A 115343-nucleotide genomic window follows, 5' to 3' on the forward strand; every position below is an offset into this window, starting at 1 on the left:
GCTTTCAAGCCCTGAATCGAGTAACCTGTCGCTTTTATAACGCGTTTTATACCTATATCTCTCGGCTTACCAAGGTTTTCCTGAGTCATAGAACGGATCTCCTTATCTTTAGCATCAATAATCGAAGAGGAGTATTTTACATTTATCTTGGGTATCTGCATAATTTGGCCAGACATTTTTTTGAGCCGAACTTATGCCGTTTTTTAAGCAAGCCCCTCACTCCATTTGTTTTTTGCGGTTATCTGCAATTGGTGATGTTTGCCATGCTGTAGCCGCAATTCAAACTTTGCAGCGCTACTGGCCATCCACCAAAATCACTTGGGTCATCGGAAAAGTGGAAGCACAGCTTTTACAAGGACTTGAAAACGTAGAATTAATTGTTTTTGAAAAAAAACAAGGCTTTTCCGGCATGCGTGATGTTTGGAAGCAATTAAAAGGTCGCCGCTTCGATGCTTTAGTGCATATGCAGCTAGCTCTACGGGCAAGTCTTTTAACGCTAGGTATTAAAGCCACTTATAAAATTGGCTTTAATTTCAAACGTGCCAAAGAAGGCCAATGGCTGTTTACTAATTGTAAAATTTCCGATACCGAATCTACCCATGTGCTAGACAGCTTTTATTCTTTTATTGAATTTTTAGGCGTACCACGCTCAACTCCTCAGTGGGACTTACCCATTGATAAAGCAGATCACCAGTTTGCCAGCACAACCTTGGGAGATAAGCCTACGTTAGTTATTTCACCCGCTGCGAGTAAAGATGAACGCAATTGGCTAAGCGAGCGTTACGCAATCGTTGGTGATTATGCATTTGAACGTGGTTATCAAGTAGTAATTTGTGGTTCGCCAGCGGAACGTGAGAAGAAATTAGCCAACGATATTATCAGTCAAATGCGTTATCCAGCACTGAACCTCGTCGGCTCTACAACCCTGAAACAACTCACTGCGGTGTTAAGCAAAGCCTCCATAGTACTGGCGCCAGACTCTGGTCCTGTTCATATCGCAACCACGCAAGGCACACCCGTTATTGGACTCTATGGTCACAGCAATCCTAAACGTACTGGGCCATATAATAATCTAGAGAATGTAGTCAGTGTCTATGAGAAGTTTATTGTCCAACAGCATGGTAAAACAATTGATACTTTGCCTTGGAGCACTCGCGTGAAAGGCGAGCATATTATGAAAGCAATCTCGGTAAATGCTGTTATCAGGGCATTTGACTGCATCACAAAAGAGAATCAGTATGTCTGAATCGATACTCCGTCCAAACAACAAGCCTTCGCTTGCTGTTGCTCTAATTGTCAAAAATGAAGCTGCAAACCTCGATGCTTGCCTAAAAACTGTCGAGGACTGGGTCGATGAAATAGTTATCTTAGATTCTGGTAGTGACGATGACACTGAAACTACTGCACGAAAATACACCGATAAGTTTTTTGTAAATAAAGAGTGGCCAGGATTTGGTCCACAACGTCGCTTTGCTCAGCAGTACGTTGAATCGGACTTTGTTCTTTGGTTAGATGCCGATGAGCGTGTCACTCCAGAACTAAAAGCAAGCATACAACAAGCAGTGCAAGCAAACGAAACGAACACTCTCTATAGCGTATGTCGCCTAAGCTGGGTATTTGGCCGCTATATTCGCCACTGTGGCTGGTATCCTGATCGTGTTGTACGCCTTTATCCAACAAAATTGACTCAGTACAACGATTCGTTGGTACATGAGAAGGTCGAAATATCAACACCAATGCAAGTAAAAGAACTACAAGGGGATGCCATTCACTATACTTACAATGACTTGCACCATTATTTAGTAAAATCAGCAGGTTATGCAAAAGCTTGGGCTGAACAACGTGAAAGGCGCGGTAAGAAAAGCAGCATTTCCCAAGGACTTCTGCATGCTATTACCTGCTTTATCAAAATGTATATTCTTAAAGCTGGCTTTTTAGATGGTAAGCAAGGCTTCTTACTATCATTATTGTCCGCGCACTCTACATTGGTGAAATACGCAGACTTATGGATTAGGACAAGTACTGAGAAACCCAAGGATTAAGCTTGTCAAGCGCGACATCTATATTGATACGGCTCATATCTGCTTGAATCTTTTCATCGTGACCTTTGGGGGGACAAAAGGCAAGATGACGTCCTTCTGAGTTTAGTGGTTTCCAACGTAGTGGGGTTGAAGAACGCTTGCCCGGAAAGAAGCCTACTGTCGGAACATCTAAGGTCGCAGCAATATGTAATGGACCAGTGGATCCTGCAACAAATAGATCCGCACAGGCAATAGAGCAAGCAAAATCCACCAGACCATCATTTTTGTCGTATAACGCTGACGCTCTTCCTCTTTCTCTCATCAAACTCTGCAATTGCGCTGCTTTTTGTTCTTCGCCTGGACCTGCGGTTAAAACCACATCAAAGTTGCCTTCAAGTCCAACAATCAAATCCGCGTATTGTGCAAGTGATAAATTATTCGCCGAACCACCACTACCCGCATGTACGTAAACCCATGATTTGGTGCTATCTAATTGCAATTGTTTCGCAAGTTTGTTTTTCTGTCCATTTAACCTCTGAGCACTAAAAGTTAAATATGGCGGACTTGGCTCAACAGCTTTGCAGCCGATATCACTGAGGAATGAACGAATCAAGTCGAGATTGTACTCAAACTCTGGTTTAGCGGACTGAGAGCGCTTTTGCTTGATACGCTTGTTATAGAAAATCTGCGCCAGCTTAGTTGCTGGTGCGAGACGATAAGGAATTTTACTTTTCCACACTAACTTGGCGTTATAGGTGGTAGAAAATAAGTTAATCGACGCGTCAAAATGCTCAGCTTTAATCTTTGTAATGAGATCTCTCTGCGCATGTTTGCTACCTTTATCTGTTGGATCGATTAGTACACTATCAATCCACGGGCAAAGCTCGGCCAGCGCGACGGTATAGCTGGGGACTAGCGCGGTAATATGGCAATCTGGCAACGAGGCTTTTAGCATCGCAAAACTTGGCCAAGCCAGCATGAAATCACCAATTTTATCGTTACGGATAACCAACAACTTGTTCATCGTCTCTTCTCTCACTCGCTAAGCGTCACAGTTTAATGCGGGCTACATCATACCGAGTTCAATAGGTAATTTTGAGTCTTTTTGTTAATATCAGTGCCAGTTAACCAATATGAGCCTTCCACTGTGAGCCAAAAAAGAATTTCGCGTGTGATTTATCCCGGCACTTTTGATCCCATCACCAATGGTCATTTAGATCTGATCGAACGCGCCGCCAATATGTTTGATGAAGTGATCATCGCCGTCGCCGCCAGCCCAAGCAAAAACACCATGTTTACTCTGCAAGAACGGGTCGCCTTTGCCAGCGCAGTCACTCAACATTTAGAGAATGTCACTGCCAAAGGATTTGCTGGGTTAATGGTCGATTTTGCGCGTGATGAAAAAGCCAATGTGCTGATCCGCGGTTTGCGTACTACGGTTGACTTCGAGTATGAATTTGGTTTGACCAACATGTACCGCCGTTTAATGCCGGGGCTGGAAAGTGTGTTTCTTACACCATCAGAGGAGCATGCGTTTATCTCCTCCACCATTGTGCGAGAAGTGGCGATTCATGGTGGAGAAGTTGATCAATTTGTTCCTGACATTGTCGCTAACGCCTTGCATGGCAAGAAAATATAGCCTTTAGGACGTACCTTATTTTTGGCAAGCAGAGCAGAAAAAGGTGTTACGCTGACCAATTTTCAGCGCTTCAATCGCTTGCCCACACGCTGGGCAAGGCTGCTGCGCTTTGCCATACACATTAAGCTCTTGAGCAAAATAGCCCGGTTTGCCATCCGCTTGTGCAAAATCTTTTAAGGTTGTGCCACCTTGTTGAATCGCCGTTGCTAAGACTGATTTAATTTCTCGCACAAGGCAATTCCACTCAGGCAGTGTCAGCGAATGAGCCGGCCGAGTAGGGAGAATTCGCGCATTAAACAGTGATTCACTCGCGTAGATATTGCCTATGCCAACCACCACTTTATTTTCCATAATAAATTGCTTAACGGCGATACGTTTGTTGTTCGCTTTTTGCGCAATGTAATCTGCATCAAAATCATCGGTTAATGGCTCAGGACCGATATTACTCAACACCGAGTGGCTTTCTCCTTGCTCGCACCATAACCAAGCACCAAATCGACGTGGATCGTGGTAGCGCAACACCTTGCCATTGGTTAATCGCAGATCAACGTGATCATGCTTACCTGCGGCAAAATCACACTCCAATACTCGCAATGAACCTGACATTCCCAAGTGAACAATCGCACTGCCAATATCGGTCTCTATCAATAAATATTTGGCCCGGCGGGATATATTGCAGATCACTTGCCCTTCTAACTGTTTCAGCTCTTGAGGGATGGCCCAACGTAATTTTGGCGTGCGGAATGTCAGTTGCTGGATCGTTTGCCCAACTAAATGCGGGCTAATCCCCATTTTACTTACTTCAACTTCGGGTAACTCAGGCATGATACATCTCGATTCTTCATTCGTCGTTCGTCGTTATTGGGTATTGGTTATTCGTTCTTGGTTTGTTCAACGCTCAAAGAGAAATAATGACTCAGTTCGGAAAAAGAAAAGCTTCTTCTACCGAAAGTGCCACCCATTTCTCTTGCCAGTTTTTCAATAACCAAAATTGGGGGGTTTGATAATAAGTGATCCTTTGTGGCTCTTCGCGATCCTGATACCACACCTCCACGGTTTGTGGGTTGCGTAGTAGAGACGCAAGCGACTCGTAAGTGGCATCATCCACTTCAGTACCAACTAAACTCTGCCAGCGTTGTGCCAATATTTCAGGAGCAACTGAAATTGCTTTGCTTGATCGCCAACGATTTTGATTCAGTTCAAGTGACCAGTCAGTAAAATGCAGTGCTTGCAGCTGTGCATTTGGATTAATCACATAAGGATAAGGGCTAGCAGGCGGTTCAATAAGATAAGTTTTGATGACTGTGGGTAAATTCAAAATGGCAATAAAAGCAATAACAGCCAAGATAAGAATATTATTCCAGCGGCGGCGATTGATACGCATAAGTGATCCCTAAGAGTTTATCTTTGAGTAACTTAGCACATTATTGTGAGAGCTGACATTGCAGGGTACAAATTCCAGACAATAAAAAACCCAGCCAAAGCTGGGTCTTTCAATGCTTACAAAGCGTAAAATCAATTACTTGATTTTGCCTTCTTTGTAAAGAACGTGCTGGCGAACTACTGGATCAAATTTCTTGATCTCAAATTTGCCTGGCATGTTGCGTTTGTTCTTGTCAGTTGTGTAGAAGTGACCAGTACCTGCAGAAGATATTAGTCGAATTTTCTCACGAATGCCTTTAGCCATTGCTCAATTCCTCTTAAACGTTTTCGCCACGTGCACGGATATCAACAAGAACAGCATCAATGCCTTTCTTATCGATGATACGCATGCCTTTAGCAGTTAGACGTAGTTTAACAAAACGTTTTTCGCTCTCTACCCAGAAACGATGAGTTTGTAGGTTCGGCAGAAAACGACGCTTAGTAGCATTTCGTGCGTGTGAACGGTTGTTACCCGTTATTGGACGCTTACCAGTTACTTGGCATACTCGGGACATGAATGTCTTCTCCAAATCGTTTCAGCTCGATATCAACCTTGGTGGCCGAACCTCGTTCTCGATGTATTAAGAAGTTTGAGGTTAAAAACCGTTATGGAAAATCCATACAAGGCTATCAAAGGTCGCGTATTATACTAACTTGACATGCATTGCTCAAGACCCGAACAGATCCTTTTTACGGATTTGGCGATCTTTTTTAAGCAGAGCTGATTTAGGTTGATAATTTAGTGCGCGAATCATACCAGAATAATCTTAAGTCACAACCTAAAATGTGATTCAAATCCACCCTCTTTCTGCAAAAGAAATTACCTCGCCATCGCCCACCACAAAATGGTCCAAAATACGGATGTCCACTAACGCAAGCGCATCGGTTAATCGACGTGTGATTCTGCGATCAGCTTGGCTAGGCTCAGCAACGCCTGACGGATGATTATGGGCCAATATTAATGCCGCCGCATTATGGTGGAGTGCTCTTTTAACCACCTCACGAGGGTAAACGCTGGCCGCGTCAATCGTCCCCTCAAACAATACTTCATCGCTGATCACTCGGTGTTGATTATCCAAAAACAGAATATAGAAGGCTTCTCGATGGCGATCGCGTAGCACACTCGATAAATAAAGCTTGGTTTGCTCTGGGCTAGTCAAAGCGCCACCTCGTTTGAGCGTTTCGGCCAAATAGCGCTGCGTCATTTCAAGTACCGCCTGCAATTGAACGTATTTGGCTTCGCCCAACCCTTTATGGCGGCAAAACTCTTGCTGGTTGGCCGAAAAAAGTGCTCGAAGTGATCCAAACTCACGCAGCAGCAGATCCGAGAGAGCAAGCACATTCATTCCTTGAGTGCCAGTACGAAGGAAAATCGCCAGCAGTTCAGCATCCGATAATGCCTGAGGACCGCGAGCAAGCAATTTTTCGCGTGGCATTGATTCTGTGGGCAGTGATTTGAGGATCATAAGTAGGCTCCGTATAGTGATCCTACTTTTATATAATGAGTTACTACTCAGGCCCTAACGGACCCGAGTGAGGATTAGGATGAGATCAATAGAATCTGTAATAAGCGTGTCGATTAAAGCTTAAAGTGACTGACTAAGCTCCCCATTTGTTGGCCAGATTGTGCCAAACGTGTGCTGATCGCTTCTGAATGTTGCAAATTATCACTCAGTTGATTGACTATTTGTTGAATAGCGACCAAATTCTGATTGATGTCCTCTGCTACTGTGCTTTGCTGCTCTGCGGCCGAAGCCGTCTGAATTCCCATATCTTGAATGGTACTGACCGCGACAGAAATTCCAGCCAAACTCTCTTTAATGTGGATAGACTCTTGAGCGGTTGTTTCACCACGCTGCTGGCTGACTTTCATGCTATTTACCGCTTTACTCACGCCCTGATGTAACGCCTTGAGCATTTCACCAATCTCTTGTGTGCTATTTTGCGTGCGGCTTGCTAACGAACGAACTTCATCCGCAACAACCGCAAAGCCTCGTCCTTGCTCACCCGCTCGCGCCGCTTCAATCGCTGCGTTGAGCGCTAATAAGTTGGTCTGCTCGGCAATTTCACCTATCACATTCAACACTTTGGTTATCTGTTCTGTACGCTGACTCAGTTCCAATATCGCCTCAGAAGTCAGGTTTACTTCTTTGACCAATTCACTGATACCTTCGATAGCACTATTGACTTCATCTCGTGCCTCATTAATTTGACTATTGGCCGATTCAATCGCTTGTGAGGTTGCATTGGTGTTGTTAGCCACCTCGCGTGCAGTGGCACTCATCTCAGTCACTGCGGCCACGACCTTATCCGTCTCTAAACAGTGGCTACTCATTTTTTGACTAGATTGTGTGGTTTGCTTATCCAAATCACTTGCGGCAGATTGCACCTCTTGCGCTGACGAACGGATGTCTTTGATTAATGGGTGCAACTTATCCATAAAAGCATTAAAGGCTTTGGCTACATCACCCACTTCATCGTGGCTTTCAACCTTGAGACGGGCCGTTAAATCGCCTTCTCCCGCCGCGACATCTTGTAGCGAAGCAACCACATGTTGCAACGGTGCGACTCCGCGAGTAACCAGCATACTCACCACAATAATTGTGATGATTAGTCCCAAGAGTGATAATCCGATATTTGACCAAGTCTGCTCCAATCGCTGCTCATCACGTAGCGCCTTAAACTCAGCGACTTGGGCGTCAATATCATCTATGTAAATTCCGGTCCCGAGTACCCAATCCCATTTAGATAAGTATTCAGCGTAACCCAGCTTGGGGGCTTGGGCATTAATGGTGGGTTTATGCCAAGAAAAATAGAGAAAGCCATCTCCTGTTTTAGACGCTTGAATTAATCCAGCAATAACGGGAACGCCATTATTATCTTTTAGATCATAAAGGTTCTTCCCTTCTAAAGCAGGATTAATGGCATGTAGGGTATTGATTCCTTGAGAATCATAAGCAAAGAAATAACCATCACTTTCAAAGCGCATTGATTTTAATATAGCTTTAGCCGCGGCTTTATTCTCTCCATTTTGGTCACTGTCATAAAGCGATTGAACTGCGGTAATCCCCATCATTAGATAAGCTTTCAACTCTGCTTTTCGAGTTTCAACGAGTTGCTCTCGGTACTGCTTTAGCTCTTGTTTTAAGTCGTGACTCTCACTCCAGTAGCTAACCACTGACATCATAGCGGTGATCAGTACTAGTGGAATCACGGTTATCAGTAAAAGCTTGGCTCTAATTCTTAATGAGGTCACTATAAACGCTCCTTTTGCTCCATTAACCTACTCGCCAATGAACCACAATTGGGCAGAAATATCTGTGAGGAAAGTGCGGCTTTAGTGGCATACGATACCGATAACAAGCTGGAAAAAGAGGAATAATTGACACTGCTCCAACAAATTTTCGGAGTTGTGATAACATGACGCGCAGAATTTTTGAGGAAAAGATAATGCAAACACTGGCAGGAAAAAAGATTCTGCTCGGCATTAGCGGCGGTATTGCTGCGTATAAATGTGCTGAGTTAACGCGTCGTTTGATTGAACGTGGCGCACAAGTACAAGTGGTGATGACTCACGCTGCAAAAGAGTTTATAACGCCACTGACTATGCAAGCCGTCTCTGGCAGGCCAGTTTCAGATAGCTTATTAGACCCAGCCGCCGAAGCGTCTATGGGCCATATTGAACTTGCCAAATGGGCAGACTTAGTCCTGCTAGCTCCCGCGACAGCGGATCTCATTGCCCGCGTCGCCGCAGGGATGGGTAATGATTTACTCACCACTTTGATTTTAGCCACCAATGCGCCAGTGGCCGTCTCGCCGGCAATGAATCAGCAGATGTATCGCAATATCGCCACACAAGAGAATATTGCCACGCTTAAACGCCGAGGAATGATGATTTGGGGCCCTGCAGCTGGTGAACAGGCGTGTGGCGATGTTGGCCCGGGCCGCATGCTTGAGCCAATGCAATTGGTTGAGCGCTGCGAGTTTTTTTTCCAAACAGAGGTAGCGAACAACACACTGCTCGCGGGAAAATCACTGTTGATTAGCGCAGGCCCAACCCGTGAAGCGCTCGATCCAGTTCGCTATATCAGTAACCACAGTTCAGGCAAAATGGGCTATGCGATTGCGCAGGCCGCCGCTCAATTGGGCGCGAAAGTGACTCTGATCAGTGGCCCGGTCAATTTGCTCACACCGCCACAAGTACAACGTATTGATGTGGAAAGTGCCTGCGATATGCATCAGCAAGTGATGGCGCAAGCGCAATCACATGATGTATTCATCAGTTGCGCCGCCGTAGCCGACTATCGCCCTGAGATCGTCGCCGATCAAAAGATCAAAAAAACCGATGCGAGCGATCACATGCTCATCACCATGGTCAAAAATCCCGACATCGTCGCTAGTGTAGCCGCATTGAAAGAAAACCGCCCGTTCACGGTAGGCTTTGCGGCTGAAACGCAGCAAGTTGAAAAATATGCCCGCGCTAAACTGCTCAACAAAAAACTGGATATGATCTGCGCCAATGATGTTTCTGTTGCGGGCCAAGGCTTTAACAGCAACGACAATGCATTAACCGTCTATTGGCAAGGCGGAGAGCAAGCATTACCTTTGAGTTCAAAATCTGCATTAGCTCACGCGCTGATGCAACTGATCGCGAGTCAACTGTAGGCGACAAACAGACGTTCTAAGCTTCTTTTAGGGTTCATAGCGTTTATTGGGTGGTAAAATCACCACCCAGTTCAATCATTTTCATTTTTACGCTACGCAGTCCGAAAACTGTCCGTTAAACTACTGCGCTTAACGGACAATACCCAAACCATCTGAAGGGTATAAATATTTGCTCACAAGCATGTGGTAACTAAAAGGAAATCGGGTCATGGCCGTCAATAAGAAAATCAATCGTCGTGAAGAGATTCTACAAGCACTCGCTGAAATGCTGGAATCTAACGATGGTGCATCACGCATCACCACAGCAAAGCTTGCTAAGCAAGTGGGCGTTTCTGAAGCGGCTTTGTACCGTCATTTTCCGAGTAAAGCACGGATGTTTGAAGGCTTGATTGAGTTTATTGAAGAGTCTTTAATGTCGCGGATTAATCGCATTTTGGATGAAGAGAAAGATACACTCAACCGCATCCGCTTAGTGCTACAACTTATCTTGGCTTTTTCGGAACGTAACCCGGGCTTGACACGAATTTTATCCGGCCATGCTCTAATGTTTGAAAATGAGCGACTGCGTGAACGGATCAACCAACTGTTCGAACGCATAGAAACGTCACTACGCCAGATCCTTCGCGAACGTAAACTGCGTGAAGGTAAATCCTTCCCCGTCGACGAAAGCATTTTAGCCGCTCAATTGCTTGGTCAAGTGGAAGGCAGCTTAAATCGCTTTGTGCGATCTGACTTTAAATACCAACCGACGGCAAATTTTGAAGCGTATTGGGCGTTATTAAGCGCTCAGATTGAGTAAAAACCGCCGCCAACGTCGTGATAAAGAATCACCATCAGTGAAAGAATCAAAAGTAATGAGCAAAGAAAAATACGGCAAACCTGCATTTACCCTCTCGCTACTGCATCCGAAATATTGGAGTGTATGGCTTGGCTTTGGGCTATTAGCGTTGATCGTCAACCTACTTCCCTATGCCCTGCTATTGAGAATAGGACGTAGCATAGGCGCATTCAGTATGCGCTTTGCTCACAAGCGGGTACGCATCGCCACACGCAATTTAGAATTAGCTTTTCCACAAAAAAATGCTGAAGAGATTTCACACATTGTTCGCGAGAACTTCAAAAATACGGGCATGGCGCTTATTGAAACTGGCATCACGTGGTTTTGGCCAACTTGGCGTTTTAAACGTATTTTACGGGTGAAAGATGTCGATGTACTACGCCAACTCCAAACCGAGCAGCGAGGTGCTCTGCTCTGTTGTGTGCATGCGTTAAATTTAGAGATCACCGCTCGCGCTTTTGGTGTGATTGGTTTAGCTGGTTATGGCGCTTACCGCCCACACAGCAACCCTGCGTATGAATTTATTCAATATCGTGGTCGCACCCGCAATGGCAATAAACTTATCTACCGAACCGACATTAAACAGATGATCCGCGTACTCAAACAGGGCGAGCGCCTATTTTATCTACCCGATCAAGATTACGGCCATAACAAATCGGTGTTTGTTCCCTTCTTCGCAGTAGAGGATACTTGTACAACGACTGGCACCAGTATTCTTGCTTATACCAGTCAATGTGCGATTGTCCCAGGATCAGGGTTTAGAAACGCCAACGGAAAATACGAAATCATCGCCGATAAAACCATTGATGGCGACTATCCAAAAGATGACATGACCGCCGCCGCCGCTTACATGAATAAATACGTCGAAGAAGTGATTCTGCGCGCGCCGGAACAGTGGATGTGGCTGCATAAGCGTTTTAAATCTTTGCCAGATGAAACGTTAACTAACTCTCGCTATTTATAACTAGAAAAAGGTTTTGCTTGCCATGAGCAACAACGAAAACAGCACAGACAAACACTTGCACAACCCCACATTCCAATGGTCTTTTTTACACCCAAAACATTGGGCAACTTGGATTGGGATCTTCTTTGCCGCTCTGTTCGCCTTTATGCCACCAGTATCGCGAGATAGGCTAGCGCGCAAATTATCCACCTTTGCGGTGCGTAAAAATGGCCGAGTAGTGCGACGAGCTCGCGTCAACTTAGCAAAATGTTTCCCCGAAAAATCAACACAAGAGCGCCAAGCTATTTTGGAAGAAACCTTTGCAACGGCGGCGCAATACATGCTTGGCTATTCTGAGCTTCTGGTTCGCTCAACCCAACATAACTTACAGCGTGGTAAGCTGATTGGTGAACATCATTTGCTGCCACTGCTCGACCAAGGTGAGCGGGTTATCTTGCTAGTACCTCACTCTTGGGCCATCGACTATGCTGCTGTTATGCTGGCTGCGCGAGGCTATAAAGTGGCCAACATCATGAAACCGCAGCGCAATCCAATCGGCGATTGGTTAATGCATGTACAACGAATGCAATATGGCGGACGCATTTTTACTCGTGAGGCGGGTATTAAACCGTTCCTACGTTCAGTGCAAAATGGTTATGTGGGATATTGGGTTCCAGACGAAGATCATGGTGCACCAAATTCAGTTTTTGTCCCTTTTTTTGGTACAGAAAAAGCCACACTGAAAGGCTTTGGGAAAATGGCAAAGTTATGTAAGGCGCATGTCGTACCATTGATGTCGGTATATAACAACACGACTCACCAGTACGAAGTGCATATCCTGCGTGCCTTAGAGAACTTTCCAACCGGCGATGAAGAACAAGATGCACGGGCGATGAATAAAGCGATTGAGGATTTAGTCACACCACGCCCAGAACAGTACATGTGGAATTTATGGCTATTGAAAACACAACGGGATGGATCAAAAGTTTACGATAACTAACATTATAGTAATCAATATGAATCGGTAGAAAAACAAGCCCCGAGCGACAAACTCGGGGCTTTTACTTTTCAATAAGTGGCTCTACGATTCGCAAATAAGTTGATGCTTAAATTCCGTACTGCGCACGATACGCTTTTACCGCCTCAAGGTGCTTAGCATCTGCCCCTTTCTCTTCAAGGTAAGTAATCAGATCGGTCAGGCTAACAATTGAGATGATCGCGCAACCAAAATCACGCTCCACTTCTTGAATGGCAGAAAGCTCTCCTTTGCCTTTTTCTTGGCGATCAATTGCTACCAAAACACCGGCAAGATCCGCACCGTTAGCTTGAATGATTTCCATCGACTCACGAATGGCAGTACCCGCCGTAATGACATCATCCACCAGCATAATGCGCCCTTCTAATGCGCTACCGACCAAGTTACCGCCTTCACCGTGGTCTTTCGCTTCTTTACGGTTAAAGCAATACGGCGTATCAACATCATGATGATCAGCCAACGCTACTGCCGTTGTCGTCGCAATTGGGATCCCTTTGTACGCAGGTCCAAATAGCACATCAAACTCAATCCCAGAATCGACCAAAGCAGCGGCATAAAAACGCCCTAAGCGCGCTAAATCACGGCCAGTATTAAACAAGCCAGCGTTAAAGAAATAAGGGCTTTTTCGGCCAGACTTCAAAGTAAACTCGCCAAACTTCAACACTTCTTTTTCTAGTGCAAATTCAATAAATTCACGCTGGTATGCTTTCATGATTTTCTCTCTCTTAACTCATACACTTTGGTTTATTTCGCTTTCTCAACAAGAACAACCCCCTCCTAGCCTCCCCCTAAAAGGAAGAGGTACTAAGATAATGCATTCCCTCCCCTCAAGGGCGATATTAGGAACACTTCCTTTATTCCCTCCCCTTATAGGGGAGGGTTAGGGTGGGGTCATCACGTACAACAATACAATGAATAAAACGGGCAAAAAAATAGCCCCCAACTGGGAGCTACTTGATCAATCTAATAACGATGCTTTCTGCGCTTCAACAATATCAGCGATGCCTTTCTTGGCAACGGCCAGTAAATCCATTAGCTCTTCATGGCTAAACGGTTCACCCTCTGCGGTGCCTTGAATTTCAATCATCTTACCGTTTTCAGTCATCACCACATTCATATCAGTGTCGGCGGCAGAATCTTCCACGTATTCCAAATCACATAAAATGTTTTCACCCAAGATGCCAACTGAGACAGCAGCAACATGGCCTTTCATCGGATTCTTCTTCAATTTACCGCTAGCAACCAGATGAGTAAACGCATCCGCCAGTGCCACACTTGCGCCCGTAATTGATGCAGTGCGAGTACCGCCGTCCGCTTGAATAACGTCACAGTCAACCGTGATCATCACCTCTGGCATTGCCTCTAAATCCACCACAGCACGTAAGCTGCGAGCGATGAGACGTTGGATCTCCATGGTGCGGCCACCTTGTTTACCGTTGGTCGCTTCACGACGAGTCCGTGAATGGGTTGCACGTGGCAGCATGCCGTATTCGGCAGTAACCCAACCTTTACCCTGACCTTTCAACCAGCGAGGAACACCCTCTTCGACAGTGGCATTACACAATACTTTGGTATTACCAAACTCCACCAATACTGACCCTTCAGCATAAGCGGTGTAGTTGCGAGTGATTTTGATTGGGCGAATTTGATCGGCCGCGCGGTCATTTGGACGCATAGTGCATCTACCTTTTATCGGGTGGGACGGAATCGATTGGGGCGAGATTATAGCGGATTAGCCTCCTTGACGCTAGGTTGATCACCCTTTGCATTGGCGTGAACCTAGTACACGCGTGAAGCTAGTGCTAACATATCTGCCGTTTGATATTTCATCTTCGTGAGCAAAGGACAAATCAATGATTTACAGCATGACCGCGTACGCGCGTAAAGAAGTTAAAGGTGATTGGGGTACCGCGGTATGGGAAATTCGCTCGGTAAACCAACGTTATCTTGAAACCTACTTCCGCCTGCCGGAACAATTTCGTGGTCTTGAGCCTGTACTGCGTGAACGCTTTCGCCAACGTTTAGCGCGTGGCAAAGTAGAATGTCACTTACGTTATGAAGCAAACCCTGCGGCTAAAAGTGAGCTGAATATCAATGAAGCACTCGCCAATCAAGTGATTAAAGCCGCCAACCAAGTAATGCACATGACGGGCGAGTTAAGCCGCATTAATCCATTTCAAATCATGCAGTGGCCCGGCGTAATGGAAACGCCAGAACAAGACATGGACAGCATTAATAAAGCCTTATTAGCAGGCTTTGATGACGCAATCATTGAATTCATTGACGCACGTGGCCGTGAAGGTGACAACATGAAGGCGTTAATCGAACAACGCCTGACGGCGATCAGTGAAGAAGTGGTCAAAGTGCGCGCACGCATGCCAGAAATCCTGCAATGGCAACGTGAACGTCTATTGACTAAGTTTGAAGAAGCAAAGATTGAGCTTGATGCAACACGCGTCGAGCAAGAGCTGATTTTACTTGCACAAAAATCAGACGTTGCCGAAGAGTTAGACCGCCTCGATTCGCATGTCAAAGAAGCACGTAATGTACTCAAAAAAGGCGGCTCATGTGGCCGTAAGCTCGATTTCATGATGCAAGAATTTAACCGCGAATCGAACACGCTGGCCTCTAAATCGATCGCCACTGACATCACCGCTTCAGGTGTTGAGCTTAAAGTGCTGATTGAGCAAATGCGTGAGCAAATTCAAAATATCGAATAGGTTTTTTACCCGTCCAAGAATGTCTTAGAAGCCCTGTTATTTGCTTGTAAATACAGGGCTTTTTTATTTTTCCCGTCCAAATCGGTTTGCAGATGTCCGTTACTAACTGCCTGTTTAGTGGTGGGCAGAATGGTGGGCAGCCCCCTCATTTTGGCTCAATAAGCGTTTTGCGGTGAGCAAATTGGTGGGCAGTAAGTTGACCAATTTTCGCATTTAACTCGCCACCACAACAGGTTAGCTGCTGATTCAATAAGCAAATCGGTGGTGGGCAGCCATTATTGCCCCCTCCATTATTTCAGCAACTATGGAGTAAACATGGGAAAACTCACAGCAAAGCAGACCCCAAAAAATATTCAGATGGTGAAGGGCTATACTTTTGCGTCCGCAAACAGGGCTCGCCTTATTGGATGATCCGCTACACCACAGCCAAAGGAAAACGAGGAGCGACCTTGGGACAATTTCCTTTAATGTCGTTGGCCGACGCTAGAATTGCCGCCGCATACTTTAGAAGGTGAATAAGAGGAATTTGAGTCGCCCCAAGGAATGGGGCAATCAGGGCTTTGATTGACAAGACAAGCTACCAAACATACCTTTCAAAAACAGCTTTCAAGCCAATATGACCGACGCCTCTGCATTTCTGTACGCGTCGGTTCTCATTTTAGCGTAGCGGTATGCTTCGCAAATGTGTTTCGATTGCTTCAATCATCGACTTGGTAAGTGGTAAATGCGCTTTTTCTTTCGCCCAGATTTCATGAAAGCCTGCCACGGTTTGCTTGGCAGTATCTAATACCAATTTTTCTGGCAGCATGGCTTTAGCCGCTAAGTGTGACAGCTCATCCAGCGTGAAATCACTGAATTTCTTGCTACGGCTCACCTTCAGCGACGCACTATCATCGGGGATATAAGGAATAGTCGAGACAAAATCATAAGCAGGCGCAATCGATGCGGTGCGCTTGTCTTTGTAAATCACAGACCAATTCTTCAAATGCATATCCGCATTGCCAATTAGGGTATTGAACACCAATCGACGCGTAAATTCTGCAATGTCTTCGTCTTGACCTTCAATGCCGATAACCTGAGCAATATTGCGCATACTGGCTTTTTTGTATTTATCTTGAGGATAGACGCCAAACACTTGCGCAAAATCTTCAATATGTACGGCTTGATTACCTGCACGGTCAAAACGCTTGATCACAAAAGCCTGAGCATTTTTAAAAGCATCACCAAATTTACCAATACCATCTGGGATATTAGCAATCTGGTTAATCGGGAGTAGCTGCGTCTCTGGTACATCCATTCCCAACATTCGAGCCAACTCCATCATCGAATATTCATTTTCTGGCACAGCGTCAAAGCGAGACGATGGCAATTTCACAATCCAAGAGCCACCTTGACCGGTTGCTGGAATAGTCAAACCACCGTTTGCCTGTTGTACGGCTGAAAACTTCAACTGTACACCCGCTAATGAAAAACGCATTGGAACATCTATTTTCGTTTCATCGTCAATGTCTTGCTGCACATTAGGCGGCAGCGCTTCGCCATCAGCAGGTTCAACCGTGATCGCACCTGCTAAATCTTGTCCTAACACCCACAATAGAAAAAATTCTCGTGCGGGGTTCACTCCGGCACGCTCTGCCAGGTAATGACGCATGGTTTCTTCTGGCAAAAGGTTAGAGAAAAACGGAGTTAACTTGGTTTGGGTCGGTTTGAAGTTAGTCAGCAAGCCACCTAGCGAATCTTTAAAACCCAGCCCTAATACGGGCCGTGATTCATGATTAATGTACGAATCCATAAAGGCAAAAAGCGCTCTGTCATTGCCCACATTGGTGATCGTTGCGATAGGTTTCCCGTAGAGCAACACGTTAAGCGTAGAAACATAATTAGTCATCGTCGTCTTCTTCTAGCTGATATGCGGGCGACATTGCCTCACCTTCATCGCTGATTCCTTGGCTGCTTCGAATGATTGACTTGATGGCAGGAATAGACTTTTTAGGCGCAACCAATAGCTCTAGGTCGAGTACACGGGCCAGAGCAATCAAACTGGACATTCTTAAATCAACGCCACCAGACTCGATCTTCGAAATATGACTTTGCGGCACACCCGAACGCGCGCTCAGCTCTCTCTGGCTAAACCCCTTACGTACCCGAGCTTCTCGAAGACTTTCTAATATCTGCTCTGTTACATAGCTCATTTCGATACGCCTTAATGCATCAATTAAGAATAATTATATACAAAAACATATCACCCTAATCCCGCAAACACAAGAATGATTAGCTATTATGTATCACTAAGCACTTTTGATATGCAATTATAGATAAATCGTAACGCACGAGCTCACTTAACGTGGGCAGTTGGGACAATGGGGCAATACCTGATATGCCAAGCTTTAGAGGGTGAATAAGAGGAAATTACACTGCCCCATGGAATGGGGCAATCGGGGCCGTGTCAACAGCTCCTATCAGTCAATCAAACTACAAACTTGCAAAAGTCCCAATATGGGACTAACATCTGTTTATGAGAATTATCGCACTATCAACCTTAAAAACATTTTGGGAAGACAGCCCAGAATACATTGACGCGAAAGAACCAACTTTAGCGTGGTATAGGCACGCATTAAACGCTGATTGGGGATCACCGGCGGATGTGAAACAGGACTTTAGAAATGCCAGCATCCTCAAAGATGGGCGTGTCGTGTTTAACATTGCCGGTAATAAATACCGGATAGTCGTTTGGATCAATTATGCCTACAAAGTGGTTTACATACGGTTTATCGGCAGCCATGCACAATACGAAAAATTCGTCGGGAACGAATTTTCATGAGCAACGCGAGCCCGAAGGGTAAGGCTCATGGACGAGCCGAATAAAAAATTGATGTGCAAACGATTTGAAGCCAAAAAGTAGTAACAAGAGGTAAATATAATGGACATCAGACCTATTAAAACAGATGCCGACTACCGCGCGGCATTAAACGACATCGAAAACCTAATGATGGCGGAGCCTGATACCGTCGAAGGCGAAAAGCTGGACATTTTGGTTACGTTAATTGAAGCCTACGAAGCAAAGCATTTTCCAATGGATTTGCCAGACCCTGTTGAGGCAATAAAGTTTGAGATGGAGCGCAAAGGCTTAACGGTTAAAGATCTTGAACCCATGATAGGTAAAAGCAATCGTGTTTATGAAATCCTAAACCATAAGCGATCACTCACGCTAAAAATGATTTGGAAACTTCATGAAGGGCTAGGTATTCCAGCAGAGTCGCTGATCAAGCCACCGCAAGTTCGCGCTTCATAGCGCTGCGCATAAAAATTATGTTGTCATGAATGACGCTCGCTACCCAAACATTTCGGCTATTGATGACAGGCTAGCTGAGCTTGAAAACGAAAAGCAACAGCTTCTCGCATTAAGAGAGGCTTTACGTAGCGCTCAAAACGAGCGTTCAGTACAGGTATTCACCCCAGAACAAAAAGTCACCCTATTCAGACAACGATTTCGTGGAAGAGAGGATATCTTTGCCAATCGTTGGCAAAATCAACAGGGGCGCAGTGGCTATTCCGTAGCCTGTGATAATGAATGGGTAAACGGGGTTTGCAACAAACCACGCATTAAATGCCAAGACTGTTCACACCGAAAGTTTAGCGAACTAAACGAGCGCATTATTTACAGGCACCTTGCCGGTCATCAAGTGGTGGGGCTGTATCCCTTACTGAAAGATAATACGTGCTATTTGTTGGCAGCCGATTTTGACAAAGGCTGTTGGCAAGAAGAAGTCAAAGCAATGTCTAAAGCGTGCCAAGCGTTTGATATTCCCCACGCGATAGAAATCTCGCGTTCTGGCAACGGGGCGCACTTATGGATCTTTTTTGAAACCAACATTCCAGCTAACCAAGCTCGGGCACTTGGTTTCGCTTTGCTTGATAAAGCCATGGAAATATTTCCAAATCTATCGTTTGACTCCTATGACAGGCTCTTTCCTAACCAAGATATCCTTCCTGAAGGCGGGTTTGGTAATCTCATTGCGCTACCACTTCAAAAGGAGGCTCGCCTTTCAGGCCGTAGTTGCTTTGTTGACAGTGACCTGAATGCGATTGACGATCAATGGCAGTACCTTGCTGAGCTTAAAACGCTCACGCAATCGAGTATTGATCAACTCATAACAACAATTTCACCCAACATCCTATTACTGTCCGAACAAGGGCTAACAGATAACCGCCCACCTTGGGAAATCACAGCCAAAGCCGCACCAATAAAATTAGAGTCTTTGCCAAAAAACGTGACCATTACCTTGGCCAACCATATCTACTTTTTGATGAGCGAGTTACCTGGGCCACTACTGGCAGGACTAAAGCGATTAGCTAGTTTTTCTAATCCTGTGTTTTTTAAAACACAAGCTTTGCGCTTTTCAACCCATGGCATTCCGAGGTTTATTTCCTGTGCTCGTATTGAAAACGGTTATCTAGCACTACCGCGAGGCTGTCTCGATGACGCGATTGCTTTGCTACAAGAGCAAAATATTTCGCCACTATTTGACGATAAGCGTGAAACCGGCAAACCATTATTAAAACTTACCCCTGAGTTCACTTTGCGAAAGAACCAGCGAGACGCAGTGGCCGCAATATCTAAACACGACTTCGGTATTTTGCATGCGCCGACTGCATTTGGAAAAACGGTTACTGCCATTGGTATGATCGTAAAACGCAAAGTAAATACCCTAATACTGGTTCATAGCCGACAACTGCTCGAACAATGGCAAGAGCGATTACGCACATTCCTACCAGAAGTAAACATTGGCAGTATAGGCGGGGGAAAAAGAAAGCCGAGTGGCATTATCGACATTGCCACCTATCAAAGTTTGGTTAATAAAAAAGACAATTCCATCACGCCTCTCATTCAAGACTACGGCCACATTATTGTTGATGAATGCCACCATCTGTCTGCGCCAAGGTTTGAAATGGTACTCAACGAGGTAAGAGCAAAATATGTATTGGGCCTAACAGCAACGCCAGAGCGACAAGATGGCCATCAAAAAATCATTTTTATGGCGGCAGGGGCCATTCGCTATAAAGTGAAACCAAGCCCTGATGAGCAATTTACTCAAACCGTGATGATTCATCAGCTCTACGATATACCGCCAGCTGAGCTAATAAAAACAGATGAGCGCCCAAAAATAAGCGATGCCTATCGCTGGCTCGCCGATAATGGACAGCGCACGTCAAAAATAGTCTCAGACGCCTCTCAGTGTGTTCAAAATGGCGGGCACCCGTTAGTCCTTACAGAGCGTAGAGAGCACGCAGAGTACATACACTCAAAACTTACCAAGATGGGTATAAGCACTGTCGTACTCAAAGGCGCCATGAAAGCTGCCGAACGCAAGAATGCAGATAATCATCTGCAATCGGCTCAAGCCATCGTCGCAACAGGAAAATATGTGGGCGAAGGATTTGACCTGCCAAGACTGGATACGTTGTTTTTGGCCATGCCCATCGCATGGAAAGGTACATTGGCTCAATATGCCGGTCGTATTCATCGTGAATCGGAAGGAAAAACACAAGTCACCATTCACGACTATGTAGACTGCGCCCTCCCTATGCTGCAACGCATGTTTAAAAAACGTGAGAAAAGCTACAAAGCAATGGGGTACGCCCTCGAGTACTGTGATGGCAACAGTGACAAGCAACCTGCACTCAAGTTGGAAGACGCCTCTTCATCAAATACCAAGCCAAAATAAACAGCCGCACTTCATTAAACACTTCCCCATGCCTTTATACCCATACGCCAAAACCACTATCCGTTTGGCTTTTGGATCGAAACGCCAAACAGGGAAATCAGCCCATTCACTGTTTGGCTTCTCGATTGAAATCCAACGCTGGTAGGCCTTGCCATTACTGGCTCAAAGCAAGGTTTGGCACTTTTTTCGCCCTAAACCAACCTCGGCATCAAAGTACAAACCGTTTGATTTTTTAAACCCAAAATGCAAACGATCGTTTGGCGTCTCGATTTTTTTGCACTTGGCAAATGCCGCCAAACAGCGCCGTATTAGACGATATATTTCAAACAGTTAGCCGCGCACAGGTCATCAGAAAAAACTGATTTGACTGGTTAGTTTGATGGCCATTTCTTTCATCTAATTCACCACCGCGTCTGCACCCGACCACTGAAAATAGACGGCATGAAAAACTAACAAGGTGATAAGTGACGTGTTATGGGCAAGTGGCAACGATTGGGATAGAGAATGGATACTTTATCGTTCCCCAAACTAGGTGGAGTTGCAGCTAGGCGGCAAGCGAATGAGCCCCATGAGCATAGATAGACTATGTGATTGGGGCGAAAGAGCGTAGCCAACAACGCTGCGGCTTCACCTAGGAGGGGGAATCGCTTTACTGGTTGGGCATGGAGCATTTACTCTCTACCCCGCATTAAGCCAGTGCGAGAATGCCGCCGAACGCATAACCCGCTGGCTAACCTATCAGTTACCGCGCGTTAAACAAGCACATGCTGGCTGCCCGATTCACCAATGGCTGAATAGCATTGGCGCGCAAGTGATCGTAGAAAAATGGCAAAGCCCCGAGCAATGGCCAAACCTGTATTGGTTGCCTTTACCTGAGGTTGATGGCCACGCGCAAGGCGGGTTGGTTTTGTTACCGGCACATTTGTTACCGACAAATAGGGATGGCACGATTCAAACTAGAACATTACAAGCAAACACGCCCGCCAACGCCTGCATCTTTTGGTGCACTGCGCCTTTGTCTAAAACAGCAAAGCGCACTACCTTGCACCCAAAACAGCAAAACCGCGGCTTTTGCCTGCCCAGTTCGCCGGAGCAAATGGGCAAATCATGTACGGGGTTATTACTGAGAGGTTTGAGAAAGGAGAGCCAAAAACGAAACGGCAACGTGATCAGCCACCAAATCAATCTAGCGCTGCTGCACCACCTTTGTGGGCCGGAGAATGATGTGTGGATTACTCAAGAGCTTATGGCTTAACGTTGAAAATAATCGCTAATCTTGTCACGGAATAAAGAACCAAACTTTTTATGATCACCACTCTCAAAACGAACTCGTCCAGCCACGATACAAGGTGATATTTGGAGCTCTTTTGCTAGCTCCCTGACTTCTTCAGCGCTCGATAAACTGCTTCTGCACCAAATACTCTGTGGTATCAACGCCTCTCTAGCCATATCATCGGCCTGTTTCTCAATCTCATCAACGCCCTGAGCATCTAAATCATCTAAGTACCAGTTTTCATTACCATCTAAGTGCAATGCGATATGTGCCATTTCATGCATTAGTGAAAACCAAAAGCTATCGAGACGATTGTGCCTTAACGTCAGCGCTATAATCGGGTTGCCATCAATACTCATGCACACAGCACCATCCAAATAAGTTTTGGGTAGATGAGGCTCAATGATTACATGAATGCCTGACTTATTTAGAAATTCAATCGCTAGTAAAGGGCCTGACTCAAGCCAAGATAGCTTGGAAATGTTCTGCATCCATTCCAAATTCACAGTACTAGCGCGATATTGACAGGGTAATTTTTGTTCAGCGGCCTTCTGCAATACTCGAATTTGCCACGCCCACAGAGCATAAGGATCTGTTTCCTTATCATTGGTACGAAGGTGAGAAGACGCTCTCAACAAGGCAGGTTGAAGATTAAAGCCTGATTTTACGGAACCGATAAAATCTGACAAAGCCTCAGCTGCATATTCCTTTAACTCTTGTAATGAACCATTGAAGCTATCAAAGTAGCCACGCTTTCGCATTTCAGCTATCGGGAAGGCTTGCCAATCTACTTCTCTTTGAATTGCGTGCTTTTGCTCTGGCAATTGAATCAAAACATCAGCTGATATACCCAACCCACTGCTTAGCTTTCGGATCATGTTCAAGCTAAGGCTACGTGTTCCATTCAATATCTCGGAAACTTTTGGAGCTGACCCAATAAAAGGAATAAGGTCTCGATTTTTTAAACCTTGTTGCTCCATTCTAAATTTTATCGCTTCTATTGGATCGGGCTTACTAATTGGAAAATAATCTTCTTCGAACTTTTCAATTAATAATGCCAATACATCCATCTCATCAGATTCGGCTGAACCTGGCTGCGGATCCAAGTCCATTAATGACATTAATCGCATCAATGCTGACTCATGATCGTGTGCTGATTTGATTAATCTAATGTGACTCATCTTCCCCTCCTAAAAGCGTTGCTTATCATACTGAGCATGAGTACCAACCCACTCAATAACAGCAATGCCATTTTGATACCTGACTTTTACAACTAGTCTGTAATGGTTACCTTTGATATTAAATATAACTCTATTACCGTCTAGGAAATCTGCACTGCGGTAACGGTCTTTAATATCCTGAGGAGTTTTCCAACAAGCGCTTTGAGCTTCAGAAACCCATGCCTCTAAAGCTGACTTCACATTAGCGTGTTTTTTATAAAAATCGACAAGTTTGTCTTTACCTAAGACTTGCATACCACCTCAAGGTTCCCTTGGTGGGAATTATAATTAAAGTTACCAAAAAGGGAAGTTTTCTTTTCTATATTTCACAATCACACCATTGCCGCTTCGTACACTTTTTCAACCTCGGTAAACTTAGTGACGCTCTCTAGGCGAGTTAAGGTAGTGAGTTTCATCGAGTTTTTCATTGGGCGATGTGGCACGTTGGTCACTGGCGTTTGTAGTGACAGCGGTTTGCCAAGCTCAAATAAATAATACAAATCAGCAGAACCTGACTTTTTACCCGCTTGATCTTCGGTAATGGCGTAGCGTGGTAACACTGTGACTCGTTTAACCGGCCAAAGTTTGTCAATTTGCTTGGATGAACTTTGAGTGTCTGAGGTAGACGCCAACGCTAAATAGCGAATTTCCTCGGCAATATGCTGCTTAAATTTCTGCAAAAACGTGCTTTGCGGCAGGTGATACCACTGCGCTGTGCCTTGCTCAAATTGTTCAAAGTAGCCATTATCACGGCCACGTTGCCCACCCAATGCCACAGTCATCGTTAAATCTGGATACAACACTTGGCGCATGCCGTGATAAGGAATGCGCGCGGCTTCTTGTACGTAGAGCCTTTCTGCCATATCGGCAATAGAGTAAGTAGTTGCATTATTTTGACTGGTTTGCGCGCTAGGCGCCTTACCAATTTGTGCTGTTAAAAACTCTAGTAGCCATTGGTGGCCAGAATAACTTTGCTCTACCTGGCTAGGCTCATTCTGACTAGGCAAAAGTGCAAACGCACCAATTCCGATTTCTTCTATCGCATCCGCGTAAGGGTTTAGCTTTGAAGTTTGATCAAAAAAGCCTGGGTATAACGCAAACGCACCAAATACAGGGCGGCTTTTTTTAGCCGGTTGCCCTTCGATTTTACTGGATGGAGACTCAGACAAGCGCGGCTCTGATAAACGGGGCTCTGATAGGCGAATCAAGGCATCCCGATAACGGTGCATTTGGTTGATAGCATCGTCTGGTACGTAATCCTTACTTTCGATATCTTCATTGCTGTCATCAAAGCGGTTTTTCTCGGTTTTAATGCGGTACTTGGCATCAAACAGCCAAATAAACTGCTTTTCTTCTGCTGAGTCTGCTTTTGTTAAATCGGCGCTTTTAGGCAGTGTCACTTCCAACACAATATCTGGCTCTTGGTTAACCAAGTACGAGCGGATTGATTGACCCTTTTTGGTAAATTTCGGCTCGTGTGCCAGCCGAGCGGTCACACCATCGCTGCGTTTAAAACGAAAGGCTCCAGCAAACCCATCTTTTAGTTGGTACTCATAAAAGTCATTTTGGGCGAGCTTAGTCGCACTGTTTTCAACCAATTCAAAGCCGAGATCCTGCTCTAACATCTGTTTCAAACACAAAAAACACCATACTTCATAAATCTCAGCCACCGACTTCATCGAAATGCTCGACTGATTGCCAAACAGATCTAAATAAAATTTCAGCTCCTGCCAAATACGATACACCGCGCTGTAGCCGGTTTTTTGCTGTAGCACTAACGACTCACGGTTTAAGCCTGTGTATGCACCCACCTCTTTTAAAAAACTTTGGCCCAACACTTTTTGCAGCGGTTGTTGCCAACTATGCAGCTCATTTAAAAATGAATCCGATAATCGTTGACGCTCTGGCGCTTGGTTACTTTGCCTCAGCTTTTGTTCAAACTCCGCTAATTGCCGCTTGCTTTTACTCACCGCCATTTTGATAAAACGGTTTTCTGGGGTATCGACACTCAGTTGCTTTTTTTCGACCGCGTAGCGTTTATCGTACTGGCCATTTGCAAAGTCTTGCTTAACTTGCACCGCTAACTTATGAGGCAGGCGACCTTTTAACTTGGCCGCTTTGATATTGGCAACCGTCGGTTGCAAGCGGCTATGGGGTGCGGCACAAATCACTTTTAAGCCTTGATCAAAACGCTCCCGTAACGCGGCAAAATTAGCCAACCACATCAGTGGAAAATGCCCGCGTTGCTGGCTGGTTGCTGCATCTTGTTCGGTTTTTTCTACCAAGCTAAAGCGCCAAAGTGGGTAAACTTTGTCAATGGCTAAATGCGTCATGATAATTATCCCACTGCCAACTTAGCCGCTTGTTGCCACATAAAATTCGGCATAGGCTCTCTCAACTGCCAAGTAATGCTCATCGGCTGTGACCCCGTATGTGACACATACTCAACTTCACCATAATTCACAAAACCCATGGTGCGTCCGTATTCATCTTTGGTTTGCTCGCGCACAAATAAAAATAAACGCTTACCGATTTTCTTGTGCTGAATGTAATCCTTACCTCGGCCTTTATCCGGTCTTGCACTGTTTTGTGACTGCCAATGAAATAAATGTTCATTGATAGCGTAATCGTGATACATGGTGGTCGGTGAAAACTGCTTTTCGTTTTTATTCAATGTAACAAACATCAATTCAATGTTTTGCTCTTTAAGCACCAAGACCCCTTCTCGGGCTGGAGGCTGCCGTTCGAATGTTGTGGCACCAAAAGCCACTAATATTTGTTCACGAGCGTAACGAGCGTGAACTTTTAATGGTACATCGGGCAGGTTGTCCATTATTGGCTGTTCGTGTTTTGTTTGCGCGAGTTGCCAATTGACTACGTCCAACAATTCAGCTTGGACGCCAAGTTGGTTTAGTTTAGCGAGACTCTGCACAATAGAACCGAATCCACACTCTGGGCCCGTTTTTTGCCAAAAATCGTAATGACACATCAACGCATGTCGATCAGTATCATCTGCTACTGAAAAGTTGGTTTGGCAAAGCCGCTTCAAGAAGCTTAAATAGGTGTGGTCATCACAAGTCAAAATACGATTATGGATTGCCTTTTTGAGCATTTTAAGAAGATTTTCATCTGGCGTATATTCGGTGATTTGATCTTGGGCTTGTCCCACTAACTCCGCCCAACTACCTCGCTTATATAGCTCATTCAGGTCGATATAAGGATGCTGAGTTAAGAAATTCGACAACGTTAACGGCAGTGTGGAATGCTGAGGATATTGGCGGATCATCGCGACTAGGCGCTTCAACGTTAATGAGGCTTGCCGAATATTATTGAGCACCATTTCTTGTGTGCGCTTGCTTAATTCAATGCGACAACCCAGTGGCGCGTGAGGGAATCCTTGCTTTATTTCATCACTGATCGCGCGGTGACTTTTACCCACTAAGGCTCTAAACTTATTAGCAAAATCATATTCAGGGCGTGAGTTGCCAACAAAATCCAACACGGTACAGCACTCCTTACCCTCAGCTAAACGTAAACCTCGGCCAAGTTGTTGCAAGAAAATCGTTAGGCTTTCTGTCGGGCGCAAAAACAATAAGGTATCGACTTCAGGAATATCGACACCTTCATTAAAAATATCAACAACACACAGCACATTAATTAAACCTGAGCGAATTGCTTGCTGTTTTTGTTGTCGCTCATGGCGGTTATCGCTGGTCAATACATCCGCTTTAACTCCCTTAAGCAAGAGTTGTTGTGTCATGTATTGTGCGTGCTCTTTACTCACACAAAAAGCTAATGCTTTCATTTTACTTAGGTCAGTGATGATCTCCTGCATACTCAGTAAAATCTTGTTAAAACGTGTTTGGTTGTGGGTATAAAGGTTGGTTAATTGCGCAATGTCATAGCGCCCACGACTCCAAGGAATGGTACGCAGGTCAGTATCATCATCAATACCAAAATATTGAAACGGGCAAAGATGTCGACGATTAATTGCTTCAGGTAATCGGATTTCTGCGGCAATCACACCGCCAAAATCGGCTAAAATATCACCGCCATCGTGGCGTTCAGGCGTGGCAGTGAGCCCTAGCAATATGGAGGGTGAAAAATATTCCAATACCGCGCGATAACTTGACGCTGCAATATGGTGCACCTCATCAATCACGATGTAGTTATAATAATCAGCGGTTAGGTTAAGCTGATCTAACTGATTGTCCAACGTTTGGATAGAAACAAACAACTGGCGATAATGCTCCGGCGTATGCCCACCAACCCAAAGCTCACCAAAAGTGCCATTACGCAATACGCCACGATATGCCGCCCTAGCTTGTTTTAATATTTCTTCGCGGTGCGCAATAAATAAGAAATTTGCTTGCGGTTTCGCTTTAATAAAATGCGCAAAATCAAAGGCTGAAATCAGGGTTTTTCCGGTGCCTGTTGCCGCAACGACTAAATTGCGAAAGCGCTGGTGAACACTGCGCTCAACGGCCAGTTGTTCCAAAATGTCACTTTGGTGAGGAAACGGCGAGATATCAAAGAAGTGCGTTGGGCTGGCCTCAAAATCTCCGCGCTGCTGGCTCAAGGCTTTTTTGAGTTTTTCACTGCTTGTTGCATCGCCACTAAAGTATTCAAAATCATTAGAAGCCCAATACGTTTCAAAGGTACTTAACGATTTATTAATTATGTGCGGAATTTCTTGCGAGGTGATCTTCAAATTCCATTCTAAACCATTGGTTAGAGCGGAATGCGAAAGGTTGGAAGACCCTATATAACCTGTGTGGTAGCCGGTATTTCTAAGGAACAAATAACTCTTAGCATGTAAACGCTCGCGCTCAGTGTTGTAACTCAGCTTCACTTCGGTATTGGGTAAACTCGCCAAATACTCCACCGCTTTAGCGTCGGTAGCCCCCATGTATGAGGTGGTAATGATTTTTAGCTCGCGACCACTTGAGGTAAATGCTTCTAGCTCTTTGCGAAAAATTCGGATCCCTGCCCACTTAATAAACGATACCAACCAATAGATTTTGTCCGCTGATAAAATCTCGCGCTTCAATTCAGATTCAAGTGATAACCCTGCATTACTGCCACAAAACAACTCACTTTGGCTTAAGCCTGTTAAAGGAAAAATGTCGTTAATGTAATTTTTTAAATCGGCCGATACAGGATTTTCTAATTCGTACAACGCGGTCAGAATTTTGCCTTGGCTGCTGAGTAAATTATCTTCGATAAAGTCGTTATCTTGAATTTGTGTTTTTAGCCATAGTAACAATTGATTGGATAAAGCAATTTGCTGTTGCAGACGATCATCACTGACAGGCACTGACTCAATAGCATATTCCAGAATGTGTGCTAGGAAACGTGATAACCAGATTGATGCTTCACTGCTATTAAGTTCTCGTTCGCCCACATAGAATCGTTCGCGGTCAATTCGACTGGCGATAAGTTGCGTTATTAACTGTTCATAAATACCTATCTGTTGCATATATTCCCTTGGATTCTGATCACTTGTTGTCAAAATACTTAAACATTAAACGCCGATTCTTTCATTGCTTGCTCCGCTCGGCTGATCCCTAGCCGCTTAGCAACGGTTTGCCATTGCTTAACCGCCATTAATACTTCATCGTAAATTTGCGTGGCTTGGGTTTGCGAAAGTCGGAAGAAGTCTTTTACATCAAAGGCTAATTGGTAGTCTAAAGTGTTGTCTGCATCGGTAATATTCAGATGCAGGCCATGCTTACCCACTATCGGGTTTAAATCATAAGCGGGTGATAACTTCCAGCCATTCTTTGTTAATAAAAACCCATGGTTACGCAGGTGGTCATCCGTGTTGGACACCGCAATATTAAACACAATACGTCGCCATAACTGTGCTAAATCAGCTTCGGTTTGTGCACCAGAATTGGAAATAAATTCAGCAATCTCTAAGTAGCTGGCACCTTGAGATTGTTCACCATCATACTTTTCGTTTTCAAAATAGCGAAGCTGTGTCATGGCCGATGAAAAATGCAGCCGCTTTTCACCGTCGCGGTCAAACCGTTTTGTTAAAAAGGTATGATGCCCAGAGGAAAACTGCCTAATCTCACTTGGAAACATGTCAACACCTGCCGCCAGCGCCAATTCATAGCAGACCATCTCCCATGCGCCCACGTCATGGGTATCATTTAAATTGGGAAACTTGGCAATCCACAAGTGGCCTTGTTCGTCTGTCACACAAGCCTTCGGCCTTGCACCACCTAATGATGAGCTTGGAGAAATCAGCATTTTCAACCAGCGGTAATACTCGTCACTGTCGATGTTATCGTCTTTTTCAATCTGCATTGCTGCATGCTCTAGCTCTCGCAAAGAAGCCATTGGCGGCGCAGCAAACTCAGAGTTGTCGTCCAAAAAAGCATCCGAGCCTACTCGCTTAAATCGAATCCCCCCCATCCGGTAAGAGTCGTGTACGCCCAGCAGGTAATCTAGCTCGTTTAATCGACTTGTTGCTCGAATGCCTTTGCGCGCTTCAATGGCCGCACGCCGCTGCATTAAAATACGCCCCCATCTATCAGGCGATGAATCAAGAAATGCACGAAAGTTTTTATTGGCTTCATCGTTGTAGAGTTCACCGGAGTGGAGGGTCAGGATGGGATCAATTTGCAAACGATAGGCTGAAGTTAAAAATGCTTTATCGTAGGCAAAACTAAACACGCCACCTCGGCTTGAATCGCTGTAAGTCAGCTGTCCTATTAGCAAAGGCGCCTCAATTGGCTGCCAGTCGGCATAGACTTCGACGATTTCACGGCTCATCTTGAACCTTCCAGCAATTTTATGTTTTGCAGCTTGATACCCACTTCATCATGAGCGGCCATGTCTGCAAAGTTGCTTTCCATGCCAAGAACGGCCATCACCTTTAAGTAAGTGCCTATGGCAACACCCGGATCACCTGCGAAGACTTTGTTCACGGTTTTATGGTCAAAACCAGTACGTTCACACAGCAGCTTTTTGGTAAAACCACGTCGTTTCATAGCCAACAGCAAGTCTTCACCAAACTGCGTCAGGATTTTACGCTGCTTTGGAAACAGCACATTGTGTAAGTCACGCTTAGCCATATCACCAACCAAAGGGACTATATTCCCAATATTTAACCGTTAATGGGAATATAGTCCAACTTTGAATCCCAAGCAACTCCAACAATTTACATATGGGACTATATTCCCACTTTACTCAATATAATTGGATTTATATCCTACTTTTAGGTTTGGTTTGCGCGTTGGCCAAGGCGATGATGGAATCCATGAATGCCAAAGGCCACAAAATTACACTTTTATGCGCATAAAAATGTAAAATTCCGCATTTTTCTGCGCATAAAAGTGTAGGCTGAGTTATACTGCAGGCAGTTAACAGTCTTAATTGGCGGGAAATGACAATGCAGCGCAACTTACTCAACGCCCTAATAGCATGGAAAAGTCAACCGGTGCGCAAGCCATTATTGATCGATGGCGCAAGACAAACAGGTAAAACCTATCTACTGCAAGAGTTGTTTGGGAATACCTTTGCCAACATCCTTCGTATCGACTTCCTTGAAAACCCAGCTTACAAAGAAGCGTTCGATGGCTCGTTGTCACCTGACGAGCTAGTAATGAACATTGAGTTGTTAACCAACCAAGCGTTCAATCCAGAAACCGACTTGCTGATATTAGATGAAATTGGCGAATGTGAACGAGCCGTAACTTCGCTGAAGTATTTTGCCGAAAAAGCACCGTCCTATTTTGTCGCAGCCAGCGGTTCGAACATTGGTTTGCTCAATACCTTCCCTGTAGGCAAGGTAGAACAATACGATTTACGACCACTGACCTTCCAAGAATTTATTTACGCATCCAACGAGCAAGCACTGATCAAAGCATTTGATAGTCAAGCAAGCACACCGGCAGTACACACTAAATTGATGGATAAACTTACCGACTATTTTTTTACCGGTGGTATGCCGGAAGCCGTTTCTGCTTGGTATCAGTTTAAAGATTCAAGCATTCTAGAGCGTGTTGAAAAAGTCACAAAAATTCATGCCGATTTAGTTGAAGGTTATCGCCGCGATTTCGGTAAGTACGCGGGCAAGGTCGATGCCACACTGATTGAATCGGTGTTTAATAGCATTCCAGCCCAGCTATCACTTGTCAGCGATGAGTCGGTTAAACGCTTTAAATTTAAGCATGTGCATGAGCGTAAATCTCGTTATAGCGATTTTGAAACCGCGATCCATTGGCTTAACTGCTGCCGCTTAGCTTTGCCAAACTACCCTGTTGAAGGATTGCCGAAATCTCCGTTGGCGGCCTATAAAAAAGAAAATATGGTTAAACTGTTTCTGTTTGATGTGGGCCTGCTCAATCATATGCTGGGCAGCAGTTATAAAGAGATTAAGCAACAAAACTATGAATACAAAGGCTATGTGGCTGAAAACTTTGTGCAACAAGAGCTCACAGCTATTGGCGTTGACCCAAGCTATTCATGGAATGACGCCCGCGCCGAAATCGAATTTATTTTGGCAACCGATGAAGGCGATATCGTCCCTGTTGAAGTCAAAAGTGGTAAACGTACAAGAGCAAAATCGTTGGCATCCTATATTGAAAAATGTACTCCAAGTAAAACCTTTAAGTTAACGGGTACTCAAGGCTCTTCAGCGTTAGAACATACCAATATCGTGATGCCTTTGTATTTCACGCAGTATTTACCTCAGAGATGGTAAAGGCTCGTTGCTTAGCCCCGAGGTCTACACAAAGCTACCTTAGGAGTAACAATATGTAGACCTAATGCCTACCATTCGACACTCAGCCTTATCTCTCTTGGATACCATAGCATCCATATTGAGCTTATTTCTATTTAAATGGACACCATAATGTCCATTTCAGGCTAAGTGAGCTTTCTGCTGACTCATTACTATCGCGTAGAACCAGTGAAAAAATGGCAAAGCTATGTTGACAGAAATCGTGCTCGATAAAGCCCTTCAAAACTGCTATGTTTTAGCTCTAACAGCAGCATAAAAACGGCGCTGTTTTTCCGTAGTTTTAGCCAAGAAGCACCACTAAGATTTCGTAAAAGCCATAGGCAAGTGGTGGGCAGTTTGGTGGGCAAACAGGCATTTTTGAACGGTTTATTTTCGGTAAGTCATTGAGTTTGTTAGGATCTAGGCCGCTACTCAATGAGCAAATTCAAAATATCGAATAGTTTTTCAGCTTCGGCGATTCAGGTTAAGTGGATGACGATGGATAAAAATACGGAAGGCACCATGGCCTTCCGTTATCTAGTTAACTCACAAAATAACCATGCAGGCTACTTACTGACACTGATCATTTCGTTGAAGTACTCGACTTGCTGTTCCATGCTCAGACTTTGATTATTTGAACCCAACGCCCAGATAAAGAAACCACCGTAACCATTCTCTTTTTGCCACTTGGCACGGTTGAGGTTGTTTTCACGGCTCTCCACAAAATTGCCGTTTGGCCCCCACTGGCTATTGATCGTATTGCCTAAAACAATCTTCGACTTGTCTCCAATGTATTGAGCGTAATTGGCCATCGCGACATCGTAGAGGAAGTTTTGCCCAGCGTCATAGGTCATGACGTTGAAGAAGTCGAAATCGTTCTTGGTTGCTTGTAACAGATCGATCACTTCACCATGGTGAGACGAGCGGCCTGATGGCTCAACGTAAGAACAATTTTCAAACACACTTGAATCCATGCATGCCACAGGATCAGCACCGACATGGTATGTAGTCAGCGACAACACTTTATTGTCGCCCACTTTTTGGCGTATCAGCTTAATCAATGCGGTTAGGTCTTGGTTCTCTTTATCGGTAATGCGCGCTGCTTTCTCGAAGTCAAAGTCAAGACCATCGATTTGCACATAACCCGCTAATTGGTACTTGCTGTAATCACATTGGCCATCACCACCCGTCGCAAGGCAGTCACCCACCACCTCTTCTGGTTTTAGGTTCTTCTTATAGACAGGGAAGGGTTTGTTGACCAATTCAACGAGGCCATTGGCGACCGCCTCCCGATTTGCATCGCTACCAATCGCAGACCAAATACTTTCATAGGTTTGACCACCAAATGCGACCATCATGGTGACATTGCTATTATCGTGTTTTAAGGTTGACCACGCTAAGTACTGAGATGGCATCCAATCTGGGTTGTAACTTGGTGGGGTTATCATGTCATCAGAAATCGTAATGTTACCGCTAGCATCCCATTTACCGAACGATAATAAATAACCGTCACCTTCAGAATTAAACAGTTTTTCATAATCGTTTAATCCCCAAGAAGTGAGATAACTAATGGCACGGTCTGGGTTATCTGCAAGGCCACCACCACCGGTACTCTCTTTCACTGTAATATTGGATGGGGCTGACATTTGCTCTTGATTGGCACTGTTGAGCGCCTTTGCGTAAATAGCGTAGTTGCCTGCTTGCGCTCCAATCCACTCATATTCATAAGGTGCTTCGGTGTCTTGATTCAGTACCTTGCCGTTAGCGATAAACGTCACGGAAGTCACCTCGCCTTCATAGCTTTTAGCATCCGCTTTGATTGAGATCGCTCGGCCTTCAAAGAAGCTTGAACCGTCCACAGGCGAAGAGAGTGACACCAGCAGATCTTTATCAGTAATGGCAATCGAAATCGGTGCAGTTTGAGCACTTGCGCCTTGATCGTCATACGCAACAACCGTGAGTGTGTATTGTCCTTCAACTTGAGCAGGCACAGTGATGGTATAGAGATCGCCCGAAGAAGAGGTGGAGGTTGCAACGACTTCGCCATTCAATTGAACATCGACACGCGCCACTTGGGTATCGTCGCTCGCCTCAACGAGCACTTCGAATGGCTGATTGGGTACTATTTTTTGTCCATTTTCTGGCGATTGAACATGCACTTCAGGAGCAGGATTGGGATCGCACTCACCAACGTCATTCCATGCATCTTTCCATGCATCTGGATAATTTGGATGCCCAGTACCCGGTGTCCATACTGGGTTACCACACCAACCTGCGATTTTACATGCGTAGATATGGCCAATATTGGTTACTTCATCTCCCACTTGATAGCTCACGCCATCTTGGTACTGTGCAACGTCACCGCAACTACCACTCACATCAGTAACCGTAATCGTCAGATTTTTTTGTGTGATATGCCGTTCATCATCTTGCGCTTCAACACGTAATGCAGCGCTTCCGGCCGTTTGAGGGGTCCAGTCACAAGAGAACACTTGCTCTGTTTTGGCATCGATACTGCAAACTTCGGTGTCATTAGCAAAAAATTTAACGCTAGCCAGATCATGATCAGCATCGGTCACTTCAGCAGAGATCGTCAAACTTGTGCCTTGTGGGTGGGATGATCCCGCTTCCGGGGAAATGAACTCAACGACCGGAGGATTCGGCGCCGTCGATTCTGACTCGACAGAAACAGGCACGCTTTGCTCAGAGAGCTTATCGCCTTCCTCATTGAACGCGATAACTGAAATGGAAGCGGCTCCTATTTCTTGCGGTTGCCACACTTGCTGATACTCGGTGACACCTTGCTTCAATGGTTGTTGAGCAATTTTGTCTTGGTTAGCCCAAAACTCAAGCTTACCGGCACTCTCACCATCAATACGAGCCATAATGCTGACGTCTGTGCCTGTGTATACCACTGAATTTGGCGCTGGAGAGAGAATATCTAGCGAAAAATCGGGCGGTGGTGTGATGCCCCCTTCCATTTTCACAATAACAGAATCTTCAAAAGCACTCAGGTTTTCCAATGAACCAGCAAAAGCGATCGTCAAGGAGAGTGATTCTGAGGCATTCAGAACGCTGTCAACCCAAGCACCTTCAGGGAATTTAAGCGCCACTGAATGGAGAATACCGCCTGCTTGAGCGGTATGAGATAAACTCCACGTAGGATGGGATAGCGCCGATGATTGCCAACCTATATCGTTAATCGCAACGGGTAATACAAATTCGATGACCGCATCGCGCATATCCGCTGACTCTGCTCCTGTATTTTTAATCGCTAAGGTGTAAGTGCTCCACCATTGCCCCTCTGACTCAGCAACCGCATCAGCGCGAAACTCAGCAGCAATAGCCTGAGATATTGGATTTAAAAGTAGGCCAGAGAAAAGGATGGTCAGGCCTAAAGCCCGATAATAATTTTTATCGGCCACTGAGACTGGCGTGTTTTTTTGATTAAACATTATTTTATACCCTTATATTAAATTTATAATATTCGGTATGTTTATTAGCACCACCACCAATAATTAACATCAACAATTTTCGATTAAAATAATTTTTGGAATGATAATCAATGTTTATTTAAAATCAGAATAATCAACATGAATACATTAAATTAGATTGATTATATTTTAAAATAAAAGCATGGTAGATATTGAGTTTTTATTCTAATTAAAAAAACGTGAACATCATATTACCTATATACCCTTCCTACTTGAAGCCGCAGCGGTGTAGGCTACGTTCGTTAAGCGCAATCACATAGTTTACCTATCCTCATGGGGACTCACTCACTTGCCGCCTACCTGCAACTCCAAGTTGTTTAGGCATATTTAAATAAGTGACATTAATCCAGGAAAAATATAAAAAACAATAGATTTAATCATAAAAATAACGCCCCCACCAGGGGGCTAATTTTATTTTGATATAGTAGGAGAAGTGTTGGGTAATATCTTAACACTTAGTTGTTTATCTGCTTGTAAATATTGATTAGCAACACTGCGTAGATCATTCGCATTCACCTGATTGATGGCATGATGAATCGCCTGCCAACGGCTATAACGATGCGGATAAGTTTGAGCTAGCGATGCGATATCAAGCCAAAATGCATTCTTTTCTGGCAGGCTATCTAACCATTGTACAAGCGGCTGTTTCGCTCTTTGCAACAGATCAGCATCGATGCCATGTTCAGCTTTCACTCTAGACAATACCGCATCGAAACTCTCTTCCACTAATTTAAGTTGCGCTGTGTCTGTCACACTGAACAGCCCCAAATAACCAAATCCTGTGGGAAGAAAATCATTGCTGCTAAATGGGTAAGGTGAGTAACTCGCGCCAGCCTTTTCTCTCACTTCTTCCGTCAACAAAATACTGAGAACCTCTTCAAGCAGCATCAGTTTTGCGTAGTGTTCGGCATTCACCTTATCAGCCGTTGGCCACAGCCAAGCCAGTGCCGCGGCGTTGGCTGAACCTTGATGCTCAACAATATGTGAAGCAGGCAATGGTGGAAACTCAACGCGCTCAACTTGCAGCTCTTTTTCTGGATGACGCGACAAAGCGCCCAGTGTTTTAGCAACCGATTGAATCGTTTTCTCTTCGTCAAGATCACCCACAATGGCAATTTCTAAAAGGCCTTTATCTACCGCCGAGGCAAGCACTGGGGCTAATTCTGAAAAATGACGCTTTAACCGCTCCTCATCATGGCTACGAAATCGTGGGTCGTCAGGGTGCAATAATTCAGGTAACACCGTCCAAAATGCTTCTTCTGGCGTCGTGTTCTGACTGTTACTCGCAGCCAGTACTCGTTGACGAAATTGGTTCATCCCCTCTTCTCGCCAGCCCGGACTCGTTAAAAATGCCATTTGCAGCGCTAACTGTTGGTCAAGCGACGCTTGATTGGTGAAATCCTGACTCGCAAAACCAAGCGTTCCGACATTGAACCCCGTCGTCACATTGGCAGCAGAAAAGAGATTGGCTAACTGCTGAAATGAGTGCTGCTCTAACCCACCAGCAACAAAGCCATCATTAAATAGCGCCTGAATGCCCTCTTTTTTCGGTAATGGGTAGTCACCAAAGCCCAATGAGAGATCGAGGTAAATAATATTTTTCTCTAACTCGGTAGACTTGATGTTGAGCTTAACGCCATTGGCAAATTTCAACATCCGAATCCCCGTTTCGGGATCTCGCTTGTCTTGAACGAGCGTGCCCGCCTCACCAAATTCACGGTAGGCAAAAGCCTCCACTGATAAAAATTGATAAGGTTCTACTGGCTGCTTTTGGCTTTGTTCATATACATCGAGTAGCGTTCGATTGATTTTCTCAACCTTGTATGGCCCAGAAAAATAAATCCACGGCTTACCTTGCCAACGTTCGGTAAGCAGGTCGTGCAATCGAGCTGCAGTGATTTGAGGTTGATAAGCTTCAAAAAGAGCAAGCGCGAACGTTGGTTCAATCGGGACAAATTGCTGAGCATCACTTGTCACTAGGCCTTGCGCAATCGAAATACTATGCAAGGTATCGCTACTTGCTGCTCTTTGCTGATAATCAGCATGTATTGCCTTGATCGCTTGATCAATTTCGCTCTGATTAAAGCCGTACCGAATCGCTTGTCGCACCGTCTGTTCAAGTAATGTCAGCCCATGCCGCCACTGCTCGGGCAAGGTTACCAGCGACAATTCCATCCGTGATGCGATACCGAAGTCTTGATCAATACTAACAAAAGCATCCGTAATCCCTTCTTGGCCTATCAGATGGGGAAGCAAACGTTGGTAGAGTAAGTTCGACAATATTGATTCAAGGATCATTTCATGGCGGCTTTCTACGCTATCAGCTTGTCGCTCTTGTGGTGCAATCACACCAAGCGAAATTTGGGTCGGCAAACGAGCATCAAAGAAAGCATCGGCTTGTAAGTGTGTTCTCTCTGCAGGAAGTATCAAATGGTCAGCCCGTAGTGGTACTGCATCCCGGTGAGGTACCCAGTTTGAAAAAAGTCGTTTGATCTGCTCTTCGGCCTGAGCAACATCAAGGTCTCCCACCACAATGATTGTGGTGCGCTCTGGCGTGTAAAAACGTTGATAGAGTGAACGTAACTGCTCTGAGCTAGCATGTTTTACTACATCGAGATCACCAATTGGCAAACGTTTTGACAAAGGGCTCCTCGGATATAAGAAGCTCAGCTGTTGACGATAATTATCTACATCAGCGGAATTTCTCTCTTTCCATTCCGCCACAACAACCGGTTTTTCTTGCTCTAACGCCTTTGGCTCAAGCTTAAGGCGATCCGCAATCTCTCTCATCAGCCACAAACCAGTTGCTACTTTTTGTGAGTCTCCTTGAGCAATATTGAACTCATACACGGTTTGATTGAATTGAGTCACCGCATTGGTATCGGATCCAAAACTTAATCCTAACCGTTCAAGTTGGCGAATCATCTCCCCTTCGGCTACAGAGTCCGAACCTTTAAACGCCATGTGCTCTAAAAGATGCATCAAGCCTTGTTCTTGCTCTGACTCAACTAAAGAGCCACCCGCAATGCGCATACGCATAATGACAGCATGAGCAGGTGTGGTGTTATGGACTAATTGGTACCTTAAGCCATTTTCAAGCTGACCTTCGTGAATGCGATGACTTTTAGGTAACTCCGTCGATAACGAACTAGCCGACATGACAAGCAGCAATAATAAGCTCAATGGGTGAAAAAATAGAATATGACGCAAATTAAGATTCTCAGTATGCATGGAACAACACTCATTCTAATTGAGTGCTTATTATTGCCCTTTTATTGGATTTATAAATACATCAAGACAATTCCATACAAAAAAGTACAATCTTTTCAAATCACAGCATGGCGAGCAAACGCGTATCCCCCCCCTTGGATATCAGCTTGGCTGGCTATCTTGCTTTACAATAACTTTGTGCAATAACGTAGCCAAATTATAAGAAAACACAGTATTATCTCGCCCTTATTCCCCATACCTCGTGGAGATCATAAACGGAATGATTATGGAAAATATCGTCGAAAAACTACTCTATTCAGCACGCTGGATTATGGCGCCTATCTATTTGGGATTAAGTTTAGTACTACTGGCATTAGGCATTAAGTTTTTCCAAGAGGTCTTTCATCTGTTACCTAACATCTTGAGCACCGATGAAGTCAGCCTGATTTTAGTAACGCTTTCTTTGATTGATATTTCATTGGTTGGTGGGTTGATTGTGATGGTGATGTTTTCAGGCTATGAGAATTTTGTCTCTAAAATTAATATCGCCGCAGAGGATGATAAGCTCGGCTGGCTAGGAAAATTAGATACAGGATCGTTGAAAAATAAGGTTTCGGCATCGATTGTCGCCATCTCCTCAATTCATTTGCTGAAAGTCTTCATGAACACTGAAAATATCGACAGTGAAAAAATTAAGTGGTACTTACTGCTGCACATTACCTTTGTCTTATCGGCCTTTGCGATGGGTTATTTAGATAAAATCACCAAAAAATAGCCGCAAGCCCGGCTGAATAATGAAGGAACAAAAGGCGGATATGCAGAGTTGATCTACACGCTTAGAAACCTCGCGCGAATAATTGCGCAAGAAACGCCAACTCTTCTTGGCTCTCTTTGATGGCAAGTGCTTCAAGCCAAACCGACTCGCTGTAATGCTCGGCTTTGAGAAAAAGTAAGCAACCTTCAAAATCAATCAACCATGAGTGAATGTCCGCATCCCACTGTTTTTCTATCACTGTAGCCGAAAGCTGCTTGACCAAACGTTCGCCTAGTGCAGGAAAAGTATCGACATCAAAACGCGCTGTACTCAAGACGAGTCGCCCTTCATCTTGTAAATTGTGTGCTAAACCGAACTCAGCCATGGTGGGTTAAGTGCTCCTGAATCAGGTCTAAAAATGGGTCGGCGTATTTTTCAAGCTTGCGTTGCCCAACGCCGTTAACGGCCAGCATTTCTCCGTACGAAGTGGGCAATATTTCCGCCATATCAATTAGAGTCGCATCACTAAAGACCACGTAAGGCGGCAGGCCATCTTCATCAGCAATCGATTTACGCAATTTACGCAATTTGGCAAACAGTGGTTTGTCGTAGTTTTTGTTGGATAACTTATCTGATTTCGCCGCGCGAGCGGCCGTGTCTAAGCGTGGAATAGCTAACTCTAATGGCATTTCTCCACGCAGCAGCGGTCGCGCCTCTTCCGTCAACTGCAAGGTCGAATTGCGAGTAATGTTTTGCTGCAACAACCCTTTATGGATCAACTGACGGAAAATACTCACCCAATAATCATGGCTATGATCGCGACCAATGCCGTAAGTCGTGAGCTTGTCGTGGCCATTTTCACGAATACGGATATTTTGCATACCGCGCATCACTTCCACCACATAACCCATACCGAAACTTTGGTTGACGCGATAAACGCACGATAATGCTTTTTGCGCCTCTTGCGTGGCATCGAAATGCTTGGGGGGATCAAGGCAGATATCGCAGTTGCCGCAAGGTTTGTCTCGATATTCACCAAAATAATTGAGCAACACTTGGCGGCGACAAGTTTGTGCTTCAGCAAAAGCGCTCATCGCGCCCAACTTATGGCTTTCCACCTGCTTTTGTGGCCCTTCCGGCTTCTCATCTAACATTCGACGCAGCCAACTGATGTCGGCCGGATCATAGAGCATCATCGCTTCGGCTGGCAAACCGTCTCGCCCTGCGCGCCCGGTCTCTTGATAGTAAGATTCGATGTTGCGCGGAATATCAAAATGCACCACAAAACGCACGTTGGGTTTATTAATCCCCATTCCAAATGCGACGGTAGCAACCACTATCTGAATGTCATCACGCTGAAATGCTTCTTGCACATAAGCGCGCTCATCGGCGTCCATACCCGCATGGTAACTGGCTGCTCGTAAATGGTTGTTGCACAGTTTTTCTGTCAGCATTTCGACTTTTTTGCGACTGCCACAGTAAATGATGCCGCAATGTCCTCTTTGCGTATCAAGATAGCGGATCACCTGTGAAACCGGTTTGTGCTTTTCGACCAAGGTATAGCGGATATTAGGACGATCAAAGCTGCCCAGATAGACATGCGGCTCTTGCAACTGCAAACGGTGCAAAATATCCACGCGCGTGGCGTCATCAGCCGTTGCCGTCAGTGCCATAAAAGGCACGTGTGAAAAATGCTGTTTAAGTTGGCCTAACGCCGCATACTCCGGGCGAAAATCGTGCCCCCATTGAGAAATACAGTGTGCTTCATCCACGGCAATCATTGCCAATGGCAACTGCTGCAAGCGTTCGATGAAATCGGGCATTAAGACGCGCTCAGGCGACGCGTAAATCAGCTTCAGTTGCCCCGCGTTCATTCGGTTATACACCGACATCAGCATCTCACGTGACATACTTGAATTAATACACTCAGCCGCGACACCGTTGGCTTTGAGCTGATCCACTTGGTCTTTCATCAATGAAATGAGCGGCGAAATGACTAAAGTGATGCCCTCTTTGACTAACGCAGGGATCTGATAACAGAGCGATTTTCCCCCACCCGTTGGCATGATAACTAAGCTATCTTGCCCCGCTAACGAAGCGTCAATCACCTCTTGCTGGCCGACACGAAACGACTGATAACCAAACACAGTCTGTAAAATACTGTGCGGTGTCTCAGGTTGAGGATCGGTTTGTTGAGCCATTAACGTTGCGGTCATGAAATTTCCAAGGGTGAACAAAAGGGGTAGAGCAACCGCTATACCGCAAAGCGTCTTATTGTAGTGGGGTTCGATGGTGAATAAAACCGCAAAATGTAGCGGTAAAGCGAATCGCTTGATTCTCGGCCATTATTCGTCACTCAAAATCCCGAGTGGGCAGCCGATTAACAAAGCTGCAACTTACTTGAGGAACAGTATATACTGTCGAATCGTTTCGCTGGCTCAGCACTTCACTCCTTTGAGAATTCATCATGACCACAGAAGAACAACGCTCCAGACAAGGCGTTTTACTGGCTATTGGTGCTTACACCATGTGGGGCATCGCACCGATCTATTTTAAAACGATCAACAATGTTCCTGTACTTGAGATCCTCACTCACCGCGTAGTGTGGTCGTTTTTCTTGTTAGCAGCATTGCTTCATTTTGGCCACAACTGGCGCAGTGTACGCAGTGTGATTACTCATAAATCAAAGATGATCTATCTGATGACCACCGCTTGTCTGGTTGCGGTGAACTGGTTAATTTTTATCTGGGCGATCAATGCTAATCATATGTTAGACGCCAGTTTAGGCTATTACATTAACCCGCTGCTCAATGTCGTACTCGGTATGCTTTTTCTTGGCGAGCGATTACGCAAACTACAGTGGGTCGCGGTAGCGCTAGCCACCATTGGCGTGGCCATTCAGTTGATTGTGTTTGGTTCGATTCCTGTGGTCGCCATCGCTTTGGCTGCCAGTTTTGGCTTGTATGGCTTGCTGCGTAAAAAAGTGGCGGTTGATGCACAAACAGGTTTGTTTATCGAAACCTTGGTGATGTTGCCCGCAGCGTTGATTTATCTGTTATTTATCGCCAGCTCGCCCACTTCAGATATGGCTATCAATCCTCTTAATCTCAACCTACTGCTGATCGCAGCTGGCGTCATCACGACCTTGCCTTTGCTTTGTTTCACAGGAGCAGCAACGCGTTTAAAACTTTCAACGCTGGGTTTCTTCCAATACATCGGCCCAAGCTTGATGTTTTTGCTCGCTGTCTTGGTGTATGGTGAAGCCTTCTCTAGTGATAAAGCCATCACTTTTGCCTTTATTTGGGCAGCATTGTTGCTGTTCAGTTTTGATGGTTTAAAAACAAGGCGAACCGCGCGACGCGCTCAACGGGCATAAACCGATTAGGTGCTATTGCCTTATTATCCAATCCTGAGACATCGTGGCATAAATCGAACATTCCAAGCACAACTGACTGGCAAATAACAACCGTAAAACGATAACATAACATCTTCATCACAACCCAATGGAGATGGGCATGCTCTTGACTCACACACGATTGACTCTTCCAGCCTTGATTTTTGCTGTTTCTGCGCAAGCTGCCTCTGATCAGGCAGCCGATGCTTTTGCACCTGAACAAAGTAGTGGTTTTGAACAAAAACAGTTGGTTAAAGCCAAACACTGGATGGTGACAGCCGCCAATCCTTTGGCCACCGAAGCCGGCGCTGATATTTTACGCCAAGGGGGTAATGCGATCGATGCCATGGTAACGACACAATTGATGCTCGGACTGGTTGAGCCCCAATCTTCAGGTATCGGCGGCGGCTCATTTTTGGTCTACTGGGATGCCAAGAAAAAAGCACTCACTACCTTTGATGGCCGAGAAACCGCGCCACTCAATGCCACGCCAAATCTCTTTTTAGATAGCACCGGAAAACCACTGCAATTTTACGATGCTGTTGTGGGAGGTCGCTCAGTCGGCACACCCGGCACCGTTAAGTTGCTGTGGGAAACCCATCGCCAATACGGCAAACTTGAATGGGCACGCCTGATTGAGCCCGTAGTGGCACTTGCGCAAAGAGGGTTTGAAATCAGCCCTCGCCTTGCCACCTTAATTGCGGAAGATAAACAACGCTTAAGCCGCTTTCCGGCCACCAAAGCGTATTTCTTCGACGCGCAGGGTGACCCACTGAAAACGGGCACCTTACTGAAAAACCCTGAATATGCCGCCACGCTGAATGCTATCGCGAAACATGGAGCAAAAGCCTTCTATCAAGGTGATATAGCCAAAGACATTATTCATACCGTACAAAATGCAGCAGGTAATCCCGGTGTACTTGCCCAACAAGATTTTGATACTTACCAAGTCAAACAGCGTGAGCCGATTTGTGCGCCTTACCAAAGCTATCAAGTGTGTGGTATGGGCTTGCCCAGTTCAGGTGCACTCACTGTGGGCCAAATTTTGTCGATCACCGAACAATATGATTTAAAAGGCTGGGGAGCCAAAGAGGTGAACTCTTGGCAGGTGTTGGGCGATGCCTCTCGATTGGCCTTTGCCGATCGTGGCTTGCACATGGCGGATCAAGATTATGTTCCCGTCCCAACGCAAGGTTTATTAGATAAAAGCTATCTTGCTGAACGAGCTCAACTCATTCAACCTGGCAAAGCGCTGACCAGCGCTGAAGCAGGTAACCCACCTTGGCACAACGCACAACTGCGTAGCCCAGATCAATCGATTGAATTACCGTCCACTAGCCACTTTAATATTGTCGATCGTGAAGGTAATGTCGTGTCGTACACGACCTCAATCGAAAACGCGTTTGGCTCTCGCCTCTTTGTGCGCGGCTTTTTACTCAATAATGAGCTAACCGATTTTTCCTTTGCTACCCACAGTGATGGTCGTCCCATCGCTAATCGCCTTGAGCCAGGTAAGCGCCCTCGCTCTTCAATGGCTCCGACCGTCGTACTCCACAATAACCAACCCTATCTCGCCATTGGCTCTCCGGGGGGTAGCCGCATCATTGGTTATGTAGCACAAGCATTAATCGCTCATTTGCAGTGGGGTATGGATATTCAGGCTGCAATCAGCCAACCGCATGTGTTAAATCGTTTTGGTGAAATGGAATTAGAAAAAGGGACTCAAGCAGAACAATTCAAACCGGCGCTAGAAAGTATAGGAGCGAAAGTGGCGATCCGAGATCTCAATTCTGGGCTACACGCCATTCGTATTACAGAGCAAGGTCTTGAAGGCGCTGCTGATCCACGCCGTGAAGGTGTCGCCATCGGAGAATAACGCTCTGTAATATAGTCTCGGTTGGCGAGATAAACACGCGCCAACCGTTTTCTACGCTTCATTTACACAGAACCGCTCAAAACCATCCAGGGTTTCATGATCATTTTTTACAAGACAGTGGCGACATGGCTGGCTAAGCTTGCATTATTCAACCCTAAATTTTGGTCTCTATGGATAAAGTGAGCTACAGCCAAACGGCCTATCCTGCGATCGGTCTGATTGATGCAGACTATCGTCAGTTTGCGTTTGATCGCCACTACCATCTTGATATTCATATTGGCCTTATCACTCAAGGAACGCAGCGCTTCTACCACCAAGGCGCTTGGCATCAGGTACAACGGGGCGGCGTAGTTCTTATGTCGCCAGATGAACTGCACGATGGGCAAGCGCACAATGGCTCTGGCTACCAAGTGCAAGTGTTTGCCATTGAACCCACTTGGCTACAGCAAACCTTAGAAGCCAAGCAGATTGAACAAGTGCTGGGTTTTGAGCAGTTAATAGTCGATGACGCGCCACTTTTTTGCTCACTGCTGCAACTTCATCACACCATGAAGCAGGATAAGCTCAGTCAACTCGCTAAAGATTGCTTACCCTACCAAGGGTTCACACCTTTACTTGAACGCTATAGCCACTTGAAACTGCCGGAGGTTAAACCGCTTGGCCAGCGCAACCTCGCTACGCTGAAAGAGTGGGTACTCAGTCAACTCGACCAACCAATCCGCCTTGAGCAACTCGCTCAGCTTTGCCAGCTTTCACCCACTCAGTTTCAGCGCCATTTCAAGGCGCAAACGGGCATCACACCTTATGCGTGGTTATTGCGTTTACGTTTAGAGCAAGCGATGAAATTGTTGAAAACCGGAGCCTCTAGCACTGAAGTCGCCTATCAAGTCGGTTTTTATGATCAAGCCCATTTCAGTAAGGCGTTCAAAGCAACTTTTGGCATCGCCCCTTCCGCCGTCAACCGTACACTTTACTAGCCAAACTGTCAGTAATTTACAAGGCAAGCACGTTTTCTCCACGCATACTCACCGTCAAACATGAGGAGAATACATGAACGAACTTTCTATATTGGTCACCTTAGCTGGCGTACATTTCATGGCGCTATTGAGCCCCGGGCCAGATGTCGCCCTAGTAGTACAAAATGCTACCCGTTACGGTCGAAAAACCGGGGTTTTTATTGCTCTTGGGTTATCGTGCGGCATTTTAATTCACTCACTGCTGAGCCTCACAGGAATAAGCTATTTGGTGCATCAGCAACCAACTTTGTTTGCGGTGGTACAACTGGCGGGCGGGAGTTATTTATTTTATTTAGGTTTCGGCGCACTCAAATCTACCTATAGCCACTGGCGATCACCACAAGCTGTTGACCTAAATAATGAGCGCCATCGTTTGATCGATAATCAACGCCAAGCCTTTTCTCGCGGTTTTATCACTAATCTTTTTAATCCGAAAGCCTTAGTCTTTTTTATCAGCTTAATGTCAAGCTTAGTACCCGTAGGAATGTCTTTCTCCGGAAAAAGCATCGCCTTATTGATTCTTTGGGGGATCTCCTTCATCTGGTTCTCAATCTTAGCGTGGATGCTCTCTACCGCGCGCCTACAAAAACGTTTACAGTCACTCACTGTGTATATTGATGGAGTATGTGGCGTTATTTTTACGCTCATCGGTGGACTTATTTTACTGCAAGCCATGCTTAGCCTTAGCCATTGATGCAGCGATCCGCGATCCGCTTTGTGCGAGATCTCTTACAAACGAGTGAGCAAATATCGCTTTTTGAGTAGAAAAAACAACACTAAAAGCAACAAGCCATTGATTTTAAATGAGAAACAAAAAAATCATGAAATAATTTGTGAGAAAAGCGTTTCTCAAGCATTGCCGATAAATTAGAGACGGGTAATATGAACCTTGTTGGAAGGATTCTGACACGGAACAGGAAAGCACCACGGATTGGTCATCTTCAGGATGAAGAGACGACTGCTCAGGATGACAGTCGGCACGGAAAGCAAATTGGACATTGAATGGACGCAATAGTAGCTAGGATGGTTACTGCTAAGGAAAGACAATGGACACCTCTGGACGAGGCAAGGACTGAACATCAGGATGATGTAAAGGACACCGCTCAAGGAACAAGTGAAGCGCGCTAACGTGGATGGTTAGCAGACTAGGAAGTCACCCAAGGACACCGCTAGGAAGGCGAAGAACGGATTAAGCTGACGGAATTCAGCCACTATCATGGATTTGATGCATGGAGCACTTTCGTAGCTGGATTGCTGCAAGTAAGACTATAACCCCGCAGGGCGTAAGCCCTCGGGGTTTTTCTTTTCTCGTAAATCTTACACTTTCTCTAGCTTGGCATAAGCAGTCACTAGCCATTTAATGCCTTCACCGTTAAAAGCGACTTGCACTCGACTTTGCGGGCCACTGCCTTCGAAATTAATGATGGTGCCTTCACCAAAAATAGGGTGTTTTACCCGTGCGCCCAAGCTAAAACCCGTCTCGTTAAAGTTCTCTTTGACCGCTGTTTGACTAAAACGCCCGGCACTGCTTGGTCGGCTCACTTGCGCTTTCATACGCACTTCATCAAGGCAGTGTTCTGGCAGCTCACGGATAAAGCGTGACGGCTTATGGTATTTATCCTGACCGTATAAACGGCGAATTTCAGCGTAAGTAATGTAGAGCTTTTGCATGGCGCGCGTCATTCCGACGTAACACAAACGGCGCTCCTCTTCCAATCGCCCCGCTTCTTCGGCCGACATTTGGCTAGGGAACATGCCCTCTTCAACGCCAACCATAAACACCAATGGGAACTCTAACCCTTTCGCGCTGTGCAGTGTCATTAACTGTACGGCATCATCAAACTCGTCAGCCTGCCCTTCGCCCGCTTCCAGCGCTGCGTGGGTTAAAAAGGCCGTCAACATGCTCATCTCATCCGCTTCTTCTGGCTTTTCAAATTGGCGTGTTGCGGTGACTAGCTCTTCCAAGTTTTCAATTCTGGCTTTGGACTTTTCACCCTTTTCAAGCTGATACATCTCAAACAAGCCAGAGGTTTTGATTACATGGTCAGTTTGACTGTGTAGCGGCATCTCAGCGCTATCATCTTCAAGGGCATTGACCAGTTCAATAAACCGGCTTAATGCGCTTGCCGCACGTCCTGTGAGCACTTTTTCTTCCAACAACACAAGGCTCGCTTGCCACAAGGTACAGCCGCGATCTCGCGCCGCAAAACGAATGGTTTCCAGCGTTTTATCACCCAAGCCACGCGGTGGCGTATTTACGACTCGCTCAAAGGCCGAATCATCATTGCGGTTAGACATCAAACGCAAGTAACTTAACGCATCTTTGATCTCTTGGCGCTCGAAGAAGCGCATGCCGCCGTAGATGCGATAGGGCAAGCCTGCTTGAATCAAGGCTTCTTCCAAAACACGAGATTGGGCGTTGTTGCGATAAAGCATCGCACAATCTTCTAATGCGCCACCTTTGTCTCGCCACTCTTTGATTTTATTGACGGTAAAACGCGCCTCATCAAGATCGTTGTAAGCCGAATAGATAGAAATCGGCTCGCCTTCGCTGCCATCGGTCCAGAGCTCTTTACCCATTCGTTCGGTGTTGTTCGCGATCAGTGCGTTCGAGGCTTGCAAAATGGTTTTGGTTGAACGGTAGTTTTGCTCTAAACGAATGGTATTAACGCTCGGAAATTCCTGCGTGAATTTGTCGAGGTTTTCAATTTTGGCACCACGCCAGCCATAAATGGACTGATCATCATCACCGACGATCATCACGTGGCAATCGCGACCAGCCATCATGCGCAGCCACGCGTATTGGATGTTATTGGTGTCTTGAAATTCGTCGACCAAGATGTGTTTAAAGCGCGCTTGATAATGTTCACGAATGTGCTGCTTATCACGCAACATCTCGTGGCAACGCAGCAAAATTTCGGCAAAATCAACCAAACCTGCGCGATCGCACGCCTCTTGGTACGCGGAATAAAGCTGCAAATAGGTTTGAGTCACGGGATCGCGGTACGCATCGATGTGCTTAGGACGAAGACCTTCATCTTTTTTACCGTTAATCCACCAGCACACCTGGCGCGTTGGCCACTGCTTCTCATCTAGGTTTTGTGCTTTGATTAAGCGGCGCAGCAAACGCAGTTGATCTTCAGAATCGAGGATCTGAAAATCCTCTGGCAGGCGAGCATCGAGATAGTGAGCGCGTAAAATACGGTGGCAAATACCGTGGAAGGTACCATTCCACATGCCCGATGCACTGCCCATCATCAACTCTTCAATTCGGCCACGCATTTCCGCCGCCGCTTTGTTGGTAAAAGTCACCGACATCACTGAAAAAGGCGAGGCGTTTTCAACCGAGATAAGCCAAGCAATGCGATGCACCAATACTCGGGTTTTACCACTCCCCGCTCCGGCAAGCACCAGCAAGTTTTCTAAAGGCGCGGCAACCGCTTCGCGCTGTTTATCGTTGAGACCGTCGAGTAAGAGAGAAGGATCCATCATGGCTAAGCTACTGGTTATTTATACATAATTGCCCAGATTATAACCTCAAATCGCGGCAAGATGCTCGTCTCTATCATATTTTTCTGGGCATTCAAAAATGAAAAGCCCACCGCAAAGGTGGGCTAATTCGAGCTTCATCGCCTTTCAAGCGCGTGACTACGCGGCGATCCCCGCATGACGCAGCAACGCATCAATTTGCGGCTCGCGGCCTCTAAAGCGTTTAAATAGCTCCATCGGCTCTTCACTACCACCCATTTCAAGGATGTTGTTCAAGAAACTTTGCCCAGTCTGTGGGTTAAAAATCCCCTCTTCCTCAAAGCGAGAAAACGCATCAGCCGAAAGCACTTCCGCCCATAAGTAGCTGTAATAACCTGCGCTGTAACCGCCAGCAAAGATGTGGCTAAAGCTGTGTGAGAAACGGTTCCACTCAAGGCTTGGTAACACGGCCACTTTCTTTTTCACTTGGACAAGAGTTTCCAACACTTGTGGCCCTACTTCGGGATCGTAAGTGGTGTGCAAGGTGAAATCGAACAAACCAAATTCAAGTTGGCGCAAAATAAACATCGCTGACTGGAAGTTTTTCGCCGCGAGCATTTTATCGAGCATTTCTTTCGGTAGCGGTTCACCCGTTTCGTAATGACCTGAAATAAACGCTAACGCCTCTTCTTCCCAGCACCAATTTTCAAGGAACTGACTGGGCAGTTCAACCGCATCCCACGGTACACCGTTGATGCCAGATACCGCACCCACTTCAACTTGAGTCAACATGTGGTGGATCCCGTGTCCAAACTCATGGAACAAAGTGACCACTTCATCATGAGTAAATAACGCAGGTTTATCACCGATTGGGCGATTAAAGTTACAGGTCAAATAAGCCACTGGTGTTTGTAGCTCGCCATTTTGAGTGATACGGCGGCCACGGCAATCATCCATCCACGCGCCGCCACGCTTATGTTCGCGTGCATACAGGTCGAGATAGAAGCTGCCACGCAGTGATCCTTTCGCATCAAAAATATCGAAAAAACGCACCGATGGATGCCAAGTATCAACCCCAGAGCGCTCTTTGACGCTCATGCCAAATACGCGGTGGAGTACTTCAAATAGGCCGCTCACCACTTTCGATTCTGGGAAATAAGGGCGCAGCTCTTCATCTGAAATATCAAACAAGTGCTGTTTCTGTTTTTCGCTGTAGTAAGCGATATCCCACAACTCTAGCGTGGTCACGCCAAACTCTTGCTGCGCAAATTGACGCAACTCTTCTACTTCACGCTCACCTTGCGGTTTCACTTTGGTGGCTAAATCATTTAAAAACCCTAACACTTGATCGGGCGTTTGCGCCATTTTAGTCGCCAGTGATTTTTCACTGTAGGTATTAAAACCGAGCATACGGGCTATTTCATGACGCAGTTTGAGTTTCTCAGCGATGATTTCGCTGTTATCCCACTTGCCCACATTTGGCCCGCGATCCGAGGCACGCGTGACATACGCTTCATAGAGCTCTTTGCGCAAAGCTTGGTTATCACAATAAGTCATCACTGGCAGATAAGAAGGAATGTCGAGCGTTAATAAATAACCATCGAGCTCTTTGGCTTGCGCCGCCGCTTGTGCCGCTGCTAACGCCGATTCTGGCATGCCCGCTAATTGATTGGCGTCGGTAATGTGCTTGGTCCAGCCCATCGTGGCATCCAGTACGTTATTAGAGAACTTAGAACCCAACTCAGATTGACGTTTACTGATCTCGCCGTACCGTTTTTGCTCTGCCAATGGCAAGCCGATACCCGATAGCTCAAAATCACGCAGTGCATCATTGATGGTTTTTTGCTGCGCTTGAGAGAGCGAGGAAAAAGTATCGCTGGCTTTCATGCTCTTATAGGCTTCAAACAGGCCTTTATGTTGCCCAACCCAAGTGCCGTATTCAGACAGCAGCGGCAAACAGCTTTCGTACGCATCACGCAGTTCATCGCTATTGAGCACGGAATTAAGGTGGCTCACTGGCGACCAAATGCGGCTTAAGCGATCATCCACCTCTTCAATGGGTGCAATCAAGTTTTGCCACGTTGGGGTGCTATTGCCAGCAAGGCGTTTTTCAATTTCGGTGCGGCAATCTTCTATCGCTTTCTCAACCGCAGGCTTCACATGCTCTGGCTTAATGGCGGAAAACGGCGGTAAATCCGTGAAAGTGAGAAGTGGATTAGACATAAAACATTCCTTTTAAGTTAAGACGCGCCTGCACGTTGATGCATTTCTCTGCAACAGTCACTGATTGTTTCACGGCAACCGTCGATTTTGTTTATCTGAAATAGTAAATATAGGTAGGTTCAGCAATTTTCAATAGTGGCGTATAATCAGCCAATACGTTTGATTGATGAAACACACTCCATTTGGGGTGTTTTGAGAGCCTATTTTGCTAAGTTATCGCCACAGTTTTCACGCGGGCAACCACGCGGATGTATTAAAGCATATCGTACAAAGCCTTATCCTCAATGCATTACAGCAAAAAGAGAAGCCTTTTGTTTATCATGACACCCACTCTGGTGTGGGCCGTTATGACTTGACCCATGAATGGTCAGAAAAAACCGGTGAATATAAACAAGGGATTGCTCGTATTTGGCAACAAAATGTAACGCCACCCGCCATTCAAAGCTACCTTGAGGCAGTAAAAGCGCTCAATGAAAGCGAAGAGTTACGTTACTACCCCGGCTCACCACGTGTGGCGCGTGCTCATCTACGCGCACAGGATCGTATGGTGCTCACCGAATTGCATCCGAGCGATTACCCTTTGCTCGAGCAAGAGTTCCACCGAGATCGTCAGGTATCGATTTACAAAGAAGATGGTTTCCAACGCTTAATCGGTAGCCTGCCACCGAAAGAGCGTCGCGGCTTAGTGTTGATCGATCCCCCTTACGAATTGGCCAAAGAGTACAGCGATGTCGTAAGAGCCATTGCCCAAAGTTATAAGCGCTGGGCGACGGGTATCTACGCCATTTGGTATCCCGTAGTGAATCGCGACACCATTGATGACTTGCTTGAAGGGCTGGCAAGCCTCGGCATTCGCAAAATCTTACAAATTGAATTGGGCGTGTCGCCAGACACCCATGAACGTGGCATGACCGCTTCAGGCATGATAGTGATTAACCCACCGTGGACACTGGAAGGGCAAATGCAGGAAATTTTACCGTTTCTTCAGCAAGCGATTGCCCCGGTAACCGGTCATTTTAAAGTCGAATGGGTTGTACCAGAATAAACTGACCCAATCTATCAAAGAAGTAGAGAACCTTTTTCGCCTTGCTATGGTTGCCAACACCGTACAAAACCAAGGTCAAATAGGATGAAAAAAGAATAATGGAGAAAGTAATGACAACGCATTTTGATTATATCTGTATCGGTGGTGGCTCTGGTGGTATCGCTTCAGCGAACCGCGCGGCAAGGTATGGTGCGAAAGTCGCACTGATTGAAGCCAAAGACCTTGGCGGCACTTGTGTCAACGTCGGTTGTGTTCCGAAAAAAGTGATGTGGCATGGCGCGCAAATTGCTGAAGCAATGCACCTTTATGCCAAAGATTATGGCTTCGATGTCGATGTCAAAGGATTGGATTGGTCAAAACTGATTGAGAGCCGCCAAGCGTATATTGGCCGTATTCATCAATCGTACGACCGCGTATTGGGCAATAATAAAGTGGAAGTGATCCGCGGTTTTGCACGCTTTGTTGATGCAAAAACCGTAGAAGTAAACGGTGAACACTACACGGCAGATCATATCCTGATTGCCGTTGGCGGACGCCCAACCATTCCAGCGATCCCAGGGGCGCAATACGGCATTGATTCCAATGGTTTCTTTGACTTGACCGAACAGCCTAAACGCGTCGCGGTTGTGGGCGCAGGTTATATTGCGGTTGAAATTGCAGGCGTACTCAACGCACTCGGCACTGAAACGCACCTTTACGTGCGCAAAGAATCACCACTGCGCAGCTTTGATCCTATGATCATCGAAACACTCACTGAAGTCATGGCGGCGGAAGGCCCAACATTACATACTCATTCAGTGCCAAAAGAAGTGATCAAAGAAGCCGATGGCAGCCTGACTCTGCACCTTGAAAATGGCCAAAGCCAAAACGTTGATACGCTCATTTGGGCAATCGGCCGCCACCCAGCAACCGATGCGATAAACCTAGCAGCAACGGGTGTGGCAACTAATGCACAAGGCTATATTAAGGTTGATGAGTACCAGCAAACCAACGTCGCGGGCATCTACTGTGTCGGCGATATCATGGAAGGCGGTATTGAACTCACACCCGTTGCAGTCAAAGCAGGCCGTCAACTTTCAGAGCGCCTGTTTAATGGCAAAACCGATGCGAAGATGGATTACAAACTGGTCCCGACCGTGGTGTTTAGCCATCCGCCAATCGGCACAATTGGCCTCACCACGCAAGAAGCCCAAGCGCAATATGGCGAAGAGAATGTCAAAGTGTATACCTCGAGCTTCACGGCCATGTACACCGCCGTCACCTCTCACCGTCAACCATGCAAAATGAAACTAGTATGCGCTGGCCCTGAAGAAACCGTTGTTGGCCTACACGGCATCGGTTTCGCGGTTGATGAAATGATTCAAGGCTTTGGCGTAGCCATGAAAATGGGCGCAACCAAAGCCGATTTTGATTCAGTGGTGGCAATACACCCAACTGGGTCTGAAGAGTTCGTTACCATGTAGATCGTGGTCTGGAAAGTCTACCCTGTAGATTTGTAAACTCTGGAAAACCTACTAGCCTCTATGTATAGCAAATACATCGGAGGCTGGTATGGTTACTGTCGTGAAATCGAAAAATTTTGATGCTATCTGTCATTGCTTAACTCAAATCACTTGAGTGGGTAAGTTTCGCAAGGCAACGCCTTGCGAGGATACCTTTATCTGGACGCATTTCTATCTAAATTCGAACTGACTAAGCTTGATACCACCACAGCCATATAAAAAACGCCAACAACCGATTCTAAATAGACGAGCGTTTTCGCAATCGGAGTAACGGGACTAATATCCCCATAACCGAGAGTGGTTAAGGTCACGAAGCTAAAATAAGCACTGTTAGAAAAATTATCTGCCCACGGAATCGCTTCCAAACCGTGAAATGCTTGCGGGTCTAGCTCTAACAAAAACAGGTAGGCTACCGCCCACATCAATCCAAGCAATAAAAATAAGGCGACAGAGCCGATTAGCTTATTGGTATCGATTTTCCCAGAAAATAATATTTGCCGGACTAAGGATTGGAAGGATCCATAAAAAAAAACAAAAGTGAGAGCCAGCATCAATAGGTTCATCTCTTGGATATTAAAGAGATGTTGCGCCACGATGGCTCCTATCCATACCAACGCCAACCCTCTTAAAAAATGCGTCCACTTGCGGTCAAAGTGTAAGCTAACGAAACAAACAATAAAGATCACCACTATGATTCCCTGCATGACATAGTCCATCGCATTATTTTGCAGCAGTTGAGCTAGCGAGGCGGAGATCAACAATATGATCAAAGCTAACGTTAAGTAGATAAAGTTATTCTTCTCGCTGATGTTGGATAGCGGTTTACCGATCTTCATGGTTGATTCCCCTTCGCCTTTATTATTATTTATCAGTATGCTGGGGCAAAATAATATCGAAAAGTGACCATATTTAATATGCATTTATTCGAGTATTATCGTTATACTCAGCGGCAGTTTATTGAACAACATTCAAGGTGCTAAACGTGGATATCAAAGTGAAAGATTCATTGGTGGGTGGGGTGATTAACGGAGCTATCAATGGTTACATCGCGAGCTACCATTTCAAAGGAATGGATAGTGTGCCCATGTCGCTTAACGTGATCACGAATTCTGAGGTGACAGTATGGGGACAAGCGGTTTCTCTAACCTTTGGTTTAGGGATCATTTTATCATTAATCACCTCCAAACTGTTTCTTAATCAACTCAACAAATCCCACCCACAGCATACACATCAACTCCAGAGCGGTTTTTGGTCTCACCTTGTACCAATTGCAGTAGCCCAGGCGGTGGCACTATTTGGTTGGTTTGTTGCTCTTGCGGTGCTCTGGACCAAATACGCGGGTGAAGTGTCGGTTTCTTCTTCGAGTGCAGTCCTATTGGTTGGTCTTTTTGCTTTCATCATTACGATTGCTGTCGAAGTACGAACCAAGAAAAGTATCATCTATAAAAAAGTCAATTTACTGGAACAAGCACAGTAAACGGGAATAGGAACAGAAAATGTCAGAAAATAATACCAAAATGAGTGCTGAGCCAAGCGAACAAAAAGTGAGCCAAGCTCGTTCATTCACTTACTATATTTTTGCCTTAGTTGCCGCTCTTTGGCTCTACACCTTGTGGGCAGACAGAATGACGCCAATGACAGATCAAGCCAGAGTAAATGGTCAATTGATCCGCATTAGTCCCGAAATATCTGGCCCTATTTCACAAGTACATATTACCAACAATAGCATTGTGAAGGCAGGAGATGAGCTAGTCACTATCGACCCACGTCCATTTGAATTGGCGGTTAAAGCGGCGAAGTTTGATTTGCAACAAGCCGCGCAATCTTATCAAGCTGATTCGGCTGCGATCAGTGTCGCTCAGGCCAATGAAGTTGCGGCACGTGTAAAGGTCACCAATGCCAAGAAGAATGTCGAGCGTAATCGGGTTTTGGCAGAAAAAGGCGTTATTAGTCAATCGACCATGGACAACGTCAGAGCTGAGCTAGAAACCGCTCAAGCGGGACTGGCTCAAGCCTCGTCTTCATTAGATAAAGCCAAACAAGAGTTTGGCCCAAGAGGAATTGATAACCCTGAAATCCAATCGGTGTTAAACCGACAAGAACAGGCACTACTCAACCTTAATCACACCAAACTTATCGCACCAGCGGATGGTGTAATCACCAATATGAATGTTGCTGTGGGTGATTATGCTGCTGCAGGGCAACCACTTCTGGCGTTTATCAATAACAATGACCTATGGCTGACTGCAATGGTGAGAGAAAACTCATTAGCTCATCTAAAGTCTGGCGATAAAGTCAAAATTGTTTTTGATGCTCACCCTGGTGACGTTTTTGAAGGACAAATTTCTTCAATCGGTTGGGGAAGTAGCGGTAATGGCAGCCTTGCGCAAGACGCCAGTAATGGTCTGATGAACTCACCCACTAACAGCGCTAAAGCACAGCGTTTCCCTGTGAATATCGAGCTCACTGAGTTACCCGCAGATCTGCAACTCAGATACGGTGGTCGCGCCGTGGTCGGTTTTTATCCTGATGAAAGCTACCTAGGTGAAAGATTGCAAGATGTGTGGATCTGGGCATGGAGTTATATCAGCTATGTATCATAGTGCCGCAAACCCAATTATAAGAGTTGCGGTATTCCCAGTGCTTTTGCTGTTTTGGCAATACATATTCGGAACGGATCTGCCTTTACTTGCACCCGCTATGTGCGCGGTTTTTCTCACCACAACTCATGAGCCTCCACCAGTGATTATGGTGTTTATTATGGGCGGAATTTTGTTCGTTACCGCTTGGTTTCAGGCGTTAATGAGTGAGCTGTTGATCGATTACGTGCATGTTTACTACCTGTTCTTATTTGGGATTTTTTACTGGTGCATGGAGCGCACCAAGAAAAATCCACAAGATGTGTTTGCCATATTGCTGATTGTATCTACCGCGATGATTACCGTTTTTACCCAGCAGAAAGGGATTAGTGTTGAGCAAATCCCTATGGCTCTGCTAAAAAATATTTTTATTGCAGGCTTTACTGCTTACTTGGCCTACCTACTATTTCCACGAGGTGAGCCACTGGCGACGAGCGTGATACCTATCGCTTCGACAACAAAATACTTGCTCGATTGGCAAACGTTGCTAAAAGCAATCATTGTCATGATCATGATGGTGTGTACGATCAAATTGGATTTGGAACAAAGTACGATTATTACCATCATTGTCGCGTTAATCATTAAGGACCCAGACCCTAGCATTGGTAAAGATTACGGTTTAAGAAGGCTACTGACGACATACGCTAGTGTACTTTATGCAATTCCACCTCTAGTGATGAGTTTATTGCAGGCTAACATTGTGGGAACTTTGGGTGTTGCAGTGGTGAGCGCATTATTTATGGGGATTCATGCGGTTGCGAAGAAAGCAAGCTATAACTCGATTCAACTGATGTATTCAAGTTATGTCGTTTTGGTATTCTACGGAATTACGTCAACGAGTATCAGCGCAATTTCCGATGATCTGGTGCGTTTTACATCCGTTTTTGCTGCTGTCTTACTCGGCATCATGAGTTTGATTGTCCTGCATCCTAAAACTCGAAGTTAACTTTAAAAACCCAGCCTAGTTCACTAAGCTGGGTCTGTTTCTAGGTCTAATTCGCCGCCTTGCGTATTAATACCCTGAGTACCCGCCACTTGATTATGATTTGGCGACTTTTACTCTAAAGAGTGCTGCATAGAAAAGTGGGATCACCACCAAAGTCAGAATGGTGGCAAACAGCAAACCAAACATAATGGTGACCGCCATACTCTTAAAGAATGGGTCTACCAGCAATGGTGCCACACCTAAAATGGTGGTAAATGCCCCAAGCAATACTGGGCGAGCGCGGCAGACCGCGGCATCAATAATCGCGAAATAAGCTTCTTTACCTGCGCGAATTTCTGCATCCGCTTGGTCAACCAACACAATCGCGTTCTTCACCATCATACCAATCAAGCTTAAAAAGCCGAGGATTGCCATAAACTCGAATGGAGTTTGAAAGGCGATAAGGCCAATGGTGACACCCACGACAGCAAAGGGGGCGGTCATCCAGATCACGAGTGGCTGACGCAGCGCGTTAAACATAAACACCACCGCGAGAATCATCGCCGCAAAGCCGTAAGGAGCGGAGAGCGCCAAGCCTTCGTTGGCATCTTTCGAGGCTTTGTATTCACCGTACCAAATCAGCTCATAACCCGCAGGCAGCTCAATCTGCTCGATTTTTTCGTACACATTATTGAACGCATCGGTCGTCATCACGCCTGGCGCTGGGTCAGCTTGTACCAAGATGGTCGACATGCGGTTGATGCGGCGCAGCAAGGCATCTTGATAGACAGTATCTACCGAATCCACCAACTGACTTACCGGAACGTAACGCGCCGCTTGCGCGCTGAACACCTCACTGTTTTCAATCGCACGTTCGTGGTGACGCTCATTTTCTGGCGCGCGAACCATCAACGGGATCAAATCATTGCCTTCGCGATACACCCCAACATTACGCCCATTGAGCGTTTGCGCGATCGCAGCGCTGATTTCTTGCGTGGTTAAGCCAAGACGCTGTGCTTCTTGCGCGGAATACATAGGTTGCAATACCGGCACTTGTTGACGCCAGTCATCTTGCACCGCAATCAAGTTCGGGTCGTTATGCATAATCGCTTTGGCTTGTTCAGCCAATTGGCGCAGCACATGGCTGTCTGGCCCTTTGAAACCGGCTTCAATTTTCTTGCCGCCGCCGCGACCGAGCATAAACTTCCACACCTTGATTGAGGCATCTGGGTATTTGGCATCCAGCTCATTTTGCAGCTCGCCTACTAATGGGGCAATTTTGGTGTAGTCATCAATATCAATCAGCAGTTGGCCGTAACTTGGGTTACGCGATTCAGGCACATAAGTCAGCATAAAACGCAGGCCACCACCACCGATGAAACTGGTGATATTGGTAATACCGTCTTTTTGCGCCACGTCTTTCTCAATGTTGGCGACAACCTGTTCGGTACGGCGAATATCCGATCCCTGTGGCAAGTACACATCCACCACAAATTGTGGGCGTTGCGACTCTGGCATAAAGCCTGGCGGAATAAACTGAGCACCCCATACCGCAGCCACTAAGGTGCCGAGCAGCATGACACAACTGACTACGCGGTGGCTTAACACCCATTGCAGCACGGCTTTATAACCCGTTACCAATTTAGACGGTTTAGCCTCTTTGGTGGGAGCTTTAACGCGCAGAAAGTCATGGCACAGCATGGGGGTGACGGTCACCGCAAACACCCAACTCAAAAACATCGAGTAGAGGATCACCCAAAACAGTGAACCCGCATATTCGCCCATATCCGAAGGGGAGAGGCCAATTGCGCTGAAGGCAAAAATACCCACTACGGTACCGCCCAGCAGTGGCCATTTAGTGGCATTGACCACTTCGGACACGACCTGCTGTTTATCCGCGTTCGGCTCTTGCTGAAAACGCACTAGCACACCATCGGTAACCACAATCGCGTTATCCACCAACATACCGAGGGCGATGATGAGTGCGCCAAGCGAAATCCGCTGCATTGCAATGTCATCAATCAGCATCACACACAAGGTGCCGGCAACGGTGAGCAGCAGAACAAAACCGATGATGACGCCTGAGCGTACGCCCATAAACAGCAAGAGCACAACAAACACGATGGCGACAGCGGCAATCAGGTTATCGATAAAATTGGCGACCGAAGCACGCACCGAGTCAGACTGCATCGAGATCACATGCAACTCCATTCCCAGTGGGCGCTGGCTTTCAAGCTCCGCCAAGCGTGCTTTGACGGCATCGCCCATCTCCACCACGTTACCACCGGTGATGTTCGAGATACCAAAACCAATCGCACGTTGGCCGTTATAGCGCATCAGCATGGACGCAGGCTCGGTGTAGCCACGGCTGATGTTGGCAACATCACCTAAGCGTACCACCGCATTGTTGCTACCAACCGCTACTTGCAAATTAGTGAGGTCAGCCAAGGAGCTGATGTTGGATTTAGGGATCACTGGGATGCGCATCTGCTGGGCATCGACACTGCCTGCGACGGTGACTAGGCTCTGCTTTTGTAGCACTTGCAGCACGCGTTCAACCGAAAGGCCAAATTCCGCCATGCGTTCGCTGGACATCTCGATAAAGATCGCTTCTTGCTGCTCGGCCAGCGTCGCGGCTTTGGCCACACCCGGCACCAGAACCAGTTCACGGCGTAGCGTATCGACGTAGTCTTGCAGCTGTTTGTCACTAAAGCCTTCCCCTGTCACCGCATAAAACAGCGCGTACACGTCAGAGAAGTCATCGTTGACAATCGAAGCCCCCGCACCGGGAGGCAGTTGGCGCTGCGCATCCGCAACTTTGCGGCGTAATTTGTCCCATACCTGCTGCAGCTGCGCGGAGGATTTGGCAAATTCGAGTTTGATTTCCACCGTCACTTCAGAGCGGCCTTGCATCGAAACCGATTTGACTTCTTTTAGCTCTTGCAAGGCTTGCACCGCGCCTTCGATGACATCGGTCACTTCATCGGAAACTTCTTGCGCCGTTGCGCCCGGATAAGGCGTCACAATCACCGCTTGGCGAATCACAAACTCTGGGTCTTCAAAGCGACCCAATTTGAGGTAGCTGATGTAGCCGCCAATCAGAGTCAGGGCTATCAGCACCCAAACGCTGGTGCGTTTGGCAAGGGTATAACGTGCAATATCCATTATTGGGCTCCGTTGTTATCCGTGTAGGGACGAACGGTCATGCCTTCGCGCACACTCGAAACACCGGCGATAATAACCTGCTCACCCGGTTTGAGATGCTGGGTGATCACCACGCGATTTTTGTAGGTGGTGCCGATGTCGACGTAACGTTTTTCCGCTTGGTCTTGCGCATTGACCACCCAAACAAATTGTTTGCCTTGGTTATCTGGCACTAGGGCGGTGAGTGGTAGGGTGATGAGCGTGTTTTCAGCGGCGGTATCCTCGGCAACTGGCAGCACTTTGGCCGACATGCCGGGCATTACTCGGAAACCTTTCAAATCTTCAAAACCAAGCACTACAGAGTAAGTTTGTGAATCCGAACTTGGCTGAGTGGAGTAGGTACGCAGCTGTAAATCAAATTGCTGATTGGGAATCGCGCTTAACTCGGCGATCGCACGGGTATTACGCACCCCAGAGAGCATCACACGATGCGGGATCTCAATCGCCACCTCCAAATCATTCAGGTCTTGCAAAATCATGATCACTTGATTGGCTTGCACTTGAGAAAAATTCTCGACCGTTTTTTCACTGATGACGCCATCAAACGGGGCGGTAATTTGGGTGTATTCGAGTTTGCGTTTGGCCTCTTCAACCCGGTTCTTCGCGAGATCGTGGCGATTGGTGACGTTATCCAGCTCTGCTTTAGAAATGGCTTGGGTTTTGTCAAAAATGGCTTTGGCGCGGCGGTACTCTTGTTCGGTGTTTTTCAGCTCAAGTTGCGCGACTTCCAGCGTCGTTTTGGCATCTCGTGAGTCGAGGCTCGCCAGTAATTGGCCTTTTTTCACCGTGTCGCCTTCTTTTACCGCGATATCGGTTAAACGGCCACTGATGCGAAAGGCCAGATCAGCACGCTGAGCGGCGCGCACCACGCCATTAAACGTGAGATCGGAAGCGCGTTGACTTGCGACAATCTCGGTTAATGCGGGTTTGACCACGGGAGCGGGAGCGCTGACTTGTGGCGCTTCACCACAGCCAGACAGCAATAAGGCCGAGGCGATCACCGCGCTAAGCAATGAGCGCTTTGCAGCCATTGAACGAGTAAAAGAAGGATTCATGGTGTGTTGCTCCTCAATTCCACAATTGGGAAAGGGGATTGTGTGTAAATCCCCATGCCTTTAGACGTTTTTTCCTGCCGATCACTTCAAATCGGTAGGAGCCGTGACCATCAAGTGGTTAACATTTTGCGCATCATACCTTGAGTAATGACAAAAAGTAAACTTGCGGGTGTACATTTGTGTTGGGCTTTTTATTCTATCGATAACCTGATTGTCTGCTCAGCGAGTTACCAATTGGGTTTCGATCTGAGTTGAAAGTTGATCTACACCCGCAGAGAGCGCTTCAACCAGAGCTGAGTAGCCAGTATCTTTGAGCGGAATATGAAAACTAAACTCTTGGTTTAACATGCTTTCTCCTTTCGGGGTGAGTAATTCCCAACTACCGGCAACTTCGGCATTACCCGTGTAGGCACCATTAAATCGCTGCAACCTCACCTGCAGTTTCCAGTGCTCCTGCTGGCTAGATGAGGCATTCAAAGGTGCAGGCCAGTAGCGAGATTGCTTATGGCGCAGATCATTGGTGATACGCTGTGTCAGTTGTGGGCTAAGCCGCTGCGCCCACTGGTTTTGTCTTGCTTGAATCACTTGTGTCTCTGACTGACGATAAACAATCCCTTGAGTATCCAAATAAGCGGCTAATTCCACGGGCTGAACCACCAGTAAAAGCAATCCCTTTGGTTGGGTCAGCTCGCTGAGCTCTGGGTTGTTCGGCAGTAAATAGAAACTGACTTTAGGCTGTGGAGTTCCTCCGCAGCCGACCAACAGTGTGGTTAACATCATTAATAACCATGTTTTCATTCTTGCTTTCCTTTCGCGGGAATCGGATCTGCCGCGTTACTTTCACCAAAAATCAACGCATTGGGTTTTTCATTAATGGTGCGCAGCACAGGTTTAAATTCAGCCATCACTTGGTTTAGCTCTCTTAACGTGGTTTCAAGCTCACGATACACCGTCGATTCAGGGCCAAAACCGCCTAGGGTGGTTTCCAGTTGTTTTAGGCTTGCTTGAATATCTGCTGGCAGATTTTGCGTCTCTTGTTTTTTCAGAATGCGCTCCGCTGACGCCAACAGCTCCTCTGACGTTTTTAAAGTGCTGTTGAGCGATGCCAAAGTATCATCCATAGGCAGTCCGTTGAGCTTTCTCAGCAATTCGGTGACCTGTTTCTGCACCTCGGCAAATCCCCCCTGTTTAGTTGGAAACATCGGGTATCCATCAAATTGAGTGAGGGGATCTACTGGCTCATCAGGGAAGTAGTCGGTATCTATGTATAGAGCGCCAGTCACCAAGTTCCCCGTTTTTAATGAGGCTCTTAATCCTCGTGCAAATTCATCCTGCATACGCTTTTTCAAATTAGGGATATCCGCAACGCTAAAGTTGTCATAAAGACGCCCTAGCTCAATCCGAACTAAAACAGGGATACGTTCAATATTAATGTAAACATTGGATCTGACAGTTTTGAGTGGAATTTTAGTGACAGTACCGATTCTTAATCCACGATATTCAACCGGAGCTAAAGGCTTGAGTCCGCGTACCGAATCATCAAACATCATCACAAACTCGATGTAGTCATCGAACATACCTTCGCGGATCTGTTTTACATCGTCAAACAGGCGAAACTCGGTCATTTGCTGAGTAATTGGCTGGCCAAAATCCTCTTCTTGTAGCTGGCTAAAGGTGACGCCGCCTTTGAGTAAGCTTTCTATCGAGCCTAGGCTAAACTCGAGCCCTTCGGCATTAAGTTGAAGGTTGAACCCAGAATTGAGCCAGAAAAAGGAACGCGTATTCACCAATTTATCGTATGGGGCAAAGATAAAGAGCTGGTACTGAGCCTTTTTACTTGCTACATCAAACTGGGTGCTTTCCACGCGACCCACGGTGAATCCTTCATACATAACGGGGTCGCCGACACTCAGTTTACCGGCTTCTTTGTTGGTCAGTATTAGGCGTAACCCTTTGGTATCCAGTGGCGCAATAGGTGGCAAATCAAGCACAGAAAATTCATCTTGAAACGTCTTGGATTGACCGGGCTGCAACTGGATATAAGCGCCAGAAAGTAGGGTATCGAGTCCGGAAATCCCATCTTTACCAATGCGGGGTTTCACTACCCACAAAAGTGAATCTTCGCGCAGCATGCGATCGGCATCTTTCACCATCTGCGCGGTGGCGATGATGTGTCGATAATCGTCGCTGAGCTTGATATCGCTAATCACCCCGACATTCACATTGAGCGCTTTAATTTGGGTTTTCCCCACTTCAAGCCCATCAGCCGTCGGCAGAACGAGGGTGATTTTCGGCCCGGTGCTATTCACGTACTGAAACAGCATCCATAGTCCCATCGCAAGAGCTAAAATGGGAATAATCCAAATCGCAGAGAGCTGCTTTTGCGCACTCACTTCAGCGGTAACTTGAGGTTCATCACTCATAGAAAGTTTTCTCATTTTATTTTTGTTGGTGAGGATACTGGTGGCTCTTGCCACAAGATTCGCGAATCAAAAACCATGGCTGAAAGCATGGTTAATATAACCACTGCCGCAAAAGAGAGTGCGGCAGGGCCGGGATAAATCGCCATCAAGTTATGCAGTTGTACTAAAGCGACCAATATAGCGACGACGAAAATGTCAATCATTGACCAGCGACCAATGAATTCGGTCACACGATAAAGTTTGAGCCGCTTTAGATTCTGCGGCTCTGGAAATACGTCGAGTTTCCCGGCTTGCCAGTAGAGCCAACCGAGCGCAAACATTTTGGCCACAGGGATAAAAATACTGGCTAAGAAAATGACCATCGCCACAGGATAAGATCCGAGGTGCCAGAGTAGAATAACCCCCTGCATAATGGTTGAACCTTCTGATTTACCTAAGCTCACGGTATACATCATCGGATAAAGGTTGGCTGGGATATAAAAGATCACTGCAGCCAATAAGAGTGCCCATGCCTGTTGTAAATTGAGCTGTGGATGGTAAGCATGCAATCGACTTCCGCAGCGCAAGCATTTCGGATGCTTAGCGGATGAGATAGGATTGATTTGCTGGCAGTAGTGGCAATTGACGTGATTGTGCGTGCAGTGTGTGTGTCCAGAAGCGATTCCCTGAGGGATACGCGCAGGAATAAAATGTTGCCACAACCAGAAACGATCAACCGATGAAACGGTTTTTACCATTAAGGCAGAAAAGCAGCAGAATGCCCAAAAAGAGTTACCCATGGAAACTTCTGCGAGAGAAGCGATTTTGATGAGGCTAACCAACACTCCAATCAAAAACACATCCATCATCAACCACGGCTGTACTTTAAATAGCAGATTGCATAGGTGTTTGGTGAGCCAGATTTCTGATGTTAGGAGCGATGTTTTTTTGGTCTGTAGTGCTTTGAAATAAAGAAAGAGAATGATCACCAGATACAGGGCGGGCAGTAAGATGACTGTCGTAAACAGTAAAATAGCAAGTAACACATTTTGAAACTCCCCGAGCATTTTAGCCGCATTCAGCAGGGTAATTTGCTGGCTCAAACCTTGGACACTAAACGACATAAAAGGAAAAGAGAGGCTTAGAATTAACAAGATCAGACTGCCTATCGCAAGGGCAATAGTGGTTTGGTACGGATGTTTTTGTATTTGCGTGAGCGTGTGTTCGCAGCGCGGGCAGTGGGCCATGTGCCCCTGATCTAACTGAGGTACGCTCGCCACGAGCCCACACTCGTCACAACAGATTAAATTATGATTGCCTTTTCTATCCATAGCCATCGGTTTTATTCATAGGGAGTATTCTGCGAAAGTATTCTACACCGTTCATAACAAAGTGATAGCCTCACTGGAAAGCATTTTCACTAAGGATGAAGAAACATCAGTCCGCCAAATTTGTCACTCACTAGCCGCCAACCTGCCACTCCAAGTCGTTTAGGTATAACGAATTAAAAACGTCTATCGAGAGAGAAAAACAGACTTTGGCGATCGCCCAGGCCAAATTCACCGAGCAGATACCAGCTGTCGTTAATTTGGTACTGCAATCCAATCAGCGGGTTCCACGGCGTTTGCAAATGTTGTTTCACTTCAAAACCCGCCTCTTTGGGGAGTAAAGCGGTGAGTGTGCTTGGAAGGCCAAGATCTGATAATGAGCCTTGTAAAGTTTGTTCGACATTTTGATACATAGCGCCCACCCAAATACGCAATGGTTGGCCATGACGGTGGAAGTCGTATCCAATTCGCGGAGAAACAACTAAGGCTTCAATACTGCCATCAATCACCGTGAGACGACTTTGGGTTAGGCTGGCATCGACCAAGGCAAACCAGTTCTGATAGCCGCCAACCAGTACACTGCCTACTCCTGTGGTGTAGCCATCAAGGTCGAGACGAAAGTTATTAATGGTGTGTTGGGCACCCAAAAACTTCACATTCACATCCGTCGTTGAGTAACCGTCCAACTTGCCTACTAAGCCATACAGGTTGAGAAAAGGAAATAGCCAAACATCGGCACGCAAAGTAAGGACTTCTGTGTATTGCCGACCCTGCTCAGCTTGCAGTTGGAGTGGCAAATGACCTAGACCTTGTATGGCAATCGAATCAACATTGATCCCTTGCTCCATCGTCATGTAACTGAGATTAAAACCTATCGGTTTAGGCAATGTATAGCCGAGAGCTTCTGCCTTATCTTTCCAAATCGGTAGCGAAAAATCACTTGCCAAAGTAGATAGAGACAAACAGAAAAAGGTGAGTGTCAGTAGTCTTCGTAATATCATTCGGATGACTCAGTTATATTTACCCGTCAAGAAACTCAATGAATAAAGAGATTAAAATCAGCTTTAGTCTAAGCGGACCAGAGTGGTTTCGGATCCCTGAAGACCGCATCACGCCTATCATACTCTGATGCATGCCAACATGTAAACTTTCAAGTTTACTTTATTGTGATTCCATTTATACTCAACTGCAGTGCAATCGAGGAAATAGATATGAAGTTAAGCGAGCAAAAACATTTAGCTTTGATAGAGGCAGCCCAAAAGGAATTCATTGAACACGGGTTTCATTTGGCTAATATGGATAGAGTATGTGAGCAGGCAAGTGTATCCAAACGAACTTTGTATAAGCATTTTACCAATAAAGAAATGTTACTTTCCGTAGCAGTAAAAAGTCTAGTTGAAGTATCTCCTCCGGTTCTTAATTTTACTTATTGCCCTGAAAAAACTATTTCAGAGCAACTTAGTTATTATTTAAACCAAAGAGTAGCGCTAATTTATCAGCAGATAAGCCTAGCAACCGTGCGGATGATAGTGGCAGAGTTTATTCAAAAACCCCATTTGACCACACAATATTTATCGCTTGTTGAGGGTCCTGATACGGCATTAAAAAATTGGCTTGAGGTGGCAATGGATGAAGGGCAAATCGTCACGGCTGATAGTGGCAACCTAGTTAAAGTGATCATGAACTTGTTTAATGGTTATTTTCTTTGGCCACAATTGATAGCTAATATTGAACAACCAGATGATGAGACTCAAGAACAATTGATCAACGAAATCATTAAAATCTTTACTTGTAGCTATTCTACCTAGTGTGACTTTTTACTTACTTTACATCATATTGCTCACCATTCATTGCCGGATTATTAAAACATGCTGATTGATTGGCTGACAACACCAGCCAATCAGCCACGTGGAAATGAAGCGTTGCGTTATAGCTGACTCGTACCAATTGCTCGTAAGTCAGACTAATTTGATATGGGTTTGTTTTAAATTCATGGTAAAAAGACTTGGAAAGATTAAGAATTTTTTGAATTTTTTTATTGGTGCAGCCCCAAGTTGGCAGGATAACATCAAGGCTTTGAGTTCACTCAAGGCCTTTTTTAGAACCCGACTAAAGTAATTTTCCCTTGGGCTAACGCCCCCATTTGGCAGGAAAAATCAACCCGTTTATCCGCTTCTTTGGCAAATAGGGTTTCGAGCTTTTCAAACGATTGAGGGATAAAACTGATGTTTTTTAACTTCAAGCTTTTGCGGGTTTGATTATCCAGAAACGCTAACGCAGCAGCACTTAACACTTTTTGGCAAGTATCGAGAATATCTTTACTGACCATTTTACTGTGTACCGCTTGTTGTAGTTGCTCTTTAGTAATGCTGGGGTTGCCTTTAGCAAAGACACAAACGGCGTAGATATCAAGCAGTGCCACCGCGCGCGGCTTTTGCGTTTCGCCATCTTCATAGACTGCCATCAAACAAGGAATTTTGCTCTCATCAAACGATTGGCGACGAATATTATTCAGCACGATTTCAGCACCCACCGTTCTTTTTAGCAGCTTTTCTAGCTGCGAAAGTTTTGGTAAAGCCAACTCATCTTGCAGATCGATCATCTCATCTAATGCAATGCAGCTCTCTTCCGCTCCTTGCACTAAGGGAAGTAGTTTTTGATGTAGCTCACCGTCGACAAACGGTTTAGACAACACAAACGACGCTCCAGCTTTAAGCGCCTGTTTGATTTGTTGCTCATCGGCTACAGTGGTAAGCATCGCCACCTTTATCCCGAGCTTACGTTTGGTGATCGCTTGTGTTAGCTCCAACCCCGTCATGCCGGGCATGTGCCAATCTGTTAAGACAATATCTGGCTGCCAACTACCAATCAACTTGAGCGCAGCCTTGCCATTGTCTGCCTTTTGAATGGACAAACGTCGGTAACCAAACGCTTCTAAGGCTCGTCTGACTATTTCAAGTGTCGCTTTACTGTCATCAACAATGAGAATCTTCACAGCGCATTTTTCGATTGCCTAACTTGTTCAAAGTATAGGCACATTTTTTTACAACAACTAAACTTACCTTAAAATACGGCCACCAATATGGGTTTATGTGATGCCAATACAAGAGTTTCTCACTGAAAAGGTTTTATCGATATTGGCTATCGATCTTGGGCTTATCATCTTGTTGGTTTGGTTTTTTATTCTACTGCTGATCCTGCGTGAATTTAGAAAGTTTGCGCATGGTTTTGCCCATAATCCAGGAGATACCGATGATAATACGATCCATTTGTGTCAACAATCTGTAGAAAATGCTCTGAACTATGCCGCTGAACATAGCTCGACACTGAATGATTTGATCATCATTCAAAAGGCCCTCGAACAACAGGTTTCTCTTATTAAGAATTCCTCAGCTCAAGGGATCAGTGCTGAGGATCAGGCTTCAATTGATGATCTCAATGAAAAATTGAGTAAATCACATAAGTTGATCCGCAAGCTGAAAGGCGATCTCGATAAAAGCGTGAAAGGGTTACGAATGACGCGTAAAAAACTCTTTGCTCAAACTGATACCGTTGACAGTTTGAAAGAAGAAAAAGCCACCATCGAAAAAGAGTTTGAACAGTTAGAAGCGGAATACATTAAGATCAGTAAAGCGGGTGATTTCTACGAAATAGCAAAAAATTATCAAGCCGAGAAAAAAGAGCTTCTAGAGACGATTGAAAAATACAAAGAACAAGCCGAACAAGCTGGCACTTCTGCCGATGTAGAAGCGATGAAAAAACAGTTGTATCACATCAGTAAAGAGAAAGATTTTATCGAACAACGCTATCTACAGTTACTTGAAGAGGGAAAGAAAGAGTAGCGCTGCCGCCATTTCTGACGGCAAACTGAGACACTTATTTAACGCAAATCACATTGAGTAATGAGGAACCTTTCAGTTGGCTGACTTTACCGTTGGTAAAAAGCCCTTTTTGCGACCATCCCCAATAAGGTAAGTGCATTGGCCATTGGTTACTGTCCATCTGTTTTGAATCCAAAAGGCGTTGCCACTCTTCTTCCGTGACCAAGCGCATCGCCATTTGTTGGCAGGTTTTTTCTGCCACCTTATAGTTTAGGCGGCTCCATGGTAGGCCATGTTCCATATAGAACTGTTCATCACTCGAACGTAAATGAGGCACCACAAACTGCAAACCGTTTGCGGTGGTGCTCAAACGAATTTCAACCGCTGGCGGAACATTAAGAGCTGGCGCTTTGGTTGATGGTTTCGTTGATAATGGCGAACTCGCCATTTCCACTCGTGGTTTCGGTAAAGACTTTTTGGTGATCTGATTTGCGGCAGACGTTGCTTGAGCGGAAGTTGTCTTTTTTATCGGCGAGCTAGACTGAGCGTGCCCTTTGACAACCTGACGAATGAAAGCTTCTTTGTAGCCGGGAATTTGCTGGATAAGAGGCAGCTCTCTCTTCACTTGACTGTAGTCAGTGTAAGGCCCGATTAAACAACGATACGTTTTCGCTTCTGGTTTTAGCCACACATCCTTAGAAATATGAGTATAAAATGCTTTGGCTTGCAACAAAGATAATGGCTTATTCAACACACCACATTGAATCCAAAAAGTGGATTTTCCTTTCGGCTTTTGTTTACCCCATAAGCCTTGCCCAATTGGGCATGCTTTATCAAGAATGGGCAGTTGATCAACAGAGGCTTGAGTCGCATCACAAAGAAAATCTTCCGCCCAAACGGGTTGAAATAAAACCAGCGACACCAACACCGTTAGGCTTGATGTCACACACAGGGTCGTTTTCCGCATCAGGGTCATCATATTGAGTCCATATACTTGATTAATAGTAGTGACAACATTGCCGATTCTATGTTCCCTAGTTCAATGGGTTTGGGTATAACAAAAGTACTAGCAAAAAAGAGCCGCATTTGACTGCGGCTTTTAGTTTAGGGATTTTCTTTAGCAAAAATCAATTGCCACATCACCCTTTGTAAATTTTTGGATTAAAAACATCGCGTAGCCAGTCACCCAACAGATTGATCACCAACACTAATGTGACGAGTACAAAACCAGGGAAAGCCGTAATCCACCAAGCGCCAGAGAAGATGTAGTTAAAGCCCATGCTAATCAAAGCACCCAATGATGGCTGATCGACTGGCAAACCTAAGCCTAGGAAAGAGAGCGCCGCTTCAGACATGATCGCATTGGCAATTTGCACCGTTGAGATAACCAAAATAGGCGATAAACAGTTAGGTAAAATATGGCGAAACATGATACGTGGCGATTTAAAACCCATCACACGAGCCGCTTCCACATACTCTTTTTTCTTCTCGGCGAGCACGGACGCACGAATTGTCCGCGCGTATTGTGGCCACTCAGCCACGCCAATAATCACCACCAGCATCACAACCGCATACTGACTATAAAATTCACTCCCAAAACTGGCTTTGAAAATTGCCGAAACAATGATCGCCACCATCATGGTGGAAAACGATAGCTGTACATCGGCAAAGCGCATCAAAAAGCTATCAATACGCCCACCAAAGTAGCCAGCGGAAAGGCCAATCACGATACCAAGTAGCAACTGTAAACCGACCGCCAAAAAGCCAATCGTCAGTGATAGACGCGAGCCATACAGTATGGTCGACAGAATATCGCGCCCTTGCTCATCCGTGCCAAGCACAAAGCGCTCATCGGCTCCGTCCATCCAAGAGGGAGGTAATTCTGCATCCATCAGATCAATCGATGATAGGTCGTACGGGTTACTGGGTGCAATCAGTGGCGCCGCGATAGACAAAGTTAAGAATACCAAAAAGATGACGAAGCTGGTCATCGCCACTTTATCACGCAAGAAATAGTACAAAAAATCAGACTGTTTAAAACGCTCCCAACGAGATGGAGCAGCAGCAAATTGGCTCATGATTAAGCTCCTTTTCCAGTAAGGTTCACAGTCGGGTTAATCAGACCGTATAACAGATCGACAATGGTGTTGGTCACAACAAAAATCAGGCCAACGAATATGACGTAAGCGGTGATAAGCGGAGTATCAACTCGGTTGATCGCTTCAAGGAAAAGAAAGCCCGTCCCCGGCCACTGAAAAACAGTCTCGGTTAAGATGGTGTAGGCCACCATAGTCCCAATTTGTACACCGCCGACGGTTAGCACCGGTAACATGGTATTTTTAAGGGCATGTTGGTAGTAAATTTTGTTCAATGCCAAGCCTTTAGCTTTAGCAAATTTGATGTATTCCGAGCTCAGCACTTCCAACATTTCAGAACGCACTAAACGAATAAACAGCGGCAGCATGATCGATGCCAGTGAAACACAAGGCAGCACCAAGTGTGCTAATCCATCAGCCGTGAAAAAGCCAGATTCCCAACCCAACCAATTGGCGGTTTCCCCTCGTCCATACGATGGCAGCCAACCTAACGTGATCGAGAAAACGTACATCAACATAATCGCCGTTAAGAACACTGGGATAGAAATACCAATACTGCTGCCTGCCATCACCACTTTGGTAAAGAAGCTTTTGGGATGAATAGCGGTGTAAACCCCTAATGGAATGGAACAGACAATGATGATTACGGTCGCACCGAGCACTAGCTCTAGGGTTGCGACTAATTTATCGAGAATAACGTCCACCGCAGGACGTTTGAAAAAGTAAGACGTGCCTAAATCACCCTGCACCGCGGCCGTAATAAAACGCGTATATTTGGCAATGAAAGGATCATTCAGTCCAAGTTCATCGCGCAGCGCTTGGCGCTCGCTTTCTGAAACAGACTGCCCAACAAGCTCACGCAATGGGTCGCCTAAGTTATCCTGAATGGCAAACGCCACCAGACTGATCACAAACATCACTATCAGTGCCTGAAACAGGCGCTTGACCAGAAACGAAAACATTTCTTGCCCCTTAAACTATCCATGATGGTTCTTTTTAAAATTGAATTAACTTTAATAGGAACGAAAAAATTCAGCCTAAAAAATGACACTCGACCCGACTGAAATAAAGCAAAGTGCGGAGATCTTAATAAGGCATCCAAGCGGATGCCTTGAGTGACTTAAGCGCCGCCCACATTACATGAGCGGCCAACTTAAGTAATTACTCGCTAACGACTAGGTCGCCGAAATAAGGGTAGTCCATCGCGTTAACAATCGGTTTGATATCTAAAGTAGATTTCGCACCCCACGCTAGGTTTTGCCAATGCAGTGGAACAAATGCTGCGTCGTTGTACAAAGTCACTTCGACTTTTTGCAGCATTTGTGAGCGTTTCGCTGGATCGGTTTCTACGTTTGCCGCCTCAACCAACTTATCCACTTCTGGATTTGAGTAGTGACCACAGTTGTACTGGCCTTTACCAGTTTCTTCATTACGCGTCATGGTTAAAAACTCGGTGAAGTTGGCTGAGTCTTCAGTATCTGAGTGCCAGCCAATCATTAGCAGATCCGCGGCGCACTTATCAAACTCAGGCCAATATTGCGCTTTTGGCATGGTTTTAAGATCAACCTTAATACCAATTTTCGACAACATCGCCGCTGCGGCTTGTGCCACTTTCGCATCGTTCACATAACGGTTGTTTGGCGCGATCATGGTGAGCGTCAGCCCTTTCTCATAACCAGCCTCTTTCATCAGCTCTTTCGCTTTTTTCAAATCAAAACGAGGCACAAGGTTCGCATCATAACCAGAATAACCCGCTGGGCCTTGTTGGCCAGCAGCTGTCGCAAAACCCTTCATGATTTTGTCAACGATACCTTGGTTGTTGATGGCATGAACAATGGCTTGACGCACGCGAACATCTTTCAGTGCTTCATTGCTGTTTTGGTTCATTTGGAAAGTGATGATGCGCGTACCCGGTAAGGTCACAAGATCAATACCTTTGGCTGCTTCCACACGTTTATGATCGTTTGGCGCAACAGGTGCAATGATATCCACATCACCCGAAAGGAGCGCCGCAACACGAGTGGCATCTTCTTTAATCGGTACTAAGGTCAGTTTGTCTACGTTGCCTTTTGATGCGCTATCCCAATAATCTTTAAAGCGTTCAAATTCCACTTTTACGCCTTGTTCGCGGAAAGTCACTCTAAATGGGCCAGTACCAGAAACGTTGGTCGAAGCAAACGAGTTACCGTGCTTCACAATTTCAGATTTCTCTTTACCATCAGCCGCTTTGCCCGAATAGAACTTGCTGTCCATAGGGAAGATGTAGGTTGCGGTTTGCAGAACCAGCGGATAAGCGCCTTTGGATACGATCTCGACGGTGTAATCATCCACTTTGACCATCTTTTCATACGGTTCAAAAATAGCTTTGAAATCAGGAGAATCTTGTAAACGATCGAACGTCCAGACCACATCGTCTGCCGTCATTTCGTTACCTGAATGGAATTTCACCCCTTTACGCAGTGTAAAACGGAACGTTGTATCATTGACACGTTCCCATTTCTCAGCAAGGCGAGGTTCAAAATCAAATGTCTGGGTGTAACGAACAAGAGGATCAAACACCATGTGAGACATTTGTAGCGTACCACCAGATAGCTGCTCATGCGGGTCAAGTGACACAGGGTCAGCATCATAAGCGACGGTAATATTGGCCGCGCTAGCTGCAAAGCTTAAGCCTGCCGCCATCAAAGCTACTGTTAGTTTGCTTTTCATGGTTTTCATTGCATAACTCCTTATGCGGGAATCCAAATCCCTAGTTGTTGTAATTGCTTCTGTTTATTCATTCCAAGCACGCTTGGTCATGATATTTCTATCTGTAACTTTTTTTGGCTTACGCCGTTACTGCATCTTCTCTTAAGCCCGTAAACTCAGGCATTAAAGAAATCAAATGTTGGCTGTATTGGTGTTGAGGTGACTTAAACAACTGTTCTGTAGGGGCTACCTCCAGTAAGGTCCCCATTTGCATGACGCCGACACGATCGCACATTTGGCGGATCACCGGTAAATCATGGCTGATGAACAGCATGGTCAAATTGAGCTCATCTTGCAGATCTTTCAATAGGTTTAAGATCTGCGCTTGCACAGACACGTCGAGCGCGGACGTGGGTTCATCACAAATCAATAAGCGAGGACGCGTAGCGAGTGCGCGAGCAATCGAAATACGTTGACGTTGACCGCCGGAAAACTCGTGCGGATATTTCACTCCCGCCATTGTTCCTAAGCCAACGTGCTCTAAAAGGTCATGCACTATTTGCCGTGTTTCCGCTTCGCTACGGGTTAATTTATGAAAACGAATTGGCTCGGCAATGATATCGAAAATCTTCATTCTCGGATTCATTGAGGTATAAGGGTTTTGAAACACCATCTGCATCTGGCGGCGCATCGGACGGCGCTCGTTTTCTGATTTCAGCGCGGTAAGATCAATCCCTTCAAAACAAACTTTGCCTGAGTTTGGTGCGTACAAACCAGCAATCACGCGTGCAATGGTCGATTTACCGGAACCCGATTCCCCAACCAAACCAAAGGTTTCCCCTTCAAACACCTCGAAACTGACGTCATTTGAAGCTTGGACATATTCACGGCGGCTTTCAAACAGCGAGTCTTTGGTCGTAAAGCGTAAATTCACGTTTTCCACTGTCAGCAGTGGGCCTGTGTATTGGCGATTATCTTGGCTCTGTCCTAACCAATGGTTTTTAACATCCAGTGGTTTTAACTCACTCGCCTCTTCGATATAACTCACCAGCGGAAAGCGATCGAGTTTTTTATCTGAGCGAGGAACGGCGGAAATCAAACTGCGCGTATAGGAGTGATCCGGAGCGCCCAGCACTTTGTCTGTCGGTCCAAATTCCACCAAGTCACCGCGATACATCACCGCGACGCGATCCGTCACATTCGAGACCACACCCATATCATGGGTAACCAGCATACAACCAACATTGTTTTTAATGCATAGCTCGCGGATGAGGCTCAAGATTTGATCTTGAATAGAAACGTCTAATGCCGTGGTCGGTTCATCGGCAATAATAAGATCAGGTTCACCCGCCAGCGCAATGGCAATCACAACACGTTGACGCATACCACCAGAGAATTGGTGTGGGTACTGCTTCAAACGGTTTTCAGGCTGAGGAATACCTACTTGCTTCATCAAAGAAAGTGCACGCTGATACGCTTCTTCCTCAGTCACTTTCATATTGGCGTGGATGGTTTCTGTCAGTTGATGTTCAACAGTAAATAGCGGATTAAGTGATGTCATTGGGTCTTGAAAAATAAAACCAATTTTAGAGCCACGAACTTGGCGCATCTGCTCAGGCGATAGGCCTGAAATCTTCTCACCATCTAGGAACACATCGCCACTGGCAATCAGACCGGGTGGGCTCAATAAATCGATAACTGCGTTACCTACGGTCGATTTCCCGGCACCTGATTCTCCGACAACTCCAACAATTTCACCCCGCTCGATATTAAACGAAAGTGATTTCACAGCAACGTGAACACCATGACGCGATGGGTATTCAATACGCAGGTTTTTTACTTCTAAAAGTGACATCCCAGACCTCTACGACTTGGGCAGTGTTGTGCCCTGTCTGTAACTAGCTTTGAACAACAAAGCGTTCAAAACCAGTAAAAATGAATCCATTCATACCAGTACAATATTCTGGTAATTAACAAGGCCATCAATTTGGCAAATATTTCACAGAAAAGCAACATTGATAGGATAAAAAGTCGATACCCAATCAAACCAAAGCAGTAACATCATATTTTTATGCATCGTATATGCATTAATCATTGGTATGATCAATATTCTAGCATGCAGCAAAACCCGCTAAAACATAGACTTTAAGTCTAATAAACTACCAATTAACCATATATTCTAAAAAAGAATGCAGAATAAAATTGCAAATTAAATTGCGACACATAACGCAACAAATTAGAAACAAAAACCAGTGTAATCCATAAAAAACCAGAACTAAACACTAATTAAAAAGCAAAAAAGCAGTTAATTCATCTGCACTAAAACCACAAGATTTCGTCTTTAAACATGATAATCCACTGAATTAATGAAATAGGAGTCAATAAGAAATCTGACATTGAATAGAGAGAATAGTCTTTCAACTGAGGCTTATTAAGGTGCTCGCTGAAGAGCCCGGTTTTGAAGATCAGGCGAACCCCACTTTGGCTCTCATTACCTTGATTAAGGCTCCAAACACCAGATGTTAAAAGCCCCAGTCTTTCAACTGAGGCTTATTAAGGTGGTCGGTGAAGAGCCCGATTTTGAAGATCAGGCGAACCCCACTTTGGCTCTCATTACCTTGATTAAGGCTCCAAACATCAGATGTTAAAAAGCCCCAGTCTTTCGACTGAGGCTTATTAAGGTGGTCGGTGAAGAGCCCGATTTTGAAGATCAGGCGAACCCCACTTTGGCTCTCATTACCTTGATTAAGGCTCCAAACATCAGATGTTAAAAAGCCCCAGTCTTTCGACTGAGGCTTATTAAGGTGCTCGCTGAAGAGCCCGGTTTTGAAGATCAGGCGAACCCCACTTTGGCTCTCATTACCTTGATTAAGGCTCCAAACACCAGATGTTAAAAAGCCCCAGTCTTTCGACTGAGGCTTATTAAGGTGGTCGGTGAAGAGGGATTCGAACCCCCGACCCTCTGGTCCCAAACCAGATGCGCTACCAAGCTGCGCTATTCACCGATACAAATTCATTTTTTGGAATAAGCGAGAGGAAACCCTCTGGTCCGTTACTCCTAACATCAGGATGCGCTATCAAACTAGGCGATGCACTAATGCATATCTTTCTTCTCGATTTTCACCAAGAACGGAAACCGAAGTTGCCGAATAATGGGGTGGCTAACGAGACTTGAACTCGCGACAACCGGAATCACAATCCGGGGCTCTACCAACTGAGCTATAGCCACCATCAAACTTTGCAATAACCGCTTGCTTGCCGTTATTTTTCTTTTCATTTTTAACCAATGAAAAGAAAAGAAAAGTGGTCGGTGAAGAGGGATTCGAACCCCCGACCCTCTGGTCCCAAACCAGATGCGCTACCAAGCTGCGCTATTCACCGATACAAATTCATTTTTTGGAATAAGCGAGAGGAAACCCTCTGGTCCGCCATTCCTAACATCATGATGCACTATCAAACTAGTCTATTCATCGATGTAAATTTTTTTCTCGACTTTCACCAAGAAAGGAAACCGAAGTTACCAAATAATGGGGTGGCTAACGAGACTTGAACTCGCGACAACCGGAATCACAATCCGGGGCTCTACCAACTGAGCTATAGCCACCACTAAGTTTGCCAATTTGCTACTTATTTACATAAGCATCCGGATGGCGCGCCCGAAAGGATTCGAACCTTCGACCTTTGGCTCCGGAGGCCAACGCTCTATCCAGCTGAGCTACGGGCGCATGCCCTATCGGCGGAGTGGAATAATACGGAGTTCACACTAGGGCGTCTAGTACTTTTTTAACTTTTTTTATCGTTTGACGCCTTTTTCATCAGATAACCATTATTACCGCTATAATCAGGATGTGACTCACCCCTTGAAGATCGCAACTTGTTGTTTATTGCAACAACTTATCGGGATATAATCACCCAATATTTACATTGATTTAACAGCTTTTATAGTTTTTAAATCAGCCACACTCTAAGTATAAATAATATAGGTAAGCGTGCACTTACCTTTGGAATGTAAAGTGAGTTTTATGGATATGTCTCAACGAATTATAAGCGTATTGTTCGCAGCTTTAACCTTTTCTAGTGTCGCATTAGCAAGCACTCAAGCAGAATACGATGCTATTGCTGAACGCATTAAACCGGTGGGTAATGTGTACTTAGCGGGTAGTGAACCCGTTGTCGCAGTACCAAGCGGTCCTCGTGATGGCGCGCAAGTCTACGGGACATTTTGTATCGCTTGCCACTCAACAGGCATCAGTGGCGCACCCAAAACTGGTAATGCCGAAGAGTGGGCTCCACGTATCGCTCAAGGTAATGATGTATTGAAAAACCACGCAATACAAGGCTTCAATGCTATGCCAGCCAAAGGAACCTGTATGGATTGCTCTGACGATGAAATCGTTGCAGCCATTGAGCATATGATTGCCGGCCTGTAATACATAAGTTCCTATAAACATAAGTTCCTATAAACATTAGTTCCTATAAACATTAGTTCCTATAAACATTAATTCCTATAAAATAAAGGCTTGGTTTTTATTCCAAGCCTTCAATTTTATTTGCTTTTAAGCACTATTTCTTAAACATGGCAGCACGCAAGTTAGCAATGTGGCTCTGTCCTTTCGCCATTCGCTCTTCTTGGCTTACTGGCTTTTTACTCTGTTCCCACTCAACATCATCAAAGGGTAATTCATCCAAAAAGCGACTTTGTGTGGGTTTAAGCAGTTCCCCGTATTGACGGCGCTCTTTGCACATAATGAAGGTCAGCTCTCGCTGCGCGCGAGTTATTCCTACATACATCAAACGACGTTCTTCTTCGACATTGTCCTCATCAATACTGGTTTGATGAGGAAGAATACCCTCTTCAGTGCCAATCAAATAAACGTAAGGAAATTCAAGGCCTTTAGAGGCATGCAGTGTCATTAACTGAACGGCGTCACTTTCATCCTCTTCTTCACTTCGCTCCATCATGTCGCGTAGGGTTAAGCGCTGTACCACTTCTTTAAGCGATTTTTCCTGTTGGTCATAGTTGTCACCTTCAAGGTCGGCCACAATCCAAGAATAGAGATCAGAGACGTTTTTCATACGCATTTCGGCTGCTTTGGGGCTGGCTGAAGTTTCATACAGCCAATCTTCATAATGGATATCGCGAACTAGCGAACGCACCGCTTCAACGGTATTGCCTCGTTCAGCTTGATCTGAGATAACCACCAACCATTGCGTAAACTGACGCAAATTGTCGAGCCCTCTTCCAGACAAATGATGCTCTAAGCCAAGTTCAAAACTGGCCGAAAACAAGCTTTTGCCACGCATATTGGCGTAACTACCCAATTTCTCTAACGTGACTGGACCAATTTCTCGTTTTGGTGTATTGACAATGCGTAAAAAAGCATTGTCATCGTCAGGGTTCACCAACACTTTGAGGTAAGCCATGATGTCTTTAATTTCGGCTCTGGCAAAAAATGACGTACCACCGGATAACTTATAAGGCACGCGGTTTTGCAACAGCGACTTTTCAATTAAGCGTGACTGATGATTACCGCGGTACAATATCGCGTAATCACGATACTCGGTTCGATTGAGAAATTTATGCGCAATCAGTTCACCAGTGACCCGCTCCGCTTCATGATCTTCATTTTTCGCCAGCAGAACTTTGAGTTTTTCACCCTCAGGGATCTCAGAAAAAAGCGTTTTCTCATACACGTGCGGGTTGTTGGCAATAAGAATGTTGGCCGCTCTCAAAATGCGGCTAGTTGAACGGTAGTTCTGCTCAAGCTTAATTAGTTTAAGATTTGGGTAATCTTGCCCCAGCAACACGAGGTTTTGCGGTTTCGCCCCTCGCCAAGAGTAGATGGATTGATCATCATCACCCACCACAGTTAAACGGCCACGCTCTCCAACCAACAGTTTCACTAACTCATATTGACTGGTATTGGTATCTTGATATTCATCCACCAGCAAGTAGCGAATGCGGTTTTGCCAACGCTGACGAACTTCGGCGTTGTTTTGCAATAACAGCACCGGCATTAAAATAAGATCATCAAAATCGAGTGCGTTATACGCTTTCATTTGCTTTTGATAAAGGTCGAAACAGTGAGCAAATAGCTGTTGTTGTTCACCTTGAGCAAAACCTTTCGCTTGCTCTGGTGTCAACATGTCGTTCTTCCAGTTGGAGATGGTACTGAGCAATTGGCGCAGCAGATCTTTATCGCCCTCAAGCTGTTTCTCTGTCAACTCTTTGAGCAGCGCAAGCTGGTCTTGGTCATCAAACAGAGAGAAGCCCGCTTTCAAGCCCAAAAATTTATATTCCCGACGGATAATATTGAGGCCTAAAGTATGGAATGTCGAAACGAGCAGCCCTTTTGACTCAGCTTTTCCAAGCGTTTGTGCTACCCGCGCCTTCATTTCTCGAGCGGCTTTGTTAGTAAATGTAACGGCAGCAATGTTACGCGCTTTATAATCACACTGTTGAACCAAGTAAGCGATCTTGTTGGTAATTACGCGCGTTTTACCCGAGCCAGCTCCCGCCAATACTAGACATGGGCCTGATACATATTTGACGGCTTCGTCTTGTCTTGGATTCAGCTTCATGAGGTACTCGTATCACTTTTATTTGGGCCGTCTATGATAATGCCGCGCTTTACCGATTACTACGTCATTCACCATAAGATTTTTGTCATTTTACTACACTAGTGTATTGCATAAGGGGCTATAGTTTGGTCTATAATGAATGAACGTTCATTCATTGTGAGATGTCAGCATGTCTAACTGTATTCACGTGGATAAGTACCAACAGATATTGGTGGCCGCTGAAAAGCTGATTGCTGAATCTGGATTTCAAGGCTTATCGATGCACAAATTAGCCAAAGAAGCCGGTGTCGCAACAGGAACGATTTACCGTTACTTTGATGATAAAGATCATCTTCTCGTGACCGTTCGCTTGCACGTTTGTCAGCATATTGCTGATGCGGTACAAGCCAATATTGATGATGAGATGCCTTTGAAAGAACGCTTTAACGCAATGTGGCTCAATATCTGGGAGTTAGCACAATCAAGCAGTGCAATACTCAGTAATCGAGTTCAATATGAATCATTACCAACAACAATCAATTGCAATGTTAAGGAACTTGAGCGAAAAATGTTTGCCCAAGTGGATTTGCTATTTGATCAAGGTAAAGAGCAAGGGTTATTCAAACCGTTGGATAACCAGATTTTATCTGCTTTAAGCTTCGAAACAACGGTCGCCCTTGCCCGTAAAAAAGCGATGGAATGTTATCAACTGGATGACAGCGCACTCAGTGCTGTGATTGACGCCAGTTGGGATGCAATTACTCAACACTAACTTGGAGTTCTGACTAGAATGAAAAAGTGGACATTCTTTATGTTACTTATCGCCTTCCTACTGTTTGGTAGCGTGATAGGTTTTAATCTGTTTAAACAACAAAAAATTGCCGAATTTATGGCTAATCGTCCTGAACCTGAGTTCCCAGTGACCGTGACGGATGTTGCTCCAGTTGATTGGATTCCAGTGATTGAAGTGATTGGTTTTATTGAACCCAATCAAGGCGTAACACTAACATCTGAAACCAGCGGCGTGATCGATAAGATTTCATTTGAATCAGGGACACAAGTTGAAGAAGACCAACCTTTAGTTTTACTTGATTCAGCAGTTGAGAAAGCGAATTTAAAAAGCTCACAAGCTCGCCTACCAGCGGCAAAAGCGAAATACGAGCGCTATAAGGGTCTATTTGCTAAAGGATCAATTTCAAAAGAAGCTTATGACGAAGCCGAAGCAAACTACTACTCTTTATCTGCCGAGATTGAAAGTTTAAAAGCCTCGATTGATCGCCGTGAAATCAAAGCTCCCTTTGCTGGTGTGGTGGGTATCCGTAATGTGTATTTAGGCCAATACCTACAACCAGGCACCGATATTGTTCGCTTGGAAGATACCAGCGTAATGCGTCTGCGCTTTACGGTTCCACAAACGGATATTTCTCGTATTTCATTAGGCCAGCAAGTGGATATTTTTATCGATGCTTACCCTAATGCTGCGTTTACAGGATCCATTACGGCGATTGAGCCTGCCGTTAGCGTTCAAAGTGGTTTAATCCAAGTGCAAGCTGATATCCCAAATAGTGACGGTAAACTGCGCAGTGGTATGTTTGCTCGTGCCAACATCATCCTGCCGAAATTAGAAAACCAAGTCACGCTTCCTCAGACCGCCATTACCTTCACCTTGTATGGTGATAATGTTTATGTGTTGAAAGATGAAGATGGTGGTACGCGAGTAGAGCAGCGCGTTGTGAAAGTAGGTGAACGCAAAGGAGCTATTGCACATATTTTAGAAGGTGTACAAGATGGCGACATCGTTGTCACTTCAGGCCAAGTGCGCTTAAGTAACCATTCGAAAGTTCGGGTTGTCGAAAGTAATGCAACGACCCCACCCGCTGAAACACCTATGCTGTAATTGGAGGAATCATGCGCTTTACTGATGTTTTTATAAAACGTCCAGTGCTCGCGGTATCGATCAGCTTTTTGATAGCTCTGCTTGGTTTGCAAGCTATTTTCAAAATGCAAGTTCGTGAATACCCTGAAATGACGAATACCGTTATTACAGTGAGTACAGGCTATTACGGTGCAAGTGCCGACTTAATCCAAGGTTTTATCACTCAGCCTTTAGAACAAGCGGTCGCACAAGCCGACAATATTGATTATATGACTTCCTCTTCGGTATTGGGTAACTCCACAATTACCGTAACGATGAAGCTCAATACTGATCCTAATGCTGCACTTTCAGATGTGTTAGCAAAAACCAACTCAGTACGCTCACAGCTTCCTAAAGAGGCTGAAGATCCGACAGTGACCATGTCTACTGGCTCAACGACTTCAGTATTGTATATTGGCTTTACTAGTGATGAACTCAGCTCAAGCCAAATTACAGACTATCTAGAGCGTGTATTTAACCCTCAAATATTCACCGTCAACGGCGTCTCAAAAATTGACTTGTTTGGTGGCATGAAATACGCCCTTCGCATTTGGCTTGATCCAGCAAAAATGGCAGGACTACAGCTCACTGCAGGCGATGTGATGAACGTGCTGAATGCCAACAACTATCAATCAGCAACAGGACAAGCCACTGGCGAATTCGTGCTGTATAACGGTAGTGCCGATACGCAAGTATCAAATGTCGATGAGCTGAAAAACCTGGTGGTTAAAACGGGCGACGGCAATGTCATTCGACTAGGTGATATTGCAAACGTCACCCTAGAAAAAAGCCATGATATTTACCGCGCAAGTGCAAACGGCCAGGAGGCGGTTGTAGCGGCCATCAACGCAGCGCCTAGCGCAAACCCAATCAACATTGCTCAAGATGTGTTGGATCAGTTACCACAGTTAAAGCGTAATCTACCAAGTAACATCGAAATGAACGTGATGTATGACTCCACGGTGGCGATCAATGAATCGATCCACGAGGTCATAAAAACCATCGCTGAAGCCGCCTTGATCGTACTTATCGTCATTACTCTATTCCTAGGCTCTTTACGTGCCGTTATCATCCCGATTGTCACCATTCCACTATCATTAATTGGTGTTGCTATGGTAATGCAGGGAATGGGCTTCTCATGGAATTTGATGACGCTGCTAGCGATGGTATTGGCTATCGGCCTTGTGGTGGATGATGCGATCGTTGTACTAGAAAACGTTGACCGCCACATTAAGCTGGGTGAATCACCGTTTCGCGCCGCGATTATTGGTACTCGTGAAATCGCCGTTCCGGTAATTGCGATGACGCTGACACTGGGCGCCGTTTATGCACCGATAGCGATGATGGGTGGCATAACAGGCTCACTCTTTAAAGAGTTTGCACTCACGCTGGCTGGTGCTGTATTTGTTTCAGGTATTGTTGCCCTGACACTTTCACCCATGATGTGTTCTAAAATGCTTAAAGCGCACGAAGAACCCAACAAGTTTGAACAAAAAGTGCATGGATTGCTTGATTCAATGAGTAACCGCTACGCGAAATTACTCGAGAAAGTAATGCAGCACCGTCCTGTCGTGATTGCCTTTGCGGTGATCGTGTTTGCCAGCCTGCCTATGCTGTTCAAATTCATTCCAAGTGAGCTTGCCCCTTCTGAAGATAAAGGCGTGGTCATGTTAATTGGTACAGGTTCTTCGAATGCGAACTTGGACTACTTACAAAACACCATGAATGACGTGAATACGATTCTGTCTGAGCAACCAGAAGTTCAGTTTGCTCAGGTATTTACTGGTGTTCCAAACTCCAACCAAGCGTTTGGTATTGCCTCGATGGTGCCTTGGAGTGAACGCCAGGCAAGCCAAGCTGAAGTTGCCACTCGAGTCGGCACCTTAGTGCAAGATATTCCAGGCATGGCCGTGACGGCCTTCCAAATGCCTGAACTTCCCGGCGCAGGCTCTGGATTGCCAATTCAATTTGTCATCACTACACCCAATAGCTTTGAAAGTTTGTTTGCTATTGCCACTGAAGTGCTAACAGAAGTAAAAGCAAGCCCGATGTTTGTGTACTCTGATTTAGACCTCAATTACGATTCTGCGACGATGAAAATCAATATCGACAAAGATAAAGCTGGGGCTTATGGCATCACGATGCAGGATATTGGCACGACATTAGGAACCATGATGGCGGATGGCTATGTCAACCGCATCGATCTCAATGGCCGTTCTTATGAAGTGATCCCGCAGGTTGAACGCAAATATCGCCTCAACCCTGAATCGATGAATCACTACTTTGTGCGTGCCGTTGACGGAAAAATGATCTCATTAGGGAGCCTAATTACCATTGATGTAATTGCCGAGCCGCGCTCACTGCCACACTTTAACCAGCTAAACTCAGCAACGGTCGGAAGTGTACCAAGCCCGGGTGTTGCGATGGGTGATGCTATTACGTGGTTTGAGAATGTTGCCGAGACTAAACTGCCTGCAGGCTACAACCACGATTATATGGGTGAAGCACGTCAATACGTGACTGAGGGAAGCGCGCTCTACGCGACCTTTGGTTTAGCACTCGCGATCATCTTCTTGGTACTGGCGATTCAGTTTGAATCGCTCAGAGACCCGTTGGTTATCATGGTGTCTGTTCCTCTCGCCATTTGCGGAGCATTAATTGCACTGGCTTGGGGCGCTGCAACCATGAACATCTACTCGCAAGTAGGGTTGATTACACTGGTTGGTCTTATCACCAAGCACGGTATTCTTATTTGTGAAGTAGCGAAAGAAGAGCAGCTACACCATAATAAGTCTCGCATCGAAGCGGTGATGGAGGCAGCCAAAGTACGTCTTCGCCCAATTCTAATGACGACAGCGGCGATGATTGCAGGTTTGATCCCGTTGATGTACGCAACGGGGGCAGGTGCAGCTCAGCGCTTTAGTATTGGTATTGTGATTGTGGCAGGTCTTGCGATTGGTACACTATTTACGCTATTCGTACTGCCTGTGATTTACAGCTACCTAGCCGAAAAACATAAGCCACTGCCTGTGTTTGTTGAGGATAAAGACCTCGAAAAGCTAGCCAGAGTTGACGAGGCCAAAGCAGCACAACGCCGACTCGCTGAAAATAAATAACACAATATAATTAGGACTGCTTCAAAAAAGGCCACCTCAGTGGCCTTTTTCTTACCTTGAATAACGACATTCTCAGCTCAATTGCTTAGAATGGAGACAAACTGACAGGAGTGTAAGCCGCTATGTTTGACCCTAAAAAACTTGAGCAAATTGCCAAACAAATTCACGATTCAATGCCTCAACCCGTCAAAGATTTGGGTGCCGACGTTGATCAAAAAATCCGCCAAGTGATCCAAGGCCAATTAAATAAATTGGACGTGGTGAGCCGTGAAGAATTTGATGTGCAGACTCAAGTATTGATGCGTACTCGCCAAAAGCTCACTGAAATGGAGCAAAAATTGGCCGAGCTAGAAGCGAAAATCACCGCCAAATAATATTGTCCGGTTGAGATAAAAATTTCCCAATAAAAAAGGCTTGGTCAACGGCGACCAAGCCTTTTGTTTTATATTGTGTTTGCTTTTGTATTTATTCTCTCCAGTCAGTCTGGAGCTTTACGTCATCATTCTCGTCATTGAAAAGGGGCGAACTCTCGGCCCCTTCTTAGCTGAAGGTTAATTAGCCCCTTAGCCACTGACGGCGATGCGTTTCATATCCGTCATGTAACCGCGCAACTCTTCACCGATGTACTCAACCGGATGGTTACGAAGAATTTCGTTCACTTCAATCAAGGTCGCGTTATCAACGAAATTCGAGCTTTCACCAAGGCCTTTACCAATCACATCAGTAGATACTTTTGGCATGAACTTTTCGCGCAGTAACGGTGTTGCGACGTTGGCAAACAGGTAATTGCCATACTCTGCCGTATCAGAAATAACCACGTTCATTTCATACAAACGCTTACGTGCTACTGTGTTGGCAATCAGTGGCAGCTCATGCAGAGATTCATAGTAAGCTGACTCTTCAACAATACCGGAAGCCGTCATAGCTTCAAATGCCAGCTCAACCCCAGCGCGAACCATGGCAATCATCAAAATACCTTTGTCGAAGTACTCTTGCTCAGTGATCTGTACGTCAGACTGTGGGTAATTTTCAAACGCAGTTTCACCGGTTTCAGCACGCCAACCCAGTAAATCAGCATCATCGTTGGCCCAGTCAGCCATCATAGTGCTAGAGAAATGACCAGAAATAATGTCATCCATGTGTTTGTTGTACAGTGGACGCATCAAGTCTTTAAGCTCTTCAGACAGCTCAAACGCTTTGATTTTTGCTGGGTTTGATAGGCGATCCATCATGTGAGTGATGCCACCAAATTTCAGCGCTTCAGTTACCGTTTCCCAACCGTATTGCAGTAGTTTACCTGCGTAACCTGGGTCAATACCTTCTGCTACCATCTTCTCATAGCACACAATCGAACCCGCTTGTAGCATGCCGCACAAGATGGTTTGCTCGCCCATAAGATCCGATTTTACTTCGGCAACGAAAGAGGACTCCAAACAGCCAGCACGATGACCGCCCGTTCCCGCCGCCCAAGCTTTTGCGATATCCCAACCTTCACCTTGAGGGTCATTTTCTGGGTGAACAGCAAGCAAAGTCGGCACGCCGAAACCACGCTTATACTCTTCACGCACTTCGGTTCCCGGGCACTTAGGCGCCACCATCACAACCGTGATGTCTTTACGGATCTGCATCCCTTCTTCAACCACGTTGAAACCGTGAGAATACCCCAATGCTGCACCTTTTTTCATCAGCGGCATGATGGTTTCGACAACATTGCTGTGCTGTTTATCTGGCGTTAGGTTAATGACCAAGTCTGCTTGAGGGATGAGCGTTTCATAGCTACCCACGTCAAAACCGTTCTCTTTAGCATTTTTATAGGACTGACGCTGTTCGTCGATCGCCGCTTGACGCAATGCATAAGAGACATCAAGGCCAGAGTCTCGTAAATTCAGACCTTGGTTTAAACCTTGTGCACCACAACCGACAATCACCACTTTCTTACCTTTGAGGTACTCAGCTTCGCTTTCAAACTCAGAGCGATCCATAAAGCGGCAACGACCAAGTTGGTCAAGTTGTTGGCGTAGATTTAGGGTATTGAAATAGTTAGCCATGTTAGCGCTCTCCTTTAAAGATTCTTTCCATCAGGTCGGTTTCTAGAACCGAATAAACTGATACTAAAGCAGACATCACGTTGCTTAAAGTGATATATTCACAATTAGTTATTGCAATTTATGCAATGTGACGTGGTTAACTTATGAACATTAAAAACCTGCAGATGTTTATCCATCTGTGTGAGAGTAAAAACTTCAGTAAGACCGCGGCGGTGATGCACATCAGCCCATCCGCGCTCAGCCGGCAGATCCAGAAGCTGGAAGAAGAAACCAGCCAAAGCTTATTTTTGCGTGATAATCGTAGCGTTGAGCTAACGCCAGCAGGCAGCAAACTGGTTCCTGTTGCACTCAAAATCATTACAGAGTGGCAGCAATATCACGTACAAATGAAAAACCAAAACAGCGTATTACAAGGGGAAATTCGTTTATTTTGCTCAGTCACCGCCAGCTACAGCCACCTGCCTCAGTTACTGTCCGATTTTCGAGTTCGCCATCCGTATATTGAGTTCAAACTCTTGACTGGCGATCCTGCTCAAGCGATTGATAAGATTTTGAATGATGAAGCGGATATTGCCATTTCAGCCATGCCCGAACAGCTACCAGCCCGCGTTGAGTTTGAAACGATTGGTGAAATACCCTTATCGGTGATCGCGCCGCTCGGGATCAGTAGCTTTATCGAACAACTGCAAAATGACACACCCGATTGGTCAGTTATCCCTTTTATTGTTCCTGAAGCAGGGACGGCAAGAGATAGAGCCAATGCCTGGTTTAAAAAAATGAAGATTAAACCCAATATTTACGCGCAGAGTTCAGGGCATGAAGCGATTGTCAGCATGGTCGCGCTCGGTTGCGGTATCGGCATTGCGCCGGATGTAGTGATCCACAATAGCCCGGTGAGAGATAAGATCCAGCGCCTTAAATTAGCGCCCGTGAAACCATTTCAGCTCGGTGTGTGCTGCAAACGCTCACAGCTTGATAACCCATTAATCAAAGCATTGTGGGATGTTGCAGCGAATAAATACCTGACGCCATAACTCATCCCTCTTTTCAAAAGAAAAAGCCACTGACGAGCAGTGGCTTTATTATCCATGGTAAGCGCGTTAAATTACCCGCGAAAATTGTTGCTGACGAGCACGAACACGCAGGTATTTATCAAAGCACATGCAGATATTGCGAATCAACAACCGCCCGCGCAAAGTAACGCGGATCGCTTTTTCATCGACTTCCACTAACTCATCATCAATAAAAGTTTGTAGCAATTCAAGATCTTGCTTGAAGTAGTGATTAAACGTCACGTTAAACTGTGCTTCAATTTGGCTTTTATCCAATTTGAAATTGCAGATAAGCTGCTTGATCACTTCGCGACGAAGTAAGTCATCACTATCCAGTGCCACCCCTTTCCAGAGTGCATGACGTAACTCATTAACTTGCTCATAGTATTTTTTCAGCTCTTTTTGGTTCTGCGCATACGCATCCCCAATCATTGAAATGGCTGAGACACCAAAGCCAACCAAGTCGCAGTTACCTTGCGTGGTATAACCTTGAAAGTTGCGATGTAAAACACCTTCACGCTGCGCGACGGCCAACTCATCATTGGGCAGAGCAAAATGGTCCATGCCAATGAACTGATAACCAGCACCTGTTAAGGTCGCGATCGTGTCTTGTAAGATGGCCAGTTTTTCTTCCGCCGTAGGGAGATCTTCATCTTTAATCTTACGCTGCGCAGCAAACAGCTGCGGCATGTGCGCGTAGTTAAATACCGACAATCGACCCGGTTTCATCTCCAACACTTGCGCTAATGTTTTCGCAAAAGAGCCTTTAGTCTGCTTAGGTAAGCCATATATGAGATCAAGGTTGGTTGAGCGAAAACCCAGTTGTTTAGCTCGTTCTACCATAGCAAAAATAAAGGTTTCATCTTGCTCGCGGTTCACCAGCTTTTGCACTTCTTTGTTGAAATCTTGTACGCCGATGCTCAGGCGGTTAAATCCTTCGCTGCGCAGGTGATCAAGCATCTCTAACTTAATTTCACGCGGATCAACTTCAATACTGATTTCTGCATCATTTTCAAAGCGGAACTCACCACGCAAAATGGCCATTAAACGGCTAATTTGCAATTGAGTTAAAAATGTGGGAGTGCCGCCACCGAAATGCAGTTGTGTGACTGTACGGCTATGCAGCAAAGAGGCTCGTTGGCGAATCTCATGTTCGAGCACATCCAAATAGTCGTCGGCTTTATGCGAATGACGGGTAATCACCTTATTACAACCACAGTAGTAACAAAGTTTGTGACAAAACGGGATATGAATATAAAGCGAAAGTGGCCTGTCAGGGTATTGGGCACACGCCATATCATAATCGGCAATAGTAAATGCTTCATGGAATTCAAGTGCTGTAGGATAAGAGGTATAACGCGGGCCTGAATAGTTATACTTATCTAAAACAGCTTGATCCCATACGATCTGTTGGCTGGGTACGACTTGCGAAGACATGCTGTGCTTTCCGTTCGAAACTTTGACAGGCTATTTTGCCACATGACAATGATGGACGTCGGGTGACAAAACGAAAATTGTGTATAAATGTTCTAAACTGCTAACGCGATCACTCACTCGAAAGAGGCAGTCGAGCCATTACATCATTTGAATCGGAATTTGACTATTCAAAGGGGCAATGCGTTTTTGCAGAACTTTTAACTCTTCAACAATCGCATCCATTAAACGGGCCTCCGCCTTTTGGCGCACTAAGTTATGCTTCATTCGCTCTTGTTTAGCGAGTTGGCTGCGCTCTTCGCCACGCGGCATATCCTTCACTATATAATACAGTTCGGAAATAGCGGGATACGAACTATCAAAGTCGATTCTCTGTTCGCCTTGAACATAATCCATAATGCAGTAGACACGGATGCTGATCTCGGAGAGATCACATTGGCCTTGAATCCCAGCCATGCAAAGCGTATTTACGCTATCAAAAATATTTGCATTGCGTTTTTCAATGGCCAATGTTTGATGTTGAAGCTGCAAATCCTTTTGCTTTTTCAGTTGCAGCAGAAGGTAACCAGCGTAAGACGCTAAGCCGAGAATAATGATTCCACCAGCAATGGCTAACAAGGTTACATTCATGGCACTTTCTATCCTTTTAAATCATTTAGGTCGAAGCCTTCAAAATCTGATAATAAATCATCATCTGAACGTGATTTTTTGGCACTACCGCCAGTCACGATTGGCTCGAAAACCTCTTCTTGCTCTTCAGCATACAGACCAAGTTGCTTCATCAGTGCTTCAATACGATCGAGTTTTTCATCAACGTATTTTTGTAAGCCAGCACCTAGGTTTTCGCCATTATCAATACGATCGAGCAACACGTTCAATTGCGCATCATTTTCCAGCATTTCGAGCTCTTGCTCAGCCGACAAACGACGCTCTTGCTTGGTCATTTTCTTCGCTGGCTCAACCACCAGAGGAATTTTTTTCTTGCTGCCTAAACGTGGATCGCGCGCTTTAGCGGCTTCTCGCTGCTGCTGATCTGAACCATCGGAATGGCGGCTACCCGCTTTCAGACCTTTCTGTTTTTTAACTCGCTTACGCAAACGGCCTTCAACATCTGCCTCACTGCGATTACGCGTGACAATCACGTCGCCTTCACCGGCTGAACCCGGCTTTCTCGATTTTTTACTACGGCTCATTACTGGGGTTTCCTCAGTAAAATTACATCATTACCAATAAATTCAAGTTCAAGCTCATCCCGCTTGGCCAAGTACTGGAAGGTTTCACGACTAAAAAAGATCACATGTGTGAGATCATTTTTGTAGTGCCACCCAGCAAACGCCTCCACGTCTTTGACTAGTTTGGTCATTAACCCAATCCAGCCTCCTGGCTTAACTAAATTTAACCATTGCTGCCAAACTTGGTGCGGCTTATGTAAATGCTCAATCACTTCAGTGGCAGTCATAAAATCATAGGTCGCCTGCAACACCTTTTCATCTGGATGAAAAAAGATATCGTATAACGACATTGTGTGCCCAGCCTCTTCCAACATAATGGATAAGGTTGGCCCTGGCCCACAACCAAAATCTAACCCGTTAGATGCCGGAGAAAGCCTCTCCAACATCGGCGCACAAACGCGTGACAAAAACTGGCGATAACCCCTATCCTGCGGGTTATTTTCATGCAAATCATAAAATGCTTTTTCCGCTTTTTTGTCAAGACGATGTTCAGGGCTAACAAACACAAGTGCACAGTGTTGGCACTGCAGATAAGAGCGAACTTTATCGGCAAAATAAGGAACAATTTGTTCACTAAAACATAATGGGCAAATGTGCATGTAACATCCTCAAACAGGGATGCGCAACATACCAGAAAGTGGCATTAGAGTGGAGAGTCAGCGCGTATTTTTTCACCAGCTAGGCAAAAAAAGATAAAAAAAGCGATAGGTAAGCCGATCATTGAGCAAAAAATTACGTTTTCTTCAGCACAAAAGAAAACGCCCTAGCTCAGTGCTAAGGCGTTTTCAAACAACAGTGCTCGAACGGTGTAGGGTTTAGTGAAGGCCGCCAACGTATTTAGAAAGTATTTCGATGTCAGTGTCGCTGAGCTTTTTCGCGACATCACGCATCATGGCATTCATATCATTATTACGAGCGTCATCGCGGAATTTTTGTAGTTGAGCTTTGATGTAGTCAGCATGCTGACCAGAAATTTTAGGGAAACCTGAAAGCTCAGTACCATTACCACGTGGACCATGACACGCAATACAAGCGGTTAAACCACGCTCTGCATCACCTGCGCTATAAAGTGCTTTACCTGTAACAGCAACGTCTTCAGGCGTTGAGTTTGCTGAAATAGGCAAAGATGCATAGTAAGCAGCAAGATCAGTTATATCTTCGTCGCTAAGAGGCATCGCCATGGCACTCATTACGGGATCGTAACGGCCTTGTTTGCCACCACTTGTCATGCCTAATTTGAGATCATGCAACTGCTTCTCTGTGTATTTCTGATGCTGACCAGCAATTTTAGGGTAGATTGTAAGTAGACTATTGCCATCAGCACTGTGACAGGCAACACACGTTTGGGATTTTGCTTTACCAGCTTCAATGCTGCCTTGGGCCCACACTGAGCAGCTGGCTAAAAGACTCAAGATTAGCGCTAATTTCTTCATGACATTCCATTTATAATTATCAAGCTTCCAGTACCACTTTGCAGTTGCTACTCACTCTTAGTGGCGACTCATGGTACAATAGGCGACCTTATGCCGAGCACGGTTATTTTACACAATTTCACAAAAAAGTAATCAATCGACTACACAAAGTCGAGATGGAGTTAACAGTGAGCGTAAAAATTCATTATCAAAACACGCATTTCATTACCAGTGCGCCTGACATTCGTCATCTACCTGATGATGAAGGGATCGAAATTGCGTTTGCAGGACGCTCCAACGCAGGTAAGTCGAGTTCGCTGAATCGCTTAACGAATCAGAAGAGCTTGGCTAAAACCAGTAAAACTCCAGGTCGAACCCAACTGATCAACCTATTCAAGGTCACTGAAGGTTGTCATATTGTGGATTTACCGGGTTATGGTTTTGCTCAAGTTCCTTTGGAACTAAAGAAAAAATGGCAAAAATCACTAGGTGAATACCTACAAAAGCGCAAGAGCTTAAAAGGGCTGGTTGTGTTAATGGATATTCGCCATCCGATGAAAGATCTCGACCAACAATTGATTTCTTGGGCTGTCGATTGCTACATTCCAGTGCTAGTACTACTGACTAAAGCTGACAAGCTAAAAAGCGGTGCACGTAAAGCTCAAGTGTTAAAAATTCGTGAAGAGGCGCGTGCTTTTGGCGGCGATGTCACTGTCGATGCTTTTTCATCATTGAAGGGCTTAGGCGTCGATGTGCTGCGTAATAAATTGGATACATGGTTTGCACCTGCACTCGCACATTTAGCCGAGCAAGAAATAGTGGAAGAGATGGATGAGTTTGACTCAACTCACTTAGAAGAGAATCCGGACCATTCTGAACAACACTAATTCAGAACAACACTAAAAATCGTGACTCCAACAGAGCCCTACCTAATCGTGGGGCTTTTTTATAGGCTTTAAATCCAAATGCGAATGACAAAAAGAAAAATCCCCACCATCCTGGTGGGGCAACGGGAGAGAAGTAGGAGGTAATTTATTATTGTTTTGCTAAGCATTCCTTAATCCCCGCAATTTTTCAATAGGTCAAAGAGTCATCAATTCACTACCCCACCGAACACTCCTCTGGCTCACCGCAATAAAATCAATATAACATAATGAATATTAATGAGATTTAAACATATTCTTTGTCTTTGAGGTGAACTTGATTTCTCATTAGAAATAATCAAAATGTGACTGTCAGCCAGTTACAGAATCGGGTGTTCATTAGATAAATAAAGTAACTACTCAGTAATAGAATGGTGTGTTTTTATCGACTATATTTTCGTAAAAAACGGTGGTGAATATTTTCTTTGGCCCAATAAAAAACGCCCCAGTCAAATACTGACTGGGGCGGCTGAATCAGCCTAATCCAATAACGTGAAACAAAAGGTCTGAAAGATAGAACATCTTACCTCTGTACCCTACGAGAGTTAATGTATAACAAATGGTCAGAAATGAAAACTATTTTTGTAGTTTTTTTTCATGAAAACTTTATTAAACAACACAAAATTTAAGATCAAGAACACTTGTTTCTAGGCCATAAAAAAGCCGACATTTGTGCGACAGCTCACACAAACCAGCTAATTATGCTTAAAAAACAACTAATGCGCCTGATCCCAGTTGTCTCCATGACCAGTATCCGCGACCAATGGCACCGCTAGCGTTACTGCTGATTCCATCAATTGTTGTACTTTAATTTCAATTTCGGCTAAAGCCGTCTCTTGCACCTCAAGCACCAGTTCATCGTGCACTTGCATCAAGAGTTTAACGCGTCCCTGTCCATGCTCCTCAATCCAAGCATCGACTAATAGCATCGCTTTTTTGATGATATCCGCCGCCGTACCTTGCATTGGAGCATTGATAGCGGCACGTTCGGCCGCTTTGCGACGCATCCCATTACGCGATTTAATTTCAGGCAGATGCAAACGACGACCAAATAAAGTTTCAACATAGCCAAGTTCGCTAGCCGTAGAGCGTGTATCTTCCATGTATTGCATCACGCCAGGATAACGCTCAAAGTATTTATCCATATATTCTTGGGCTTCATAACGAGGAATGCCGAGCTGCTTGGCTAAACCAAAGGCGCTCATCCCGTAAATCAAACCAAAGTTAACCGCTTTCGCACGGCGACGCTGCTCACTGCTGACTTGCTCAATACTCACTCCAAGAATTTCAGCCGCGGTTGCCGCATGGATATCTTTCCCTTGCTGGAATGCTTCAAGCAGCGCTTTATCGCCGGACAAGTGCGCCATAATGCGCAGCTCAATTTGCGAGTAATCGATAGCCAGAATTTTCCAGCCATGAGGAGCGATAAAGGCTTGACGGATCCGGCGTCCTTCTTCGTTACGGATCGGAATGTTTTGCAAATTTGGATCGGTTGAAGACAAACGACCAGTGGCGGTTACAGCTTGGTGATACGAGGTATGCACTCGCCCTGTGGTTGGGTTGATCATTTTAGGCAGTTTATCGGTATAGGTTGATTTCAACTTAGCTAAACCACGATGTTCAATGATCACTTTAGGCAGAGGATAGCCGTCGAGTGCCAACTCTTGCAGTACTTCTTCATTGGTGGAAGGTGTTCCTGTTGGCGTTTTCTTAATCACCGGTAGCCCCATCTGCTCAAACAAAATGGTTTGCAGCTGTTTTGGTGAGCTTAGGTTGAAAGGTTGACCCGCGATATCAAACGCTTGCTGTTCTAGTTGCTCTAAACGAGCAGCGATTTCATGCGATTGCGCGCCAAGCAACATATCATCGATCATCACGCCTGTGCGTTCCATACGTGATAACACGGGAACAAGAGGTACTTCTATCTGTTGGTAGATGCGATTGAGCTTCTCATCTTGCTCAATATGACTCATCAAACGGTGATGAAGTCGCAAAGTCACATCAGCATCTTCCGCAGCGTACGGTGCCGCTTGCTCAAGTTCGATTTGGTTGAAGGTCAGCTGGTTTTTACCTTTGCCCGCCACCTGTTCAAATGAAATACAGCTGTGTTGCAAGAATCGTAGCGCCAAACTGTCCATATCATGTTTGCCACCGACGCTGTTGTACACATAAGATGCGAGCATCGTATCGTGCTTGATGCCTTTCATATTGATACCGTAACGCGCAACAATGCTGGCATCGTATTTTAGGTTCTGCCCCACTTTGGCTTGGCTTTCATCTTCTAAAATGGGTTTAAGTTGGGCGAGTACCCAATCACGGTCCAGTTGCTTTGGTGCGTCAAGATAGTCATGCGCAACAGGAACATACGCTGCAACGCCCTCTTCGATTGCAAAAGAGAGGCCAACTAAATTCGCTACCATATAATCGAGGCTGTCGGTTTCCGTATCAAACGCAAACACTTCTGCCGCTTTCAGTTTTTCTAACCAAGTATTAAATGTCTCTTCATCTAAAATGGTTTGATATTGGCTGCGATCAATCGTGGCGGCGGTTGTATCCATCTCCCTTGCTTGTGAAGAAGAAGAAGAAGAGTTTACCGCACCCACTTTTTCATCAGCGTCAATCACCCCATTTCCCCCATCCAGCAATTCCGTTAACCAGGATTTAAACGTGAGCTGACCATAAAGTTTAATCAACTCATCGATATTAGGTTGGGTTTTGAACAAGGTTTCTGGTTTTTCTTCCAGCGCTACATCCAACTTGATGGTGGCCAATTGATAAGAGAGAAATGCGTTTTCACGATTATCCGCCAGTTTTTGCGCCATAGTTTTAGAACCACGGAAGCCCAGTAGCGCAATTTTTTCGAGGTTATCGTAAATTTGCTCTAGGCTGCCAATGCCTTGCAGCAACGCAATCGCCGTTTTCTCACCGACACCCGGTACACCAGGAATGTTATCGACTTTATCGCCCATCAAAGCCAGATAGTCGATGATAAGCTCGGGAGGGATACCGAATTTTTCAATCACCCCTTCACGGTCAAGTACCACATTCGTCATGGTATTGATCAAGGTGACATTCTCATCCACCAGCTGTGCCATGTCTTTATCACCAGTGCTGATCAGCACTGGCATGCCTGCTTGCGATGCTTGAGAGGCTAGCGTACCAATCACGTCATCGGCTTCGACACCTTCAATCGATATCAGCGGTAGCCCCATCGCACGGATAACATTGTGCAACGGCTCAATCTGACAACGTAGATCATCAGGCATTGGTGGACGGTTAGCTTTGTATTGTGGGTACATATCATCGCGGAAGGTTTTTCCTTTCGCGTCAAAAATAACCACCATACGCTCAGCGGAAAACTGGCGCATCATGCTACGGAGCATATTGACCACGCCATAGACAGCATTAGTTGGAATTTCGCCATTACTCATGGTGCCTGGGTAGGCATGAAATGCACGGTAAAGGTAAGAAGAGCCATCAATCAGAATGAACGGGTTGTCAGGTATGCGAGCCATAGTCTTTTGCAATCCAAAGCGAGTACGAAATGTAATGACTAAGGATGCCATGACTGTCTTGAGGATTCCACGCCAATGCACCTTGAGCAACGAAACATTTTGCTGATTTGTCCACCAGCGCAAATGACACTCTGTGGATAACTCTGTTTATAGTTTTTATCCACTGGTTATTAAACGGTGATTAACGCGGAAAACAACAATATTAACTCATTGTTTATAAACAAATAAAACAAAGATCGAACATTCCTATCATGATCTTTTCACGATCATGGATTGTGGAAAAGACTATCGATGACCTTTTATTCACAGCAAAAGCATCCTCTTGAAAATGAGCGATAAAAAAAGCGACACCCGAGGATGTCGCCTAGCAAAAACAGGTAAAACTAAGTGAAGTGATTCATTCAGCCTTACGATAAAGCTATAAATTACACTGGAAGCAATGTGAGCAATGTCGTGTCAAAAAGAACTCGTGCAAGTTCGGCCAATTGGTCTTGTAACTTTTAACACCTAGCAATTCGTTAATCGTACACTCGACGCCCTTGTGAACTTCTTCATTCCCTAAGACATAGTTGATAATAATGATTCTCATTTAATTATCAAGCCCTAAATGAGAAAAAATCTCATTTATTTTCTAATCATGCTAAAAAAAACTGCCCATCGATTTCATGAGAAATTTTTTATTTTATTTTCAAATAGATAGGAAAAACCGCTCACCTACCTAAATTCATAACTTAGTTATCCTGATGTAAATATTGTGCCGCTTTGGCGTTATCTTCTGCCAGCCACTGTGCAACGTCTTTCGCAAAATAGGTTAAAATTCCGTCTGCCCCAGCGCGTTTAAAGCACAATAATGACTCCATTACGGTTTCACGCTCTTTAAGCCAACCATTTAAAATGGCCGCTTTATGCATCGCATATTCGCCAGACACTTGGTACGCAAACGTAGGAACTTGTAATTCGGATTTCACGCGGCGCACCACATCAAGGTATGGCATGCCGGGCTTCACCATCACCATGTCAGCCCCTTCATTGATATCCATCGCCACTTCGTGAATGGCTTCATCGCTGTTGGCCGGATCCATCTGATAGTTTTTCTTATTGCCCCCTTTCAGGTTTGAAGAAGAACCAACCGCATCGCGGAATGGACCGTAATAACATGACGCATATTTCGCAGAGTAAGCCATGATCTGTGTATGAATAAAACCCGCCTCTTCAAGCGCTTCGCGGATCTTACCAATTCGTCCATCCATCATATCGGAAGGGGCAACCACATCGGCACCGGCTGCAGCGTGAGACAGCGCTTGTTTGATCAACACCTCGGTGGTCTCATCATTCATCACATAGCCACTGTCATCGATGATGCCATCTTGGCCATGGGTCGTGAAAGGATCCAGCGCAACGTCGGTAATGACACCCATTTGTGGTATATGCTCTTTTAATAATTTCACCGCACGTTGCACTAAGCCGTCAGGATTATGCGCTTCAGCAGCACACAAACTTTTAGCATCTTGATTAACCACTGGAAAAAGTGCGATGGCTGGCACGCCGAGATTAGCCAAATACAGCGCTTCTTCGAGCATTAAGTCGATAGAGAGACGCTCAATACCGGGCATAGACTCCACTGGCTCGCGGCGATCTTTACCCATCAAAATAAACATGGGATAAATTAAATCATTAACCGATAACTGATTCTCAGCCATCAAACGGCGGCTAAAATCATGCTTGCGTAGGCGACGCATGCGACGCCCTGGGAACTGACCTTGAATGGATACTGACACTCTCTTCTCCTTGTTTATACGCGGTGTGAGAAAGCACTCTTTCTTCACTACCGCTATCGCTCAAGTGTGGCGAAATCATATCACTCTCGCTTTTTGACGCTAGCGCCAATCGACAAAAATCAGAAAAATGACCTCAGGCTCACACTTCCGTATACTGTTCTCCCATTCGCTGTTTATCGAGACTCACCATGATTGACACTCACGCTCACATTTATGCCACTGAATTTGATCACGATCGAGATGAGGTCGTACAACGCGCTAAAGCGCAAGGCATTGAGGCTATTTTGTTGCCCAATATCGATCTTGCCTCCATTGAGCCTATGCTTAAAACAGAAGCGGCTTACCCTGAACTTTGCCGATCGATGATGGGGCTGCACCCATGCCATGTGGATGGAAATGTGAAGCAAACGCTAGCGGTTATAGAATCTTGGCTAGATAAACACCCTTTTATCGCCATTGGTGAAATTGGCATTGATCTGTATTGGGACAAAACCTTTCAGGCCGAACAAGAGATGGCTTTCGTCACTCAACTTAATTGGGCCAAAGAGCGCAATTTGCCTGTTGTCATCCACACCCGTGATTCCATCACTCAAACTCTACAACTGCTGGAAAAAGAGCAAGATGGCTCACTTAGCGGTGTATTCCACTGTTTTGGCGGCACGCTTGAAGAAGCTAAAGCAATTAATGAGCTAGGGTTTCATCTTGGGATTGGTGGTGTATCAACGTTTAAAAATGGTGGCATGGATAAAGTATTACCGCATCTCGATATGAACTTTGTTCTGCTAGAAACAGATTGTCCCTATTTAGCCCCTGTCCCTCACAGAGGTAAGCGCAACGAACCAGCTTACACAACGCTAGTTGCCAAACGCATCGCAGAACTCACCGAACTCTCGTTGGTTGAAGTGAATAACATTACAAACACTAATGCTAACTCACTGTTTAAATTGTAATGTACAGAACTACAGACAGGACGAAACATTGATTAATGTGATGCCAATCACAAAATCAACCATGTAAACACTATAGTATGCGGCAAAATTTTAACACATAAACGTGGCTAATATGTGTGAACATGGTAATCACTTACAACGTCAACATCGAACCTTCTGGCAAAAACTGCTGGGCATCAAGGAAGTCTATCGATGCTCTCAGTGCGGTTATCTTTTGAAGATTAAATAGTCCACTATCATAGGTACAAAAAAAGCGGCTATTCGCCGCTTTTTTCATGTATTAATGACTTTCATCTTCCGGCTCTTCCTCATCTTTGCGCACATAAAAACGAGCAAAGAAAAGTCCAACCTCAAACAATAAACACATCGGAATGGCGAGCAAGGTTTGCGACACCATATCAGGCGGCGTCAGTAACATACCCACCACAAATGCCCCAACCACGATATAAGGCCTTTTCTCACTCAAGGTTTTCGGCGTCGTCGCCCCCGTCCAACACAGTAAAATGATGGCGACGGGAACCTCAAAGGCGATACCAAAAGCAAAAAAGAGCGCAAGCACAAAATCGAGATAACTGGCAATGTCCGTTGCAAACTCAACACCGCCTAAAGAGATGGCCGTAAAAAAGCCAAACACCAGTGGAAATACCACAAAGTACGCAAACGCCACACCGCAATAGAACAACAACGAGCTTGAAAACATCAATGGCATGACTAAACGGCGTTCATGCTTATACAAACCTGGAGCGACAAAGGCCCAGATTTGATAAAGGATAAAAGGCACCGCGAGAAAAGCGGACGCAATCAAAGTAAGTTTGAGTGGCGTGAAAAAGGGCGAGGCAACATCGGTCGCAATCATCGTCGCCCCTTCAGGCAAACGCTCAACCAATGGTTTGGAGACAAAATCGTAGATGTCGCTAGAGAAATAGACTAAGCCGATAAAAATCACGATCACCGCAGCTATTGAACGCAATAAACGATCGCGTAGCTCTAGCAAGTGACTGATTAAAGGCTGTGTCTGCTCAACGGAAGACATATCGAACCTCGTATAAATAGAGCATAAGAGGAGGAGTTACAGTGGTAGCAATAACTCCTCCTACAGAGATGAGTCGGCTTTCTTATCGGCCGTTTCAGGCGACGAAATCGTTGTAGCGGGAATCACTTCAACGCTTTGTTCATCGTACTCTGTTTTTGTTTCAGAGGGCGATGAGTTCGCATAAGGGCGTTGTACATCTTGCGCAGCCTGCTTGAGCTGATCCACAGAAGATTTCAGCTCTGGAGATAAATTTTCCATCCCCATTTGCTCTGCTTTACGCAAGTTTTCTTGCAGCTCTTGAATTTTGAGCTCATGTGCTAATTCATCTTTGACACTGTTCGCCATGTTCTTTGCCGTGCTAACAAATTTTGCCACACTGCGAATAGCATGAGGTAAACGCTCAGGGCCAAGAACGACCAACGCGACAACCGATATTAATACCAGCTCCCAGAAACCGATATCAAACACGTATTAGGCCTGCTCTTTATCTTTTTTAGTTTCAGCAGTCGCTTCTGTCTTCTGCTGCTCGATATTTTTAGGTTCAAAATCTGCGTCTTTCTTGGCAGGCTCTTCATCACTCATCGCCTTTTTGAACCCCTTAACCGCACCACCGAGATCGCTACCGATACCACGCAGTTTCTTGGTTCCAAATAGTAATACAACAATCACGGCAATAATTAGAAGTTGCCAAATACTGATACCACCCATTCTCTACACCTCAGGAATTTCTCAACAAATTGATTTCAAATAAAAGACAGCTTAACGACGGTAAGCACTCCAACTGAGTAGCCAAAATACAACACCTGCAATCGCACTGGTTATTGCAAACGGCTGATAAGCACTGGTCACTAATATCGCCGAGCATACGACCAAAGTGGCGCCAATACCAAATAAAAACTTTCCAGTTGTCTGCTGGCGTTTACTTTTTCGATAACCTTGGTACAGCTGATCCAACCTTTGGTTGATTGCTTTACCTTGTTTGAGGCTATCGTATAGCAGCTCTGGCAATTCAGGTAATTTTTCAGCCCAAAGCGGAGCTCGCTCTTTCACTGCACGGATAAACGCTTGCGGCCCAACTTGGTTCATCATCCATTTTTCTAAAAATGGTTTAGCGGTTTGCCACAAATCCAATTGAGGATAAAGCTGACGCCCTAACCCTTCGACATACAATAACGTTTTTTGCAGCAAGACCAATTGCGGCTGCACTTCCATATTGAAGCGACGAGCCGTGTTAAACAAGTTTAGCAACACGTGACCAAATGAGATTTCGCACAATGGCTTGGCAAAAATTGGCTCACAGACCACGCGAATAGCAAACTCAAATTCATCGATGTTGGTTTCACGTGGAACCCAACCAGAATCAACGTGCAATTGTGCCACTCGGCGGTAATCTCGGTTGAAAAAAGCTAAGAAGTTTTCGGCTAAATAACGTTTATCTTCACTGTTTAAGGTACCGACAATACCACAATCTAAGCCAATCCATTGTGGATTGTCAGGATGCGCGGGATTAACAAAGACATTGCCCGGGTGCATATCGGCATGGAAAAAACTGTCGCGGAACACTTGGGTAAAGAATACGCTCACTCCGCGTTCAGCAAGCAACTTCATATTAGTGCCGTTGGCCGCTAAACCTTCAATATCAGAAACTTGAATGCCGTATATTCGCTCAGAAACCATGACAGTTTCATTACTAAAGTCAGGAATTATCTCTGGAATGTATAACTCTTCACTATTTTCAAAGTTACGACGCAGTTGAATGGCGTTGGCGGCTTCTCGGCGTAGGTCGAGTTCAGCAAGCAGAGTTTTTTCATATTCACGCACCACTTCAACGGGCTTCAGTCGCCTTGCTTCAGGTAATGCTTTGGCAACAATTTTCGCCATGCGATACATGAGTTTGATATCGGCATCAATCACTGGCCGAATATCTGGCCGAATCACCTTGAGTACGATTTCCCGGCCAGATGATTTGAGTTTGGCGGTATGGACTTGAGCAATCGACGCCGAAGCAAGCGGTTCAATATCAAATTCATCAAACCAAGTTTCTAAAGCGCCGCCCAGCGCTTTTTCCATCTGAGTTTTAGCAAGTACACCATCAAACGGAGCGACTTTATCTTGCAGTAACGCAAGTTGGTCTGCGATGTGAGGTGGAAACAGGTCACGCCGCGTTGACATCATCTGACCAAACTTAATCCATACTGGGCCAAGCTCTTGCAAGGCTAAGCGCAAGCGCTCACCTAGTGGTTTGTCCGCATGCTGATTTTTAATCCAAAACAATCCTTTGCGCGCTAATATTGGCGCTTTAGTAAGTTGATGTTCTGGCAACAATTCATCTAGACCATATTCCAATTGTACCTTGATAATTCGGTACAACCGCTTGAGTTCAGTTGGCGTCATGCTTGCTCCAACAAGTGTTGAATTTTGGCTTCGATACGCGCCGCTTGGCTACTAAGATCATCCACTTGGTCACAAAAATAGGCCACCTCGAGCGAGCTGGGCAATAAACGCCACTCTTCCGTTAACACTTGGCTGAGATGGTTCTGATACTTAGTTTGTTGTGATTGCAGCGCTTGGCCGATGTCTTTCACACCCTGCACTAAGGCGTGAGCCAGCACATCGCCCGTCAGGCGTGACAACCACTCTTCAACATCCGGTTTGCAATCAGTGATCAGCTGAGCAAATTTTTGCGCCAGTTGAATATCGCCCTCCAGCACCAACTTATCTTGTTTGATCAGTTGGGTGATGTTCGCTTGCTCGCGTAGCTCGGGCAAAATGGAAACATTGAGCGACAAATAGCAATTCGACTCGCCTTCGTAAGCCGCTAACACATCAATTTGCTGGCTAAAAATGAAGGTCAGCGTTTTATTGAACTCTTTGAGATGCACTTGGATGACTTGCCCTTTCAGGCGCGATAATCGGCGCACCAATTCAGGGTCGTCTTGAATTAAGGTGTTGAGTGTGGTCTCAATCGCAGCGGTGACTAAAGGCTCAAACGGCATGCTTAATCCTTAGAATTTGTAACCACGGTGCAGCGCAACAATACCGCCCGTTAAGTTGTAGTAACTCGTTTGCTCAAAACCAACCTGATCCATCATCCCTTTTAAGGTTTCTTGATCGGGATGCATGCGGATAGATTCCGCAAGATAGCGGTAGCTGTCGGCATCATTGGCAATGATTTGGCCCATTTTCGGCAAGAGATGGAACGAATACGCATCGTATACTTTGGATAATGGCTCAAGCACTGGCTTGGAGAACTCAAGTACCAACAAACGGCCACCCGGTTTTAAAACGCGGAACATCGAGCTCAGCGCTTTATCTTTGTCCGTCACATTACGCAGGCAAAAACTGATGGTAATGCAGTCGAAATAGTTATCAGGAAAAGGCAGTTCTTCGGCATTGGCTTGCACGTAATGTACGTTGCCCACTACACCTTTATCACGCAATTTATCGCGTCCGACATTGAGCATCGAGTTGTTGATATCAGCCAGAATAACATGACCTTTTTCGCCCACAATGCGTGAAAATTTGGCGGTGAGATCGCCCGTACCACCACCAAGATCCAAAATACGTTGGCCCGGGCGAGCGCCACTGCAATCAATGGTAAAACGCTTCCATAAGCGATGAATACCACCAGACATCAGGTCATTCATCATGTCGTATTTGGCCGCAACCGAGTGAAAAACTTGCGCGACTTTGGCGACTTTTTCTTCTTTCGCTACGGTTTCAAAACCAAAGTGAGTGGTATTTTGTGTCTCTAATGCTGTTTTTGATTGCACGCTGGTATCCGTCATGAAGGTTCCTCTTGGGCAGCACTGTGTTGTTAAAGGCGACTGCGAGCGATCAGTTTACTTTATCCTCAGCGTGATGTCTTTCTACTAAAGGTGCATTTTCCACCGCACTGTCTGCCCATGCCTCATTTTGTGCTTGTTCGACCCATTCACTGTTTATGGAACGTTTTATCTCGACGCCAAGTTGTTTAAAACTTTCGGCTTGACGCAGTGCGTTGCCACGCCCTGTCGCGAGCTTATTCATCGCCCCTTGATAGTTTTGGTTTGCACGGTCTAACGCGCCGCCCAGCCCTTCCATATCCTCCATAAACAAGCGTAATTTATCGTACAATTTGCTGGCCCGCTCAGCGATCAACTTCGCGTTCTGGTTTTGTCGATCATTGCGCCATAAATTATCGATCGTACGCAGCGCAACCAACAAGGTGGTTGGGCTAACCAGCAAAATATTTTGCTCCATCGCCTCTTTTACCAAGCTGGGATCAGCTTGAATCGCCACTTGGAATGCAGGTTCGACGGGAATAAACATCAGCACGTAATCCAAACTTTGTAGCCCTTTGAGCTGATGATAATCTTTCTGACCGAGTCCTTTTATATGGGCGCGCAGTGCAAGTAAATGCTCACTTAATGCGCGGGCACGTTCTGTTTCAGTTTGAGCATGGAAATAACGCTCATAAGCCACCAGCGCCATTTTCGAGTCAATCACCACCTGTTTGTCGTGTGGCAAATTGACGATCACATCCGGTTGATAGCGCTTACCCGCCTCGTTTTGCAAACTGACTTGAGTGTGATATTCGTGCCCTTCACGCAGGCCTGATTCGGTCAGCACCCGCGCGAGAACCACTTCACCCCAATTGCCTTGCTGTTTATTGTCACCTTTCAGCGCTTGGGTCAAATTGAGTGCCTCTTGCGCCATCTGTTCATTGAGGCGTTGTAAGTTTTTCAATTCATGAACCAACGTATGGCGCTCTTTCGCTTCATGATTGAAGCTGTCATTGACCTGCTTTTTAAACCCTTCGAGCTGCTCTTTCAGTGGAGAAAGTAGCCCTTCCAAACTTTGACGGTTCTGCTGATCAACTTTCGCGGTTTTGACTTCAAATAACTGATTAGCTAGCTGCTCAAACTGCTGCTTTAGGCGTTCCTCTGCGTGTTCAAGTAACTGTAGTTTTTCTTGGCTCGATTGAATTTGCTGTTCATGCCGCGCTTCTTGCTCACGCAGTTGAGCCTCAAGTTGTGATTTCTGCTCACGCAGAGCGTGCGCATCTTCCATGCTCTGTTGCCGCTCTTGCTTGACCACTTCGAAATAGCGCAACTTTTCCATCGCGGCCATGAATTTCCCGTGCGATTGCTTAAGCTCAAATGCGGCTTTATCTCGTTCTTCATCCAGCTCATCTAGCTCTTGTCGCGCCTGCTGCAAAGCTTGTTTGAGTTCGATTATCTGCTGCTGATGATGGGCTTGATGAGTCTCTAACTGCTGTTGTAATAACTCACTTTTCAAATTGAGCTTCTGCTTAACCCACCAGCCAGCCACTGAGCCGCTCAGCACGGCGCTGCTTAACGTTGAAAGCACTAACGCTTGATTTTCGATAATCCATTGCATGATAACGGGTTAACTCATTTTATCAGTCATGGACAAATGGTATTTCGATACTGGATAAATGTCCAGTTTGTACAAGTTAACAGCAAACTATAGACTTGCGCCGCTGAACACTATTTCAACAATTATTCTAACGAGGATTCATGGACGAACGACGCGCACTCGGCTTTGGCTTATCTGCCGTATTATTGTGGTCAACGGTTGCCACGGCTTTCAAACTTACGCTGGCTGAATTAACGCCGATCCAGATGCTCACGGTTGCGAGTGCTGTCTCTGGCTGCGTACTGCTGGGCATTTGCGCGCTGCAAGGCAAGCTCAACCAAGTGGTGAATACCTTTCTCGCTAATCCTTGGTATTACTTGTTATTGGGCTTAATTAACCCTCTCGCATACTACCTCATTCTGTTTAAGGCCTACTCACTGCTGCCCGCCTCTCAAGCGCAAGCAATCAACTACAGTTGGGCCATCACCCTGACACTGATGGCCGCTGTATTTTTAGGACAAACCATTCGTAAACAAGATTGGATAGCGTGTGCACTGAGCTATTTTGGTGTGGTGGTTATCGCGACTAAGGGTGATATTTTAGCCATGCAGTTTGATAGCCCGCTGGGTGTTGGGCTAGCGCTTTTATCCACTTTGCTTTGGGCAGGATACTGGATTTTAAATACCAAAAACCAAGCGGATCCTGTTGTTGGCGTACTACTCGGCTTCTTAGTCGCGACTCCGCTTGCTTTTGTGCTTAGTTATTATGAAGGAGCACAATGGCAGCACATTAGCCTTCAAGGATGGGCAGCTGTCACTTATGTCGGCTTGTTTGAAATGGGGATCACCTTTGTTTTGTGGCTAAGCGCTCTCAAACTGACGCAAAACACCGCACGCATCAGCAACCTAATCTTTGCCTCCCCATTTATCTCGCTCATTCTGCTAGCAACGATTATCGGGGAAGCCATTCACCCGACAACGCTAATCGGTTTGATATTTATTATGTTGGGATTATTAGTACAGCAAATGAAGCAAAAAAAAACACTGCCAACCCTCAATGAAGGCTAAATTGTGGCTCTGTTGCGCTGTTCAGCTCTGCTATACTGATACACTGCGATAGCTATCGCACTAAGTAACGAAGTGTGACGATGATGAATAAAAAACCTAACAACCAGCTCCCGAGCTTACAGGAATTTTTAGACAGTCTTGATGAGCATGTTTGGTTAAAAGATCTGAACGGCGTGTATGTACTGTGTAACAAGGCTGTAGAACAAGCTTGGAACAAAAAAAAGTCACACATTGTAGGCAGCACGGATGAGCAACTTTTTGACGCTGAACTTGCTCAGAAATTCATCGAAGCAGATCAATGGGTTGTAGACCAAAAACGACCTTTAGTAACCGACCGCTGCTCACAACTTACCTCCAACGAACAACAGCACTGGTACGAAACAAGCAAATCCCCGGTTTATTCTACTGATGGGCATACCTTGCTTGGCGTGCTCGGCATGACTAGAGATATCTCCCGCTATCACCAAATCGAAAACCAACTCAACCTCACCACACAAATATTTAATCATTCACGTGAAGGTGTCGTGATCACGGATGCACAAGGCAACATTATCAGCGTCAATGTTGCCTTTAGTGCCATTACGGGGTACCAAGCAGAAGAAGTACTAGGTAACAATCCGCGCATTCTACAGTCGGGTTATCATGATGCCTCCTTTTACCAGCAGATATGGCAAACCATCCGCGATAAAAAGCCGTGGAAAGGTGAATTTGTTAATCGCCGCAAAAACGGTAGCCTCTATCCTCAGTTATCGACCATTACTCCGGTATTTGATAATGAACTAGAAGTGGTCAATTACATTTGTGTTTTTGAAGATATTTCCCTTCGCCGCGAGCACGAAGAAACCATCAAACAGTTGGCGCATTTTGATGTATTGACGACGCTACCCAACCGAACAACCGCTCTACGAGAAATGGCAGTACAAATCAAACATAGCCAAAAAATTGGGGAGTCATTCGCCATACTGTTTTTAGATATCGACCACTTTAAGCATATTAATGACAGCTTTGGCCATTATAGTGGCGATCAGGCACTTATTGAGATTGCCAATCGCCTCAAAACCTGCTTGACCGATACGGATCACCTTGCACGAATTGGTAGTGATGAATTTGTAATATTATTAACCCACCTTGCTCAAGATAGTCACTTAAGCCCCATTATCTCTAAGATTTTTTCGATTTTTGAACAGAATATTGTGCTCGGGGAAGAGTCATTACGTTTATCGACAAGTATCGGTGTGGCAATCTACCCACAAGATGGTGAGACACCAGAAGCATTATTAAAAAATGCTGACACAGCCATGGATCAAGCGAAAAAAAATGGCCGCAATGGTTATGCGTTCTACTCACCAGAACTGACTGACATAGCCTTAACGCAAATCCGCTTGCAATCAGCACTATACCAAGCGCTGGAGCATGACCAATTTTATCTCGTCTATCAGCCCCAATTTGAACTAAGCAGTAACAAATTGCTCGGTTTTGAAGCCCTGATTCGTTGGCAACACCCTCAGCTTGGTCAAGTTTCTCCCGCCGAATTTATTCCGATTGCCGAAAAATCTGGCCTCATTACTTCAATTGGAGAGTGGGTACTGCGTACGGCTTGCGAACAAGGAAAAAAATGGTTCGATGATGGGTATCATATCGATACTTTGGCTATTAATATTTCAACCATTCAGCTTAAGCAAGCTGACTTTCTCAGTAAACTGAAGGCAATTTTAGCGCACTCACAATTTTCCGCATGCAAGTTAGAACTCGAGATCACTGAAGGCTTTCTAATTGAAAACCAACAAAAAGCGATTCATGACCTGCAAAAAATTGTCGAACAAGGCATTCGTATCGCATTAGATGATTTTGGAACGGGCTACTCATCACTATCGTATTTAAAAGGCTTACCGCTGCAGAAGCTTAAAATTGATCGCTCCTTTATTCACGACATACCCGACAACTCGGAAAGTAACGCCATTGTTGCCGCCGTTGTCGCCATGGGAAAAAGCCTGTCACTCAACATTACAGCCGAAGGCATTGAAGATGAAAAGCAACGTCATTACCTTAACAGCATTGGTTGCCAATTCGGTCAAGGCTATTATTTAGGCAGGCCGGTTGGTGTTAAAGAAGCAACCGAGTTACTAAAGCAGCACCAAAACCCATAATGGGAGTATTTTAGTACCATAAGGACCAAGGTGTGCTGAATTACACCCACTGCCCGGCGACATAGCCGCTTGACCAACACCACTGGAAATTATAGCCGCCAAGCCAGCCCGTCACATCCATTACCTCACCAATAAAATAGAGGCCCGGAACCGATTTGCATTCCATGGTTTTCGATGAGAGGCAATCGGTGTCTACGCCACCTAATGTGACTTCGGCTGTGCGATAACCTTCAGTACCATTGGGAAGAATCGGCCAATGTTGTAAGTCGTGTGCGATAGCGGTTATTTCGTGTGGGTTTAACTGTTTGAGCGGTTTATCGACAAAAGCTTTGCGCTCAATCAGCACTTCAACCAAACGCTTAGGCAGTACTTTCGCGAGTGTGTTTTTTAAGCTTTGATTTGGGTGTGCTTCACGTGATTCATTCAATAGCCGCTCGATGTCTACTTCCGGCACTAAGTTGATACTGACCTTCTGCCCCGCTTTCCAGTAAGAAGAAATTTGCAACACCGCCGGACCAGATAAACCACGATGAGTAAACAGCAGTGCTTCTTTAAACACTGTGCCATCTTCAGTAGTGATTTCAGTTGGAATGGCAATGCCGGCCAGTTCGGCGAAATCTTCTTTATCTTGTTTATGCAGTGTAAAAGGCACGAGCCCGGCCGTGGTTGGGATCACCGCCAGTCCAAACTGCTCTGCAATTTTATAACCAAAAGGAGTCGCACCAAGCTTGGGCATCGACAAGCCGCCCGTTGCGACTACCAATGACTGGCACTCGATCGGCCCGTCATTGGTGGTGAGCTGAAAGCCGTTTGGCACCTTATCTATCGATTGAATCTCGACTTGATAACGCAGCTTGACCGTCGGTAAATCGCACTCTTTTAGCAACATATTGACGATGTCCTTCGCCGAATCAAGGCAAAAGAGCTGGCCATGATCGCGCTCTTCAAACGCAATATTGTATTTACTGACCAGCGAGATAAAGTCCCACTGGCTGTACTGCGATAACGCTGATTTAACGAAATGGGGATTGCGGCATAAATAGTTGGCGGCCGATAGTTCATAATTGGTGAAATTACAGCGACCGCCACCTGAGATCAAAATTTTACGGCCAGGCTTTTTGGCATGATCGAGAACGCATACGCTGCGCCCACGCAGGCCAGCTTGCGCGGCGCACATTAGCCCGGCGGCGCCAGCACCAATAACGACAACATCAAACGACTGACTCATGCTTTCACCTTCATTTAACTAGACGCACACGCACCTAATGACAAACAAAAAGGATGCAGCGCTGGTGGCGTACATCCTTATCAATGGGGGACATTTTAACGACTAATTGAGTGAAGACAAGGTTAATCCACCAGCGACGGTATTAGACGAGCTGCTCGGCAAGCTCACGCCCTTTTCCGCGAACGGCGTCGATGGTTTCAGCAAATGTGGCAGAGATTGCCAGCACACGAGCATCGGAGTGCTCAGCCAGAAATAAGCGTTTTTCTTTTTCGGTCAGAATATCCCATTGATGGTGAATATCACGGGCAAAATGCAAGACACGGGCGAGTTTTGGTGAAAGCTGCGCTTTTTCTGGCTGGGCAGAATAGGCGATCGCATCGACCATCTCATCAGGAAACTTCCACGCTTTGGCTAATTTTGCTCCCAAAACATTTGCATCGGTATCAATTATTTGATGTTGGGCTTGTAATTCACTTTCACCAGCATTAACACAAAGACGAATTTTCAACGCCTCTTGAGGCGCTAATGTGTGGATCATCAATTGACCAATGTTGTGCAAAATACCGGTAGTAAAGACGCTATTGGTATCGAGTTTACAGGCCGCACCTAGCTTGCTGGCGATAATAGCAATCTCAAAGGTATCGGACCAATATTGCTGCAGATCCAAGGTGTCAATTTTAGGAAAAGCACTGGATAATACCGATGCTACCACCATCGTTTGCACCGAACCACTTCCCACGCGGATCACCGCATCGTTAATAGAAGAAACCGTCCTGCTTCCGCCAAAATGTGCTGAGTTTGCTAGGCGAAGCAGCCGTGCACTCAACACTTGTTCCATGGCGATTTTTTTTGTAAGTGAACCAAAATCGACCTCTTCCTTATTCACCATCTCCAGCAGTTCTTGCAACACTTGTTGAATACGAGGTAACTCATTCAAACGTACGAGCAGAGCTTTTTCATCCATTATGTTTCTCCTTTTGGATTGCTCTTGCTAATAATAGTCGTCGTGCGATTAAGATGCATGAGAGTAAAGAAATAAGTCGATGACTTTATACAGACGATAAAAAAGGAGCACGATAGCTCCTTTAATCAATGCCATGACAAGCTCAGTTATACGATACAAGCCGCGAAGGTCGTCACCGCCAGCAGTGACATTGACAAGATAAACAGCGCTCTAACGCGATCGCACTTGCCCGTAAATAGCGTATCGTGGTGATGGTGATACTCTTTACTTTTCAAATAGTGGAAAAGACGAACCTGCTTGGTGACATTACCGTGAGTGGTAAAAAAGCCACCGCCATCCACTTGTTGATAAAGCAATGGATGAGCTTCACGCATGATGTAAATAAGTGAGCGTAGCGCAGTAAGATACCTGACCAGGTTAACCCCAGTGACCAGCATTAGCGCAAATAAAATTGTATCCCCAGTGATCATCTTTTCCTCCCTACACCTTTGCATAGAACCCAAAGAAAAAGACGATCGCTTCATACTCTTTCTGCTGCGATTACACAGCTTGGGTATCCATTACAGAAGATGAGCCGGCTTTTGCCATTGCGGCTAGGTCTTTGTCGATGAAGAACAGCGCTTTACCATCATCACCCACAAGCTCTAGCTTATCTAAAATCCCTTTAAACAACTTCTCTTCTTCATGTTGCTCCGCAACGTACCACTGAAGGAAGTTAAACGTTGAGTAGTCTTGAGATGTGAACGCCGCATGAGCGAGTTTATTAATCTGCTGAGTAATCATCTGCTCATGTTGATAAGTTTCGCGAAACACTTCACCAAGGCTCGTAAACTTATGTTTTGGCGCTGCGATCGCACCAAGGATAGGCAGTGCACCCGTTTCACTCACGTAGGTGAATAAACGCTGCATGTGCTGCATTTCTTCTACGGCATGAGCGCGTAAAAACTCGGCAGCACCTTCAAATCCTTTATCTTCACACCAAGCACTCATTTGTAAGTATAGATTGGATGAAAAAAATTCCAGATTAATTTGTTCATTCAGTTTTTCAACCATAGCTTGTGACAACATGTCGACTCCTAGTTTATGTAACGATTTGAATTGACTATACCATGAACCTCACCATAACACTTTGAGTCAGGTATGCGGATATGAGATCACGACAACAAAAAACTCTCGGCCTCAGTGCTAATCTTTAATCAGTACCCCATCAGGAGATAATACGATGAGTTATCAACATATTTTGGTTGCCATTGATCTTTCAGAAGACAGTAAACTCTTAGTCGACAAAGCCGTTGCTCTGGCAAAACCACTCGATGCTGACGTTTCTTTCATTCACATTGATGTCAACTATGCCGAGCTGTATACCGGACTCATTGATATCAATTTAGCAGAAACTCAACATCACGCGATGGAAGCGTCACAAAAACAGCTGCAAGCCTTAGCGGAACACGCGCAATACCCTATCCGCCATACACTAGTAGGCAGCGGTGACCTCAGTAATGAGCTATGCGAAACTATCGCTGAATTCAGTGTAGATTTGGTGGTCTGCGGTCATCATCAAGATTTTTGGAGCAAGTTACTCTCATCCACTCGGCAACTGATTAACTGTTCGCCAGTCGACATGCTTGTAATACCACTTCACGACTGACGACAAGCCAAAACTCGGTTAGACTGCGGGTTATTTACTGTTCAGCGTTGTTTGTTATGGCCTATCTCTCCGCAGTCACCCTACTTTGGGCATTTTCATTTAGCTTGATCGGCGTTTATCTCGCCGGTCAAGTTGATTCTTGGTTCGCGGTTTGGATGCGCGTTGCATTAGCGAGCTTAGTATTTCTACCTTTGATCAGGTTTAAAACCGTTCCCGCTCCGTTGATCGCTAAGTTGATGACCATTGGTGGAATTCAACTGGGCCTGATGTACTGTTTCTACTATCAATCATTTTTACTGCTATCGGTTCCTGAAGTTTTGCTGTTTACGGTGTTTACGCCAATCTACGTCACGCTGATCTACGATCTACTGAAAGGCCGCTTTTCTCCGTGGTACTTAGTGACGGCGGCCATTGCCGTAATCGGTGCCGTTTTTATTAAATTTGCGGCAATAAACGAGCACTTTTTGCTGGGTTTTTTGGTGGTGCAAGGGGCTAACCTCTGTTTTGCTATCGGCCAAGTGGCTTATAAATACGTCATGGAAAAAGAGACCATCGCTTTAGCGCAACACAGTGTATTCGGTTACTTCTACTTAGGAGCATTGGTGGTGGCAAGCGTGGCATTTTTGCTGTTTGGTAATAGTGAAAAACTGCCCACGACCTCTCTGCAATGGGGTATTTTGATCTACTTAGGGGTAATTGCTTCTGGGCTTGGTTACTTTGTGTGGAACAAAGGAGCCTGTTTAGTCAATGCCGGCGCACTAGCGATTATGAATAATGCGCTGGTTCCCGCCGGATTAGTGGTGAACATTCTGATTTGGAATCGCGACGTAGATTTAATGCGCCTTGCAATTGGCGGCGTGATCATTTTGCTCTCACTGTGGGTCAATGAAGCTTGGGTAAAACACAAAGTCGCTGCCAGCCGTACTCATTGAATCAGGTTGAACGCTGAAAACAACAAAGCCCGCTATCATCGCGGGCTTTGTTGTTGAAAAAGAGGCTTAACGTGGCTCGGGTTAACTCACCATCTGTTTTCAGTAAACCATCCGTTTTCAGTAAACCATCTATTTTTAGTAAACTATCTGTTTTCAGTAAACCATCTATTTTTAGTAAACCATCTATTTTTAGTAAACTATCTGTTTTTAGTGAATCTGCCGTTGTAGTGAACGTTCACTAACCGCAGAAATTCGTTGATTCACATCGGCAAACGTTACTTGTAATGTCGGGTGTTTCTTTAACAGTTTTTGCTGCTGTTTCAGCACTTTCTCTAACTTCTTCAGTACTTTTTTCTGTTTTTTTAACGCTTTCTTGCTCTGTTTTTCCGATCGCTTGGCGACCTTTTTACCTTTGTCCGTCATGCCATTTGACGTACCAGAGCGCAGTTGTTTCTTCCCTTCCGAAACAAGCTTTGTCGATGCACTCGGAATAGCAGCAGGCTTACACAGCGTGTTTTTATCCGATGATGAACGAGCACATGAGCGACAAAGAAATTTTGGCGCAGCCACAATCTGATGGATATCCCCAAGCTGGCTAGTAATATCGTGTCGGTTCAATTTGCATAAACGCTTATTCATGTACACCTTAA

97 protein-coding genes and 5 tRNA genes (2 of these 102 only partly in view) are annotated in these 115343 nt (G+C 45.4%); 38 read left to right on the forward strand and 64 right to left on the reverse strand.

Annotated features, from left to right (window positions below; genetic code table 11):
• A protein-coding gene (locus CCZ37_RS12580; RefSeq protein WP_017042223.1) for a diacylglycerol kinase crosses the window boundary here: on the reverse strand, positions 1–89 show its 5' portion. It extends 301 nt beyond the left edge of the window; 89 of the gene's 390 nt are visible here — the first part of the coding sequence; the start codon lies at positions 87–89; the stop codon falls past the left edge of the window.
• 104 nt (positions 90–193) lie between these two features.
• Here CCZ37_RS12580 and CCZ37_RS12585 point away from each other — a divergent pair, with 104 nt between their 5' ends.
• Both CCZ37_RS12585 and CCZ37_RS12590 read left to right on the forward strand, forming a co-directional pair.
• Positions 194–1246 (forward strand): glycosyltransferase family 9 protein, encoded by a 1053-nt coding sequence (locus CCZ37_RS12585; RefSeq protein WP_094500693.1) that lies wholly within the window; start codon positions 194–196, stop codon positions 1244–1246.
• On the forward strand, positions 1239–2042 hold the full coding sequence (locus CCZ37_RS12590) for a glycosyltransferase family 2 protein (RefSeq protein WP_094500694.1): 804 nt from the start codon (positions 1239–1241) through the stop codon (positions 2040–2042). Before CCZ37_RS12585 ends, CCZ37_RS12590 begins: the two co-directional genes overlap by 8 nt.
• On the opposite strand, the gene CCZ37_RS12595 is transcribed toward CCZ37_RS12590, so the two are convergent.
• Positions 2011–3045, reverse strand: coding sequence for a glycosyltransferase family 9 protein (locus tag CCZ37_RS12595; protein WP_094500695.1), 1035 nt, complete (start codon positions 3043–3045; stop codon positions 2011–2013). The genes CCZ37_RS12590 and CCZ37_RS12595 overlap by 32 nt on opposite strands.
• A 123-nt stretch (positions 3046–3168) precedes the next feature.
• On the opposite strand from CCZ37_RS12595, the gene coaD reads away from it, so the two are divergent.
• A complete protein-coding gene (gene coaD, locus CCZ37_RS12600) occupies positions 3169–3660 on the forward strand; it encodes a pantetheine-phosphate adenylyltransferase (protein ID WP_026028196.1) in 492 nt (163 codons plus the stop codon).
• A gap of 15 nt (positions 3661–3675) precedes the next feature.
• Here the strand turns inward: coaD and mutM are convergent, their stop codons facing one another.
• From mutM to CCZ37_RS12630, 6 genes are all read right to left on the reverse strand, one after another.
• The gene (mutM, locus tag CCZ37_RS12605; protein ID WP_094500696.1) at positions 3676–4485 is read right to left on the reverse strand and encodes a bifunctional DNA-formamidopyrimidine glycosylase/DNA-(apurinic or apyrimidinic site) lyase; all 810 of its coding nucleotides are present in this window, start codon (positions 4483–4485) and stop codon (positions 3676–3678) included.
• A 91-nt stretch (positions 4486–4576) separates the two neighbouring features.
• Positions 4577–5044, reverse strand: a complete 468-nt coding sequence (locus tag CCZ37_RS12610; protein ID WP_013855728.1) for a hypothetical protein — start codon at positions 5042–5044, stop codon at positions 4577–4579.
• 135 nt (positions 5045–5179) lie between these two features.
• On the reverse strand, positions 5180–5347 hold the full coding sequence (gene rpmG, locus CCZ37_RS12615; RefSeq protein WP_010318992.1) for a 50S ribosomal protein L33: 168 nt from the start codon (positions 5345–5347) through the stop codon (positions 5180–5182).
• A 13-nt stretch (positions 5348–5360) separates the two neighbouring features.
• Positions 5361–5597 carry a 50S ribosomal protein L28 gene (rpmB, locus tag CCZ37_RS12620; RefSeq protein WP_004397476.1) on the reverse strand — a complete coding sequence of 79 codons (237 nt, stop codon included), beginning with the start codon at positions 5595–5597 and terminating at the stop codon, positions 5361–5363.
• A 276-nt stretch (positions 5598–5873) separates the two neighbouring features.
• A complete protein-coding gene (gene radC / locus CCZ37_RS12625) occupies positions 5874–6548 on the reverse strand; it encodes a RadC family protein (RefSeq protein WP_017042230.1) in 675 nt (224 codons plus the stop codon).
• 113 nt (positions 6549–6661) lie between these two features.
• Positions 6662–8341 (reverse strand): methyl-accepting chemotaxis protein, encoded by a 1680-nt coding sequence (locus CCZ37_RS12630; RefSeq protein ID WP_094500697.1) that lies wholly within the window; start codon positions 8339–8341, stop codon positions 6662–6664.
• Positions 8342–8532: 191 nt separating this feature from the next.
• On the opposite strand from CCZ37_RS12630, the gene coaBC reads away from it, so the two are divergent.
• The 4 genes from coaBC (at position 8533) to lpxM (ending at position 12528) form a co-directional block, all read left to right on the forward strand.
• The gene (gene coaBC, locus CCZ37_RS12635; RefSeq protein ID WP_064626049.1) at positions 8533–9747 is read left to right on the forward strand and encodes a bifunctional phosphopantothenoylcysteine decarboxylase/phosphopantothenate--cysteine ligase CoaBC; all 1215 of its coding nucleotides are present in this window, start codon (positions 8533–8535) and stop codon (positions 9745–9747) included.
• A gap of 208 nt (positions 9748–9955) precedes the next feature.
• Positions 9956–10546 carry a nucleoid occlusion factor SlmA gene (gene slmA / locus CCZ37_RS12640; protein ID WP_010318996.1) on the forward strand — a complete coding sequence of 197 codons (591 nt, stop codon included), beginning with the start codon at positions 9956–9958 and terminating at the stop codon, positions 10544–10546.
• Positions 10547–10601: 55 nt separating this feature from the next.
• Positions 10602–11549, forward strand: a complete 948-nt coding sequence (gene lpxL / locus CCZ37_RS12645; RefSeq protein WP_094500854.1) for an LpxL/LpxP family Kdo(2)-lipid IV(A) lauroyl/palmitoleoyl acyltransferase — start codon at positions 10602–10604, stop codon at positions 11547–11549.
• 22 nt (positions 11550–11571) lie between these two features.
• Positions 11572–12528 (forward strand): lauroyl-Kdo(2)-lipid IV(A) myristoyltransferase, encoded by a 957-nt coding sequence (gene lpxM, locus CCZ37_RS12650; protein ID WP_094500698.1) that lies wholly within the window; start codon positions 11572–11574, stop codon positions 12526–12528.
• Positions 12529–12634: 106 nt separating this feature from the next.
• Here lpxM and pyrE read toward each other — a convergent pair whose 3' ends face one another.
• The gene (gene pyrE, locus CCZ37_RS12655) at positions 12635–13276 is read right to left on the reverse strand and encodes an orotate phosphoribosyltransferase (RefSeq protein WP_094500699.1); all 642 of its coding nucleotides are present in this window, start codon (positions 13274–13276) and stop codon (positions 12635–12637) included.
• Between the two features lie 246 nt (positions 13277–13522).
• Positions 13523–14239 (reverse strand): ribonuclease PH, encoded by a 717-nt coding sequence (gene rph / locus CCZ37_RS12660; protein ID WP_094500700.1) that lies wholly within the window; start codon positions 14237–14239, stop codon positions 13523–13525.
• Between the two features lie 178 nt (positions 14240–14417).
• Here rph and CCZ37_RS12665 point away from each other — a divergent pair, with 178 nt between their 5' ends.
• Entirely contained in the window at positions 14418–15284 is an 867-nt protein-coding gene (locus tag CCZ37_RS12665; RefSeq protein WP_010319428.1) for a YicC/YloC family endoribonuclease, read from the forward strand.
• Positions 15285–15562: 278 nt separating this feature from the next.
• Positions 15563–15799: an Arm DNA-binding domain-containing protein gene (locus tag CCZ37_RS12670; protein WP_244187269.1), complete on the forward strand. Its 237-nt coding sequence runs from the start codon at positions 15563–15565 to the stop codon at positions 15797–15799.
• Between the two features lie 143 nt (positions 15800–15942).
• Here CCZ37_RS12670 and CCZ37_RS12675 read toward each other — a convergent pair whose 3' ends face one another.
• Positions 15943–17172 carry a type II toxin-antitoxin system HipA family toxin gene (locus tag CCZ37_RS12675; RefSeq protein WP_094500701.1) on the reverse strand — a complete coding sequence of 410 codons (1230 nt, stop codon included), beginning with the start codon at positions 17170–17172 and terminating at the stop codon, positions 15943–15945.
• Positions 17165–17476, reverse strand: a complete 312-nt coding sequence (locus tag CCZ37_RS12680) for a helix-turn-helix domain-containing protein (RefSeq protein WP_094500702.1) — start codon at positions 17474–17476, stop codon at positions 17165–17167. The genes CCZ37_RS12675 and CCZ37_RS12680 overlap by 8 nt, the downstream gene beginning before the upstream one ends.
• A 323-nt stretch (positions 17477–17799) precedes the next feature.
• Between CCZ37_RS12680 and CCZ37_RS12685 the strand changes: the two genes are divergently transcribed.
• The 4 genes from CCZ37_RS12685 to CCZ37_RS12700 all read left to right on the forward strand — a co-directional run bounded on the left by CCZ37_RS12685 (position 17800) and on the right by CCZ37_RS12700 (position 22265).
• Positions 17800–18105 (forward strand): type II toxin-antitoxin system HigB family toxin, encoded by a 306-nt coding sequence (locus tag CCZ37_RS12685; protein ID WP_010319431.1) that lies wholly within the window; start codon positions 17800–17802, stop codon positions 18103–18105.
• Between the two features lie 99 nt (positions 18106–18204).
• On the forward strand, positions 18205–18576 hold the full coding sequence (locus tag CCZ37_RS12690) for a helix-turn-helix domain-containing protein (RefSeq protein ID WP_010319432.1): 372 nt from the start codon (positions 18205–18207) through the stop codon (positions 18574–18576).
• A gap of 25 nt (positions 18577–18601) precedes the next feature.
• A complete protein-coding gene (locus CCZ37_RS12695; protein ID WP_094500703.1) occupies positions 18602–21010 on the forward strand; it encodes a TOTE conflict system archaeo-eukaryotic primase domain-containing protein in 2409 nt (802 codons plus the stop codon).
• Positions 21011–21821: 811 nt separating this feature from the next.
• Positions 21822–22265, forward strand: a complete 444-nt coding sequence (locus tag CCZ37_RS12700; protein WP_483050725.1) for a hypothetical protein — start codon at positions 21822–21824, stop codon at positions 22263–22265.
• On the opposite strand, the gene CCZ37_RS12705 is transcribed toward CCZ37_RS12700, so the two are convergent.
• The 6 genes from CCZ37_RS12705 to CCZ37_RS12730 all read right to left on the reverse strand — a co-directional run bounded on the left by CCZ37_RS12705 (position 22262) and on the right by CCZ37_RS12730 (position 30588).
• Positions 22262–23464, reverse strand: a complete 1203-nt coding sequence (locus CCZ37_RS12705) for an ImmA/IrrE family metallo-endopeptidase (protein ID WP_094500705.1) — start codon at positions 23462–23464, stop codon at positions 22262–22264. The genes CCZ37_RS12700 and CCZ37_RS12705 overlap by 4 nt on opposite strands.
• Before the next feature lie 9 nt (positions 23465–23473).
• Positions 23474–23758: a type II toxin-antitoxin system HigB family toxin gene (locus tag CCZ37_RS12710; RefSeq protein WP_001197622.1), complete on the reverse strand. Its 285-nt coding sequence runs from the start codon at positions 23756–23758 to the stop codon at positions 23474–23476.
• A gap of 77 nt (positions 23759–23835) precedes the next feature.
• Positions 23836–25836: a DUF2357 domain-containing protein gene (locus CCZ37_RS12715; protein WP_244187270.1), complete on the reverse strand. Its 2001-nt coding sequence runs from the start codon at positions 25834–25836 to the stop codon at positions 23836–23838.
• Between the two features lie 5 nt (positions 25837–25841).
• A complete protein-coding gene (locus CCZ37_RS12720) occupies positions 25842–28982 on the reverse strand; it encodes a DEAD/DEAH box helicase (protein ID WP_094500706.1) in 3141 nt (1046 codons plus the stop codon).
• Between the two features lie 38 nt (positions 28983–29020).
• Positions 29021–30286 carry a type II toxin-antitoxin system HipA family toxin gene (locus CCZ37_RS12725; protein WP_094500707.1) on the reverse strand — a complete coding sequence of 422 codons (1266 nt, stop codon included), beginning with the start codon at positions 30284–30286 and terminating at the stop codon, positions 29021–29023.
• A complete protein-coding gene (locus tag CCZ37_RS12730) occupies positions 30283–30588 on the reverse strand; it encodes a helix-turn-helix domain-containing protein (RefSeq protein ID WP_094500708.1) in 306 nt (101 codons plus the stop codon). The genes CCZ37_RS12725 and CCZ37_RS12730 overlap by 4 nt, the downstream gene beginning before the upstream one ends.
• 317 nt (positions 30589–30905) lie before the next feature.
• On the opposite strand from CCZ37_RS12730, the gene CCZ37_RS12735 reads away from it, so the two are divergent.
• Positions 30906–32219, forward strand: coding sequence for an ATP-binding protein (locus CCZ37_RS12735; RefSeq protein WP_094500709.1), 1314 nt, complete (start codon positions 30906–30908; stop codon positions 32217–32219).
• Positions 32220–32803: 584 nt separating this feature from the next.
• On the opposite strand, the gene CCZ37_RS12740 is transcribed toward CCZ37_RS12735, so the two are convergent.
• Together CCZ37_RS12740 and CCZ37_RS12745 are read right to left on the reverse strand one after the other, a co-directional pair.
• Positions 32804–35692, reverse strand: coding sequence for an Ig-like domain-containing protein (locus CCZ37_RS12740; RefSeq protein ID WP_094500710.1), 2889 nt, complete (start codon positions 35690–35692; stop codon positions 32804–32806).
• Positions 35693–36142: 450 nt separating this feature from the next.
• The gene (locus tag CCZ37_RS12745; RefSeq protein ID WP_244187271.1) at positions 36143–38962 is read right to left on the reverse strand and encodes a M16 family metallopeptidase; all 2820 of its coding nucleotides are present in this window, start codon (positions 38960–38962) and stop codon (positions 36143–36145) included.
• Between the two features lie 265 nt (positions 38963–39227).
• Between CCZ37_RS12745 and CCZ37_RS12750 the strand changes: the two genes are divergently transcribed.
• The gene (locus CCZ37_RS12750; RefSeq protein ID WP_094500711.1) at positions 39228–39716 is read left to right on the forward strand and encodes a TIGR00645 family protein; all 489 of its coding nucleotides are present in this window, start codon (positions 39228–39230) and stop codon (positions 39714–39716) included.
• Positions 39717–39777: 61 nt separating this feature from the next.
• Here the strand turns inward: CCZ37_RS12750 and CCZ37_RS12755 are convergent, their stop codons facing one another.
• Both CCZ37_RS12755 and recQ read right to left on the reverse strand, forming a co-directional pair.
• Entirely contained in the window at positions 39778–40080 is a 303-nt protein-coding gene (locus CCZ37_RS12755; protein WP_094500712.1) for a DUF3630 family protein, read from the reverse strand.
• Complete coding sequence (gene recQ, locus CCZ37_RS12760) at positions 40073–41911, reverse strand: ATP-dependent DNA helicase RecQ (RefSeq protein WP_026027372.1); 1839 nt, start codon at positions 41909–41911, stop codon at positions 40073–40075. Before recQ ends, CCZ37_RS12755 begins: the two co-directional genes overlap by 8 nt.
• A 251-nt stretch (positions 41912–42162) precedes the next feature.
• On the opposite strand from recQ, the gene rarD reads away from it, so the two are divergent.
• The 4 genes from rarD to CCZ37_RS12780 all read left to right on the forward strand — a co-directional run bounded on the left by rarD (position 42163) and on the right by CCZ37_RS12780 (position 46675).
• Entirely contained in the window at positions 42163–43071 is a 909-nt protein-coding gene (gene rarD, locus CCZ37_RS12765) for an EamA family transporter RarD (protein WP_094500713.1), read from the forward strand.
• 127 nt (positions 43072–43198) lie between these two features.
• On the forward strand, positions 43199–44965 hold the full coding sequence (gene ggt, locus CCZ37_RS12770) for a gamma-glutamyltransferase (RefSeq protein WP_094500714.1): 1767 nt from the start codon (positions 43199–43201) through the stop codon (positions 44963–44965).
• Between the two features lie 170 nt (positions 44966–45135).
• Positions 45136–45942: an AraC family transcriptional regulator gene (locus CCZ37_RS12775; protein ID WP_194664025.1), complete on the forward strand. Its 807-nt coding sequence runs from the start codon at positions 45136–45138 to the stop codon at positions 45940–45942.
• A 73-nt stretch (positions 45943–46015) separates the two neighbouring features.
• On the forward strand, positions 46016–46675 hold the full coding sequence (locus CCZ37_RS12780; protein ID WP_094500716.1) for a LysE family translocator: 660 nt from the start codon (positions 46016–46018) through the stop codon (positions 46673–46675).
• Between the two features lie 623 nt (positions 46676–47298).
• Here CCZ37_RS12780 and uvrD read toward each other — a convergent pair.
• Positions 47299–49473 carry a DNA helicase II gene (gene uvrD / locus CCZ37_RS12785; RefSeq protein ID WP_029627096.1) on the reverse strand — a complete coding sequence of 725 codons (2175 nt, stop codon included), beginning with the start codon at positions 49471–49473 and terminating at the stop codon, positions 47299–47301.
• A gap of 156 nt (positions 49474–49629) precedes the next feature.
• Positions 49630–51672 carry an oligopeptidase A gene (gene prlC, locus CCZ37_RS12790; RefSeq protein ID WP_094500717.1) on the reverse strand — a complete coding sequence of 681 codons (2043 nt, stop codon included), beginning with the start codon at positions 51670–51672 and terminating at the stop codon, positions 49630–49632.
• A gap of 205 nt (positions 51673–51877) precedes the next feature.
• Here prlC and CCZ37_RS12795 point away from each other — a divergent pair, with 205 nt between their 5' ends.
• Both CCZ37_RS12795 and gorA read left to right on the forward strand, forming a co-directional pair.
• A complete protein-coding gene (locus tag CCZ37_RS12795; protein WP_013855685.1) occupies positions 51878–52717 on the forward strand; it encodes a 23S rRNA (adenine(2030)-N(6))-methyltransferase RlmJ in 840 nt (279 codons plus the stop codon).
• Positions 52718–52827: 110 nt separating this feature from the next.
• Complete coding sequence (gene gorA, locus CCZ37_RS12800) at positions 52828–54180, forward strand: glutathione-disulfide reductase (RefSeq protein WP_010319667.1); 1353 nt, start codon at positions 52828–52830, stop codon at positions 54178–54180.
• A gap of 194 nt (positions 54181–54374) precedes the next feature.
• On the opposite strand, the gene CCZ37_RS12805 is transcribed toward gorA, so the two are convergent.
• Complete coding sequence (locus CCZ37_RS12805; protein ID WP_094500719.1) at positions 54375–55055, reverse strand: potassium channel family protein; 681 nt, start codon at positions 55053–55055, stop codon at positions 54375–54377.
• Between the two features lie 146 nt (positions 55056–55201).
• Here CCZ37_RS12805 and CCZ37_RS12810 point away from each other — a divergent pair, with 146 nt between their 5' ends.
• From CCZ37_RS12810 to CCZ37_RS12820, 3 genes are read left to right on the forward strand one after another with little or no spacing between them, the layout of a single operon-like run.
• On the forward strand, positions 55202–55696 hold the full coding sequence (locus tag CCZ37_RS12810) for a permease (protein ID WP_094500720.1): 495 nt from the start codon (positions 55202–55204) through the stop codon (positions 55694–55696).
• Between the two features lie 19 nt (positions 55697–55715).
• Positions 55716–56822: an HlyD family secretion protein gene (locus CCZ37_RS12815; protein WP_094500721.1), complete on the forward strand. Its 1107-nt coding sequence runs from the start codon at positions 55716–55718 to the stop codon at positions 56820–56822.
• Positions 56812–57804, forward strand: coding sequence for a DUF2955 domain-containing protein (locus tag CCZ37_RS12820; RefSeq protein WP_010319664.1), 993 nt, complete (start codon positions 56812–56814; stop codon positions 57802–57804). The genes CCZ37_RS12815 and CCZ37_RS12820 overlap by 11 nt, the downstream gene beginning before the upstream one ends.
• A 93-nt stretch (positions 57805–57897) precedes the next feature.
• On the opposite strand, the gene vexD is transcribed toward CCZ37_RS12820, so the two are convergent.
• From vexD to CCZ37_RS12850, 6 genes are all read right to left on the reverse strand, one after another.
• Positions 57898–60948 (reverse strand): efflux RND transporter permease subunit VexD, encoded by a 3051-nt coding sequence (gene vexD / locus CCZ37_RS12825; protein WP_094500722.1) that lies wholly within the window; start codon positions 60946–60948, stop codon positions 57898–57900.
• Complete coding sequence (gene vexC, locus CCZ37_RS12830; protein ID WP_094500723.1) at positions 60948–62042, reverse strand: multidrug efflux RND transporter periplasmic adaptor subunit VexC; 1095 nt, start codon at positions 62040–62042, stop codon at positions 60948–60950. The genes vexD and vexC overlap by 1 nt, the downstream gene beginning before the upstream one ends.
• 219 nt (positions 62043–62261) lie before the next feature.
• Positions 62262–62840: a PqiC family protein gene (locus tag CCZ37_RS12835; RefSeq protein ID WP_010319661.1), complete on the reverse strand. Its 579-nt coding sequence runs from the start codon at positions 62838–62840 to the stop codon at positions 62262–62264.
• Complete coding sequence (gene pqiB / locus CCZ37_RS12840) at positions 62837–64465, reverse strand: intermembrane transport protein PqiB (RefSeq protein WP_167372415.1); 1629 nt, start codon at positions 64463–64465, stop codon at positions 62837–62839. The genes CCZ37_RS12835 and pqiB overlap by 4 nt, the downstream gene beginning before the upstream one ends.
• Before the next feature lie 11 nt (positions 64466–64476).
• On the reverse strand, positions 64477–65775 hold the full coding sequence (locus CCZ37_RS12845; protein WP_422641338.1) for a PqiA/YebS family transporter subunit: 1299 nt from the start codon (positions 65773–65775) through the stop codon (positions 64477–64479).
• A 173-nt stretch (positions 65776–65948) separates the two neighbouring features.
• Positions 65949–66773, reverse strand: coding sequence for a hypothetical protein (locus tag CCZ37_RS12850; RefSeq protein WP_094500726.1), 825 nt, complete (start codon positions 66771–66773; stop codon positions 65949–65951).
• A 210-nt stretch (positions 66774–66983) separates the two neighbouring features.
• Between CCZ37_RS12850 and CCZ37_RS12855 the strand changes: the two genes are divergently transcribed.
• Positions 66984–67580, forward strand: a complete 597-nt coding sequence (locus CCZ37_RS12855) for a TetR/AcrR family transcriptional regulator (RefSeq protein WP_094500727.1) — start codon at positions 66984–66986, stop codon at positions 67578–67580.
• A gap of 290 nt (positions 67581–67870) precedes the next feature.
• On the opposite strand, the gene CCZ37_RS12860 is transcribed toward CCZ37_RS12855, so the two are convergent.
• Positions 67871–68767: a response regulator gene (locus CCZ37_RS12860; RefSeq protein ID WP_094500728.1), complete on the reverse strand. Its 897-nt coding sequence runs from the start codon at positions 68765–68767 to the stop codon at positions 67871–67873.
• Between the two features lie 97 nt (positions 68768–68864).
• Between CCZ37_RS12860 and CCZ37_RS12865 the strand changes: the two genes are divergently transcribed.
• Positions 68865–69614 carry a chromosome partitioning protein ParA gene (locus CCZ37_RS12865; protein ID WP_094500729.1) on the forward strand — a complete coding sequence of 250 codons (750 nt, stop codon included), beginning with the start codon at positions 68865–68867 and terminating at the stop codon, positions 69612–69614.
• A 34-nt stretch (positions 69615–69648) separates the two neighbouring features.
• Here CCZ37_RS12865 and CCZ37_RS12870 read toward each other — a convergent pair whose 3' ends face one another.
• From CCZ37_RS12870 to CCZ37_RS12915, 10 genes are all read right to left on the reverse strand, one after another.
• A complete protein-coding gene (locus CCZ37_RS12870; RefSeq protein ID WP_094500730.1) occupies positions 69649–70572 on the reverse strand; it encodes an SPOR domain-containing protein in 924 nt (307 codons plus the stop codon).
• Between the two features lie 160 nt (positions 70573–70732).
• Complete coding sequence (locus CCZ37_RS12875; protein ID WP_017043952.1) at positions 70733–71671, reverse strand: ABC transporter permease; 939 nt, start codon at positions 71669–71671, stop codon at positions 70733–70735.
• Between the two features lie 2 nt (positions 71672–71673).
• Entirely contained in the window at positions 71674–72651 is a 978-nt protein-coding gene (locus CCZ37_RS12880; RefSeq protein ID WP_010319653.1) for an ABC transporter permease, read from the reverse strand.
• A gap of 199 nt (positions 72652–72850) precedes the next feature.
• A complete protein-coding gene (locus tag CCZ37_RS12885; RefSeq protein WP_094500731.1) occupies positions 72851–74407 on the reverse strand; it encodes an ABC transporter substrate-binding protein in 1557 nt (518 codons plus the stop codon).
• A gap of 109 nt (positions 74408–74516) precedes the next feature.
• A complete protein-coding gene (locus CCZ37_RS12890; protein ID WP_094500732.1) occupies positions 74517–76232 on the reverse strand; it encodes a dipeptide ABC transporter ATP-binding protein in 1716 nt (571 codons plus the stop codon).
• A gap of 1073 nt (positions 76233–77305) precedes the next feature.
• Positions 77306–77382, reverse strand: a tRNA-Pro gene (locus CCZ37_RS12895).
• 148 nt (positions 77383–77530) lie between these two features.
• A tRNA-His gene (locus CCZ37_RS12900) sits at positions 77531–77606 on the reverse strand.
• A 75-nt stretch (positions 77607–77681) separates the two neighbouring features.
• Positions 77682–77758 (reverse strand) — tRNA-Pro (locus CCZ37_RS12905).
• A 147-nt stretch (positions 77759–77905) separates the two neighbouring features.
• Positions 77906–77981 (reverse strand) — tRNA-His (locus CCZ37_RS12910).
• Positions 77982–78025: 44 nt separating this feature from the next.
• Positions 78026–78102 (reverse strand) — tRNA-Arg (locus tag CCZ37_RS12915).
• Between the two features lie 297 nt (positions 78103–78399).
• On the opposite strand from CCZ37_RS12915, the gene CCZ37_RS12920 reads away from it, so the two are divergent.
• A complete protein-coding gene (locus tag CCZ37_RS12920) occupies positions 78400–78807 on the forward strand; it encodes a c-type cytochrome (RefSeq protein WP_094500733.1) in 408 nt (135 codons plus the stop codon).
• A 133-nt stretch (positions 78808–78940) separates the two neighbouring features.
• On the opposite strand, the gene rep is transcribed toward CCZ37_RS12920, so the two are convergent.
• Positions 78941–80959 carry a DNA helicase Rep gene (gene rep, locus CCZ37_RS12925; RefSeq protein WP_094500734.1) on the reverse strand — a complete coding sequence of 673 codons (2019 nt, stop codon included), beginning with the start codon at positions 80957–80959 and terminating at the stop codon, positions 78941–78943.
• Positions 80960–81128: 169 nt separating this feature from the next.
• Here rep and CCZ37_RS12930 point away from each other — a divergent pair, with 169 nt between their 5' ends.
• From CCZ37_RS12930 to ubiK, 4 genes are all read left to right on the forward strand, one after another.
• Positions 81129–81710 (forward strand): TetR/AcrR family transcriptional regulator, encoded by a 582-nt coding sequence (locus tag CCZ37_RS12930; RefSeq protein WP_010319858.1) that lies wholly within the window; start codon positions 81129–81131, stop codon positions 81708–81710.
• A gap of 18 nt (positions 81711–81728) precedes the next feature.
• A complete protein-coding gene (locus CCZ37_RS12935) occupies positions 81729–82835 on the forward strand; it encodes an efflux RND transporter periplasmic adaptor subunit (RefSeq protein WP_010319857.1) in 1107 nt (368 codons plus the stop codon).
• Between the two features lie 11 nt (positions 82836–82846).
• On the forward strand, positions 82847–85969 hold the full coding sequence (locus CCZ37_RS12940; RefSeq protein ID WP_094500735.1) for a multidrug efflux RND transporter permease subunit: 3123 nt from the start codon (positions 82847–82849) through the stop codon (positions 85967–85969).
• Between the two features lie 122 nt (positions 85970–86091).
• Positions 86092–86343: a ubiquinone biosynthesis accessory factor UbiK gene (ubiK, locus tag CCZ37_RS12945; protein WP_010319855.1), complete on the forward strand. Its 252-nt coding sequence runs from the start codon at positions 86092–86094 to the stop codon at positions 86341–86343.
• Positions 86344–86532: 189 nt separating this feature from the next.
• Here the strand turns inward: ubiK and ilvC are convergent, their stop codons facing one another.
• Positions 86533–88017 (reverse strand): ketol-acid reductoisomerase, encoded by a 1485-nt coding sequence (gene ilvC / locus CCZ37_RS12950; protein WP_094500736.1) that lies wholly within the window; start codon positions 88015–88017, stop codon positions 86533–86535.
• Between the two features lie 143 nt (positions 88018–88160).
• Between ilvC and ilvY the strand changes: the two genes are divergently transcribed.
• Positions 88161–89051 carry an HTH-type transcriptional activator IlvY gene (gene ilvY / locus CCZ37_RS12955; RefSeq protein ID WP_094500737.1) on the forward strand — a complete coding sequence of 297 codons (891 nt, stop codon included), beginning with the start codon at positions 88161–88163 and terminating at the stop codon, positions 89049–89051.
• 66 nt (positions 89052–89117) lie between these two features.
• Here the strand turns inward: ilvY and hemN are convergent, their stop codons facing one another.
• From hemN to CCZ37_RS12980, 5 genes are all read right to left on the reverse strand, one after another.
• The gene (gene hemN, locus CCZ37_RS12960) at positions 89118–90506 is read right to left on the reverse strand and encodes an oxygen-independent coproporphyrinogen III oxidase (protein WP_094500738.1); all 1389 of its coding nucleotides are present in this window, start codon (positions 90504–90506) and stop codon (positions 89118–89120) included.
• Positions 90507–90644: 138 nt separating this feature from the next.
• The gene (locus tag CCZ37_RS12965; RefSeq protein ID WP_013855647.1) at positions 90645–91133 is read right to left on the reverse strand and encodes a DUF2489 domain-containing protein; all 489 of its coding nucleotides are present in this window, start codon (positions 91131–91133) and stop codon (positions 90645–90647) included.
• 8 nt (positions 91134–91141) lie between these two features.
• Positions 91142–91696 carry a Der GTPase-activating protein YihI gene (gene yihI, locus CCZ37_RS12970; RefSeq protein WP_094500739.1) on the reverse strand — a complete coding sequence of 185 codons (555 nt, stop codon included), beginning with the start codon at positions 91694–91696 and terminating at the stop codon, positions 91142–91144.
• Complete coding sequence (locus CCZ37_RS12975) at positions 91696–92334, reverse strand: class I SAM-dependent methyltransferase (protein ID WP_010319849.1); 639 nt, start codon at positions 92332–92334, stop codon at positions 91696–91698. Before CCZ37_RS12975 ends, yihI begins: the two co-directional genes overlap by 1 nt.
• A 216-nt stretch (positions 92335–92550) precedes the next feature.
• A complete protein-coding gene (locus CCZ37_RS12980) occupies positions 92551–93168 on the reverse strand; it encodes a c-type cytochrome (RefSeq protein WP_094500740.1) in 618 nt (205 codons plus the stop codon).
• Between the two features lie 167 nt (positions 93169–93335).
• On the opposite strand from CCZ37_RS12980, the gene yihA reads away from it, so the two are divergent.
• Positions 93336–94034: a ribosome biogenesis GTP-binding protein YihA/YsxC gene (yihA, locus tag CCZ37_RS12985; protein WP_094500741.1), complete on the forward strand. Its 699-nt coding sequence runs from the start codon at positions 93336–93338 to the stop codon at positions 94032–94034.
• A gap of 510 nt (positions 94035–94544) precedes the next feature.
• Here the strand turns inward: yihA and spfP are convergent.
• The 3 genes from spfP to hemB form a co-directional block, all read right to left on the reverse strand.
• Positions 94545–94592: a small protein SpfP gene (spfP, locus tag CCZ37_RS19735; protein ID WP_438356636.1), complete on the reverse strand. Its 48-nt coding sequence runs from the start codon at positions 94590–94592 to the stop codon at positions 94545–94547.
• 194 nt (positions 94593–94786) lie between these two features.
• On the reverse strand, positions 94787–97585 hold the full coding sequence (polA, locus tag CCZ37_RS12990) for a DNA polymerase I (RefSeq protein ID WP_094500858.1): 2799 nt from the start codon (positions 97583–97585) through the stop codon (positions 94787–94789).
• A 731-nt stretch (positions 97586–98316) separates the two neighbouring features.
• Positions 98317–99363, reverse strand: a complete 1047-nt coding sequence (gene hemB / locus CCZ37_RS12995; protein WP_094500742.1) for a porphobilinogen synthase — start codon at positions 99361–99363, stop codon at positions 98317–98319.
• Between the two features lie 188 nt (positions 99364–99551).
• Between hemB and CCZ37_RS13000 the strand changes: the two genes are divergently transcribed.
• Positions 99552–100313: a TatD family hydrolase gene (locus CCZ37_RS13000; protein ID WP_094500743.1), complete on the forward strand. Its 762-nt coding sequence runs from the start codon at positions 99552–99554 to the stop codon at positions 100311–100313.
• A gap of 280 nt (positions 100314–100593) precedes the next feature.
• On the opposite strand, the gene tatC is transcribed toward CCZ37_RS13000, so the two are convergent.
• Genes tatC through rmuC form a run of 7 tightly spaced genes read right to left on the reverse strand, consistent with a single transcriptional unit; the run spans position 100594 to position 106728 of the window.
• Entirely contained in the window at positions 100594–101346 is a 753-nt protein-coding gene (gene tatC, locus CCZ37_RS13010; RefSeq protein ID WP_010319843.1) for a twin-arginine translocase subunit TatC, read from the reverse strand.
• 60 nt (positions 101347–101406) lie between these two features.
• Positions 101407–101814 carry a Sec-independent protein translocase protein TatB gene (gene tatB, locus CCZ37_RS13015; RefSeq protein ID WP_094500744.1) on the reverse strand — a complete coding sequence of 136 codons (408 nt, stop codon included), beginning with the start codon at positions 101812–101814 and terminating at the stop codon, positions 101407–101409.
• Between the two features lie 3 nt (positions 101815–101817).
• Positions 101818–102054: a Sec-independent protein translocase subunit TatA gene (gene tatA, locus CCZ37_RS13020; RefSeq protein WP_010319841.1), complete on the reverse strand. Its 237-nt coding sequence runs from the start codon at positions 102052–102054 to the stop codon at positions 101818–101820.
• A gap of 51 nt (positions 102055–102105) precedes the next feature.
• Entirely contained in the window at positions 102106–103740 is a 1635-nt protein-coding gene (gene ubiB / locus CCZ37_RS13025) for a ubiquinone biosynthesis regulatory protein kinase UbiB (protein WP_094500745.1), read from the reverse strand.
• Positions 103737–104342 carry a ubiquinone biosynthesis accessory factor UbiJ gene (locus tag CCZ37_RS13030; protein ID WP_094500746.1) on the reverse strand — a complete coding sequence of 202 codons (606 nt, stop codon included), beginning with the start codon at positions 104340–104342 and terminating at the stop codon, positions 103737–103739. The genes ubiB and CCZ37_RS13030 overlap by 4 nt, the downstream gene beginning before the upstream one ends.
• 9 nt (positions 104343–104351) lie before the next feature.
• Positions 104352–105134, reverse strand: coding sequence for a bifunctional demethylmenaquinone methyltransferase/2-methoxy-6-polyprenyl-1,4-benzoquinol methylase UbiE (gene ubiE, locus CCZ37_RS13035; RefSeq protein ID WP_010319838.1), 783 nt, complete (start codon positions 105132–105134; stop codon positions 104352–104354).
• A gap of 49 nt (positions 105135–105183) precedes the next feature.
• A complete protein-coding gene (gene rmuC, locus CCZ37_RS13040; protein ID WP_094500747.1) occupies positions 105184–106728 on the reverse strand; it encodes a DNA recombination protein RmuC in 1545 nt (514 codons plus the stop codon).
• Positions 106729–106868: 140 nt separating this feature from the next.
• On the opposite strand from rmuC, the gene CCZ37_RS13045 reads away from it, so the two are divergent.
• Together CCZ37_RS13045 and CCZ37_RS13050 are read left to right on the forward strand one after the other, a co-directional pair.
• A complete protein-coding gene (locus CCZ37_RS13045; protein ID WP_094500748.1) occupies positions 106869–107774 on the forward strand; it encodes a DMT family transporter in 906 nt (301 codons plus the stop codon).
• Between the two features lie 80 nt (positions 107775–107854).
• Positions 107855–109921: a sensor domain-containing protein gene (locus CCZ37_RS13050; protein ID WP_094500749.1), complete on the forward strand. Its 2067-nt coding sequence runs from the start codon at positions 107855–107857 to the stop codon at positions 109919–109921.
• 40 nt (positions 109922–109961) lie between these two features.
• Here CCZ37_RS13050 and CCZ37_RS13055 read toward each other — a convergent pair whose 3' ends face one another.
• The 4 genes from CCZ37_RS13055 to ftnA all read right to left on the reverse strand — a co-directional run bounded on the left by CCZ37_RS13055 (position 109962) and on the right by ftnA (position 113181).
• A complete protein-coding gene (locus CCZ37_RS13055) occupies positions 109962–111149 on the reverse strand; it encodes a BaiN/RdsA family NAD(P)/FAD-dependent oxidoreductase (RefSeq protein ID WP_094500750.1) in 1188 nt (395 codons plus the stop codon).
• Between the two features lie 142 nt (positions 111150–111291).
• Positions 111292–112113 (reverse strand): HDOD domain-containing protein, encoded by an 822-nt coding sequence (locus CCZ37_RS13060; RefSeq protein ID WP_094500751.1) that lies wholly within the window; start codon positions 112111–112113, stop codon positions 111292–111294.
• A gap of 146 nt (positions 112114–112259) precedes the next feature.
• The gene (uspB, locus tag CCZ37_RS13065; protein ID WP_094500752.1) at positions 112260–112583 is read right to left on the reverse strand and encodes a universal stress protein UspB; all 324 of its coding nucleotides are present in this window, start codon (positions 112581–112583) and stop codon (positions 112260–112262) included.
• 70 nt (positions 112584–112653) lie between these two features.
• Positions 112654–113181, reverse strand: a complete 528-nt coding sequence (gene ftnA / locus CCZ37_RS13070; protein WP_013855622.1) for a non-heme ferritin — start codon at positions 113179–113181, stop codon at positions 112654–112656.
• 154 nt (positions 113182–113335) lie between these two features.
• On the opposite strand from ftnA, the gene CCZ37_RS13075 reads away from it, so the two are divergent.
• Together CCZ37_RS13075 and CCZ37_RS13080 are read left to right on the forward strand one after the other, a co-directional pair.
• Positions 113336–113761: a universal stress protein gene (locus tag CCZ37_RS13075; RefSeq protein ID WP_010319581.1), complete on the forward strand. Its 426-nt coding sequence runs from the start codon at positions 113336–113338 to the stop codon at positions 113759–113761.
• Positions 113762–113817: 56 nt separating this feature from the next.
• The gene (locus tag CCZ37_RS13080; protein ID WP_094145081.1) at positions 113818–114693 is read left to right on the forward strand and encodes a carboxylate/amino acid/amine transporter; all 876 of its coding nucleotides are present in this window, start codon (positions 113818–113820) and stop codon (positions 114691–114693) included.
• A gap of 207 nt (positions 114694–114900) precedes the next feature.
• On the opposite strand, the gene CCZ37_RS13085 is transcribed toward CCZ37_RS13080, so the two are convergent.
• Positions 114901–115343 carry the 3' portion of a hypothetical protein gene (locus CCZ37_RS13085; RefSeq protein ID WP_094500753.1) on the reverse strand. The gene runs 4 nt beyond the window's last position, so 443 of the gene's 447 nt are visible here — the last part of the coding sequence; its start codon lies beyond the right edge, outside the window; its stop codon occupies positions 114901–114903.

This window comes from Vibrio qinghaiensis (assembly GCF_002257545.1).
In the GTDB taxonomy this organism is placed as follows: Bacteria; Pseudomonadota; Gammaproteobacteria; order Enterobacterales; family Vibrionaceae; genus Vibrio; species Vibrio ordalii.

Bases quoted from the DNA above. Each gene is read 5' to 3' on its own strand.
- CCZ37_RS12690 (WP_010319432.1), top strand. From the start codon at position 18,205: ATGGACATCAGACCTATTAAAACAGATGCCGACTACCGCGCGGCATTA.
- CCZ37_RS13080 (WP_094145081.1), top strand. From the start codon at position 113,818: ATGGCCTATCTCTCCGCAGTCACCCTACTTTGGGCATTTTCATTTAGC.
- CCZ37_RS12880 (WP_010319653.1), bottom strand. From the start codon at position 72,651: ATGTTTTCGTTTCTGGTCAAGCGCCTGTTTCAGGCACTGATAGTGATG.
- CCZ37_RS12845 (WP_422641338.1), bottom strand. From the start codon at position 65,775: ATGGATAGAAAAGGCAATCATAATTTAATCTGTTGTGACGAGTGTGGG.
- CCZ37_RS12855 (WP_094500727.1), top strand. From the start codon at position 66,984: ATGAAGTTAAGCGAGCAAAAACATTTAGCTTTGATAGAGGCAGCCCAA.
- CCZ37_RS12890 (WP_094500732.1), bottom strand. From the start codon at position 76,232: ATGTCACTTTTAGAAGTAAAAAACCTGCGTATTGAATACCCATCGCGT.
- CCZ37_RS12920 (WP_094500733.1), top strand. From the start codon at position 78,400: ATGGATATGTCTCAACGAATTATAAGCGTATTGTTCGCAGCTTTAACC.
- rarD (WP_094500713.1), top strand. From the start codon at position 42,163: ATGACCACAGAAGAACAACGCTCCAGACAAGGCGTTTTACTGGCTATT.
- tatA (WP_010319841.1), bottom strand. From the start codon at position 102,054: ATGGGTGGTATCAGTATTTGGCAACTTCTAATTATTGCCGTGATTGTT.
- rpmG (WP_010318992.1), bottom strand. From the start codon at position 5,347: ATGGCTAAAGGCATTCGTGAGAAAATTCGACTAATATCTTCTGCAGGT.
- CCZ37_RS12775 (WP_194664025.1), top strand. From the start codon at position 45,136: ATGGATAAAGTGAGCTACAGCCAAACGGCCTATCCTGCGATCGGTCTG.
- CCZ37_RS12695 (WP_094500703.1), top strand. From the start codon at position 18,602: ATGAATGACGCTCGCTACCCAAACATTTCGGCTATTGATGACAGGCTA.
- ubiE (WP_010319838.1), bottom strand. From the start codon at position 105,134: ATGACGGATACCAGCGTGCAATCAAAAACAGCATTAGAGACACAAAAT.
- CCZ37_RS12975 (WP_010319849.1), bottom strand. From the start codon at position 92,334: ATGCACATTTGCCCATTATGTTTTAGTGAACAAATTGTTCCTTATTTT.
- CCZ37_RS12965 (WP_013855647.1), bottom strand. From the start codon at position 91,133: ATGAATGTAACCTTGTTAGCCATTGCTGGTGGAATCATTATTCTCGGC.
- CCZ37_RS13045 (WP_094500748.1), top strand. From the start codon at position 106,869: ATGGACGAACGACGCGCACTCGGCTTTGGCTTATCTGCCGTATTATTG.
- CCZ37_RS12675 (WP_094500701.1), bottom strand. From the start codon at position 17,172: ATGACTAATTATGTTTCTACGCTTAACGTGTTGCTCTACGGGAAACCT.
- lpxL (WP_094500854.1), top strand. From the start codon at position 10,602: ATGAGCAAAGAAAAATACGGCAAACCTGCATTTACCCTCTCGCTACTG.
- mutM (WP_094500696.1), bottom strand. From the start codon at position 4,485: ATGCCTGAGTTACCCGAAGTTGAAGTAAGTAAAATGGGGATTAGCCCG.
- CCZ37_RS12805 (WP_094500719.1), bottom strand. From the start codon at position 55,055: ATGAAGATCGGTAAACCGCTATCCAACATCAGCGAGAAGAATAACTTT.
- CCZ37_RS12665 (WP_010319428.1), top strand. From the start codon at position 14,418: ATGATTTACAGCATGACCGCGTACGCGCGTAAAGAAGTTAAAGGTGAT.
- uvrD (WP_029627096.1), bottom strand. From the start codon at position 49,473: ATGATGGATCCTTCTCTCTTACTCGACGGTCTCAACGATAAACAGCGC.
- ilvC (WP_094500736.1), bottom strand. From the start codon at position 88,017: ATGGCTAACTATTTCAATACCCTAAATCTACGCCAACAACTTGACCAA.
- pqiB (WP_167372415.1), bottom strand. From the start codon at position 64,465: ATGAGTGATGAACCTCAAGTTACCGCTGAAGTGAGTGCGCAAAAGCAG.
- gorA (WP_010319667.1), top strand. From the start codon at position 52,828: ATGACAACGCATTTTGATTATATCTGTATCGGTGGTGGCTCTGGTGGT.
- CCZ37_RS12680 (WP_094500702.1), bottom strand. From the start codon at position 17,476: ATGAGCTATGTAACAGAGCAGATATTAGAAAGTCTTCGAGAAGCTCGG.
- rmuC (WP_094500747.1), bottom strand. From the start codon at position 106,728: ATGCAATGGATTATCGAAAATCAAGCGTTAGTGCTTTCAACGTTAAGC.
- CCZ37_RS12725 (WP_094500707.1), bottom strand. From the start codon at position 30,286: ATGAGCCGTGAAATCGTCGAAGTCTATGCCGACTGGCAGCCAATTGAG.
- CCZ37_RS13000 (WP_094500743.1), top strand. From the start codon at position 99,552: ATGATTGACACTCACGCTCACATTTATGCCACTGAATTTGATCACGAT.
- CCZ37_RS12685 (WP_010319431.1), top strand. From the start codon at position 17,800: ATGAGAATTATCGCACTATCAACCTTAAAAACATTTTGGGAAGACAGC.
- CCZ37_RS12980 (WP_094500740.1), bottom strand. From the start codon at position 93,168: ATGAAGAAATTAGCGCTAATCTTGAGTCTTTTAGCCAGCTGCTCAGTG.
- yihI (WP_094500739.1), bottom strand. From the start codon at position 91,696: ATGAGCCGTAGTAAAAAATCGAGAAAGCCGGGTTCAGCCGGTGAAGGC.
- CCZ37_RS12755 (WP_094500712.1), bottom strand. From the start codon at position 40,080: ATGGCTGAGTTCGGTTTAGCACACAATTTACAAGATGAAGGGCGACTC.
- CCZ37_RS12930 (WP_010319858.1), top strand. From the start codon at position 81,129: ATGTCTAACTGTATTCACGTGGATAAGTACCAACAGATATTGGTGGCC.
- hemN (WP_094500738.1), bottom strand. From the start codon at position 90,506: ATGTCTTCGCAAGTCGTACCCAGCCAACAGATCGTATGGGATCAAGCT.
- CCZ37_RS12940 (WP_094500735.1), top strand. From the start codon at position 82,847: ATGCGCTTTACTGATGTTTTTATAAAACGTCCAGTGCTCGCGGTATCG.
- tatC (WP_010319843.1), bottom strand. From the start codon at position 101,346: ATGTCTTCCGTTGAGCAGACACAGCCTTTAATCAGTCACTTGCTAGAG.
- CCZ37_RS13055 (WP_094500750.1), bottom strand. From the start codon at position 111,149: ATGAGTCAGTCGTTTGATGTTGTCGTTATTGGTGCTGGCGCCGCCGGG.
- pyrE (WP_094500699.1), bottom strand. From the start codon at position 13,276: ATGAAAGCATACCAGCGTGAATTTATTGAATTTGCACTAGAAAAAGAA.
- rpmB (WP_004397476.1), bottom strand. From the start codon at position 5,597: ATGTCCCGAGTATGCCAAGTAACTGGTAAGCGTCCAATAACGGGTAAC.
- rph (WP_094500700.1), bottom strand. From the start codon at position 14,239: ATGCGTCCAAATGACCGCGCGGCCGATCAAATTCGCCCAATCAAAATC.
- polA (WP_094500858.1), bottom strand. From the start codon at position 97,585: ATGGCTCGCATACCTGACAACCCGTTCATTCTGATTGATGGCTCTTCT.
- ggt (WP_094500714.1), top strand. From the start codon at position 43,199: ATGGAGATGGGCATGCTCTTGACTCACACACGATTGACTCTTCCAGCC.
- ubiK (WP_010319855.1), top strand. From the start codon at position 86,092: ATGTTTGACCCTAAAAAACTTGAGCAAATTGCCAAACAAATTCACGAT.
- CCZ37_RS13030 (WP_094500746.1), bottom strand. From the start codon at position 104,342: ATGCCGTTTGAGCCTTTAGTCACCGCTGCGATTGAGACCACACTCAAC.
- CCZ37_RS12875 (WP_017043952.1), bottom strand. From the start codon at position 71,671: ATGAGCCAATTTGCTGCTGCTCCATCTCGTTGGGAGCGTTTTAAACAG.
- CCZ37_RS12585 (WP_094500693.1), top strand. From the start codon at position 194: ATGCCGTTTTTTAAGCAAGCCCCTCACTCCATTTGTTTTTTGCGGTTA.
- CCZ37_RS12745 (WP_244187271.1), bottom strand. From the start codon at position 38,962: ATGCATACTGAGAATCTTAATTTGCGTCATATTCTATTTTTTCACCCA.
- CCZ37_RS12710 (WP_001197622.1), bottom strand. From the start codon at position 23,758: ATGCAAGTCTTAGGTAAAGACAAACTTGTCGATTTTTATAAAAAACAC.
- CCZ37_RS12815 (WP_094500721.1), top strand. From the start codon at position 55,716: ATGTCAGAAAATAATACCAAAATGAGTGCTGAGCCAAGCGAACAAAAA.
- vexC (WP_094500723.1), bottom strand. From the start codon at position 62,042: ATGAATCCTTCTTTTACTCGTTCAATGGCTGCAAAGCGCTCATTGCTT.
- rep (WP_094500734.1), bottom strand. From the start codon at position 80,959: ATGAAGCTGAATCCAAGACAAGACGAAGCCGTCAAATATGTATCAGGC.
- lpxM (WP_094500698.1), top strand. From the start codon at position 11,572: ATGAGCAACAACGAAAACAGCACAGACAAACACTTGCACAACCCCACA.
- ftnA (WP_013855622.1), bottom strand. From the start codon at position 113,181: ATGTTGTCACAAGCTATGGTTGAAAAACTGAATGAACAAATTAATCTG.
- slmA (WP_010318996.1), top strand. From the start codon at position 9,956: ATGGCCGTCAATAAGAAAATCAATCGTCGTGAAGAGATTCTACAAGCA.
- CCZ37_RS12780 (WP_094500716.1), top strand. From the start codon at position 46,016: ATGAACGAACTTTCTATATTGGTCACCTTAGCTGGCGTACATTTCATG.
- CCZ37_RS12730 (WP_094500708.1), bottom strand. From the start codon at position 30,588: ATGGCTAAGCGTGACTTACACAATGTGCTGTTTCCAAAGCAGCGTAAA.
- CCZ37_RS12935 (WP_010319857.1), top strand. From the start codon at position 81,729: ATGAAAAAGTGGACATTCTTTATGTTACTTATCGCCTTCCTACTGTTT.
- uspB (WP_094500752.1), bottom strand. From the start codon at position 112,583: ATGATCACTGGGGATACAATTTTATTTGCGCTAATGCTGGTCACTGGG.
- vexD (WP_094500722.1), bottom strand. From the start codon at position 60,948: ATGGATATTGCACGTTATACCCTTGCCAAACGCACCAGCGTTTGGGTG.
- ubiB (WP_094500745.1), bottom strand. From the start codon at position 103,740: ATGACGCCAACTGAACTCAAGCGGTTGTACCGAATTATCAAGGTACAA.
- CCZ37_RS12740 (WP_094500710.1), bottom strand. From the start codon at position 35,692: ATGTTTAATCAAAAAAACACGCCAGTCTCAGTGGCCGATAAAAATTAT.
- CCZ37_RS12590 (WP_094500694.1), top strand. From the start codon at position 1,239: ATGTCTGAATCGATACTCCGTCCAAACAACAAGCCTTCGCTTGCTGTT.
- CCZ37_RS12720 (WP_094500706.1), bottom strand. From the start codon at position 28,982: ATGCAACAGATAGGTATTTATGAACAGTTAATAACGCAACTTATCGCC.
- CCZ37_RS12835 (WP_010319661.1), bottom strand. From the start codon at position 62,840: ATGAAAACATGGTTATTAATGATGTTAACCACACTGTTGGTCGGCTGC.
- CCZ37_RS13050 (WP_094500749.1), top strand. From the start codon at position 107,855: ATGATGAATAAAAAACCTAACAACCAGCTCCCGAGCTTACAGGAATTT.
- CCZ37_RS12715 (WP_244187270.1), bottom strand. From the start codon at position 25,836: ATGACGCATTTAGCCATTGACAAAGTTTACCCACTTTGGCGCTTTAGC.
- ilvY (WP_094500737.1), top strand. From the start codon at position 88,161: ATGAACATTAAAAACCTGCAGATGTTTATCCATCTGTGTGAGAGTAAA.
- CCZ37_RS12610 (WP_013855728.1), bottom strand. From the start codon at position 5,044: ATGCGTATCAATCGCCGCCGCTGGAATAATATTCTTATCTTGGCTGTT.
- CCZ37_RS12885 (WP_094500731.1), bottom strand. From the start codon at position 74,407: ATGAAAACCATGAAAAGCAAACTAACAGTAGCTTTGATGGCGGCAGGC.
- CCZ37_RS12870 (WP_094500730.1), bottom strand. From the start codon at position 70,572: ATGATGACCCTGATGCGGAAAACGACCCTGTGTGTGACATCAAGCCTA.
- prlC (WP_094500717.1), bottom strand. From the start codon at position 51,672: ATGTCTAATCCACTTCTCACTTTCACGGATTTACCGCCGTTTTCCGCC.
- CCZ37_RS12595 (WP_094500695.1), bottom strand. From the start codon at position 3,045: ATGAACAAGTTGTTGGTTATCCGTAACGATAAAATTGGTGATTTCATG.
- CCZ37_RS12705 (WP_094500705.1), bottom strand. From the start codon at position 23,464: ATGAGTCACATTAGATTAATCAAATCAGCACACGATCATGAGTCAGCA.
- recQ (WP_026027372.1), bottom strand. From the start codon at position 41,911: ATGACCGCAACGTTAATGGCTCAACAAACCGATCCTCAACCTGAGACA.
- CCZ37_RS13060 (WP_094500751.1), bottom strand. From the start codon at position 112,113: ATGGATGAAAAAGCTCTGCTCGTACGTTTGAATGAGTTACCTCGTATT.
- coaBC (WP_064626049.1), top strand. From the start codon at position 8,533: ATGCAAACACTGGCAGGAAAAAAGATTCTGCTCGGCATTAGCGGCGGT.
- CCZ37_RS12820 (WP_010319664.1), top strand. From the start codon at position 56,812: ATGTATCATAGTGCCGCAAACCCAATTATAAGAGTTGCGGTATTCCCA.
- CCZ37_RS13075 (WP_010319581.1), top strand. From the start codon at position 113,336: ATGAGTTATCAACATATTTTGGTTGCCATTGATCTTTCAGAAGACAGT.
- radC (WP_017042230.1), bottom strand. From the start codon at position 6,548: ATGATCCTCAAATCACTGCCCACAGAATCAATGCCACGCGAAAAATTG.
- CCZ37_RS12850 (WP_094500726.1), bottom strand. From the start codon at position 66,773: ATGATATTACGAAGACTACTGACACTCACCTTTTTCTGTTTGTCTCTA.
- CCZ37_RS12735 (WP_094500709.1), top strand. From the start codon at position 30,906: ATGCAGCGCAACTTACTCAACGCCCTAATAGCATGGAAAAGTCAACCG.
- CCZ37_RS12750 (WP_094500711.1), top strand. From the start codon at position 39,228: ATGGAAAATATCGTCGAAAAACTACTCTATTCAGCACGCTGGATTATG.